Below are 115,343 nucleotides of genomic sequence, written 5' to 3'. Positions count from 1 at the left end.
GCCACCACGGTTGCCGCCACCAGCAGGACCGTTACGACGAGGGCCAGCGTTGCCGCCGCCACGGTTGTCGCCACCACCACGGTTTTCACCGCCACGGTCGCCACCACGGTCACGACGTGGGCCACGGTCACCTCCACGGTCGCCACGCTCACCACGTGGGCCACGGTCATTGCCACCGCGAGTTTCAGTGCCTTGGTTAGCTGGAACCTGATTTGGAGAGAGGTCAGGCTTGCCGAACACTTCACCACGCATAACCCATACCTTGATGCCAATTTTGCCATACACGGTCTGAGCTTCCGACAAAGCGTAGTCAATATCAGCGCGCAACGTGTGCAGCGGCGTACGACCTTCCTTGTACTGCTCGGAACGGGCAATTTCAGCACCACCCAAACGGCCACCGCACTGGATCTTGATGCCTTCGGCACCAACACGCATTGCAGCCTGGATAGACATCTTCATGGCACGACGGAACGAGATACGAGCCTGTAGCTGCTGAGCAATGCTCTCCCCTACTAGCTTGGCGTCAAGTTCCGGACGCTTAATTTCGAAGATGTTGATCTGAACGTCTTTGCTGGTGATCTGCTTCAGCTCGTCCTTGATCTTGTCAACCTCAGCGCCACCTTTACCGATTACCACACCCGGACGAGCCGTGTTGATAGTGATAGTGATGCGCTTGAGGGTACGCTCGATAACGATGCGGCTAATGCCACCTTTCGGGATACGAGCGAGAATATATTTGCGGATTTTTTCGTCCTCAACCAATTTGTCGGCAAAGTCCTTGCCGCCATACCAGTTCGAGTCCCATCCTTTGATGACGCCTAAACGGAAGCCAACCGGATTTACTTTCTGTCCCATAGTGCTTATGCGGAGGCTTGAGCCGTAGTTTCAGTGGATTTCTTGGCTGAGCTACGACGGGTTTTCGTGGCTTTGCCTTCAGTAGTTGTAGCAGCAACAGCTTCAATAGCTGCTTTGCTCCCGATGCGCTCAACTTTTGCGTCAATCACAAGAGTGACGTGGTTGCTACGCTTGCGGATGCGGTGACCACGACCCTGAGGAGCAGGACGCAGACGCTTCAACTGACGTCCTTCGTCCACGAAAATCTCCTTGATATAGAGGTTGGCATCTTCGATACGCTCGTTCTCGTTCTTCTGCTGCCAGTTGGCTAATGCCGAAAGCAACAGTTTCTCGATACGCTCGGCACCTGAGTTAGCTTCGAATTTCAGCAAGCCCAAGGCGCGGGTCACTTTTTGACCACGAACCATGTCAGCTACCAAGCGCATCTTGCGCGGCGAGGTAGGAACATTACTTAGTTTAGCTCTTGCTTCCATCTTAGCGTTTGCCTTTATCTTTCTTGGCTACGTGGCCACGGAAGTTGCGCGTTGGAGCGAACTCGCCGAGCTTATGACCGACCATGTTTTCGGTCACGTATACCGGGATGAATTTATTGCCATTGTGCACCGCGAAGGTGTGGCTAACGAAGTCTGGAGAAATCATCGAGCGGCGCGACCAAGTCTTGATGACGGCCTTTTTGCCCGACTCTTCCATCGTCGTTACTTTTTTCTCGAGCCGGAAATCAATGTACGGCCCTTTTTTTAGTGAACGTGCCATTGGTTATTTCTTGCCTTTGCGATTAACGATGAGCTGCTCTGAGTACTTGTTCTTGTTGCGGGTCTTCTGACCTTTAGCGAAGATGCCGTTACGGCTACGTGGGTGACCACCCGACGATTTACCTTCACCACCACCCATTGGGTGGTCAACAGGGTTCATTGCAACACCACGAACACGCGGACGACGACCTAACCAACGGTTACGACCGGCTTTGCCGAGACGTACGTTCATGTGGTCACCATTCGATACGGTACCAACGGTAGCCATGCAGGTTACGAGAACCATGCGCATCTCACCAGAAGGCAGTTTCAGAGTGGCATACTTATCTTCACGAGCTACAAGCTGAGCGTATGTGCCAGCCGAGCGGGCCATTGCTGCACCAGCACCGGGCATCAGCTCGATGTTGTGAACAATAGTACCGAGTGGGATTTCGCGGAGCGGCAAAGCGTTGCCTACTTCCGGCGCAACACCCGAACCCGATACAACCGTGCGGCCTACTTCAACACCAGCGGGCGCAATGATATAGCGCTTTTCGCCATCGGCGTACTGAAGCAGAGCGATACGAGCTGTGCGGTTTGGATCGTACTCGATGGTCTTCACGGTAGCAGGCACGCTAGCCTTGTCACGCTTGAAGTCTACAATACGATACTTGGCTTTGTGTCCACCGCCGATGTAGCGGTTCGACATTTTACCAGAGTTGTTGCGGCCACCGGAGTTTTTCATGGGTGCCAACAGCGACTTCTCCGGCGTCGACGTCGTAATCTCGTCGAACGTCGGGGCGATACGGAAGCGCTGACCCGGTGATGTTGGTCTTAGTTGTTTGAGTGCCATTACTCTTGCTTAAGGAATTTTCTTTTGCAGAAAGGCGAAGGCTAGATGCCGTTGTAGAAGTCGATAACGTCGCCTTCTTTCACGGTCACGACGGCTTTCTTGCCATGGGCACGACGGCCCGAGATGGACCCACCCTTCGTGAACTTAGATTTGATCTTGCCGTTCGTGCGCATGGTGCTGATGCCAGTCACCGTTACACCGTAGAACTGCTCGATGTCTTTCTTGATCTGAACCTTGTTCGCGGTACGCTCTACTTCGAAAACGTACTGACCTTTTTCATTCAGGCCCGTGGCCTTCTCGGTCACGATTGGTTTCTTCAGTGTGCTCATTACTCAGCGACGGTATAAAGTTGTTCGAGCGACTTCAGGCCGTCCTCTGACAGCAGCAGCGTGTCCGTGTTCAGCAGGTCGTGCGTGTTCAGGGCAACGGGCGTAGCCACGGTTACGCGCTGAATGTTACGAGCCGACAGAACCACGTTCTTGTCTACTTCGCCAGTTACCAGCAACGTCTTTTTGCCGTTGTTCAGCTTGAGGCCGTTCAAGATGCTGAGGAAGTCTTTGGTCTTAGGAGCCGACAGCGTGATGTTCTCTACGAGGGCCACTTTGCCGTCTTTAGCCAAGCTCGAGAGAGCCGACAGACGAGCAAGACGCTTGGTTTTTTTGTTGAGCTTGAAGCCATAGTCACGGGGCTCAGGACCGAATACACGGCCACCACCGATGAACACTGGCGACTTCATGCTACCTGCACGAGCACCGCCGGTGCCTTTCTGCTTCTTCAATTTCTTGGTAGTACCGTGCACTTCGTTGCGCTGCTTCGACTTGTGTGTGCCCTGGCGCTGGTTGGCCAAGTACTGCTTCACGTCGAGGTACATCACGTGCTCGTTGGGCTCCAAGCCGAATACGGCTTCCGGCAGCGTTACCTTGCGACCGGTGTCTTCACCCTTGATGTTATATACTGACAGTTCCATCTTCAAGGTTATTTTTCCAGGACCACGAAAGAATTCTTGGCACCGGGAATTGAACCGCTCACCAGGATGAGGTTCTTGTCGGCTACCACGCGCATCACCTTCAGGTTCTGCACTTTCACCCGGTCGTTACCCATGCGGCCACCCATGCGCATTCCTTTGAATACGCGCGAAGGCCACGAGCAGGCACCAATAGAACCAGGGTGACGTAGACGGTTGTGCTGACCGTGGGTCTGGCCGCCTACACCGGCAAAGTTGTAACGCTTAACAACACCTTGAAAGCCTTTGCCTTTCGAGGTGCCTACTACGTCTACAAACTCGCCTTCCTCGAAGAGGGAAGCGTTGATTTCAGCACCAGCAGCGTACGTAGACTCTGCCTCGAGGCGGAATTCAACCAATTTTTTCTTGGGGGTAGTACCAGCTTTCGCGAAGTGACCTGCCAATGCTTTGGTGGTGTTCTTTGCTTTTTTCTCGCCGTACCCGAGCTGGATAGCAGTGTAGCCATCCTTCTCAGTAGTCTTAACCTGCGTCACTACGCACGGACCCGCTTCGATGAGCGTGCAAGGGATGTTTTTCCCGTCCGGAGTGAAGAGGCTTGTCATACCGATCTTTTTACCGATGATGCCAGGCATTCTGTTTTTGTTTAGTAAAAGACGCAGAAGAAAACGCCCAAGTGGCGTTTTCGTAATGGGAGTGCAAAGCTAGGAAATTGTTACGAGAATTTACAATGCCCTTCTGAAATATTTTAAGTGTCACGACTTTAGCTCGAAACACAAGCTCTAGCCTTGAGCTAGTACTTAGCTGTTAATTGGGTTTTTCCAACCAAGCTTAGCTGATAATCATTCCCGTGTTATAAAAGAAAATACCCTACCGACTCGAAAGTCAGTAGGGTATCTCCTAATTAGTCGACAAAGTCAGTCCTCAGACTTTGATTTCAACGTCAACGCCGCTTGGCAACTCAAGCTTCATTAGCGCGTCTACCGTCTTCGATGAAGTCGAGTAGATGTCAACAAGACGCTTGTAAGTGCAAAGCTGGAACTGCTCACGCGACTTCTTGTTCACGTGGGGCGAGCGAAGAACGGTGAATTTCTCTTTGTCGGTCGGCAATGGAATGGGGCCGCTTACGATAGCGCCCGTAGCCTTCACCGCCTTCACGATCTTCTCCGACGATTTGTCCACTAAGTTGTGGTCGTAGGATTTGAGTTTGATGCGAATTTTCTGGTTCATGTCTTTTGTGTGAAAGCGGATTAGCGGATGGCGTTACCCTTTTGCTTAGCAATGATGGCGTCGGCCAAGTTTTGCGGCACCTGATCGTAGTGCGAGAAAGTCAGCGAAGCCGAAGCACGACCCGAAGAAATCGTACGCAGCGACGTTACATAACCGAACAGCTCCGACAATGGAACGTCAGCCTTGATAACCTGAGCACCACCTTTGGTGTCCATGCCTTTCATAATACCGCGACGACGGTTCAAGTCACCGGTTACAGGACCGGTATACTCGTCAGGCGAAACTACTTCTACAGCCATGATAGGCTCGAGCAATTTCGGACCAGCTTTCTTACCGGCTTCACGGAAGCCACCGCGAGCTGCGAGTTCGAACGACAGAGCATCCGAGTCAACATCGTGGTAAGAACCGAAGAACAAACGAACACGCATACCCTCGATGGGGAAGCCTGCCAACGGACCGTTCTTCATGGCTTCTTCGAAACCTTTCTGAACTGGTGCAATGAATTCGCGAGGAATAACACCACCCGTGATATCGTTCACGAACTCCAGACCTGGCTTCTCTGGATCAACCTGTTTCGGGCCGAGTTCGAATACGATGTCACCGAACTTACCACGACCACCGGTCTGCTTCTTGTAAGTTTCGCGGTGCTCAACAGTTTTGGTTAGAACCTCTTTGTAAGCAACCTGCGGAGCACCTTGGTTGATTTCTACCTTGAACTCACGACGCATACGGTCGATGATGATTTCAAGGTGAAGCTCACCCATACCTTTAAGTACGGTCTGACCAGTCTCAGGGTCAGTCTGCACTACAAGAGTAGGATCTTCTTCCACAAGTTTGGCAATAGCCATACCCATCTTATCAACGTCGGCCTGAGTTTTAGGCTCAATGGCGTAACCGATAACGGGCTCAGGGAACGACATCGACTCGAGTATAATGCGCGACTTTTCGTCGGTCAGCGTATCACCTGTCTTGATGTCTTTGAAACCCACACCAGCAGCAATGTCACCGGCTTGGATCTTATCGATAGGATTTTGCTTATTGGAGTGCATCTGCATCAAACGCGAGATACGCTCTTTCTTGCCAGTGCGGTTGTTGAACACATACGAACCAGCATCTAGCACCCCACTATAGCAGCGGAAGAAGCACAAACGACCTACGAAGGGGTCAGTAGCAATTTTGAATGCTAAAGCTGTGAAAGGCTCGTCATTGTCGGGGTGACGCTCAATTTCTTCACCGCTTTCAGGGTTGGTACCCACGATAGCAGGCATATCGAGAGGCGAAGGCAAGTAAGCCATTACACCGTCGAGCATTGACTGAACACCTTTGTTTTTGAAGGCCGAACCGCACATTACGGGCGAAAACTTCATGTCGATAACCGCTTTGCGGATAACAACCATCATTTCCTCGCGCGTGATGCTGTCTGGATCATCGAAGAATTTCTCCAACAGAACCTCATCGTATTCCGCAACGCTTTCAACCAACTTCTGACGCCACTCGGCAACAGTTTCAACCAGATCCTCAGGAACTGGAATCTCGTGGTAGGATTTGCCTTGCGTAGCGTCATCCCATACGATAGCCTTACCAGTCAGCAAGTCAACAACACCTTTAAAGGTATCCTCGGCTCCGATTGGGATTTGCAATGGCACAGGATTAGCGCCCAATTTGTCCTTAATCTCAGCAACAGCCTTGAAAAAGTCAGCACCAGCACGGTCCATCTTGTTGACGAAGCAGATGCGGGGTACTTTGTACTTGTCAGCCTGACGCCATACAGTCTCCGACTGCGGCTCTACACCCGATACAGCGCAGAACAGAGCAACAGCTCCGTCGAGCACACGCAGCGAACGTTCAACCTCTACCGTAAAGTCAACGTGGCCGGGGGTATCAATTAGGTTGATCTTGTATTGCTTGGTGTCCGGAGTTGGGTCACCTTGCTCGTTAGTAGGATAGTTCCAGAATGTAGTAGTAGCAGCCGATGTGATAGTGATACCACGCTCCTGCTCCTGCTCCATCCAGTCCATCGTGGCAGCACCTTCGTGCACTTCCCCGATTTTGTGGGTCTTACCGGTATAGTAAAGAATGCGCTCCGAAGTCGTGGTCTTACCGGCGTCAATGTGCGCCATAATCCCAATGTTGCGGAGGTATTGCAGGTCTTTGTTAACAGCCATGTCTCTTTATATGAGTGAATGAGAGAATGAGTGAATAAGTGATTGTCGAGTTTGTGGTCTTAACCATGAAACTCAATCACTCATTCACTCAAGCACTCATTTTTTTAGAAGCGGAAGTGCGAGAAGGCTTTGTTGGCCTCAGCCATCCGGTGCGTGTCGTCTTTCTTCTTAACAGCAGCACCTTCACCTTTAGCGGCAGCGATGATTTCGCCAGCCAACTTGTCTTTCATGGTTTTTTCACCACGACGACGAGCATATTGAATCAGCCACTTGGCGCCTACCGAAATACGACGGTCAGGACGTACTTCAACGGGTACCTGGAAGGTAGCACCACCTACGCGGCGGCTCTTCACTTCTACGGTTGGCATCACGTTGTTCAGGGCCTTGCGCCACATTTCAACACCGCTCTCTTTGGTGCGCTGCTCCACTAGGTCGCAAGCATCATAGAAAATGGTGTAAGCCAGGTTTTTCTTCCCGTCGTACATCATGTAGTTGACGAAACGGGTTACTAGCGTCTCCTTGTACTTAGGGTCGGGCAGGAGGATGCGCTTCTTTGGTTTTGACTTTCTCATGGGTATAGAAATGAGTTGAGGCAGGGGGAAGTGGGATAAGAACCATGTGCTATCCAGCACTTCGCGCTACCTCACTCGGTTTCGATTACTTCTTCTTAGCTCCTGGTTTGCCGCCTTTACCTGCTGCTGCAGCTGGTTGACCGGGCTTCGGACGCTTAGCACCATACTTCGAACGACGCTGCGTACGGCCGTTTACACCGGCAGTATCCAAAGCGCCACGAATGATGTGGTAACGTACACCTGGCAAGTCCTTTACGCGGCCACCACGAATCAGCACGATGCTGTGCTCCTGCAGGTTGTGGCCTTCGCCTGGAATGTAGGCGTTGACTTCCTTGCCATTGGTGAGGCGCACACGAGCTACTTTACGCATAGCCGAGTTCGGCTTCTTGGGCGTGGTGGTGTATACGCGGGTGCAAACGCCACGGCGCTGCGGGCACGAATCAAGAGCCGGCGACTTCGACTTAGTCGTCAGCTTCTCGCGGCCTTTTCGTACTAACTGATTGATGGTAGGCATTTATTGTATGTTTTGTCAAGGAGGGTTCTCTCCCAAAAAATTAGGCTTGCAAAGGTATAGAAGTTGGATTAGAATAGCAAACGGGTTGAAATAGATAATTTTAGGGAAAAGCATCCATTCCAATTCGCCCGCTAACGCAACCTCTTTTCCTGAAATTCAGGTAGCTATTAAACAAGAAAACGCTTCTGCCCAAAGCTAGAAGCGTCTTCATTGTAGAATTATTTCGGTGAGACTACGCCTCTCCCATCTTTCCACCGAACCCCATTGGATAGTTCGGAACATCTTGCTGCGCCTTAATAGTGCCAAAGGCTTGCTCGAACCGCTCTATATTTTCGCCTAAAGCCGCGTGTAACCGCTTAGCATGTTCCGGTGTGATAACAATGCGCGCCTTCACTTTGGCTTTGGTTAAGCCAGGCATCAAACGAATGAAGTCGATAACAAATTCGCTGCTGCTATGTGCAATCATAGCTAGGTTAGCGTATTCGCCTTCCGCTATTTCCTCGGAAAGTTCGATGTTAATGGCATTCGGGTCCTGAGAAGCATTGGGGTCTGGCTGTTGTGGTTGGTTCATGTAACAGAAAGTTAGGGCCGTGGGTGCTTTGACCTATTGATTGAAGCTGCTAATAAATAAAAAGCCGGCCGAATTGCTCCGGCCGGCTTTTCTTATTCACTTGACTCAGGGTTAGTCCTGAACCGATTCGCGGCGTGAAGCCCGAGCCGTACGTTTGGTAGGAGCCACAACATCGTCGGATTTCGACGACTGCAGCGCTTCCATCTCTTCTTTCGAACCGACAACCTGGCGAGTATACTCGCGCAGACCGGTACCGGCCGGAATAAGGTGACCTACGATTACGTTCTCCTTTAGACCCAACAGTTCGTCGGCTTTGCCACGGATGGCAGCTTCCGACAGCACCTTGGTCGTCTCCTGGAAGGATGCGGCCGAGATGAACGATTGGGTACCCAACGAAGCCTGCGTGATACCTTGCAAGGTTGGGCGAGATACCGACGGTTGAGCATCGCGTACTTCCACCAATTGCAGGTCGCGGCGGCGTAGGCTGCTGTTCTCGTCGCGCAGGCGACGAGCACTCACAATCTGGCCAGGCTTCAAGTTCGGCGAATCGCCAGCGTTGGTAACCACCTTCATGTCGATGATGGTATCGTTCTCTTCCATGAAGATAATCTTGTCGATTACCTGGTTTTCGAGGAACGAAGTGTCACCAGCATCCAGAATTACAACTTTCTGCATCATCTGGCGAACTACCACCTCGATGTGCTTATCGTTGATCTTCACACCCTGCAAGCGGTATACTTCCTGAATCTCATTCACCAAGTATTCCTGCACCGCACCTGGACCCTGAATGTTCAGGATATCAGATGGTGTGATGGCACCGTCGGAGAGAGGCATGCCGGCACGGATGAAGTCGTTGTCCTGTACAAGGATGTGCTTAGACAGCGGCACCATATACTTCTTCTTGACGCCGTCTTTCGACTCCACGAAGATTTCACGGTTACCACGCTTCACAGTACCGTAGGTTACCACACCGTCAATTTCCGATACAACGGCCGGATTCGACGGGTTACGCGCTTCAAAGAGTTCGGTAACACGGGGCAGACCACCAGTGATGTCACGGGTTTTACCCACAGCACGCGGAATCTTAGCCAGAATGTAACCAGCCTTGATTTTCTGACCGTTCTCTACGTTCAAGTGCGAACCTACCGGGATGCTATAGCTCCGCTGACCTTCTTCTTCACCCTTCTTACCAGGACGAACAATAATGGCTGGGTTCTGATCCTTCGCCTTCGATTCGATAATCACTTTCTCGCGGTGACCAGTCTGTTCGTCTGACTCTTCGCGGTACGTGATGCCTTCGGTGATGGCGTCGTACTGAACAGTACCGTCGAACTCGGCCAAGATTACGGCATTGTAAGGGTCCCAGTTGTTCAGCTCTTGGCCTTTTTCTACTTCCTGACCTTCTTCAACCAGCAAGAAAGAACCATAAGGCACGTGGTTCGAGATAAACACTTTACCAGTGCCCTTCTCCACGATGCGAATCTCGCCCGAACGACCCATCACTACTTTCACCGGCTCGCCTTCGGCGTTGGCGGTTTCTACAGTGCGGATGTCTTCGAACTCAACAACACCAGCAAACTTGGCACGGAGGCTAGCTTCTACTGCAATGTTAGAAGCCGTACCACCTACGTGGAACGTACGCAAGGTCAGCTGAGTACCGGGCTCACCAATAGACTGTGCAGCAATTACACCAACGGCCTCGCCTTTCTGGACCATGCGGCCCGACGACAGGTTACGACCGTAGCACTTGGCGCAGATACCACGCTTCGATTCGCAGGTCAGTACTGAGCGGATTTCCACCGACTCAATACCAGCGTTATCGATACGACGCGTGATGTCTTCCGTGATTTCCTCGCCTGCTGGCAAGATCACCTCGTCCGTCACTGGATCAACCACATCGTGCACAGCTACACGGCCAAGGATACGCTCCGACAGTGGCTCTACTACATCTTCATTGTCCTTCAAAGCAAAGGTCTCGATGCCACGTAGGGTACCGCAGTCTACTTCGTTCACAATGACGTCTTGCGACACGTCTACCAGACGACGAGTCAGGTAACCGGCGTCAGCCGTTTTCAATGCCGTATCGGCAAGACCTTTACGAGCACCGTGGGTTGAAATGAAGTACTCGATTACGTCCAGACCTTCTTTGAAGTTAGAGAGAATCGGGTTTTCGATAATCTCACCAACCGAACCTTGCAGCGACTTTTGTGGCTTCGCCATCAGACCCCGCATACCGCCGAGCTGACGAATCTGCTCACGCGAACCACGAGCACCAGAGTGCATCATCATGTAAATCGAGTTGAAGCCCTGGTTCTCCTTTTCGAGGCGACCCATGAGGGTTTCAGTGATTTGGTTGTTGATGCGGGTCCAGATATCGATAACCTGGTTGTAACGCTCGTTGTCCGTAATCAGACCCATCTGGTAGTTCTGCGTTACGGCAGCTACGTCAGCCTGAGCTTGAGCTACAAGAGCATCTTTCTCTTTCGGGATGTTGATGTCGCCAAGACCCATCGACAGACCACCCTTGTAAGCCGACTGGAAGCCGAGCGTCTTGATGTCGTCGAGGAACTGTGCAGTGCGGGCCATACCGGTCCGCTTGAAAACCATCGAAATGATTTGCTGCAGCTTCTTCTTGGTCAGCAGTTCATCTACGAAACCTACTTCCGTTGGTACGAGCTGGTTGAACAGCACGCGGCCAGCTACGGTCTCGATGATCTTTGTTACGAGGTTATCGTTCTCGTCGCGAACCTGCGTGCGCACCTTAATATAGGCGTGCTTCGACAGCTGACCTTCGTTGATAGCAATAACAACTTCCTCGTCCGAGTAGAACATCCGGCCTTCGCCTTGGATCTGCTCATCGTCAGTGCTGCGCTTGCCTTTGGTTACGTAGTACAAGCCCAGAACCATGTCCTGCGACGGTACCGCAATAGGTGCGCCGTTGGCAGGGTTCAGGATGTTGTGCGACGCGAGCATCAGCATGGAGGCTTCCAGAATAGCGGCCGGTCCCAGGGGAACGTGCACAGCCATTTGGTCACCGTCAAAGTCAGCGTTGAAGGCCGTACATACCAGCGGGTGCAGCTGAATAGCTTTACCCTCGATGAGGCGGGGCTGGAATGCTTGGATACCCAAGCGGTGCAGCGTAGGAGCACGGTTTAGAAGCACAGGGTGGCCTTTCAGCACGTTCTCCAGGATATCCCATACTACGGCGTCCTTACGGTCAACGATTTTCTTAGCCGATTTTACCGTCTTTACGATACCGCGCTCGATGAGCTTACGGATGATGAACGGCTTGAACAGCTCAGCTGCCATGTTCTTAGGCAAACCGCACTCGTGCAGCTTCAGCTCGGGGCCTACCACAATAACCGAACGGCCAGAGTAGTCGACACGCTTACCGAGCAGGTTCTGACGGAAGCGGCCCTGCTTGCCTTTCAGCATGTCGGACAGCGACTTCAACGCGCGGTTACCTTCGGCACGGACAGCATTCACCTTACGTGAGTTGTCAAACAGCGAGTCTACTGCTTCCTGCAGCATGCGCTTCTCATTCCGCAGAATCACTTCAGGCGCTTTGATTTCGATCAGGCGCTTGAGGCGGTTGTTACGGATGATTACGCGACGGTACAGATCGTTCAAGTCGGAAGTAGCGAAACGGCCACCGTCCAACGGCACGAGGGGGCGCAGTTCCGGGGGAATAACCGGCACCATGCGGATGACCATCCACTCAGGCTTGTTCTCGATGCGAGTAGCAGCGTCGCGGAAAGCTTCCACCACGCGCAGACGCTTCAGAGCCTCAGCTTTACGCTGCTGCGAAGTCTCATGCGCAGCAGAGTCACGTAGCGAGTAAGAAAGTTCGTCGAGGTTAATGCGCTCCAGCAACAGCTGCAGAGCATCAGCACCCATACGGGCAATGAATTTATTCGGGTCCTCATTCGGCAGCATCTGATTCTCCCGTGGGAGTTTGTCGATGATGTCGAGGTACTCGTCTTCAGTTAGGAAGTCAAGTTGCTGTACGCCTTCTTCGGCGAGCACACCCGGCTGCACTACTACGTAGCGCTCGTAATAGATAATCTGATCGAGCTTCTTGGTAGGCAAGCCTAGCAAATAGCCGATTTTGTTGGGCAAGGACTTGAAGTACCAGATGTGCGCAACGGGTACCACCAGTTCAATGTGGCCCATCCGCTCGCGACGTACTTTCTTCTCGGTCACCTCCACGCCGCAACGGTCGCAGATGATGCCTTTATAACGAATCCGCTTGTATTTGCCGCAGTGGCATTCCCAGTCCTTTACGGGACCGAAAATCCGCTCGCAAAACAGGCCGCCCATTTCGGGCTTGTACGTCCGGTAGTTAATCGTCTCGGGCTTCACTACTTCCCCGTTCGACCGCTCCAGAATGGATTCGGGCGAGGCCAGCGAAATAGTGACTTTCGAGAAGTCCTGTACCAGTTTTTTGTTTTTTGCAAACGCCATGTAGGATAGCTGTTGTTAGCTGGTGGCTTGTTTTCTGTTCGTTGGTTCCGCCAGTCTTAAGAATGGTCGGAAAGAACATAACAGTTCGACTCTGCGAAAAGTGCTCTGCGGGTCGGATAGGTACGCCGCGCAGTAGGTTTCCGCCAGGTCTGGTAATCGGGCGATTCAGAACCTGAATCAAAGTGCGGCCAACTACTACTAGAGGTTGATGCCATTCTGACCTTATCTCGGAACGACGCCAGTAGTTGCTGTTATCGGTTAACCGAACCGCGGGCACTCTGTATAAAGTAGACTTGAAAAGTGGCTGCTAATACTCTCGCATCAGCAGCCACTATTTTCAAACCTTAGTCAAGCGTGATTTCAAGAGCCAGACCACGCAACTCATGGATGAGTACGTTGAATGACTCGGGGATATTCGGCTTGGGCAGTACGTCACCTTTTACAATGGCTTCGTACGCTTTAGCACGGCCTACCACGTCGTCCGACTTCACCGTCAGGATTTCCTGGAGCACGTTGGAAGCACCGAACGCCTCAAGCGCCCACACTTCCATCTCGCCGAAGCGCTGACCACCGAACTGCGCCTTACCACCCAGCGGCTGCTGCGTGATGAGCGAGTATGGACCGATAGAACGAGCGTGCATCTTGTCGTCAACAAGGTGACCCAGCTTCAGCATGTAAATCACACCAACCGTTACCGGCTGATCAAAACGCTGACCGGTCAGGCCGTCGTGCAGATAAGCACGACCGAAGTGCGGCAGACCAGCTTCCGTCAACTCTCTCGATACTTCCTCTTCGGTAGCACCGTCGAAAATTGGAGTAGCATAGGTGCGGCCCAGCTTGAGGCCGGCCCAGCCCAATACAGTTTCGTAAATCTGACCGATGTTCATCCGGCTTGGTACACCAAGCGGGTTGAGCACGATGTCCATTGGTGTGCCATCTGGCAAGAAAGGCATGTCCTCATCGCGCACGATACGGGCTACTACCCCTTTGTTACCGTGACGACCAGCCATTTTATCACCCACCTTCAGCTTACGCTTTTTGGCGATATATACTTTAGCTAGCTGCACGATGCCTGCTGGCAGTTCGTCACCTACTTCCAGCGTGAAACGGTCGCGCTTGAAACGAGCCGTGATGGTGTTGCGGCGCTTGGCGTAGTTTTTCACCAGCTGCGTCACCATCGTGTTTACGCGAGCATCGGAAGTCCATCCTTCAAGAACGAGGTCCTTGAACATATTCACTTCCTCAGGCACAGCGTAGTTGCTCTCGTCCTTGTAAGGGTTCTTCTCGGGGAACAATGCATCAGCAATGTTCTTCTTCCCAAATTTGGCACCCTTCGCCAGGATTTCGTCACCGAACTTGTGCTTCACACCTTGTGAAGTCTTGCCTTCCAAGAGTTGCACCAGCTTGTCGACCATAACAGCCTTCACTGCACGCAGCTCTTTAGCATAGGCATCCTTCAGCTCTTCCACTTCCTTCTTCGACTTAGCCCGTAGGTTTTTGTCTTTTTTAGGACGCGAGAACAGCTTGGTGCCGATAACAACACCGTTCAAGGATGGTGGCGCCTTAAGCGAAGCATCCTTCACGTCGCCAGCTTTGTCACCAAAGATGGCACGGAGCAGCTTCTCTTCTGGCGTCGGATCTGTCTCACCCTTTGGCGTGATTTTACCAATCAGAATGTCGCCTTCTTTCACCTCGGCACCTAAACGGATGATACCGTTGTCGTCGAGGTTACGAACAGCTTCTTCGCTCACGTTCGGGATTTCCGAAGTCAGCTCTTCTTCACCACGCTTAGTTTCGCGCACTTCCAACTCGAATTCTTCGATGTGAATCGAAGTAAAGATGTCGTCGCGCACTACTTTTTCCGAGATGACAATAGCATCCTCGAAGTTGTAACCTTGCCACGGCATGAACGCCACCTGCATGTTACGACCGAGGGCCAACTCACCTTTGTTGGTGCCGTAGCCTTCGCAGAGCACTTGGCCTTTCACAACCCGCTCGCCTTTCTTAACAAGTGGCGTCAGGTTGATGCAAGTGTCTTGGTTGGTGCGGCGGAACTTGATGAGGTCGTATGAAATCTTCTCCGCATCGAAGCTTACGAGGATATCGTCTTCCGTCAAGTCGTATTTCACCACGATGCGGTTAGCATCTACGTAGTCGATAACGCCGTCGCCTTCCGCTACTACGAGAGTGCGAGAATCGCTGGCTACGCGGCCTTCCAGACCAGTGCCCACAATAGGAGCCTCGGCCTTCAGCAGCGGTACAGCCTGACGTTGCATGTTCGAACCCATCAGGGCACGGTTGGCGTCATCGTGCTCCAAGAATGGAATCAACGAAGCAGCAACTGATACAATCTGGTTGGGAGCTACGTCCATGTAGCTGTACTCCGAAGGACCTACCACTGGGAAGTCACCTTCGAAACGACCTTTTACAAGTTCGTTGGTGAAGTTGCCTTCCTCATCAATGCGAGCATTAGCCTGCGCGATGTGGTGAGTGTCTTCTTCCTCAGCCGTCAAGTACTTCACGTTTGAGCTAACGTCCACCTTGCCACCCTCTACGTTGCGGTAAGGTGTCTCGATGAAGCCCATCGAGTTAACCCGAGCGTGCACGCAAAGCGACGAAATCAAACCGATGTTCGGTCCTTCCGGCGTTTCAATGGTGCACAAACGGCCGTAGTGCGTGTAGTGAACGTCACGTACTTCGAAACCAGCACGCTCACGCGACAGACCTCCTGGCCCGAGCGCCGATACGCGACGCTTGTGCGTCACCTCGGCCAGCGGGTTGGTTTGGTCCATGAACTGCGACAACTGGTTGGTGCCGAAGAACGAGTTGATAACACTCGACAGGGTACGGGCATTAATTAGGTCAACCGGCTTGAAGTCCTCGTTGTCGCGCACGTTCATGCGCTCCTTGATGGTACGCGCCATACGGGCCAAACCTACGCCGAACTGAGCGTACAGCTGCTCCCCTACCGTACGTACACGACGGTTGCTCAAGTGGTCAATGTCATCGACAATAGCTTTTGAGTTAATCAAGCCAATCAGATACTTCACAATCAGAACAATATCTTGATTGGTCAATACCCGAGCCTCCTGGCTCATGTCGATGCCAAGCTTCTTGTTGATACGGTAGCGGCCTACGTCACCAAGGTCGTAGCGCTTGTCGGAGAAGAACAGCTTCTGGATAATGTCGCGGGCAGTTTCTTCATCAGGAGCTTCCGTGTTCCGGAGTTGACGATAGATCTGCTCAACGGCTTCTTTCTCCGAGTTGGAGTTATCCTTTTGAAGCGTGTTGTATATGATGGCGAAGTCCGCAATGTTCACGTTCTCTTTGTGCAGAATCACCGACTTCGGGCCCGCATTGAGAATTGTTTCGATGTCGTCTTCCTGAATGGTCGAGTCGCGCTCCAGCAACACTTCGTTGCGGTCGATAGACACCACTTCACCGGTGTCCTCGTCCACGAAGTCTTCCGTCCAAGTGCGCAATACCCGGGCAGCCAGCTTGCGGCCAACGGCGCGCTTTAGGTTCTTACGGTCAGCCTTCACCTCTTCCGACAGCCCGAACAAATCGAGAATGTCTTTGTCGGTGCCGTAACCGATGGCGCGGAGCAGCGTAGTAACCGGAAACTTCTTCTTCCGGTCGATGTAAGCGTACATCACGTTGTTCACGTCCGTGGCAAATTCAATCCACGAACCTTTGAACGGAATGATACGGGCTGAATACAGCTTCGTGCCGTTGGTGTGCTTGCTTTGTGCGAAGAACACGCCTGGCGAACGGTGCAGCTGCGATACGATAACACGCTCAGCCCCGTTGATAACAAACGAGCCCTTCTCGGTCATGTAGGGGATGTTCCCCAAGAACACTTCCTGCTCGATGGTTTCGAAATCTTCGTTGTCCGTGTCGTTGCAAACAAGGCGCAACTTAGCTTTCAAAGGCACTGAATACGTCAAGCCACGATCAATACACTCATCCACCGAATATTTCGGAGGATCTACGTGATAGTCGATGAAGGTCAGAACAAAGTTTTCGCGCGAGTCCGAAATAGGAAAGTTCTCGGCGAATACTTTGAAAAGCCCCTCATCGGTGCGGTTTTCGGCAGCCGTTTCCAATTGGAAGAAGTCCATGAACGAGCGAACCTGCACGTCCAAGAAATCCGGATACTCGATAACCTTTTTAATCTTGGCAAAATTGATCCGCTCGTCAGCGGCCTGCAGCTTCTGCAATGCAGTTTGTGCGTTCGGTGTAGCCAATGTATGTGGGGTTAAGAAATGACACTGGGAAAGCACTGACTCACCAAATGAATTGGTGACAAATTATCGGCCAGCAGGCCAAAAGCCAGCATTAGCCGATACACAGAAGCGCGAAGCAGAACTTCACGCATCAGGGTCCGTAGGCACAAAAAGCCGCAAAGCGGCGTGCAAACGAACTTCAGTATAGTTTGTTGCCTACAAACAGGAAAAGACCTGGCTTAGTTGCCAGGCCTCTCCTTATTTATTGGTTAAAAGCGGCGTTGCAGGGTAATTACTTAACCTCTACTTCAGCACCAGCTTCTTCCAGCTGCTTCTTCAGCGACTCAGCTTCGTCTTTGGTTACACCTTCTTTCAAAGGCTTAGGAGCACCATCAACTAGTTCTTTAGCTTCTTTCAAGCCAAGGCCGGTTAGGTCTTTCACCAGCTTCACAACAGCCAATTTAGCGCCACCAGCAGACTTCAGAATTACGTCGAACGAAGTCTTCTCCTCAGGAGCCTCAGCAGCAGCACCAGCGCCACCACCAGCAACAGCTACTGGAGCAGCAGCAGCGGGCTCAATGCCATACTCATCCTTCAGGATGGTAGCCAACTCGTTTACTTCTTTTACCGTCAGGCTAACGAGCTGCTCGGCGAATGCTTTCAAATCTGCCATTTCTGTAGATTGTTAAAAAAGGGGTTGTTGAACTTTTGAATTGTATGCGTGAAAAAGATGAGCAGCGGTTAGCCTGCAACCTCTTCTTTTTCGGAAAGCGTTTTGAGGATACCAGCCAGTTTGCTGCCACCACTCGAAAGAGCAGAGATAACATTCTTAGCAGGTGACTGCAGCAAGCCGATGATGTCACCGATGAGCTCCTGCTTACCCTTAATAGTGCTAAGGGTATCAAGCTGATTAGCTCCTACATAGATGCTTGCATCGATGTAAGCGCCTTTCAAAACAGGCTTCGTAACAGCGTTTTTGCCGTAGTTCTGAGCCTTGTAGAAATCCTTTAGCAGCTTAGCAGGTGCCGAGCCAGACTCTTTCGAGAATAGCACGCCCGACTGGCCAGCTAATGCAGTATCCATTTCAGTAGTGTCACCACCTAAGGTGTCGAGTGCCTTACGGATGAAGGTATTTTTGTACACTTTGTACTCCAACCCACGGTTAAAGCACAAGCGACGGAATTCGTTGATTTTCGCCACCGACATTCCCGAAGCATCGGCAATGTAGAACGCGTTGTGCGATTGAAACTTCTCGCTCAACTCGTCGACTAGGGCTTGTTTTTCTTCCCGGTTCATATCGTCGTGTTGGTTTTACTTAAGCGGAAGTTACTTGCGTGTCAACCGGAACGGCAGGGCTCATCGTGCTCGAAAGCGTGATGCTCTTGATGTAGGTGCCTTTAGACGAAGAAGGCTTCAAACGAGTCAGCGTCTGAATTACTTCAATAGCGTTTTCGGCGAGCTTTTGCTCGTCAAACGACACTTTACCTACTGAGCAGTGGATGATACCGGTTTTGTCAACCTTGAAGTCGATTTTACCAGCCTTCACTTCCTGCACTGCTTTCGCTACGTCCGTAGTTACAGTACCTGACTTTGGGTTTGGCATCAGGCCACGTGGGCCAAGTACCCGACCCAAACGACCAACCTTAGCCATTACAGATGGCATCGTGATGATCACATCAATATCTGTCCAGCCTTTCTCAATTTTTGAGATATAGTCGTCCAGGCCAACAAAGTCAGCACCAGCAGCAGTGGCTTCGGCTTCCTTATCGGGAGTTACGAGAGCCAATACGCGTACAGTCTTACCAGTACCGTGAGGCAGCGTAGCTACGCCACGTACCATCTGGTCGGCTTTGCGAGGATCAACACCTAGACGAACGTCGATGTCTACAGAAGCGTCAAACTTGGTATAGGTAATATCCTTTACCACTTTGGCAGCTTCTACCAGATTACGAACCTGCGTCAGGTCATGCTTAGCAAGGGCTTCCTTGCGCTTTTTGCTTACTTGTGCCATGTCTTCTCCGTTGTTAATTATTCAGCAAAAGGAGAAGTACCCGACACAGTGATGCCCATGCTACGAGCCGTACCGGCTACTTGCAGCATTGCCGACTCCACCTTGAAAGCATTCAGGTCTGGCATCTTCGTTTCTGCGATGGTGCGCACCTGGTCCCATGATACCGAACCAACCTTGTTACGGTTTGGCTCTTTAGAACCACTCTGGAGCTTAGCAGCCTCCTTGAGGAGAACTGGCACCGGAGGAGTCTTCACGACGAAGTCAAACGACTTGTCGGTGTACATGGTGATGAGTACAGGACAAACTTGGCCGGCCTTATCTTGGGTGCGAGCATTGAACTGCTTGCAGAATTCCATGATGTTAAGGCCTTTGCTACCAAGTGCAGGTCCAACCGGCGGCGCAGGGTTTGCGGCACCTCCCTTTATCTGAAGCTTCAGATAACCTCTAATTTCCTTGGCCATTTGGTTTGTAAGGCTTTGGAATCCGCGACGTAACCCGCATCATCCTCAGTTTTATAATAACTCCGAGTGGAAGCTCCGTCGGTCCGGAGTCAATAACCGACGACGTTTTTCTTGTTTGGAATTTAGAATTGAGAGCTTAAAGCTCAGACATGTTATAGGTCCAAGCTCTAAGCTCTCCAATCTAAATTCTTAGCTATGACTCTTTTTCGACCTGCGTGTAGCTTAACTCCATAGGAGTGCTACGGCCGAATATTTTTACAATTACGTTGAGCTTCTTACGCTCTTCAAACACCTCTGATACGTTGCCTGAGAAACCACTGAAGGCGCCATCGACCACTTTCACCAGCTCACCTACTACGAAAGGAGTTTCTAGCGTTGCGGTTTCCTCTTCCGTTTCATCTACAATACCAAGAATACGGTTTACCTCCGACATGCGGAGTGGCACTGGCTTAGTATTAGCTGACTTTCCTTCCTTGTCGCTCAAGAAGCCAAGGATACCAGGTGTGCTTGTAATGATGTGATCCACTTCCCCGTGCGACAGGTCAGCATGGATCAGGATGTAGCCAGGAAAGAAGTTACGCTCCCGCACACGCTTCTTGCCATTACGCATCTCGTACACCTTCTCTGCTGGAATCAGCACCTGAGGCATCAGATCCGAAAGACCATGCCGGCCAATTTCAGTTTCGAGATAGGTTTTGGCCTTTTTCTCTTGCCCACTCACCGAGCGAACTACGTACCATTTCAACTCTCCCATCTGCAGACCGATTAACGGAAGGAATTGTAAAACGCCTCCAGACCGGTTTTGAAAATTACGTCCATCAGGCCTACGACAGCAGCGAAAACCAACGAACCAATAAGTACCAAGCCGGCACTTTTCTGGAGCTCCTCAAAAGAAGGCCACGTTACTTTGTAACGCATCTCCTCAGTGGTGTCGCGGAAGTATTTAGTTAGCTTGCTCATTATGCGTCGCCTACCGGCTGGCTTTTAATTACTGGAGAATGAGTTAGACTCATTCTCCTAGAGCACGAGTGGAGAGATTCGAACTCCCATCAAAGGTTTTGGAGACCTCTATTCTACCCTTGAACTACACTCGTGTATTTGCCCCAACACTACCATCTGTGGGATTGGGACTGCAAATGTACTGAACTACTTAGACAAAACAAATCCGCTCCCGAAAAAATCGGAAGCGGATTGCATTGTTTTAGCAGAAAAACTAGTCGAGGATTTCAGTTACCTGACCAGCACCTACTGTACGGCCACCTTCGCGGATAGCGAAACGCAGACCTTTTTCCATTGCCACCTTGTTGATCAACTCAACTGTGATAGTAACGTTGTCACCAGGCATTACCATTTCTACGCCTTCGCCTAGAGTGATGATACCGGTTACGTCAGTGGTACGCAGGTAAAACTGAGGACGATAGTTGTTGAAGAACGGCGTGTGACGGCCACCTTCTTCTTTCGAGAGAACGTAAACCTCGGCCTTGAACTTCTGGTGAGGAGTTACTGAACCTGGTTTGCAAATAACCATACCACGACGGATGGCTTCTTTTTCAATACCACGGAGCAACAGACCTACGTTGTCACCAGCTTCACCACGGTCAAGAATCTTGCGGAACATCTCAACACCGGTTACGGTCGACTTCAGGCCGGGAGCAGCGCCCATACCCAAGATGTCAACTTGCTCACCCGAGTTGATGATACCACGCTCGATACGGCCGGTTGCAACCGTACCACGACCCGTGATAGAGAATACGTCCTCTACAGGCATCAAGAAAGGCAGGTCGGTCAGACGAGCAGGAATCGGAATGAAGCTATCAACAGCATCCATCAATTCCTCGATCTTAGGAACCCAGTTAGCATCGCCGTTCAAGCCACCCAAAGCAGAACCTTGGATAACAGGAATGTTGTCGCCGTCGAAGTCATAGAAAGAGAGCAACTCGCGGATTTCCATTTCTACCAGTTCGAGCAGCTCAGGATCGTCCACCATGTCCACTTTGTTCATGAACACAACGAGCTGAGGTACACCTACCTGACGAGCGAGCAGGATGTGCTCACGAGTCTGAGGCATTGGGCCGTCGGTAGCAGCTACTACAAGGATAGCGCCGTCCATTTGAGCAGCACCCGTTACCATGTTCTTCACATAGTCAGCGTGACCAGGGCAGTCAACGTGAGCGTAGTGACGGTTTTCGGTTGCATATTCAACGTGAGCGGTGTTGATCGTGATACCACGCTCTTTTTCTTCAGGAGCGTTGTCGATCGACGAGAAGTCGCGCTTGGCGGCCAAACCTTTGTTCGCCAGTACCGTGGTGATAGCAGCGGTCAGGGTGGTTTTGCCGTGGTCGACGTGCCCGATCGTACCGATGTTCACGTGCGGCTTGGAACGATCAAAATTTTCTTTGGCCATTGTAATAAGATTAAAAAAGAACTTTAAAGTAAAGAGGGCGGAAAAACGTGACTCAGCTATACTACAAGAAAGCGAAACGCAGCTCCGTTAAAATAAGGATTGCACGTCGCTTTACTTGTCTGATAGATCCAATCAAAGCAGGCTATCCTGTTTTGGTGGCACTCGTAATTCTGAGCCATTTATGGGATTTGAACCCATGACCTCTTCCTTACCAAGGAAGTGCTCTACCACTGAGCTAAAACGGCTTATTTTATTTTGCAAAGCTACAACGAATGCCGCACAGTTTATAACCACTTGCCATCGCTGTACTGAGCGGGAGACGAGGTTCGAACCCGCGACCTGCAGCTTGGAAGGCTGCCGCTCTACCAACTGAGCTACTCCCGCATATTTTGAGCAGTAGATAACAGCCTATAAATTTCTTTTAAGCCCTCTCTATCTACTCACAATTGTGGGGGGAGAAGGATTCGAACCTTCGAAAGCTTACGCTAACAGAGTTACAGTCTGTCCCATTTGGCCGCTCTGGAACCCCCCCAATTGCATTTTCAAGGCCATCCACCAAGAAATCCCTTCTCCTATATCCCTTGCTTGTTAGAGCAGGTTGCTAAAAGGAGTTGCAAAATTAGTGGGTTTATGATGTAAGTCAAGTCCTAAGTCTAAAACAACAGATATTTTTTCTGGCTTACAACAAGAACCACTACGATGAAATTTGCTAACTAATTGATTGTTTAGATGAAGCGGAGAACTTACGGTTAAAGTTGACGCCCAATATTTTTTTTAGACTTTACTGCATCAAGGCATAATAGGCCTTTACTTGTTCGTCTTTCTCTTTGTTGCGGATGTCTTGCATCGTTGCCTTTAAGGTAGGCATGTTGGATGAGAGGATACTTAACCCTTTGTAAGCTCCTAAGCGCACATAGTCGTTAGGGTCGGTGCGTGCTAAACTTTCCAAACGCTGAACTCCTTTATCGCGCTCTACGGGTGGTATATGGAGCATGAAGGTAGCGAAGTTGGGAAGATAGGCTTGGTACAGATCTACTTTACTTACGTCGGGCATACGACGCAGAAACCATTGATACTGTTCGATAGAACTGCCATTGAGTGCGTAATAAGCTGACAAGGCACTCAACACCTCATGGCTAGCAGTTTCCTGCAGCGCATTGATACGGTCTCGTGAATCAGCCGCGGGAGACTTGGCTAGAGCTTGTATTGCTGCGCTAACTACATGATAAGAGCTGTCAGAAAGGGCGGCTGTGTAATTGGCACTGTAATTTTCGTTGACAAAAGCCGACAGAGTTGTTAAAGCCATTGCTCGCACTTGACTCTTTTTATCGGTAGATGCTACTCGCTGTATTTCTTTGCGAACGGCATTACCTTCTGCGCCTTTGTAGCGGCGTAACGCTTGTACTGCAGCCAGTCTGACAGCCCAAAAGTTGTCACTAAGGGCATTGCGTAACATTCCACTTACCGCCAGATCAGCATTCTTGGGCCGCAACAGATCAATAGCTTCGTACTTCTGTAAGTAATTGCGTGCATGACTGAATTGAAAGAGCAATTCGTCTTGGCTTCGCTCTTCATCTATTTGCGCTAGTAACTGTGCCTCGCTGTCAAATTTTACAAGGTTAGGACGCTGAGATGAGTTCAGGCGGAAAGTTTGGTCTGCCTTTGTAACTACTATTCGATGGTCGGTGGCTTGATTGTTAACCCATGTAGTAACAGTAACGGGCAAGCGGTAGATAGGTGAGAAAGTGGAATCTTGTAATTGCTGTACCCGCAGGCTTACCTGGCCGTTTGCGAAACTATGGGTGACCTTAAGTTCGGGATGACCACGTTGCAGAAACCACTGGTCGAAAAACCACATCAAATCTTCACCAGTGGTTTCCTCGAAAGCCATGCGTAGTTTGGCTATTTCAGAGGTTGAGAACTTGTTCTGGTTTAGGTAGCGGTTTAGCGCAGTGAAGAATGCATCATCGCCTACATATTTGCGCAACATGTGCAGTACACGTCCTCCCTTATCATAAGAATGCCGGTCGAACATGTCTTCGTGAGAAGCATAGTGATACCTGATAAGCGGCTCACGCTTACTTTGCGCTTCATCTAGGTAGCGGTTCATTTTCTCCTGCTGCACTAGTGCTGCAGCATCAGCACCATATTTGTGCTCTGCCCATAGCAACTCCGAATAATCAGCAAACGATTCATTGAGTGGCAGATTAGCCCATGATTCGCTGGTTACATAATCGCCAAACCAGTGGTGAAACAACTCGTGCGCTACTGTTGACTCCGGATCATATCCAACGTCAGGCAACTCACGCGCTGTAAATTGCACCAAGCTTTGTTCGAACGTAACGGCCGTGGTGTTTTCCATGGCCCCCGACACAAAGTCGTGAACAGCTACCTGCGAGTATTTCTCCCAAGGAAAATCAACTCCTAACTTTTTCGAGAAGAAGTCTAGCATTTGCGGAGTATTCCCGAATATCGCCTTAGCCGTACTCGCGTACTGAGGATCGACATAGTAATCCACTGCCTTCCCACGCCACGTATCGTTTACTACGGCAAAGTTGCCGACAACAAGCATGGCTAAGTATGGAGCATGAGGTAAGCTCTGTTTCCAAATATCAGTGCGGGTACCATCACTGTTTTTCTTGGAAGACACAAGAAGCCCGTTGGACAGCGTCTTTAAAGACTCTTCCACCGTTAAACTAATCTCTTGCGTCATACGCTGATTAGGCTTATCGATGGTAGGAAACCAGCAGGAACTACCCTCTGTTTCGCCTTGAGTCCATATCTGGCGAGGCTTGGTTTTATCAGCGCCTAGCGGATTGATAAAGTATAGCCCCTTGTCTTGGGTAATAGCAGCGCTGCCTCCAACTTCCAGATCATTCGGCTTAGCTGTGTATTGGATGCGCACTTGAAACGTTTCAGTACGACTATATGACTGGTCTAACGTTACTGTAATCTTCTTCTTGTCGTAGGCATAGTTGAGGTTCTTTTCCTTGTTGCCTGCAACTAAGCGCACATTCTTTATATCAAATCCTTTGGCATCGAGCACTACCTGGTTTTGCGGGTAGAAATGAGGCCGTAGAGTGAGCGTAGCAACTCCTAATACCCACTGACGATTCCAGTCGAAGCGGACATCGATTTTCGTATCGAGCAAATCGTGCACAATAGTAGCGGCCGGCTGCACTGGGTTGGTAGGTGGCAACCAGGAAGGCACCACCAAGGTAGCTGGCGCGGGAGCAGCAGAAACAGGCTCGCTGGCCGACGGCGTTTTCTTGTGCGTATTTGATTTAGTGGCTGCCGGCTTGCTGGACTTAACCGCTTGAGCCGGTGCTTCCAACTGACACGCGAGGACTAGGCCTAGAACGCCGAGAAGCGAATATTTCATGCGAAAATGCAATGATTGGATGGGACCTCAAGTTCCGAAATTATTTCAGAATTGGGCTATCTTTAAGCCCTTTTCCGCCCTAGCCTCCCTCCTCTGCTTATGTTACAGGTCAACACTAATTCAACGCAAACCTGGGACGTAGATTACCGTGCCGATAATCTGATAACCGTCAACAACGAGCCTTTCACCTGGGATATCGTGGTTTTAGGCCCTGGACGTTTTCATATACTTCACGAGGGCAAATCGATAGCAGCAGAAGTAATACAAGCGGATTATAGCACCAAAACTTTTCAGTTTAAGCTTAATGGCAGACTAGTGGATCTGCAAGTTAAGGATCGATTCGATTTATTGCTTGATAAACTAGGCATGAACACGGCCTCGGCCAATAAAGTAAATGAGTTGAAAGCTCCTATGCCTGGCCTTATTGTAGCTGTGCGCGTGGAGCCGGGTCAAGCAGTGCAAAAGGGTGACCCACTGTTGGTGCTTGAAGCTATGAAAATGGAGAACATTTTGAAAGCTCCTAGTGATGGCGTAGTAAGTGCCATCAAAGTTGGCTTGCGCAACAATGTCACCAAAGGGCAAGTGCTAATTCAGTTCAGCTAGTGGACGCTTTTCCTCTAGATTTTGCTTTAGTCAGATCGAAAGGAAGCTTTGTTTCTTCTCAGTTAAATAGACATCCACTTTTCACTTCCAATGAATGATAAGCAGCGGCTCCGTGAAATAGAGGAAGTGTTAACTGTAATTTTGCAGGAGCAAGAACGTCTTAAGGCTGAGGTGCGTCGGCTACGCGCCGAGCGGGACCGAGCCGAAGAACAAATACGTAAGCTTGAACAGCCTGCGAATGTACAGCAACAGGAATCCGGCTCGTTTGCGTCTTTTTCTGCCTCTGAAAGCACGCAACTACTTCAAGCAGAACATTTGTTGTTTCTGCTAACTCAACCTCAGACGCAGAATTAATCTTTCTGTCAAATTCACCTCGATTCTTCACTTAATCTCCCTTGTTTTGAAGTACAAACGAATCCTACTCAAGCTTAGCGGTGAGGCCCTGATGGGTAACCAGCAGTACGGTATTGATGCCACACGGCTTATGCAATATGCTGAGGAAATCAAGTCGGCGGCCGCTACGGGCACACAGGTGGCTGTCGTAATTGGGGGGGGCAACATCTTCCGGGGAGTGCAGGCCGCTGCTCTAGGTTTAGACAGAGTACAGGGCGACTATATGGGCATGCTGGCAACCGTTATCAATTCGATGGCGTTGCAGAGTGCTTTAGAGAAATTGGAAGTAAGTACCCGGTTGCTTTCGGGGCTTACCATACAGCGCGTGTGCGAACCTTATATTCGGCGCCGTGCAGTCCGCCATTTGGAAAAAGGTCGGGTTGTTATCTTCGGCGCTGGCATCGGCTCCCCCTACTTCACTACTGATTCGGCAGCTTCGCTACGCGCTATTGAGATAGAGGCCGATGTAGTACTGAAAGGCACTCGTGTGGATGGTATTTATACTGCCGATCCCGAGAAAGATCCTTCGGCTGTACGGTATCCAGAAATTACTTTCGAAGAAGTAATGGAGAAAAACCTAAACGTGATGGATATGACGGCCTTTACGTTGTGCAAGGAAAACAACCTGCCTATTATCGTCTTCGACATGAACCAAGAAGGCAACCTGCAGCGCCTTATTGACGGCGAAACAGTAGGTACGCTCGTAACGATGAATGGCGGCAACAAAGCTGCTGTTCCGGACTCTAAGCATAGCAGCCTACAACCTAGCTTGGACACGCCGGCTAGTCACGAATAATTTGTATTTAAAGAGTAAACGTAGCGAGTTCAAGGTTTCGCTATTGTCTACTTCTAGTACTTGATTTAAAAATCTTTCTTTTTACACATGGACGAAGAAATTCAGTTTTACCTGAGCGAAGCCGAAGAGTCAATGGGCAAGTCGCTGCAACACACTGGTTTGGAATTGAGCCGCATTCGTGCTGGCAAAGCCTCACCAGCTATGCTCGATTCCTTACGCGTGGACTACTACGGTACCCCCACTCCTATTGCCCAAATTGCCAATATATCGGTTCCTGATGCTCGCTCTTTGTTCATCAAGCCGTGGGAGAAAAACATGATATCGGAGGTAGCGAAAGCCATCAAGAATAGTGACCTAGGCTTGAACCCAGCATCGGATGCGGAAGGCGTGCGACTCAATATTCCGCCCATGACGGAAGAGCGTCGGCGTGACCTAGTAAAGCAGGTGAAGAACGAGACGGAGAGCGGCAAAATTCGCATCCGTGGTATTCGCAAAGATGTGAATGAGTCCTTGCGCAAGTTGCTGAAGGATGGGGCCGCAGAGGATGCTATAAAAGATGCAGAAGCCAAAGTTCAAAAGGCAACTGATACTTACATCAGCAAGATTGACGAACTGATGAGCAAAAAGGAGTCAGAAATCATGACCATCTGATTTCTTAGGTTCAACACCCTACTCACTACCCATTCAAAACAGCAAGGCCTTCCAATGAACTTGGAAGGCCTTGCTGTTTTGAATGGGATATTACTTTCGCCAATAGCCACTCGCAACAATCTGTTGTTCTACTGCCTCAGGCACTAAATATCGTATTGACTTTCCGGCTTCTATACATTGCCGAATAAAGGTTGCGGATATATCAAGTAGAGGCGCAGTTACAATGCGCACGTTACTATTTACTTCCTTTTCCGCAGGTAAAGCATAGCCTGGCCGCGGGTAAACGTAAATGTCGAATTCACGCTGAATATGTTCGGTATCTTTCCAACCAGCTAGCCCAAGTAGATTGTCGCCGCCCATCAAGAGCACAAACTCCGATTCTGGATGAAGCCGACGAAGTTCGTCGAGGGTAGTGATAGTGAAGTTAGGTTTGGGGAGTTTGAACTCCAAGTCTATAGCGCGCAACCGGTTGTTGCCAGCAATAGCCGCCTCTACTAAAGAGAAGCGGATAGCCTCGGGTAGTAAGTCTTGGTTTACTTTATAGGGGCTCTGAGGCGAAACCACAAGCCACACCTCTGATAAGTCGGTGTGCGTGGCCATGTACTGAGCCAGAATCAGGTGCCCGGTATGAATGGGGTTAAAAGAACCGAATAGCAACCCAATACGTGCTGAACGAATGGTAGCAGCTACACTCACAGGCTCTCAGGCTCGGAGGCAATAAAATCGCGCACCAAGCGTTCAGCAGTTGCTGTAGCTTCGTCGAGGTCGTCGTTGACTACTGTGACATCGAACCGGTCTTCGAACGTAAGCTCGAAATTGGCTTTGTAAAGACGCGCTGAGATGCTAGCCGCTGAGTCAGTAGCCCGATGACGTAGCCGTCCTTCCAGAACTTCCAAAGAAGGCGGCTTGACGAAAATTGCCAGCGCACGATCTTTGTAAAACTCCTTGATGCTTAAGCCACCTTTCACGTCGACGTCGAGCACGGCGTGTTTGCCGCTCTGCCAAATGCGTTCAATCTCGGATTTGAGAGTGCCGTAGAAGGCTCCCTCGTATACTTCTTCCCATTCCACAAAGGCGTTTTCCCGAATTTTCTCCTGGAACTCCTGGACGGAAATAAAGTAGTAATCCTTGCCGTTCGCTTCAGCACGCCCTCGACGGTCGCGGGTACAAGCAGAAATTGAGAAGTTTAGCTCTGGAATACGATCCAACAGCCGATGAACTATAGTGGTCTTACCAGCTCCTGAAGGAGCCGAAAATGCTATGATTTTGCCCTGCATCGGGCAAAATTAGACCATTTCCACTTGTAAGCGCGACAAAATAGTTTGCGACAAAGAATTTGGAGCACCTTTACGGTCCACATAAGTAGACAGGAAGCCGATAAATGCTTGCTGCTTACTGATGTCGTCAAAGCAAGGCGAACAATCATCGGCATGATGAACGATGTATTCTTCGTCTTCCACGGTAGGCTCGTGGCCTACTACAAGCTGGTCGAGTATCATATTCACACGGTCACAGTCGGCAGCTGGCGTTACGGCGTGCTGCGTGGGAGATTTGGTTTGAGTAGTAGAGTTGCTTTCCATGATTTCCTTTCCTTTTTAGTCTGTTGTGGTATCGTCTTCGTCGGTTTCCTGGTCTTCAGCTCCGTTGCCGTAGCCCATTGACTGTGCATACTTTTCCAACTTGTCCTTCAAGAAATTTCGGGCCCGGTGGAGGCGCGAACGGACCGTTCCGATAGGGATATCCAGCACTTTGGCCATTTCCTCGTACGTGAACCCTTCTAGGTCGCAGAGAATAATGACGGTGCGAAAATCCACGGGCAGTGAGTTGAGTGCGCTGGCCACCTCGTCGCCGATGAGGTCGCGCACGGCTTGCTGCCGCATATCAGACGAGGTACCACCCACGTCACTGTCGGACTCGACGTCTTCCGAATTGTAATAGCCTTCAATTTCGCTATAGTCGACCTTGGCGGGCTGCTTACTCTTTTTTCGAAAGTCGTTGATGAACGAGTTTTTCAGGATGCGAAACAGCCATGCTTTCGCGTTGGTTCCCTGTTCGAAGTACTCAAAGAACCGATAGGCCTTCAAATAGGTCTCTTGGACGAGGTCGTTAGCGTCGTCTTCATCGAGTGTTAGGCGGAAGGCGAAATTGTACAGAGAGTCGATGACAGGCATTAGCTCCGCCTGAAATCGTCGGTCTTTTTCTTCCTTACTTAACTTCGGAACCCGGTCGGGAGAGTCGCTCATAGAGGCTCGGCAGATAGAGGCAGATACTGAAAACTGCCTTGTAAACAAATGTACTGATTATACCATCCCGTTCAAGCAGCTGAAACAGCTGTGTGGCGGGCCTCTCGTTCAGCGCTTACCACTAGAAAACCGTAGAGAAACACGAACATATTGAAACCAATTTGCATTTGTAGCAACGAATCAACCAAGTTGGCCACGCTCATCATGAGCAGGAAATGTATGACGTACGGATTTCTACGTAATGGAGGTTGCAAATAAGGCGCAAACAATACCAGCAACCACAGCAACAACCCCACTACTCCGCCTCCAACAGCGTACTCTAGGTACTGGTTATGGGTCATAGCCCAGTTTTTGGGCTTCATGCCAAAATTATAGTAGGCGTACTGATACAGCATAGCCTTATCGACGTCGGCCATGCCTACTCCTAGGATCGGGTGCTCACGCGCTATGAGCAAAGCGGTTTCCCAGGCAGCAAGACGCTTGGATGCCGAAAAGTCGCTGATATCTTGCTGCGTTTGATAGTGCTCTATATCATAGATTGTAGTATCCACTCGCTCTTTTACTGAATCCAGGGAGTGATAGGCCACCAGCGGAAAGCCTACTAAGATTAGTAAGGTAAACAGGCCTAATAAGAAGCGTCGTTGCAAGACCACTAAACTAATTGCATCAAATAGAAGCATGGCATAAAGCACCAAAAGACCGGTGCGATAGGCCAGCACGTGCATGACAATAAATATCACAAGGGCACAGCCGAGCAACAGCCAGCGAGTGGCCGGTATGGCTATAGGACTGGACCGCATAAGCAAGGCAAAGAAAAAAGCTAGCGCCAGCATGATGCTGAAGTGAATATGGAATATCCCCGTGGTAGCGGGGATGTTATGCCCCATATTTATCATGCGGTTGGCTTCTTCAGGATCAACCAGATATCCTCGTAAGGTAGTTATTGACAACAGCGTGGCTAACCCAACATAAAGCAGCCCGATACCAAACTTCTGGCGTGCACTAAGAGGCACTGCTACAGCAAACGCCAGCGGTACTACCACGAAAGGCAGTTTACGGTACACCTCGTGCCGCCATATTCCGAGCTCTGTAGTGTAAAGGCCGCTTAGTACGATAAACAAGTAAAGCAGGGCAATACTAACTACGGTTCGCAGCCGTAGCCACTGTCGTAGATTGGCACGCAACTGTGGCTGTGTACAGGCAGCAACTACGCCCACTATAGGGCTCAAGGCTACTAAGGCTCTAGAGGCAAAAAGCCCAATAACGGCAGCTACACAGGCCAGCAGCAATAAGTACTGCGACACACGCCCGGTTTGGTAGAGCTGACGTAGAGAAGGGGCTGCGACAAGTACTTCGGTCATAAAAGATAACAGGAGCCATAACTTAGCTTGGCAAGTTAGGCATTGGTTTCCAGGCTAAAATGTGGTGCAGAGCCTGTGCAGGAGCTAACGCTTTGATACAAGTACATGCCGCTGGCTGACGGCGGCAGTCTTGGCAGTCGGGACGGTCAAACACAAGGTATTCGGCGCGTGGCCCTAATGGCGCCCAACGACCGGGATGCATCGGTCGGATGGGGGGATAGAAGCCCAACGTATAACGCCCTAAAGCAGCAGCTAAGTGTAGAGGCCCTGTGCTTCCGGCCACTATCCCGTCGGTTTGGTGCAAAAAAGCCAAGAGTTGAGGCAACGTTAGGCGCCCCGTCAGGTTGGCAGTCAAATAGGATTGATGTTCTGTTAGCCACTCTCGCAGTTCTTCTCCTTCGGCAGCAGTTCCCGTCACGAATACCCGGTGCCCAGCCGCGTGCAAAAGCCGAGCCAGCGTACCGAAATGCGGTAACCCCCATTCGCGGGCGCTACCGCGGCTACGAGGGTGCAGCACAACGTTGAGCTGCGTTGCAGTTCGCTCACTTAGGAGCTGGTTCCATTGTGGATCAAGCTGCTCGGAGGGCTGCAGCCGTACTAAGTTTGCTACTTCTGCTACAGAGAGCGAAATACCTGCATGAAGCGGGGCTACTAGTTGCAAGTTCTGCTGCGCCTCGTGCAGCGGTGAATGCCGCCGACTTAACGCAACTAATCGGTTGCAGGTAAACCAGTGGAATACACGATTACGAGTGCCGATGCGGATAGCAATGCCGGCTTGGCGAGCTAGGGTAGCCAGTAGCTTATTGGGAAATACATGCAGGATGGCCTCAGCATGTTGCGCCTTCAGCAACTGAATCTGTTCGACTTTGGGCAGCGCACTCAGAAGATCGAAATTCACAAAATCGTCTACCCACGGACAGGCTTCGGCTACGGCTTGGGTGTAGGTGCGGCCGATGAGGACGACACGGCAGCCTGGAAAAAGCTGTTTTAGTTGCCCGCATACTGGCAGCGTGAGTACCACGTCGCCGATAGCATCTGTGCGGCTTACCAAAAAAGTCATTTTCCGCTAGTTAGAGAGAAGACCATCCGTAGTACGCGCGTGTTATTGTTCATTGCTCTTTCCTCCTATCCTATTTTCGCTTCTTCCGAATTTGAGCTTGGCGAACTTCAAGAATACCCCTAAGGCAGAAATAACGGCGATACTGAGCCCTGCGAAACCATCCAGAAAGCCTAGCCGAAAAAAGTAGCCGTGCACAAACCGCCACCAGGGTTTAAGCAGAAGGTGAAACAACGTGACGCGTCGCTTATTTGCCAACCACAACTCGTCGGCTGCAAAACTCGTGAAACGGTTTAGCTGGCTGACGTGCTGCTCTACGGAATAGTAAGAGTAATGCAGCAAATCACCGGATAAAGTACCTGCTGCTTGTCCGTCTGCGAGTTGGAACCGCTCATGTAGTAACAGGCCCTGCCATTCTCCTTGCCGCCGATCGTAAAGGCGAAGCTTCCGGTCGGGGTACCAGCCGCTGTGGCGCACCCAGGTACCGCAGTAGTTGGTAAGCCGTGTTAGTGTGTAGCCAGCATGCTGCCAGTGCTGCTTTACCTGCCGAATGCTTTGGCGCAGTTCTTCGGTAAGCACCTCGTCTGCATCAAGCTGAAGCACAACATCATGATAAGCTTGGGTGGTAGCGAAATTCTTTTGCGCCACATACCCTTCAAACGCGTGTTGAACGACACGCACCCCATGCTGCTGACAGATTTCCACCGTGCGGTCAGTGGAAAAAGAATCTACCACCAACACGTCTTCCGCTACATCGTGCAGGGCTTCCAGGCAACGCGCAATATTTTGCTCTTCATTGTAAGTAATAACGACGACGGAGAGAGGGACAGCTGGCATGTACTGCAAATATCCAGGTTTTCTGTGGCCTGGGTTACTTCTTGTATTTGATGGCATCAAATACAGGTTATACCATGCTGCATTATGCCTACTTCTAGCTTATTCCGCTTCAGCTACCTGCCTATTTGGATATGCTTGCTGCTTTTAAGTAGTGGCTGTGATGGCCCGGCTGAGTGGCCACCTCTTTTTTATTTTAGCCATTACCCGGTGCGTCACCCGCTCGACTTAACTAAGGTAGTTGGGAGAGAGGTACGGCTACTTTCTGGGCAGGATACGCTAGAACTGCGCATTCAACACGACGCGTCAACTCGTCTCAATCTCCTCACCGATGCTGTTAGCGGCGATACGCTACAACGGGTGTGGGTTTGCCGCTACCGTGGCCTGTATTACTTTACTTGGCCTATTAGCGATACACGCTACTGGGTTCATGCCGTCCGAATCAAACGCAACCAGGTACAGGGGCTAGACGATGCTTACCGCCAGCTCAACCTTGTAGAGCAGGCTGTTCGAGCTGGCCAATTCCCCGACCTGGTGCAGCACCACGACTCGGCTACAGGTATTCTGCAGCTCCAATTCGAACCTAAGAAACTGCACAGGCTCTATACAACAATGCTCGACAGCCTACCTATTTATAAAGTAGAGCCTCGAACGCCTTACCCAAATCTTACTACAAAGATGGCTTCTACATTATCTATAACTCAGACCTCAAAACCGTTACTTAATAGCATGTACCCCAATCCAGCGTCGGATATTTTAACCCTGAGGGTGACCAGCAACGCTACATGTGAGGCAACTATTTACGATATAGCAGGAAGACCTGCGCAAACTATCTCCGTCCCGACGGCTACCACCACGGCACAAGTTCAGCACTTGCCTGCAGGCAACTATGTGGTTAGAGTGCGAGAAGCAACTACTGGTCGAGTTGCCACTCAACGGCTGCGAATTGAACATTGAACGCTGCTAGCAAAGAAAGTAAAGTAAGAAGTAGCCTCAACCGTTAGCCTACGTATACTTCAGTCACATCCCGTTACTACACTGTATGTCAGACTTAAAAGGCAAAATTGCCCTTGTTACAGGGGCCACATCTGGAATTGGCGAAGTAACAGCTCGCGAGCTAGCCAAACAAGGTGCCCATGTGGTGTTGCTAGCACGCAATGCGGAGAAAGCCGAAGCTACACGACGTAAGATTGTAGCTGCTGCCGGCCACGATTTAATAGGGGTATTACTCTGTGACCTGTCAGACTTAGGACAAGTACGAAAAGCCGCCGAGACATTCAAACGAATTTATCCTCGCCTTGACATACTTATTAACAATGCTGGATTGCTGTTTGGGCACCCGCGCCAAGTGTCGGCTGATGGATATGAAATGGGAGTTGCTACCAACCACCTCGGCCCTTTTCTGCTCACTAGCCTGCTACTCGATGAGCTAATGAAAAGCTCAGATGGCCGCATCGTGAATCTGGCTTCCGAAGCGTACCACTTCGCGAAACCTAACCTCTCCGATTTTCAGTCGGAGCGCAGCTATAGCCCCATGCGGGTGTACGGCAACACCAAGCTCTACAACATCATGTTCACGCAGGAGTTGGCGCGGCAGCTACGGGCACGAAATATCCATAACGTAACGGTAAATGCGGTGCATCCTGGCGCAGTGGCCAGCAACTTCGGTGACAGTTCCAGCGGCTGGTTGTCTGTTCTCACCAAAGTGTTTCGCCCCTTCATGCTAACGGTAGAGCAGGGCGCAGCAACCAGCATCTTTCTGGCTTCAGAGCCTGTAGGCGCTGAGGTGAGTGGCGGATATTTCGAGAAGAAACAGGCTAAGGCTGTAAAGCATCCTTTCAACACACTAGAAAACGCACAGTCACTATGGCACGAAACAGAGCGGCTTGTGCAACATAATTTCTTTCAAGACTAAAGCTTATAATTCCCTCGAAAGTTGATATAGCGTTGCTTTTTAAGCTTTTACTTGTGGCGTACATTTGAGTAGGGCGCAAAGTGCTGCTCTTATCTATCCCTGTAAAGTTATTAGTGCTATCGTGTCAACAACCAAAACTCAGGAAACGTATCGTTCTTATGGTACTGCTAAAGGCTGGCGAATCTTTATTTACATTTTCGCGCCACTGCTAATTCTACTGTTTTTCTCGTCGCCGCTTTGGATGTTCGAGGGCGAATGGACAGGAATCAGGATTGGCTTTATTGCAGGAGCATGGTTGTTCGGGTTGTTCTTTTGTTACTGTCTCTACGAAACAGCAAAAGGTCGCCATATCATCACAGAAGACAGCCTAGTATATCAAGGCGCATTTCGGCGCAAAGAATTACCCCTCGATAGTATCAAGGGTTACCGTATCGACCAGCAATACACATACGTAGAGCCAAGAACTGCCGCCAACCCCAAAATTCGTATTGGTTATACCAGCGAAAAGTACAGCGAAATTCAGCAGTGGCTGTCCTCCCGATTCCCTGACCTCGATAAGCAAGAACAAGAGCAGGAAGAGGGGGCTATTCTAGACGACTATAATCTGGGGCATACAGCTTCGGTACGAGAGGAGAACCTAGCTGCTGCTCGCAAAACAGCTAAACTAGTAAATGGTGTAGGCCTAGCAACTGGAGCTTGGCTTTTTCTCTTACCAAATCCTTATTTCTGGGCTATTACTGCAGGGTTGGCTGTGCCTTTGGCAGGTATTGCCGCTTTGTTTTGGCACCGTAACATCATCCGCCCTGATGAGCAGAAGAACAGCGCTTATCCATCAGTGGCAGCTGCTTTGTTCGCTCCCACTTTTGGGCTACTTCTACGCGACATACTTGACTACGAGCTGTTATCTTACACGCCCATTTTGCCAATTGCGGGTACGGTAGCCGCTTTGGTTGGAGCAGTGGTGCTATTGGGAAGCCGAGAGTTCATGCAGCAGCAAAAGTTGCGCTTGAGTATAAACCTAAGTGTTATAGCGTTTGCGCTGCTTTACGGTTATAGCTCTACAGTAGCTATCAATTGTGTATTCGATGAAGGACAGCCTGTTCGTCATAAGGCAGAAGTGCTCAGTAAACATTATTCATCGGGCAAAACTACCACCTACTATCTACACGTTTCTCCTTGGGGGGCGCGCACCGAGGCAGAAGACATCACGGTTTCAGAAGAGTATTACGACCGAATACAACCTAGCACCACTATTAATATCTACCAGTTGCCTGGTCGGTTAAACGTACCTTGGTTTACTGCTGGCAATTAAGATGCTAAACAATATGGTGACCTTCTAAAAGTAAAACCCCGCCCGGCGCATTGCCAGGCGGGGTTTTACGTTCTTAGTTACTTGTATCGACTAGTAACGGTACAGGTCAGACTTGAATGGACCTTCTACTGATACTTTGATGTAGTCGGCTTGCTTAGGCGTCAACTCGTCCAGCTCAACACCAATCTTGGCGAGGTGGAGGCGGGCTACTTTCTCATCAAGGTGCTTAGGCAGCGTGTATACTTGCTTTTCGTACTTGTCGGCGTTCTGCCACAACTCCAACTGAGCCAACGTTTGGTTAGTGAAGGAGTTCGACATTACAAACGAAGGGTGACCCGTAGCGCAGCCCAGGTTTACAAGGCGACCTTCAGCTAGAATGATAAGTTCTTTGCCGTCGATGTTGTAGAGGTCAACCTGTGGCTTGATGGTGTCTTTGGTGTGGCCGTAGTTCTTGTTCAACCACGCCATGTCGATTTCATCATCGAAGTGACCGATGTTGCAGACAATGGCCTTGTCTTTCAGGGCGCGGAAGTGCTCACCGGTCAGGATGTCGCAGTTACCGGTAGCAGTTACTACGATATCTGCTTCCTTCACCGCAGTAGCCAGCTTCTTCACAGCGTAGCCGTCCATAGCAGCTTGCAGGGCGCAGATTGGGTCAATCTCGGTTACGATAACACGAGCACCGGCGCCAGCCAAGCTAGCAGCCGTACCTTTTCCTACGTCACCGTAGCCAGCTACTACAGCTACTTTACCAGCCATCATTACGTCGGTAGCCCGGCGAATAGCATCAACAGCCGACTCTTTGCAGCCGTACTTGTTGTCGAACTTCGACTTAGTAACCGAGTCGTTTACGTTGAAGGCAGGGAACAGCAAGGTGCCATTCTTCACCCGCTCGAACAAGCGCAGTACACCCGTGGTAGTTTCTTCGGAAACACCTTTAATACCGGCAGCCAGCTCAGGGTATTGGTTGAGAACCATGTTGGTGAGGTCACCGCCGTCGTCGAGGATCATGTTCAGAGGCTCGCGCTTCTCGCCGAAGAACAGCGTCTGCTCGATGCACCAGTTGAACTCCTCTTCGTTCATACCCTTCCAAGCGTATACCGGAATACCAGCAGCCGCAATAGCAGCAGCAGCGTGGTCTTGGGTAGAGAAGATATTGCACGACGACCACGTCACATCAGCACCCAATACAATCAGGGTTTCGATGAGTACAGCCGTTTGAATGGTCATGTGCAAGCAGCCAGCAATGCGCGCGCCTTTCAGCGGCTTCGATGCACCGAACTCCTCACGCAATGCCATCAGGCCGGGCATTTCAGCTTCAGCCAAACGAATTTCCTTACGGCCCCACTCTGCGAGGCTCATATCTTTTACTTTGTACGGAACGTAGGCCGTGGTTTTGGTCTCAACCATGATATAAAAGGTTTTTTGCGAGTCAACTGCAAAGATAGCTAAAATGTTATTCGGACTTAAATACAAGAAAGCCTGTCTCTTTCGGGACAGGCTTCCTACTATAATTTAGGCAGGATTTAGTTGTTCTGAATTATGACTGCTCTAGGTTGCAAGGTCGGGTCTAGCAGTGTACTATTTACTCCGCGTACTACTACCGTATAGATTTTACCGGCTTCGTACGCCTTATTGCCAACACTACCAGAACCAGTGCCATCACCAACATTTGTAACTGTTGCAGACGATGATCCGCTGGTAACAGCTAAGTTGTATGATCCCGGCAGAATTTCTACAAACGGCGACGCATTACCGAACTGGGTTTCCGTGCTTGGAATATCTGCTACAGCAGGCACCGTCGTAGATAGCTTAACGGAAGTAGGCGCTCCTTGACCCAAGTGCACAATACGGATCTTGGCTTTGCCTGACGCAGGCGCAGTTAAGTCATCGGGAAAGGAAACTAAGCCTACCGTCTGGGACGTGGGGGCGTAGGCAAATACCGAGTAGTACTGGTTAGAGGCTATAGTAACTGCTTGGGAGGCAACCTCATTGCCATTGCTGGCTACACTGATCTTAAAAGTTGGCGTACCGGCATTGACATTCAAATAGAAGGAACTCTTACCATAGTCAAGCTGCCCTATTTCGTTGTTATCGACTAATGCCTTCATCTTCACATTAGCTGATGCTGCAGCATGCGTAATCAACACTCTGCCCTGATCAGGCGAGGCGAGATCATCGTCGCCGCAGCTCGTAAACACCAAGGCAGCAGGCCAGGTGAAAAACAGAAGAAAACGGCGAAATAAAGTGGAAAGGGACTTCATCAGCTGATACTGTAGGAAAGGAGAATTAGGACTTGCGCTCAGAACGAATACTTAAATGGGTTTGTTGAGCCACAACCAAAATCTTTCCTGCCAAGATATGTAGCTTCTTGTCTTGCAGCGTATTAAATTTGTACCATGCAATACACCGTTCTCGCCCCTTACCACGCACACCTACGCGTATTTGTCCTATTTTTTGTTGTTGCGTTGCTACTTAGCAACCCACTTCGTGCCCAACAGGGCTTTACTACCATCAAGCTAAGCCCAGAGGATGAAAATCGGGGTCTGAACGGGGTTCAGAAGAACTTCTACTTCACGACCAAAGACTCTCCTTCGGACGACGATTACCAAAACGCCGGGTATTTTGGGCAACGGCTTCGGCCATACTTGGCTGGCAACAACGAGGCGCTGGAAAACCTGAATCTGTACCGCCGTCAGAAGTGGCTATTCTTAGCTGAAAGAGCTGTGTTTATGGGTTCGGTTGCTACTTACGGTGCGCAAGTGTTACGCGGCGACGGTGAACAGCGCTACTTCGACAACCGGCAAAAAGTAGTGATAGGCGTAGCTGCGGTAAGCTTGCTATCCAACATCTTTATTACTCGCCATACCAACGAGCATTTCGAACGGGCCGTGAACGCTCACAATGCCGGTCAGCCGGCAGCTCATCGTACTGGCAGCTTACTCCAGCGGTTAGCACCAAACGGCATTGGAGTAGCTGCCGCTCCCACTGGGCAGCCGCAACTGGCACTGCGCTGGCAAATTCGCTAGGGCTAGGGTGCGTTCGTAACGCCAATACTTGCTATCGTAGCAATAAAGTTTTCAGGCTAATTCATCAGGCAAGGCACTCTTACCTGCCCTGAAAGCGTTTACTTCACGGTATTAATGTCAGGAAGCACCATTGTATGGCGCTTCCTGACGGCTTGGGTAGGCCTAATGGTCAACCACGCTTTTTTTTGTTCGTAGGAGTAATTCATGGAATTTCCGTTGCCCGAGGCGGCGCGTCGATACGTTGCGAAGCACCTGTACGATGACCCCGCCCAATTGGCTTTGCAAGCCCGCCGTTATCCCAGTCTGCCTGTTCCGGAACTGGTTCGTCAGATCCAGGCCCGTCAGAAGGCGCGCTTAAAAGTGCCCGCTTGGGCTGATAACCCCGACCTTATCTTTCCACCCACTTTGTCGGTGGAGCAAGCTTCCTCGGCTCGCACTGCGGCGTTCAAAGCTTCTCTAGTTAATGGGCAGCGTCTAGTTGATCTAACCGGAGGGTTTGGCGTAGACGTATCGTACTTTGCTGAGCAGATACCCGAAGTGCACTATGTAGAGCGCAATGCCGCTTTGGCAGATGTAGTGCGCTATAACCTAACGCACTTAGGAATTACCAATGTGCAGTTCCATACTGCCGATGCGGTGAATTTTCTGCGCAATACGCCCGACACCTTCGACTGGATTTATCTGGACCCAGCACGCCGGGATAACGCATCTCGTAAGATCTTTAAGTTGCAGGACTGTGAGCCAGACGTATTGCGCTTACTGCCGCTGCTGCTGCATAAGGGGCGCCGCGTGCTGCTGAAAACGTCGCCGATGCTTGATATCGAGCAGGCCTTGCAGGAACTGCGGCAGGTACGCCGCTTGTGGGTGGTGGCCGTAGATAACGACTGCAAAGAGGTGTTGTACGAATTAGGTCCGGAAGCCGCTGTAGACCCGGAGCGGTACACCGTAAATTTGCTGCGCACAGGAGAGCAACAAGAATTTCGGCTGAACCGGGCGCGCGAAGCGCGTGCCATATCCCGATATGCTGAGCCGCAAGACTATTTGTATGAGCCGAACGTAGCGGTGCTGAAAGCGGGAGGATTCCGTAGCATTGGTACCGCTTTCGAGTTCCTCAAGCTACACCAGCACAGTCACCTCTACACCTCCGATACCCTACGCCCCGAGTTTCCGGGTCGAATCTTCCGCATTCGGGCAGTGGAGCGCTACGATGCACAAGCTATAAAGGCGCACCTTGGTCCTGAGGCTCGCGCCCACGTCACAACCCGTAATTTCCCTGATACCGTTGCCGACTTCCGTCATCGTACTGGTATTCGGGAAGGTGGCGAGACCTATTTGTTTGCTACCACTAATCTAGAGGGCAAGCTGATGGTACTGGTGTGTGAGAAGCTGTGAGATACAACTAGAAGTATTCTACTTATTGTCAACAGCAAAACAGGCTTGCCATTTGGCAAGCCTGTTTTGCTGTTAATGGTATAATCAAAGTTGTGTCAAGCAGATCGTGCTATAGGGCAAGCTACCGGGCGGGACTTGTCCATTTGCTGCCTTTGATACGGAAGCGCCACGGTAGTGCTGCATCGAGGCCTGCATAGTCTATGCCGACGCGGGCACTAGCCACAATCAGGTCTTCGGAAATAATTTCCTGACGATCTTCCAGCCAAATAGTGTCACCGGTGAGGTCGGTGCCGTAGTGCTGAGTGCTAATTCCCAGAGCCTGAGTAAGTAGACCGGGGCCGCCGGTCAGGTTGCGTTGAAACTTGATGGTGCCACGGCGAAGTAGCATCTCGGGAATGCCTTCCAGAGGCTCTAGCCCCCGAATCAGTACGGCATCGGCCTTGCCAGCTTCGTTGGTAATGATGTTGAACAAGGCATAACGACCGTACACGAGGTACACATACGCCACGCCGCCGGCCTCGTACATGACTTTAGTACGAGCTGTATAGCGCCCGAGGTGCGAGTGGCAGGCTTGGTCGTTGATGTGAGCGTATGCCTCGGTTTCGACGATGCGCCCCCCCGTCAACACCCCGTCGATGTTGGTGTAGAGATGCTTGCCAAGCAAGTCGCGGGCTATCTGCACCGGGTCGGGACGACGATAGAAATCCAACGGAAGCTTCGTCGACAACTTAGTGGGTTCTGCTTGGGGGCTGGGGGTAGGGTTAGTAATCATCTGGGCAAACATTGAAAGGAATGAAACATGCTACCGTTCAGCAAACAAAGCTAAAAGAACTGCATACGAGCGTCCTTGAAAACCAGCGACGACAAAGCAGAAACTCCTTTCTATCTTTGCAGTTGCAAAGGTGGCCAGACTCCGATTGAGGGGCGAGGCTGAAAAGGGAATCCGGTTAAACTCCGGAGCTGTCCCCGCAACTGTACGCTTCACGAATTGGGTGCGCCTCTGCTGCCACTGTTTCGCAGAAAGCTTCTTGCCTGACCTAATCGGGGCGAAGCCGGAGAAATGGGAAGGCGGCGTACCGGAAGTTAGCCAGGAGACCTGCCTTTGCGTTTTCAATGTTCAGCGCCTTCGGAGGAAAGGCGGAGAATGAATGCAGCAACTGCTTTGGGGCGGTTGATTTCCTCTGTTTTCGGCCTCGGCTTCGGCGTGGCTTTCCTGTCAAGAAAGCTATTCTGAAAGTTTTGAACTGAATTTTCCTGATAGGGGATTTAGTTCTGATGAATACTTTTCGTGAGCGGTTTCCTGGCTTGTTGCCGCTATGCTGTAGTTGGGTAAGTGGGCTATGGTGCGTGTTGGCTGGCCCCACTGCGGTAGCCCAGCGCGCCCCTTCCACTGTCCTCGATTCGGTACAACAGCTACCCAATGTGCGCGTACCCGGTGTGCGGCTTAGCCGGTTCGCAGTTGGCAGCCGCGACCTCACGCTGGACTCAACCGCTCTGGCACCCTACCGCAGTGGCACGTTGACGGATGCCTTGTCGGCACGCACGCCGCTTTACTTGAGGAATTACGGTCCCGGTCAGCTGAGCACCATCACGATGCGCGGCACTTCGGCGCAGCATACAGCCGTGCTGTGGAATGGCTTCAACATTATGCTGCCTACCCTGGGGCAAAATGACTTTGCGCTGCTGCCCGTGAGTGGCAACTCGCGGATTGATGTGCAGCCAGGGCCAGCGGCGGGCTTATATGGCTCGGGAGCAGTGGGAGGCACTATCCTACTGTCGTCGCCGGTGCAGTGGGGAGCCGGGCTGCGTGGGGCGGTGCAAGTGGAAGGCGGCAGTTTCGGGCTGCGGGCCGGCAACCTGGAAGGCAGCTTCAGTAACGAGAAGCTGGCATTGCGCACCAGTATCTTTTACCGCCAAACGCAAAACAACTTTTTCTACCACTCGCCCGAAATCGGGGGAGTGGTACGGCGGCGGCAAGAGAATGCCAGCCTTTGGCAAGCCAGTATAGCCCAGGACCTGATACTGCGCGTAGGACAACGAGGTGAGGTGACGGCCGCTTTGTGGCTCACGGATGCCGACCGCCACTTGCAGCCTGCTATTGGCGCCGCAAACAGCAACGCTCAGCAACGAGACCAAAGCCGCCGACTAACGGCTGGCTACCGCTTGGTTGGCACCCAGCACGAATGGGCGGTGCGCGGCGCTTGGTTTGAAGATGTATTAGACTACCGCGACGATGCCAATGGCTTAAGTGCTTCGCGGGTACAAACCACCCAGGCCCAAGCTGAGCACACGTGGAACTTCACTTCCAGCGCCTCGGTGCGGGTGGGCGCGGAAGCGCAGCATTTCGCCGCCCGAGTCGATGGGTACGGCCCCACGCCACTCACCGAACAGCGGTATGCTGGCTACGGGCTTTTGCGCTACGACCCTTGGCCGCGGCTCCAACTCTCGCTCAACGTGCGCCAAGCAGTGCTGCCCGGCCACCGCGTGCCCCTCACTCCTACTGCCGGCTTGCAGTGGCAGCTACTCGAAACGGAACGCCAGACGCTGCAGCTTAAAGGCAACGCCTCGCGCAGCTACCGCGCCCCTACCCTCAACGACCGGTACTGGCGGCCCGGCGGCAACCCCGACCTACTGCCTGAAGTTGGACTCGGTTACGAAGCTGGTCTTGTCCATACCCTGACAAACCCACCCGCTCACCTCAACTGGCAAACCGAGCTAACAGCTTATCAGCAGCTGGTAGACAATTGGGTGCAGTGGACACCCTTGGCAACGGGTATTTGGTCACCCCGAAACCTGCGGCAGGTGCGGGCGCGGGGCGTCGAAGCTAGCACCCAGTTCACGTGGAAGCCAGGCGCCTACCGGCTCTTAGCGCGAGTAGCCTACAACTTCACGCAGTCGGAAAAAGTAAGCGGTACCGTTTACGACACGGATCCTACCAACCGGCAGCTCCCGTATGTGCCGTTGCATACGGCGGCATTCAGCACCGACCATCACTGGCGGCAGTGGGAAGCCAGCAGTACGCTCACGTTCACCGGATTTCGCTATACCAATGCTTCCGGCTCGGATTTCCTGCCTTCTTACTTTCTGTTGAACACGACGCTGGGACGCACGCTACTGCTTCACCCCGGCTGGAAACTAACTGCTTTGGTGCAAGCGTACAACCTAACTAATAGCAACTACCAAAGCTACCAGAACCGGGCTATGCCACCTCGCTATGCCGCGGCCAGTTTGCGGCTTGCTTGGCGCTAACGCCTGGCAACTTCTTTGACATTCTTGTTTTACCGTTCCCCTTTTTCATGAAACCATTTTTCGCGTTTTCAAGCGCGCCTGTTCGGGTGTTACTAGGCAGTGCCGCTGCCTTAAGTCTAGTTGCCTGCGACCCGGACTCTGACCCAGATCCAAATCAAGCCATTACTCCTACCAAAACCGTGTTTGTAGTGAACGAAGGCAATTTCATGAATTCAAACGCGGAAATCAGCTCCTTCAGCAAAACGACGGCGTCGGTATCTCCGAACCTGTTTTCAACAGTAAACAACCGGCCCCTGGGCGACGTGGCTCAAAGCATGGCGGTGCAAGACAGCACCGGCTACATCGTGGTCAACAACAGCAACAAGCTGGAAGTAGTGAACCTGCGCACCTTCCGGTCGTTGGCTACTATCAACAATCTGAAACTACCCCGCTATTTTGCGGCTGCTTCGGCCACCAAAGGGTATGTAACCGAAACAATATCCTATTCAGGAGCTCCGGGTCAGGTGTCAGTAATTGATTTGAAGACGAACACCGTCACGAAGTCCATTGCAGTAGGTGTGGAGCCCGAGCAGTTGCTGGTAGTAGGCAACCGACTATACGTAGTCAATGGGGGCGCCAACACGGTAACGGTTATCAACACGACCACCGACGTGGTGGAAGGCACTATCACCGTGGGCGACTCACCCAACAGCTTGGTCTTGGACCGCAACAACAAGCTATGGGTGCTGAGCGGCGGCAATGTGGTGTACAACGCCAACTACACTGCCATCGACTACACCAAGACCACCAAGGGCAGTTTGTCGAGCATCGTTCCGGGTCAGCTGACGGCCACAACCCGCGAGTTGGCGACGAACTTAGCTCAACCCGGCCGTCTAACTACCAACGGGGCCAAAGATAGACTCTACTACACGTTCCAAGGCGGCGTGTACTCGCTTGGGGTTAATGATGCCAATCTGCCGACCACCCCAATCATCAAGCGCAGTTTGTACGGGCTAGGCATCGACCCGCAAGACAACACCATCTACGGTGGCGTGTCCAACGGTTTCAACGGTGCAGGCAAAGTGATTCGCTACCGTAACAGCGGCGCACCTATCGACTCTTTCGATGTACGTGTAGGGCCGAACAGCTTCTTGTTCTACTAATAGACAGTCGCGCCCATTAAGTAAGAACAAACCATTGCTGACATAAAAATGGCCGGTCTCCTTACGAAGCCGGCCATTTTAATTTGGTTCTTTAAGCTCGGGTTAGTCGGCAAGGCCGTCGTTGTTGCGGTCCTTGCGCTTGGCGGCATCTTCGTAGACCTGGCGGTTGCTTGGGGTATTGGTAGTATCACGCTGCAAGCCGGAAGTAGCGGAGTCGCTGGCGGAGCTAGACGCCTGCATGTCGTTGGAATCGTTGTCTTTGTAAGCGTCTCGCTCCACATTGGTGTCTCCGGTATCGCTGCCGGTGTTGCAGGCAGTAAGGGAAGCTGTAGCCAACAGGACGGCGGCAAAAAGCAGGCGGGGGGTCGAGGCGTATTTCATGGCGAAGAGAGTAGCGGTGTGGCAGAAAAATATTCTGTATAGCCTATGATACGGTAAAGTGGAGGCATCGTTACCGGCAAGACAAGCTGGTCCGATACGACCTGTAGCAGAAGCGGTATATTTGCCGCCCTGCTGTTGTCTTATGAGCCGTCCTGCTTCCCCTTCTTTCAACTACCAACCCCTGCTGCGGCGGGCTGGTATTCTGGCCGCCGTGAGCCTCGTATTGGCCGTGGCGCTGGTGTCGTTCCTATTTGGTGTCGAAGACGAATTCTTCAGCCGGGTGAGTGGCGCTTTTTTCGTATTTTTCTGGCTGTTGTCCGTAACATTTTTGGGGGTAGTCCCCTTTGTAAGTTGGGCAGCTAACCGCTGGTTGGGCAACAATTTCAGCAAAACTAGTGTCCCGCTTGCTCGTAAGCCGCGAACCGCCTCTTCTGCGGCAACCGTTCGTAAGCCTGTGCGTACAGTATCTGGTCATAATAAATAATCCATAACCCGTGAAAACAACACTGCTCCATATTAAGAACATGGTTTGCCCACGCTGCGTGGAAGCCGTCCGCACCCTACTCGAACAAGCTGGCTACCACCCGACGGAGGTAACCCTAGGCCACGCCCAGCTCGACAAGGATACTCCTGCCGACCCTGCTGCTGTGGCGCCTATCTTACGTGAAGCGGGATTTGATGTGCTCATGGGCCGGGCCGAACAAATGACCGAGCAAATCAAGGCGGCTCTGGCGGAGTATTTGGAGCACCTGCGCACAGCGCGGATGCCCCTAACTACCTCGGCCTTCCTGACCGACCGTTTTGCGGCTACTTACTCTCACCTGAGCAAGGTATTCTCGCGGACGGCCAACCTGACCATCGAGAAATACCTGATCCGGTTGAAAATCGAGCAGGTAAAAGAAATGTTGAGTTACGGCGAAATGACCCTCAGCGAAATTGCCGACCAGATGCGTTACAGCAGCGGTCAGCACTTGAGCAATCAGTTCCGCCAGGTTACGGGCCGCTCGGTTAGCGAATTCCGCCGCGACCTGATGCCCAAGCGCCTGTCGCTCGACCAACTAGCATAAGTTTTTATTTAGGTTATACTAGCAGACCGCCCGGCTTCTACTTAGGAAGCCGGGCGGTCTTTTTTAAAGCTGCACGGCTCCTTGCTTTATTAGCTGGCTATATAGGGAACAGACTAGTGCGCCCCGACGTTTTGCCGAGCCGTATCTTTGCGGCTCGCTTTGTTGTTGTGCTCCTGTGTCTTCTCTTCGCATCCTGCTCATTACGCCGCCGCTTACGCAGCTAAACACGCCCTACCCCGCCACAGCTTATCTGAAAGGGTTTCTGGGCGGGCGCGGTTATTCCAATGTAACGCAGGCGGATTTGGGGCTGGAACTGGTGCTAAAGCTGTTTTCCGAAAACGGTCTGCGGCGGGTATTCAGTGAAATAGCAACCGGTAACTTCGAGTTGAGCGACAACGCCCGCCGGATGCTACGGCTGCAACGCAGCTACCTGAGCACTATCGGGCCCATCATTCGCTTCCTGCAAAACAAAGATAACACCCTCGCGCCGCGCATCTGCCATAGCCGGTTTCTGCCCGAAGCCAGCCGATTCGACAACGTAGCCGATCTGGAAGCTGCTTTCGGGACTATGGGCCTCACCGATCAGGCTCGGCACCTGGCCACGCTGTACCTGGAAGACCTAGGCGACCTGATCAAGGAAACGGTGGGGCCACAGTTCGGCTTTTCGCGCTATGCCGAAAAGCTAGCCATGTCGGCCACTACCTTCGATGCGATGCACGAGGCACTGCAAAGCCAGCCCAACCTTCTCGACCAGATGCTGCTGGAGTTACTAGACGAATTGATGGAGCGTGTGCAGCCCGATGTGGTTGGTTTCACGGTGCCGTTTCCGGGCAATCTGTACGGAGCGCTGCGGCTAGCAGGCCGCGTCAAAGAAATCAGCCCTGCTACCAAGACCCTGATGGGCGGCGGCTACCCCAACACCGAGCTACGCCAGATTCAGGAGCCTCGTTTTTTCGATTACATCGATTACCTGACCCTCGACGATGGCGAAGGCCCGTGGCTGCGGCTCCTGGAACATATCAGTAACCAGTTACCGGTTGCCCGCTACGAGTTGGAGACAGGTTCCTCATTGCCTGTCGGCCTCGGCTACCAATCCGAGTTGACAACCGACAACCTACAACCAGCAACCCAAGCTTTTCAGCGGACTTTCCTGCGCAACGAGGCTGGCGAGGTGGAATACATCAACCACCCTCACCCGGATATTCCGCATCCCGAAGTAGGCACGCCCGACTATTCTGATTTGCCGCTGAGTGAGTACCTATCAGTGATTGAGGTACTCAACCCGATGCACCGCCTTTGGAGTGATGGGCGCTGGAACAAGCTCACGGTTGCCCACGGCTGTTACTGGAAGCGTTGCTCGTTCTGCGACGTGACCCTGGATTATATCTCGCGCTACGAGACGGCGCCCGCTACTTTACTCGTTGACCGTATCGAGCAAATCATAGCCCAGACCGGGCAAACGGGCTTTCACTTTGTAGATGAGGCCGCACCTCCCCTGGCGTTGCGCGACTTAGCAATCGAGCTGCTGAAGCGGCGGGTTAGCATAACGTGGTGGGGCAACATTCGCTTCGAGAAAACCTTTACGCCCGACTTGTGCCGACTGCTCGCCGCTTCGGGTTGCATTGCCGTATCGGGCGGGCTGGAAGTGGCATCGGACAGGCTGCTGGCTTTGATGGAAAAGGGCGTCACTATTGCGCAGGTGGCCCGTGTAACGGATGGCTTCACGCAGGCAGGTATCATGGTGCACGCCTACCTGATGTATGGCTTCCCGACCCAGACTGCTCAGGAAACCGTGGATAGCTTGGAAGTGGTGCGGCAACTATTTGCGGCGGGCATTGTGCAAAGCGGCTACTGGCACCGCTTTTCGATGACGGCCCACTCGCCGGTAGGTAAAAATCCGGCGAAGTACCAAGTGGTACCCATCGGCCCCGAGCCCGGTGCTTTCGCCTGGAACGACTTGTGGCACGACGACCCCACCGGCACCGACCACGAACAGTTCGGACCGGGTTTGGCCAAGGCGCTCTACAATTATCTGCACGGCGTGGCTCTGCAAGAACCGCTAAGCTTCTGGTTCGATTTCCGGGTGCCCAAGACTACCGTTCCGCGCCAACTTATTCAGCAGGCTCTCCAAGACTCCGGTAAACCTGATTTCGCCAAGCAGAATCTGCGCTTGTTTTGGTTGGGTAACACTCCGGAACTGCGACAGGAGTCGGGCAAGAAAGGCCAACGTGCGGTGCTTACGTTTTACGAGCAAGCCGAAGATTTCGAGGTGATTGTACCGGCTGCTCTTGGCCCGTGGCTGCAAGATCTGCTCACTACCCTAACGCAAGACTACGATACCAAGCTTCTACTCAAAGACGCGGCCCGTACCTTTCCGGCTGGCCAGTCCTTCCAGCAGTTTCTTGACTCGCCAGCGTGGCACCTGTTGCGAGAAAAGGGGCTTCTGATACTGTAGCACCACCAGAACGTTTACGCTTTGTCAGCGCACAGTTGTCCTGGAAATAATTGAAAAACTAGCCTGTTCAGAAATGGCCCGTGGGGAGTTTCAGGAAGCTTAAACTACTTACGCCACTCCTGTATGGCTTTCACGTAGCCGGAAACAGGCCGTGGCCAGTTCCACTTTCCTTCTTCGGTTAAGCCACCCGGCACCCGAAAGTTGGCGTCAGCTTTTGGGAAGGTTTGGATCAGGGTGTTGCGGCGGAAGCCTAAAGCATTGCGTAGTCTGCGGGTACTTTCCTTCACATTCAGGGAAGTGTCAGCAGCGGCGTACAGCCCCAACACAGGCACACGCTGACGAGTAAGTCCCTGAAACGGCTTGGCTTGCTCAACAGAAGCAACCGGCACATTTTCCAGCACCACAAAGGCCGCTTGCGGCTTTACTAGAGTAGCGGCCGGAATTACTGCCGCCGCTGCATCACCGGTGGCCCACAGTCCGATTTTGGTGGTGTCGGTGGTTGGGGCCCGCCGTAGAGCCAAGAGCACTGTTGCCGCCGTACGAAGCGTAGCCGAATCGGGCAGTTCGGCAACAGGATTCACGGGCACTACCGTCGTTACAAAACCCTGCCGAGCTAACTGGCTTGCCCGGGCAGTAGCTGCCGCTTGGTGCGCAGCATCCGCAAAAAGCGCTACTGCTGCGTGCTGCGTGGCCGTGTCGTTGGGCACGAGTACAGTAAGTGGTGGACTATGGAGGGCAGGCTGCGCTGGTAGTTGCTTCTCCTGATACGGGCGCGGCTCTGGCTGCCCACGCCGCACCCATACAAAGTCGGCTCTAACGCTGTCGAGCGTGAACACGCCCCGCAGAAAATCACCCTCCCGGATGGCCGTAATTTGAATGCCACCCGGCTGCGCGGGTTCCTCAAAGCGAAGCTGTGGTTCGGTGTAGCTAAGGTTGGTAGCCGCAAAGTCCAGTGCTTCTATTTCCGGGAAATGCAGATCAGCTTCTAGTTGGCCAGGCTTGCTTTCGCGCAGATCGAGCACTGTCAGCAGTTCGGTGCCCTGGTAGCTAATCGGACCCTCATAGTGCCCTGTCGGCAACGATACCACCGCTTTTTGGCCGGAATCAAGGGAGCAGCCCGCTAGCAGCAAAACCACGACAGCCCACCATACGGGCCGGTGGCACCAAGGCGCAACACTAACAGAACGGGTATTTCTCACGCAACGGGCAGGATGATACAACACCCAAAGGTAAAGCCGGAAGTGAAACTAGGCTTGGCCCCTTGTGCCAAGCCGGGCAATGGTGCTTTCTGCTACAACCCTTTTCGCATAATCAGATCGGTCTGCTGGTCGGTACCAACCATGAATTCATGCTGCCCAATCACTTTGAACCCGAAGCGGCGGTAAAACTCAATAGCTCGGTTATTCTTTTCCCACACCCCCAGCACCACCGAGCGGCAGGCCTTCTGCCGAGCCTCTTCTATGGCCCGCCGCATCAAGGAAGCTCCCAAGCCTGTGCCAATCCAATCCTCTCGCACATATAGCCGCTCGACCTCAACGCGTTGGTCAGTTGCTTTGCCGGGCTCTACTCCTAGCGTCGAGTTGAAATGAAGCTTGGCATATCCTACCAACTCTTGGTTCAAGCGGGCCAACAAAAATACCGTGTCAGCATTTTCCAGCTCTGCCAATTGCTTTTCGGGGCTGAAATTGGCAGCTAGGTAAGCCGCCATATCTTCCGGGCGGTTGTCGGCGGCAAAAGTTTCCTGAAAGGTTTGATGGCCTAATGCAGCAAGTTGGGTTGCTGTGGCCTCGTTGCGACGAGCAATGGTGATAAGGAGCGGAGACGTCATAGTAACGCAAATCTACACAAGGCATCGGAGCTAGATGCTGCCACCCTTGTGCCGGCAGCAACAACCACTTGGTTTCTCTACACTCTACTGCGCCTAGCCATACTCCAGCCAAAGCGCAGGAGCAATACCCCGCCAATTAATAACAGCAAACTGAACACCAGTTCGCGGTTGTAGAGCGCGGCAACACCTGTTTGCTGGTACAGGTAATACGTAACGCCAATGCGCAGAGCCAATGCTACGAGTAGCATAAAACCAGCCAACATATTCAAACGCCCCACGAGACGGCGTGTAACGGGAGGAAGCGGAGCCATAGAATCGAAATTGGTGAGCAAAGCAGCCGGTCCTTATACGCCGACAGGTTTAAACTAGTAAACGTGCTCCTGAATTCCCCAATTCAGAAAGAACTATCAGCTAGAAACCAAGATGCGTTGCAAATTGATTTCCGCAACGTATTTTTGCTTCACCATACCCCGCGAGAGTAGCTCAGTTGGTAGAGCATCAGCTTCCCAAGCTGAGGGTCGCGAGTTCGAGCCTCGTTTCTCGCTCATTTTGAATCAGCCACTTATGCCCTGCATGAGTGGCTGATTTGTTTTATGCGTTGCCGCCATTTTGCTCCTGTTCAGTGAACTCCACTGCTAATGAGCCGCTACGCATCTAGCTGAACACTAGTACATAACCACTAAGAACACTGCCCACATTTTTCGGGCTGTAGGCGCAACTGAGGCTAGGGAACGGCGTACCACTAAGCGGCACGTTTCGGCAAGAGTTGCTGACGCTAGCCAACTACTTGGCCTCGTGTTGGCCACTTTTCACCACCCTTACTTTTTGCGATTATGTCTAAGCAATCAGGAAAACGCAGCCAACATGACCCCAAGGCTGGACCAAACGCCAATACCAAAATCAGCAACCAGTCGTCGGAGCAGGCGCAGCACGCTGGTTCTATCGAACACGACCGCTCGGTGCGGAGCGGCTTACCAGGCCAAGCCAGCCAGCCGCATATAGCCACAGACGAAAACATGAATAGTCGGGTAGCCGGCGACATGGAAAGCGGCACCGGCCTGAATGCTCCTAGTGACAAAGGCAACACTCGCAAAGGTCAAGGCCAGACCAACTAATTAGTCAGCGGTAGGTCTTGCCGCTAGCATCCAGTAGCAAGGCCTGCAGTACGGCTTTTCTCACGAAGGAAGCTGGCCAGAAGTAAACATTTGTTGCCCTGCTTAGATCCTCTAAGTAGGGCAACTTTTTTTGCTACTATCAGCAATTAACCCGCGTTATCTAAACGCACTTCAAAACCCTTTATGGCTAAACGCGCCCACCATTACCGCCTACGCCTCGAACATCTCACTGCCGCGGCCCCCGACTACCCTACACACTCGCCGCTGGAACTGGAATTCGATAACCACGACGATATTTTTCAAATCATTGAGCGGCTCAATAGCCGATCGTTGTTTGCGGAGCCGGGCCAAGCCACTGAGTTTGCTATTGGGCTCAAGCTGTTCAGTGAAGTGATGCTTAAGAACCGCGAAAACCCGCTGTTCGCAGAGTTTCGGCCGGCTTTCAGCGAGTTTATGCAAAAGCTCAAAAGTGGAGCCAACCCTACCGAGGAGAAGTCCACCACCTGATTGCCTTTCAGTACAGGCTAGGCCGGCTAGTTGTCTTGAGCCAAAAAGGATTCCATCGCGGCTAGCGTTTCCATGGGGGCGCTTAGGTGTGGGCAATGGCCAGTGGCTTGCATCATGACCAAAGTAGCTTGCGGCAGATGGTTGAGCAGGTACTCGCCAACTTCCGCAGGAGCCGCCACATCTTGCGTGCACTGCAACAACAACGTGGGAACCTGCAAATGAGGAAGGTCGGCCCGGTTGTCGGCAAAAAAGGACACCTCCGCAAAGTGCCGAGCAATACTGCAATCGGTCGTGCAGAATTGGGTAGCCAGTTCTTGGGACACCGTGGCGGGGGTGGTTGGTCCCATGAGCAAGGCCGCAAACAAATCAGCCCACCCATTGTAGTCGGTTTCCATCAGGTGGAGCAGCTGATTCATATCTTCTCGGTCGATGCCCCCGTGGTAGCCGGGCTCATTGATGTAGTAGGGCGAGGGCGCCACCATCACAATCCGAGAAAAGAGTTGAGGAGCCTTAATAGCAGCCAGCAGTACAATCATGGTGCCTACGGAGTGGGCTACTACCGCGGTTTGCTTCAGTCCCAGCGCCTGACAAATCTCAATGACATCCTGGGCATACCCGCTGAGGGTGGCGTACTTCTGGGGATCATACGCGGTGCGGTCCGACCCACCCGAACCCACCTGATCGAAAAGGATAAGCTGATAGCGCGCGGACAATGCCGGAACCATATAGCGCCAAATACGCTGGTCGCAGCCAAAGCCATTACACAAGAGCAACGGCGGCTTCCCCTCTCCTATCACCGTTACGTTGTTGCGCAACAGCACGGGATGTTTAGTTGAAGCCGATGAGGAATTTTGGCTTTGACTAGAGGAGGAAGTAAAGAACTCTGGCATAAATAACTACAAGTGGTTGCCCGCAATTGAGCGGTCAATAGCAACCCCAAAAATAATGCTCTTTCTAACCTTAAACCCGACTGTTATAATAATATACAGTTTTATCCCACTTAAATCAGGATATATACGGAGTGTCTTCTAATTAGCTCAGTGCAAATGCATCTATTGCTACCTAAGGCTTTTGAAATCAAAGAATAAGTATCGTTATACTACACTCAAAAACCTTGTATAAAGCGTCTTACAGTCGTGCTAAGCGTGCTTTTATACTGACAATAAGAAAGTTTTCAAATTGATCTTTATTATTTTATTTATAAATATTTCCGGAATAATTAAACATAAAACTGCTTATGCTCCATTTAACTATTACTGTATAGCTTGCACGGCAGGTATGCACCTTAGCTGTGTGTTCAGGCCGTTTTCTGCGAGCTTGTTACTGCTGATACACACGCACATAGTCGACCTCGAAACGGTTGGGGAAACTTGTAGTACCTAAGTCGCCGCCGTTGTCGCCGCCTAGGGCAAGGTTAAGGAGAAGATAGTGGGGCTGCTGCATGGGGTTAAGGCCCGTGCCGTCTTGGTTTACGGTTTCAGTTAAGGGCACCTCGTTCAACAGTAAATCATCTACATAGAGGCGGATGAACTGAGCGTCCCAATCCATGCGCCAGACATGAAATTTCTCGGCCCACTTGGGGTCCTGAAATTCGGTTATTGGCTTGGTGGCGCTGTGCCATTTGGCTGTGTAGGGTTTGTCGGTGCCCGTGGCAACATTGGCTAGGATCTTACCCTTGTAGTACTCCATGATGTCGATTTCACCATTGGATGGCCACTGTCCGGCCACGCCTAGCGTCCAGAAGGCTGGCCACAGGCCAGCACTGGTATTGATGCGGCCGCGCATCTCGAAGCGGCCGTATTGCCAACTATGCAAGCCGTTGGTGTTCAAGCTGGCCGCGGTGTAGTCGATGGTGGGGCGGTTGGTTTTCCAGTTGCTGCTACCAGCCTGGTAATTGGGGTTAGGGAGTTTATCCTGCCGGGCTTCGATGATAAGCAGCCCATTTTCGCAACGGGCATTATCAGGCTGGTACCATTGCAGCTCGTGGTTGCGCACAAAGCCGTTCTCGTACTTCCAGTTCTGGGCATCCGGGCGCCCGTTGGTATTGAACTCGTCAGCCCACACCAGCTTCCAGGGTTTAGCTGAAGATGGCTCTTGTTGCAGCGGGGTAATCTGCCGTTTAGGAGAGGTAGCGCTGTCTTTAGCGTTAAGGGCCTTCCCGTAGCTTACCAGCCGCTGCGCCCCACTAGGCAGCGGCCAGCCCAAGCTGCCAAGCAACACACCCACAAGCAGAAAGGAGGCGAAGCGAGAAGCACCCATCGGGAGACAGAATATATTTTAAAGGGCCGTCGTACCCCAACTTCGAATAGAACCTGGAGGCGCAGGACTGTCGGCTTCCTTAACCCGGGGAACAATTGAACAATCCACTGCCATGGTAAGAGTCACTACCGTGGCGCGGGCCGGGCAGCAGGCTGAGAATAAGCTCGATTCTCTTACGGCTGAGGCGCTTTTTCGTCTACCAGGCGCATGGTGTAGCTGTAGGAATACGTCTTGTCGAGTAGGCGGTACTGCTCGTGGGGTAAGGCACCCCAGCTGTTGTCGCCGCCTACGCCGCGCTGCTTCAGATCCACTTGCACGAACACCTGGTTGCGGGGCTTGATGTCGGTAGGGTGCTGCTGCTTTTTAGTTAGGCCGGGGTCGAGGTCTTCGGTGCGGTACGGGAGGGCGCTAAAGCAGATGGGTTGCTGCTGGCCTTCGAGGCGCAGACCCAAGCCGCTGGCATTGGTGAGACTCACCCAACGGATATCGGTGTGGTAACCGTTTTCCTGCGGTCGGATGTAGTTGCGCGTGAATTGCCCCGCTACCGAATCTTGGTACGTGCCCAAGAAGGCGGCGGTGTTTCGGTCGCTGTAGTTTTCCCAAGGGCCGCGGCCATAGTAGCTGATGCGGTTGAAACGGCGGGGCAGTTCTAGCCGCATGCCAAAGCGCGGTAGTTCGGGCAGCTCTTTGCCGGTCATGTCAATGGCGGCCGTTACTTGCACCGCGCCGTCGCCACCTATCAGATAGTTGATGGTGTAGGGCACCCCAATATCGGTGAGCAGGTATTCCACCTTGATAGGTAGCCCGGTGGCCGACTGCTCCCCTACTGTTACGCTTTGCACCTTACGGGCGGCGTGCGCGGTGCGCCACACGCTTAAGGTTTGCTGCATACCACTGCCAAAATCGTTGTCGGTGGGGGCGCGCCAGAAGTAAGGCTCGGGGTAATTGCCGACCACTTGCTGGTCGCGCAAACGGTAGTCGACCAGCCGGCCTTGCTTGGTATTGAACTCTCCGCGCACGTCGCCAGCCGTGAAGGTGAGCTTGTCGCCTTCGCGCTTTACTTGCAGACTGCCGGTGCCAGCGGGCTTGGTGGCGGTGAAAAGAGTAGCCGCGGGCGTCAGCACGAACTGTTCGCGGGCTACTTCGTGGCCAGCAGGCACCAGGGGGCCGGCGGCTTTGGTTTCAGCAAATACGTTGAGCACGTACTCGGTGCCGGGCTGGCTAGGCATGGCTGGCAGCGCTACTTTAATTTCTTTCTGCTGTTGTGGCGCCAGCTTCACATCGAATTTGCCTTGCTTGACCATCGTGCCGTTGCGGAGCAGTTCCCAGCGGAAGTTGTACCGGTCGAGGTTGATGAACGAGAAGCCGTTGATTACCGTGATGCGTCCTTCGGCAGGTTTAACGGCGCTGAAACGAATATCCTGGTACACCTTTTTCACCTCAAGCAAACCCGGGTGGGGCGTGCGGTCGGCAGCCACGAGGCCGTTGGCGCAGAAGTTCTCATCGTTCTGAAGGTGGTAGCCGCCCAAGTCGCCGCCGTAGGCGTAGAACTTGCGGCCATCGGGGGTGCTGGTTTGCAGGCCCTGGTCGACCCAGTCCCAGATAAAGCCGCCCTGCATGTGGGGTTTGCTCCGAATCAAGTCCCAGTACTCTTGGAAGTTGCCGTTGCTGTTGCCCATGGCGTGCGAGTATTCGCACATGATAAAGGGCCGCTTTTTGTCGGTGGCGTTGGCATAGGCGCGCATCGAGTTCATGCCGGGGTACATGGGGCACACAATGTCGGTATCCCAATCTTCGCCGGCTTGCTCGAACTGCACGGGGCGGCTTGGGTCACGTTGCTTCATCCACTTGTAGGCATCGTGAAACACAGGCCCATTGCCGCACTCGTTGCCCATGCTCCAGATAATCACCGAGGGGTGATTTTTGTCGCGCTCCACTACCCGCTCGATGCGGTCCATGTGCGCCGGGGCCCACTCGGGCAAGTAGGCAGGGTGTACGGTTTTGTCGAAGCGGCCTTGCAGCTCGGCGCCGTAGCCGTGGGTTTCAATGTTGGCTTCATCCACCAAGTAGAACCCGTACTCGTCGCAGAGCTTGTACCAGAGTTCGTGGTTGGGGTAGTGGCTGGTGCGCACCGCGTTGATGTTGTGCAGCTTCATCAGCTCCAAGTCGCGGCGCATGCCAGCCTCGGTTACCACACGGCCGGTGGTGGGCTCCAGTTCGTGGCGGTTCACGCCGTGCACTTCTACCGGCACGCCATTTACGAGTAGTTGTGCGTTCTTGATTTCCACTTTCCGGAAGCCAATCTTACTGCCCGTAATGGCCAGCGGCTTGCCTTGCGCGTCTTCCAGCGTGAGGCGGCACTGGTAGAGGGTGGGCGTTTCAGCGCTCCACGGCCGCACATTCTTGACGCTGCCACTCACCTTCACGGTTTGTAGGCCGGCCGCACCGGGCGCAGGCACGGCCTGCTGCTGCCGCAGTACGGTCTTGCCGTTGGCGTCCAGCACTTCCACCGTTACGCGGCCCGGCGTGCCCGCCGCAGTGGCGAAGTTGCGCACCGTTACGTCGGCGATGAACTGGCCTTGGCGGTAGCTCGGGTCGAGGTCGGCATGGACGAAGAAGTCCCAAATGGTTTGCTTCGGCAAGCTGTAGATAGCCACGTCCCGGTCGAGGCCAGAGAGGCGCCAGAAGTCTTGATCTTCGAGGTAGCTGCCGTCGTGCCAGCGGAACACCTGCACGGCCAGCGAGTTTTCACCCGGCTTCAGATACTTGGTTATATCGAATTCGGCCGGCGACTTGGCCACCTTGGTCATGCCCACGCGCTGTCCGTTCACATACACCACGCCGTAGCCCGAAATAGATCCGAAGTTGAGCAGCACCTCGCGGCCCGCCCACCCGGCTGGCACCGTGAACGTGCGCCGGTAGGTACCCACCGGGTTGTCGCGCCCGTCGATGAAGGGCTGGTTCTTCGGGAACGGGTAAACGATGTTGGTATAGATTGGAGTGCCATAGCCCTGAATTTCCCAGTTCGATGGCACCTTGATGTTCTTCCAGCTGGCGTCGTTGAAGGTTGGCTGGTAGAAGTCCTGCGGCCGGTCGGCGGGTCGGGGCACGTAGTTGAATTTCCAGTCGCCGTTGAGCGACTGATAGTAGGGCGAGCGGCGGTAGTCGTCGGCGACAACGTCGGCGGGCTTCTCGTACACCATAAAGCTGGCGTGCGGTTTTTCTTTGTTCTGCTCGAACACCCGCGGGTTTTCCCACTCGTTGGGCGCGGATTGGGCAGCGGCCAACCCACTAACAAAAACGAAGGCAGCCGTAAGAAAGCGAGAATCAATCATGGTGGGCGGGAAGGAGAAAGGACAGCACAACACAACAAGCCAGGACGGCAAAGCCAATTCCCTGGCGCAATAGCAACAATGCAATACTACCCACTGCCCCGCAGTACGAGGGGGTGTATTTCGGTAGAATACCGGGTATGAATTCGTCTCGGTGCCGTACGTCGCTGCTGGACCTCAACCGTCGAGCAACTGCCATACAACATTTGTTTGCCTGCTACTTTGCCGCTACTCCTTGCGACTTCAAACGTAGCACGCCGCTCTTCAGTCCTTTGCTTGACACCTTTAGCTGCACGTCGCCGGCTTTGTCGGTGGTTTCCACTACGGCCACCAGCATCCCCTGAAAGGCTTTCATGGTGGGCATGTGGAACAACTCTAGACTGGTAGCGTCGCCGTTGGCTACGGCCCGAAAACGGCCCGCCCCGCTGACGGCGAACTGCAATTGGTTGGTGGCGGTGGGGCACAGGTTGCCTTGGGCGTCTTCCACCCGCGCTGTCACGTAGGCCAGGTCCTGACCGTTGGCAGTGAGGGTGGTGCGGTCGGCGACTAGCTTGATGTGGTCGGGCTTGCCAGCGGTGCGTACTTCTTCGGTGGCTGCTTCTTTGCCTTGGGCATCGTAGGCCACTACTTTGATGGTGCCGGGCTCGTACTTCACATCGTTCCACATCAGGCGGTAGCGGGTTTGGGGGCTGGCCGAGGGGCTTTTGGTTTGGCGACCCATGCTCTTGCCGTTCACGAACAGCTCGGCCGAAGGGTAGCTGGTGTAGCAGAACACGGGCGTGGTTTGGCCCTCGCGGCCGGGCCAGGTCCAGTGCGGCAGCAGGTGCAGCGTGGGCGCGGCGGTGTTCCAGCGGGAGCGGTAGAGGTAGAACCGGTCTTTGGGCAAGCCCGCCAAATCCAGAATACCAAAGTACGAGCTGTGCGAAGGCCAGTTCTCGTCGTAGGGCGTAGGCTCGCCGAGGTAGTCGAAGCCGGTCCACACAAATTCCCCGATAACGAAAGGCAAATCATCTTGCTTCACAAACTCCTCGTCGGGCGTCTGTGACCAGTTGCACACCTCTAGATCGTAGGACGAGGATTGTTGGTTGGGGTACTTTTTCTGCTTGGCCCCGACCACCGGAAACTCATATATCCCCCGCGAGCTAACCGTCGAGGCCGTTTCGGTGCCCAAGATAAAGCCCTGCGGCAGCTTGTCGTTGGCTTGCTCGTAGCGGGCGGGCTTGTAGTTGAAGCCTGCTATGTCGAGCACCGAGGCGAAGTTATTGTTGATGGCCGCGTCGATGCGGTCCATGCCCACCGTGACGGGGCGGGTTGGGTCTTCGCGGTGCACAATGTCTTGCAGACGCTTGGCAATCTTGTTGCCGCCGGGCGCGCTCTGGTCGGGCACCTCGTTGCCGATGCTCCACATGATTACCGAGGGGTGGTTTCGGTCACGGTGTACCATGTTCACGAGGTCCTTCTCGGCCCACTGGTCGAAATACTGGCTGTAGCCGTTCTTTACCTTGGGCGTCTTCCACTCGTCGAACGACTCCACCATCATCATGAAGCCCATTTCGTCGCACAAATCCACCAGTTCCGGAGCCGGCATGTTGTGCGAAGTTCGGATGGCGTCGCAGCCCATGTCCTTGAGCAAGACCAGCTGCCGCCGCAGCGCCGCCGTGTTGATGGCCGTGCCCAAAGGGCCCAGGTCGTGGTGGTTGCACACGCCCTTGAACTTGCGCGCCTGCCCATTCAGGGAGAAGCCTTTGCCGGCCTCGAACTTAAACGAGCGAAATCCGAACCGGGTGCTGTACTCGTCTTTGAGTTGCTCGCCGGCATACAGCTTGGAGTGTGCCGTGTAGAGCACCGGCGTTTCCGGCGACCAGAGCTTGGGCGTTTTCACCACTAGCTCCTGCTGAAACTCCTGGTTGTCGGTGGCAGCTAGTGGGGTGCTGGTGGTGGCTAGCACTTGCCCGGCGGCATCCCGGATTTCGGTTTGCAGCCGCAGGGGCTGCGTGGCCCCGGCCGGCGTTTCCACCCTGGTACGAAGGTTGACTTTGCCGAACTCAGCACTGATTTCGGGCGTAGTGAGGTAGCTGCCCCACACCGGAATGTGCACGTCGTCGGTTACGATGAGGTGCACATTCCGGTAAAGGCCGGCACCGGGGTACCAGCGCGAGGCTTCAGCTTGGTTTTGTAGACGTACGGCCAGCGTATTGTTGTTGCCGGGCTGCAGGAAGGAGGTAATGTCGAAGGAAAACGAGTTGTAGCCGTAGGGCCAGTTGCCAACTTCCTTGCCATTCACAAAGACGTGCGCGTTGCTCATGGCGCCATCAAAGAGCAGCACGGCGCGCTTGCCCGGCACAAACCCCGGCACCTCCAGCTTCCGCCGGTACCAGCCCGTCCCGATAAAGGGTAGTCCACCGGTCCGGCCGGCTTTCAGGGTAGCAGCCTTCTCGTTGTTCTGCTCGATTTTCACTTCCTGCAAATCGTTGCGGCCATCAAAGGGGCCGTAGATAGCCCAATCGTGAGGCACGCGCACGGTTTGCCAGCTGGCATCTTTAAAGCCAGGAGTGGCAGCTTCGGGTGTGTCGCCTTTCTTGAACTTCCAGTTGGTGTCGAGCAAATACTCTTGCCGGGCTTGCGCATTCGCTTGAAAAGCAACCATCAGTGAGAGCAGACAACTAGTTACGCTACCAAAAGCGCGGCGCGGAAAAGTGAGTTTCATAGTGTACAGATATAGGACAAGCAGGCCTAGCAAGGCGCGGCACCCTCCTTTTGTGTCAGATAGGATTTGGGTGGAAAGGTGCAACGATTCAACTACATCGGCACCCGGTACCTACCTGCTTGGGGGTACCATAGGCAGAGTAGGCAGCTATTGGCTGACCAATCATACCTGTCTTAACGAGCTAAAAATGTGGCGACGTGCGTCTTGAGCTCCGGGTCATCGGGGCGAGGTGCTTCGGCGTAGCGCATGATGCCGTATTTGTCGAGCAAGATATAGCGCGGGATGCTGGTTACCCCAAAGCGCTTCACAAACCGAGCCGTCTTGTAACTCGTGAAGCGGTATTGCTCCACGTTTTTGGGCAGATGCTGCGTGGTGGCGCGTTGCCATTTTAAAGCATCTTCATCGATAGAGACATAAATGAAGGTTACTGGCTTGCCTTGATAGTGCTGCCGGAGAGCAGCCGAGGCGGGCATTTCCATTAGGCAGGGCAAGCACCAACTCGCCCAAAAGTCGAGGTAAATAACCTTGCCACGGTGCTTGGCTAACAGTTGAGCTAAAGTTGTTTTCTGACCACTAGGGCCAATGAGGGTGTCGGTGTTGGTCAGCTGTTGGTCGGGCATCACCAAGGTCAGCTGATCCTGGCCGGTCAGGCTGCGCACGAAGCGGCTTTCCGGCATCATCCAACTGCGATAGTCTCTCACTAGGTGCGGTTGAGGCCTGCGGATGCGCTTCGCGTTGTACAGCAGCGAATAGCATGTCCATTCTTTCTGGTTGCCCGTGTATTCACGCTTAGCCAATGCGTACAAGGTGCTGCGTGTGGCTGCTTTACCTTGGGCTAAGGCTAGGTATTCCAGGAAGTCCTGGGCTACGGATACCCTATGTTCTGAAACAGACAAGGGCAGAGCCTGTAGGTAACGAAGCCGCCGAAACTGCGCCAGCACGGAGTCTTGATACACAACTGGAAATACCTTTACAGTTCCTGGAGCTCTATACTTCCGTAGCGAACTGGGTATGTTTATAGAAGTTGCATAATACAGTTCCTGATAGCTGTTACCCCGCAACAGGAAAAGAAAAGTTTGCAGTTGTAGCTCACGGGTAAGCGCGGCCACAACCATGGGCCGCACACCGGGTGTATTACGCAACTCAGCCAGCAACTCGTCGGTAAGCTGCCGCCCTTCCTGCCATTGGCTCATCAACTCGTCTAGCGTTGGCGGCAGGTTAAGTGAATCACCTAAATGAGATTCGTACCACGGATCGAGGTTAATGACATTGTGCCAAATTCGGTCGTAGAATTTCAATTCGGCTGCGTACTCCCCGGAAAAGGTGTAGGTGTTTGTGGCTTCTTCGCGACGAACCGTCACTACGTCACCGGGCCAGACGAGCAGCGCGGGCTTCTTTTCCAGTATTCGGTCACTTCTATGGGCAATGCGGACGTTTATCTGATCGAAGGAGTTTTCATCGAAAGCTACGTGAAGTGTGTCACCTGGTTTGACAGCCTCGCTTTTGTCCTTGCCAAGAATGTCCGTATAGTAAAATGGAATCGACTTTTCGTCGCGGGCGCTTTGGTTGATGATGAGCGCTTCTTTTCGCTGGGCGTAGCTGCTGGCTATTGATGCTGCAGAAACCAGAATAGCGAGAATCAACCGTTGGATGGCGCGCATATAAAGCTCCTTCTAAAGCCTATAAATCAACGTAGTAGCAAAGGCAATATAGTGCTTTGTCTAAGGCAACAAGAACTAGCTCTTACTGTTGCTGCATCAAGGCTTCCTACACCTGCTCTGGCACCGCACCAAGGACCAAGGACCAAGGAGAGGTACAGACCTCAGGTGATTAGAATGGCACCACGCTATTCAGAATCAACATTGTTCATGGGCGTACAGGTGCAACCTGCTTGGCCTTCGTGGGTTTCACTGCCTCGAACACATCGACGGGCAGGATATTGCCTTGCGTGTCGAAGCGCATGGGCGAGAGGCAGGTTTCGCGGTTGTAGCCGTTGCCACCCGGAATTTTGAAGCGGTGATACGCTATTACCCACTGGTCGGTGCCGGGTACTTGCAGCACCGAGTGGTGGCCGGCACCTTTCACTACGCCTCTCCCCTTCAGTACCGGATTGCTGGCGGCTTTGGTGAACGGGCCCATGGGCGAGCTGGAAGTGGCATAGGCCACGGAGTAGCGCGGGTCACGGGTGTCGTACTCCGACCACATCAGGTAGTACTTGCCTTGGCGCTTGAACACGAACGAGCCTTCATTGTAGCCCGGTGGCTTGAACTCCACTACGGCCGCCGGGTCATAGGATACCATGTCTGCGTTCAGCTTCACGATGTGGCATTGCCCTTGGCCCCAATAGAGGTAGGCAGCGCCATCATCGTCAACCAGTACCATGGGGTCAATCATCTGGCCTTTGAAAGCGGCTTTGGCCACTAACGGCTTGCCGAGTGGGTCTTTAAAGGGACCTGTCGGCTTATCAGCTACCGCCACGCCTATGCTTTGCGCAGCCGAGTAATAGTAGTAGTACTTGCCGTTTTTGCTGGCAATGGCCGGGGCCCACGCCCGCTGGGTGGCCCACGTCAGGTCGCGCGGTAAGTCCAGAATAACGCCCTCGTTCTTCCATCTCACCAAGTCCTTCGATGACCAGCACGTGAACGAGGTGGACAGCCAGCCTTCCGTACCATCGGTGGTTGGATACAGATAGTAGGTACCACCAAACGCCGCCAGATGCGGGTCGGCATAGACGCCGGGCAGGGCGGGCGCCGGGGCATGCAACGTATCAGAGGCAGCCTGCTGGGCAATACTTCCGGTGAATGGCCAGCACGCAACGAGCAATAAGAAACATAAACGCATGGCGGTAAATGTAAGCAAAGCCGTGAACGCACAGTGATACGTTGGCCGTTGTTTCGCGTCCGTTTATAAGTGCGGAGCCGCGTTATGCCGTCACCCCCCCGGCCCCTCCCCTCCGGGAGAGGGGTGCCAGACGACTGAGCGGCAGGCCAAAAGCTTTAGACAGTAAGCTATTAGTTCCGTTAGAACGCACCCCTCTCCCGGAGGGGAGGGGCCGGGGGTGGGGTATTTAATTCTTGCGGGCTTCGCCATCGGTTTTCACCACATCTAGAATGGGCTTGTCCAGGCCGGCGAGTTTGTCTTGCTGGGGTTTTAGCAGTTCCAGCACTACCACTTCGTTGGTTCCTTTCTTAAGCCATTCGGCGGGCACGTACACGGTTTGCTGCGGACCTATTTCCCAATAGCGGCCGAGGTTGTGACCATTCAGCCACACGCAGCCTTTGCCCCACTGGCTCATGTCGAAGTAGGTGTCGGCAGGTTTGGTGATGGTGAAGCTGCCACGCCGCAATACTGGGCTGTTGTCGTTGGGCGCAATCTTGCCAGCAACTCTAGAAGTTGCCGTAACGCTGGCGAAGGGCAGGCGGAAGTGCTGCCAGTTGGTGAGTTCGGTGCCGGCAAAAGACACTCGTTCGGTGATGCCTTTGCGGTTTTGGTTAAGGAAAGGCCCGAAGTTGAGGCGGCCTAGGTTTTCCACCAGAATATCGAGTGTGACCGTGCCTTTGGGCAGCGTTAGCTCCACTTGGTCTTGCCCGAGGCGACGGTTGAGGGTAGCTACGCGCTGGCCGTTCACCATCACCACGCCATAGTCGCGCAGGTCTTTGATGCTGAGTGTTCCCTTGCGCCCACCGGCTACCTCGGTGCGGTAAAGCACAAAGCCATAATCTTGGTTAAGCGCCTCGAAACTCTGCGGCTTTGCATTCACAATGGGTTTGGGCAGATCGGCCAGTAGGCTGGTAGCCGAACTCATATTGATGGCCGGAATGCGTATGGTGGGCTTGGCGGGCGGTACCGGGGGCAGCTTGGCGCCCTTCGGCAGGTGCTTCTCGATTACGCGACGGAAAGCCATGAACTTGGGGGTGGCGTTGCCAGCCTCGTCGAGCGGCGCGTCGTAGTCGTAGCTGCTGATCTGGGGCTCGAACTTGGTGTTTTCGCCTTTGTAGTTGGCGCCGTTCATGAAGCCGCGGGTGGTGCCGCCATGAAACATGTACATGTTGATGGAGATACCTGCCGCCAGCACCGAATCGAGGCGGGGCGTGTACTTCGAAGCGGGCACCGTGTGATGCGGAGTGCCCCACCAGTCAAACCAGGCTGGGTACCATTCGGCAATGTAGAACGGACCTTTGCCGCCGTGGTAGGTCCGCACCAGCTGCTTGACCTTACGCGGATCGTCCCAGCCGTTCACGGCGGGCAGCAGCCCCGGCAAGTGGCCTTCTTTCACTTTCTCGCCAGGGTCGCAGGTATAGAGCAGCCCATCGAAACCGGCCTCCTTGAACATCTTCCGGTTCAAGGCCAAGTAGTCTTTGTCGCTGGCGTAGAAGCCGTACTCGTTTTCCACTTGCACCATCAGCACCGGCCCACCGTGGTTGACTTGCAGCGGCGCCAATTGCTTGGCTACTTCCTTCAGATAACGGCCGTAAGCGGCAATGTACTTCGGGTCTTTGCTGCGGACCACCAAGCTTTTGTCTTTTTGTAGCCAGTAGGGGTAGCCGCCAAATTCCCACTCAGCGCACACGTAGGGGCTGGGCCGTAGCACCACCCACATGCCTTCCTCCTGCGCAATCTTCACGAAGGCGGCAATGTCGTTGTTGCCCGTGAAATTATACTTGCCGGGCTCGGGCTCGTGCAAGTTCCAGAACACGTACGTGCCGATGGTGTTCAACCCCATGGCCTTGGCCATTTTCATGCGGTGCCGCCACGCCTCGCGCGGAATGCGCGGATAGTGCAGCTCGCCCGAAATCATCTGGAATGGCTTGCCATCAAGCAGAAAGTTTTCGTCTCCCAAAGTGAAGGTGTGCTTGGCCGTGCTGGCTCTAACTTTGGCCTTGGTTTGGGCCTGCGCTGCCGGATTCAGGGCCAAGCTGCTTAGCAGCAACGCGCCTATCAGGTACTTATGTGTCATGCTCTACAATTGTTTGCTGAAGTGCCCCAGGTCCCACTGCGCCATCCAGTCGATGGTGGGCTGGCCGGCCTTGAACTGCACGGGCAGCCATAGGTAGCGGCTGTCTTTCAAGTCTTTCGGATTCCACCGGTCGGCCATGAAGATATACGCATCTTTCTTACCCGGGACTGGCAATACATAGGTAGATTGTCCGCCATAGGTGAGCTTGGCGTTCGGGCCGGTCATGGGGTCGCCGAGCAACTGCCAGGGCCCAAACAAGTTATCGGCCACGTGCAGCGAGGCCTCGTTGGGCGCCCAGCCGGTGCAGCCACTGGTAATGAGGTAGTACTTCCCGCCTTGCTTGAACACTGCGGGGGCCTCGCGGTGCTTGGCAAACAACAACGTATCCTGCGGGGTGGGCGTGAGGAAGTCGGCAGATAGCCGGGCCAGGCGCAGGTCGTAGTTTTCGCGGCTGGAGTAGATGTGATAGGCAGCGCCATCATCGTCGACGAACAAGCCCATGTCGCGCGACATATGGCCGTTGGGCCGGAAGCTGCTCACGTACCGAAACGGGCCGGTGGGCTTGTCGGCTACGGCCACGCCGGCGCGGGCGGCTTTGCAACCTTGGCCTTTCAGTTCCAGGTGAAACCACATCACGTACTTGCCGGTCTTCTTGTTGTAAATCACCTTGGGGCGTTCCATCAGGCAGCCAGCGGCAATGTCGCTCTGCGCATCGGTGGCGGGCGTGAGGGCCACGCCTTCGTATTTCCAGTTGTAGAGGTCTTTCGAGGAATACACATTCACGCCCTCTTCCTGGTGCTGCGCCCGTTTTTCGCCGTACCAATAGTACGTATTGCCCACCAGCAGCACGCCCCCACCGTGGGCGTTGATGAGGTTGCCGTCGGTGTCGTACCACAGCTCGCCGGGCTTAAACGCGGTATTCTTTGCCTTAGAAGGCGAAGTTGCCGTTTGGGCGTTGACCACTGATGCCGTCATGCTTAGGCTAAATCCAAGCAGGAATAGAAAAAGCTGTTTCATAGGAAGAGGACCTGCAAAGCAGACGCCCAGGGTAGATGTGCACAGGACATGTGGCCGAACAGCGCAAGCAATAGCCACTACGGATTACGTAATCAGGATAGTTAAAATAGGCATCTGATTAAAAACTACCCCTTATTCCCTGAATATATCCCCCAATTTCTGTTGGCTTCCGGCTACTATTGCGGCTACGGTGTTGCTTGCCCATCCGCTCTTCTCCTTTCCGCTATGCCTGATAACTCCCGCTTCTTACAGTCTCTCACGAATGGCACTTACTTGCTGGCGGGCTCGGAAGTTATTGAACTCAAGTAGCCCACTACGGTGCTAATCCTTATGAAAAGACGCTCCTTTGTAACGCAGGCCGTTACTGGCCTTTCCGCGCTGGCCTTGCCCTCGCCAACTTGGGCTACGCCCGATCTGGCGGCCACTACAGCCTCGGCCAAAGTCTCGGACCGGACCTATTGGCTGAACACCCTGCTTCGGGTGGTTGACCCGGTGCTGGGAGCCGCCGCGAAAGCGCAATTGAAAGCTGCCATGCCCATAGAAGCCGCTCCCGGTCAGCAGGAAGGCCGCCACAGCGTGTCGCACCTGGAGGCACTGGGCCGCACGCTCGCGGGCTTAGCCCCCTGGCTAGAACTTTCGGGCGCCACCGGCGACGAGCTAACACGCCAAAAACGCTATGCGGAGCTGGCTCGTCAAGCTATCAGCCACGGGGTAGACCCTACATCACCGGATTTTCTGAATTTCAATCAGGGCGGCCAACCCGTGGTGGACGCTGCTTTTCTGGCGCATGCCTTACTGCGGGCGCCCACGCAGCTTTGGAATCAATTGCCGGCTGCTACCCAAACACAGCTGGTGCAGGCGCTACAGAGTAGCCGCGTCATCAAGCCGGTGTATAGCAATTGGCTGCTGTTTAGCGCCATCATTGAGGCGGCACTACTGAAATTCACGGGCTCCGGCGACCTAATGCGCATGGACTACGCCATCAAGCAGCACCAACTTTGGTACAAGGGCGACGGTACCTACGGCGATGGGCCCGATTATCATTGGGACTACTACAACAGCTACGTCATTCAGCCCATGCTGCTCGACGTGGTAGCCACGCTGGTGCAAGCCGGCAAGGAGCGCCAAGAGCTGCTCGATACCTTGCGCGCCCGCGCCCGGCGCTATGCCGTTGTGCAGGAGCGTCTCGTTGCGCCCGATGGGTCGTTTGCGGCGTTTGGCCGGTCGTTGGCCTATCGGTGCGGCGCGTTTCAGCACCTGGCCCAGATGGCGCTGCAACAGCAACTCCCGCCGGAATTACCAGCCGGCCAGGTGCGCAGCGCCCTAACGGCCGTTATCCGACGCACCATGGAGCCGAAGGGTACTTTCGATGCGCAAGGCTGGCTACAGATAGGCCTGTGCGGGCATCAGCCCGGTATTGGCGAAACGTACATTTCCACCGGTAGCCTCTATCTGTGTTCCACCGCCTTTCTCCCGCTGGGCCTCCCTCCTACCGACGCCTTCTGGACCAGCCCCGCGCAGGACTGGACTGCCAAGCAAATCTGGTCGGGACAGAACGTGAAAACCGACCACGCCTTGTAATCTAGCCCCATGCCGTGAGCAGTTGTTGGTTGCACTAAAGGCCTAGCTTTTCAGCTTACTCATGGCCGCAGAACTTCCAATTCCGGCTTAGCAGACGCCCTAGTAGCTTGCCTTGGGTTTCCAGCAGCTCCGGCGTACGCGCCAGGGCGTCGGCTAGTGGCAAGGGCTCTGGCAGGATGGAGGTGGCGTAGAGTACGTTGGGGTCGGCTAGCACGGCGTCCGCGTTGTGTAGGGTGCCGCATACCAGCATGACTGGCACTTGGTAGTGGGTGGCTAACGCGAGCAGCCGCGCCAACAGCTTGCCTTGCCAGGTTTGAGCATCGATGCGGCCTTCTCCGGTAATGAGCAGGTCGCTGGCTTGTAGCAGGTCGGCCACCCGGGTGACGTCCAGAATCCAATCGGCGGCGGAGCTGATTTCGGCACGTAAAAAGCAGGCGGCCCCGCCACCCATACCGCCACCGGCCCCACTGCCAGGGAGTTGCTGCAAATCCACGTTGAAAGTGCTGTGCAGCAGGGCAGCAAAATGACGCATCCCCGCATCGAGGTGGGCAATAGTGGCTGTGTCTGCTCCTTTCTGAGCGGCAAATACGTGTGCTGCCCCCATTGGGCCGTGGAAGGGGTTGGTCACATCGGTCACGACGCGGCACGACACCTCAGCTAGGCGCGGGTGAACTTCACGGGAGTCGATGCGACGGATGCGCGCTAGGTTTGCCCCAATGGGTGGTACAGGCTCGTTGTTTTCGTCATAGAATATATAGCCTAGCGCCGTGGCCAACCCTACGCCCGCATCATTGGTGGCACTGCCGCCTACCGTCAGCACTAGGTGGCGGGCCCCGCGGGTTAGCGCATCGGCTACCAGCTCGCCGGTGCCAAGCGTAGTGGTTTGGCTGGCATCACGCTCCGCGGCCGTAAGCTTTTCCAAACCCGAAGCCTGGGCCATTTCTACTACGGCGGTGGCCGTAACTGGTAGCCACAAGTAGTGGGCTTGCACAAGGCGAAACAACGGGTCGTGCACAGTGCATTCTATGAACTCCCCGCCGAGCACGGCGGCCAACGTTTCGAGGGTACCTTCGCCGCCGTCGGCTAGCGGCAGCAACTGGCAATGCGCTGCCGGAAAGGTTTCCTGCAAACCACGCCGCAGATGTTCACAAACTAGCGGCGCAGCCAACGAATCTTTGAAAGAGTCTGGCGCAATCAGGATGTTCATAGGCAGTAAGCAGAGTGGAATTTCTTGCTAACCCAAAGGCAGAGAAGCCAACTCATGATAGGCAATTTAGAGGGGCGGGACTTCCGCCGCTGAAAAGCCATGCTAGTTACTGCTGCTTGCGCAAGACAACACGCTCGAAGCCATACCCACATGCCACACCCACACTATAGCAAAGAAGGTCGCTCCATAGGAAGCCATGCCCGAGCACCAAGCTGCCTGGTGTAGTGTTGCGGAGTGCGTCGAGCCAGGGTGCGTGGTAGAGTTGGCTGGTTTCAATAAGGAAGGCAAACAGTAGCGCCCAGCCTGCAACACGCCTGCTAGTCCAGTCTGGGCAGCAGAAGCCGAGCAGCCAGAAAACCAATAAGGCCCACAGTGTATCACCGGCATAAGCGGCCACTAGTGTGGGCAAAGCAAAACCGTATTTGCGAGAAGCCAAGCCTAGCAGAATAGTCAAGACTATTAACACCGCATAGACTTTCTTACTGCGCATGCGCTCTGCTTGATGGCGTGGTTGAGGGTTGGTTTGAAGTGGAATGGCCATAGAGAATCGGGAGAAGGCGTAGCACGAGCCCTAGCTGATGCTGAAGCAGTTTTGGCATATCGCCTGGCCGTCATGCTTGTTACAGAAGAGTTTGGGCAGCCTCTCACTAGGCTTTGCGCTTACCATCTGGAACTGAAAACAAGTAAAAGAACGAAATACACATATTTACTTTGCAATACAAAGTACTCTGAATAAATTTGCAATTATATGGTCTTCCTCAAAACACTCAGGTGGTCTACGATCGGAGTGAAGGCAACTTTTGCGGTCTTCTGCTTTGTATTTACTGCGCGTAGGCTCTGCTTCTATTTAAGGTCTACTTCTCAACTCTACTTCTATGGAATACTTTGTGGCGCAAGGGTCGGTAGTGCGCGAAATCTGGGGCAAGGCTGATACTGTGCTATTTATTTTTGCCGGAGCAGCGGCTGAGTTTGCCTTAAACAAGGCCGTCGACTGGCTATACTTCACGGGCAAGCTGCCAGCCGACCCATTGGCCCGGCTGTTTTCCACTGTCGACTATGCCCGACAGATTGTATTTGCTGAGCGCGCCGGCGCCGAGCGCGCTATTGATACTATTGCGGCTATTCACGGGGCCGTGGAAGCCAAACGCGGTATGGCTATTCCCGATTGGGCCTACCGCGACGTGCTATTCTTGCTCGTCGACTACTCGATTCGGTCGTTTGAAGTGCTGGAACGCCCGCTAACCAGCACCGAAAAGGCGGAGGTGTACACCGTATTTCGGCAGGTAGGCGCCCGGATGGGAGTGCCAGAGCTACCGGCCACCTACCAAGAGTGGCTCCCGATCCGCCAGCAGCACTTGGCCCAGAACCTGGAGCACAGCCGCTATACCGCCGACTTATACCAGCAGTATCGGCGACACTTGGGCGGCTTGCGCTACGAGTTACTGTTGCAAGCGCAGCGCCTCGTGGTGCCCCAGCGCGTCCGGAAGATGCTCAAGCTTGGTACCCGCACGTGGCTGCCGCTGCTGTTGCCTCTCTATCGTCATACTCAGCACTTGGCCCTCAGCAAGTGGGCAAAAGCGGGCCTGCTGCCCACTGCTTACAAAGACCGAATCTTGGCGCTAGACTATCGGCCTTCTTAAAGTAGCGGCAACAGAGCGTCTCTATTTATAACATTCGCGTAAAGACTACCCTGCTCCTTTTCCCGACCTTTGCCTTGCTGTGTACACTTTCATTGACAAAGCGAAGGTTGGCTGGCCACTTGCTGAACCTTACATTTAGCTACGCACACGGGCATTACGCACAACAAGCTCCTGCGCGTAGCACTTTCTATAGGTAATCAATGCAGTGGTATCAGGAAGAAATAAGACAGTTGGAATCGAGGCCCGTGGTGCAGTCGGAACTGCCAAAGGTGGTCTTCTATGGCAGTTCATCCTTCACGCGCTGGCAGGAGCTAGAACGTTCTTTCCCGCAGGTACAAGCCGTTAACTTAGGATTCGGCGGCTCCACGCTGGCAGCTTGCGCCTGGTTTTTCAAGCGAGTGGTGCCCCGCCACAAGCCCGACATGCTGGTGCTGTACGCTGGCGACAACGACCTTGGCGACGGCCGCACCCCTGAGGAGGTAGTGCTTTTCTATGAGCAGCTTACACATTGCGTCAAAACCAGTTTGGGCGACATTCCGGTTTGCTTTGTTTCAATCAAACTCAGCCTTGCGCGGTTACACTTACGGGGCAGCATTGAGTATGCTAATGCCTGCATTAGCCGGCTAGTAGCCCATCAAGGCCCGCCCCTTTACTACCTCGACCTATACTATCCCATGCTCGACGAGCGGGACAACCCCAAACCCATCCATTACGAAGCTGATGGCCTGCACTTGTCGCCGGAAGGTTATGCCGTGTGGCAGCAGGAAATCAGCGCCCAACTAGACCGAATGCTGTTAGCTAAACAGTAGTGGTTGCCAGGCGGGCACAGGCTTATTTGGTATCGTATCAACGAAAAGTTTGCTCAGCTGATGCACCGCAAGTACCACGAATGGGATAGTGCAGCGCTGGGCAGGCGCATGGAATTGCTGGTTTTCGGAGAAACGGGCGCGCGGGTGCTGCTGTTTCCCACCCGCAAAGCGCGTTTCTACGACTACGAGAATTGGGGGGTGGTCGACGCGTTGAAACCCAAAATCGAGCGTGGTTTTCTGCAACTCTATTGCCTAGACAGCATTGACGCCGAAAGCTTATACAATTTCAACAGCCCTCCCGTCGACCGAATCCGTCGGCACTTGCAGTATCAGCAGTACGTTCTGGAAGAGGTACTGCCCATGAGTGAGGCCAACAACCCAAGTTCTTTCTTGATAGCCGCCGGCTGTAGTATGGGCGCTTACCATGCCGTCAATCTTTCGTTTCGGCACCCCAACTTGTTTGGCAAGGTGGTAGGCATGAGCGGCCGCTACGACCTGACGCAGGGTATGGCCACGTTTCAAGACCTGTTTCAGGGCTACATCGACGAAAACGTGTACCTGAACACGCCCAACCGGTTCATCCCCAACCTCGCCGACGAGTTTTACCTCTCTCAGCTTCGGCGCCTGGAAATCACGCTGGCCATCGGGACGGAGGATGCTTTTCTGCAAGACAATCTGTTTTTGAGCGAACAGCTTCAACAGAAAGGCATTTCCAATCAGCTCTACATCTGGGAAGGCGAAGCCCACAACCCGTCGGCATGGCGCCACATGGTTGACTTGTATTTGTAGCGGTGTTGAAGTCGACAGCTTTTATTTCAGGTAACTATCCAACTGCTGACGCAACATTTTTCCATACACGCTCCGCTGCAACGAGTCTGGCATGGCATAGTAGTAGCGTTTGAAGCGGCTGGCGCTAGCCATATCCACTTCTTTATCCATGGCATATAAAGCTACTATTGACGAGGGGTGCTGCTGCACAAATAAATCAGCAGAACGCGTCAGATAAGCCTTGAAACCACTGTCATAACGCTTCACCGAATCCGCCCATTGGGCTATTAATGCTTGATTGCCCGAATCAAAGGTTTGCGTCATCTTGGCCACCACCAAGTCCTTGCCAAGGAAGTATTGATTCCACAAACTGTCTCGAAGGACTAGATAGGTTTCCAAGTCCTGTTGCAGGGGAGCAGTGGAAATAACTTGAGCCATTCGTAGGTGTGACCCGGTATTGACACCCTGATACAACCGGCGAAATTTAGAAACGAGCCGAAGATTAGGAGTCGCTGTAATCTTCACCGAATCGGCTGGCAAGTACACCTTGACGTTGTAAACAAGCTTTTGGGGCCTATTCAGACAGTACACAGTATAAATTCCAGCGCTATCAACCTGACCAGTCAATAAAAACCGCCCATTAGAGCTTTGAGCACTGTTAATGGCTTTATACGTACCAGCATCAGCCTTCAAATACGCCTTACAATCAACACAACCCGGAATCTCTAACCGGATGGCATAAGTAAGAACTGGTTGTGAACTGCAACCTGTAAATAGGAGCAACTCACAAAGCACAAGCCCTAAGAGTAATGTGTTGCGCATCAGCTCAAGGTAGTCAATAAGCCGACACGCAAAACAAGCATCCTATCTAAACCTGCTATCTGCTTACTCGCGCTTGGTCTTGAGCACCTGCTTGAGTGCCGCCAGCTCGTCGCGGAGCTTTGCAGCCGTAAGGAAGTCGAGGTCTTTGGCAGCGGCTTCCATCTGCTTCTCGGTTTGCTTGATGAGTTTTTCCAAATCCACCTTGGTCATCATCGACACCACTGGTTCAGCGGCTATGGCCAGCGCAGTGTCCGTTTCGGGGCCCACGTACGCCTGCGGCTCGGCAATGCGGTAGTCCGAAAGCGAGGTTTGCTCCATGATGGCCTCGCGCGACTTGCGCACGGTGCGCGGCGTGATGCCGTGCTCTTGGTTGTAGGCCAGCTGGGTAGCACGGCGGCGGTTGGTTTCGTCGATGGCGCGCTGCATGGAACCGGTCATGCGGTCGGCGTACATAATGACTTTGCCCCGGTCGTTACGGGCGGCGCGGCCCATAGTCTGAATCAGGCTGCGCTGGTCGCGCAGGAAGCCTTCTTTATCGGCATCCAGAATGGCTACTAAGCTGACTTCCGGTAAGTCGAGACCTTCGCGTAGTAAGTTTACGCCGATAAGCACGTCGATTTCACCGAGGCGCAGTTGTCGCAGAATCTCTACCCGATCCAGCGTCTTCACGTCGGAGTGCACGTAGCTGGATTTGATGCCTAGGCGCTCCATGTACTTTTGCAGTTCCTCGGCCATACGCTTGGTGAGCGTAGTCACCAGCACCCGGTCGCCTTGCTTTACCCGGTTGTCTACTTCGTCCAGCAAGTCATCAATCTGGTTCACCGAAGGCCGAATGTCGATTTCGGGGTCTAGCAGGCCCGTCGGGCGGATGATCTGCTCGACTACCACACCGTTGGCCTGAGTCAACTCGTAGTCAGCAGGGGTAGCTGATACGAACACGGCCTGATGGTACATGCTCTCGAACTCGTTGAAGGTGAGCGGGCGGTTGTCGAGAGCCGACGGCAAGCGGAAACCGTACTCAATCAGGGCTGTTTTGCGGCTCCGGTCGCCGCCCCACATGGCCCGGATTTGGGGCATGGTGGCGTGGCTTTCATCGACTACCAGCAGGTAATCTTGCGGGAAATAATCGAGCAGACAGAAGGGGCGCGAACCGGGGTTCCGTCCGTCGAAGTAGCGCGAGTAGTTCTCGATACCCGAGCAGTAGCCTAGTTCCCGTATCATTTCCAGGTCGAATTCCGTGCGCTCCATGATGCGCTTGGCTTCGGCGTCGCGCCCCTCCTTCTCGAAGTAGGCGTGCTGCTGCACCATATCGAACTGAATTTCCTTAATGGCCTGATTCAGCGTGTCCTTGCCCGTTACGAAGAGGTTGGCCGGGTACAGCGTCACCGACTTCTCGTCGGCCAGCTTCTTGCCGCTGTTCGGGTCAATGCGGTGAATGGCTTCAATTTCGTCGCCGTAGAAGAAGATACGGTACGCGTAGTCGGCGTAGGCCGGGAAGATGTCTACGGTGTCGCCTTTCACCCGGAACGAGCCACGGGTAAACTCCATTTCGGTGCGCGAATACAGGATCTGCACAAACTGGTAGAGCAGGTTGTTGCGCGAATACCGCAAGCCCGGGGCCAGGTAAATCACGTTTTTGCTGAACTCCTCGGGATTGCCGATACCATAGATGCACGACACCGACGCAATGACAATGACGTCGCGCCGGCCGCTGAGCAGTGTGGACGTGGTATGCAGCCGCAGCTTCTCGATTTCCTGGTTGATGGCCAGGTCTTTCTCGATAAACACGTCGGTGCTGGCAATGTAGGCTTCGGGCTGGTAGTAGTCGTAGTAGCTGATGTAGTACTCGACGGCGTTGTTGGGGAAGAACTGCTTGAACTCGCCGTAGAGCTGGGCGGCCAAGGTTTTGTTGTGGCACAGTACCAAAGCCGGCTTGCCCGTCTGGGCAATTACGTTGGCCATGGTAAAGGTTTTGCCGGTACCCGTAGCCCCGAGCAGCACCTGGGCCGGTTCGCCGTTGTTAACACCCTCTACTAGTTGGGCAATGGCTTGCGGCTGGTCGCCAGTGGGTTTGAATTCCGAGGTAAGTTGATAGTCCATGCAGAAGAGGTTAGCTACACTGACCGGAAGTTCACCGAAAAGTCAGCCTTTGATAACTGTATTAGCAAAGTGGAGGTTTCCTGGCAAACAAAAAAACCTGTCCGAACAGCGGGCAGGTTTTTAAGGGTTGGGAGTGTGGTGAAGTGGAAAGAGGCTGTGGCTATTGGCGGGTCAGGCGTAAAGCGGCCGTCTGGGTTGGCGAAGGCGCCGAAGAAACGGGGTACGGGTCGACGGCGGTGAGGGTCAGCCAATACGGAACAGCGTCGAGCGTTACGGTAGCCGAATCATTCTGGCAAGCCCCGAGGCAAAGGTCAGTTGCTTGCAGCGTGCCGGCTTTGTCGCGCAGTTCTACGTTTACGTTGGCTTGGCCGCCCCATACGCAGGTCACATCGGAAGGGCAGCGCGAGTCAGAAATCTTGGTTATCGTGAGTTGCACGTCGGTGCCCACTGCTTTCACAGTGGTGCTCTGCTTGTTTTGCAGCTTAATGGTTTGGTCGAGAGCGGCTACTTGGTCTGAGTCTTTTTTGCTGCATTGCACCAACCCCAACAATCCCCAAATAGCTAAAAGAAACAGAAGTGTTTTCATCGGTAGTAAGAGTTTGGCTTGAACATAGACTACATTCTCTGGATTAGTGCTTAGCGCGAGTCGCGCCAAACGAGAACGGGGTTGGTGGCGTTGGCTTTAAAGTCGGGGCAGCGGCCATCACCCTGGTTATTAGCGCCCCCGCTGGCAGCACACAGCACATTCCCACACGTGTCGAACAGGTAGTTGAGAGTAGTACTGCCGCCGTTTGCCGTTGGAGCGCCCCCGCCCGTTACCAAGTATACCGTTTGGCCAAGATACGTGTACTGAGTTATTTCGGCTACTGGGGTGCGTTTCGGTTCTTGGCTGAGTTGGGTTATGAGGGTTTCAGAAAACTTGTCAGGGCAAACGGGACTCAAGCTTGCTTCCGCATCGGAGGTGCTGCACCCACCCATCGTTCCTAGCAAGAGCAGCAAGGCCAGTAGACAGGTAAAAAATCGGTTCATTGGTTTAACTAAATCAGGAAGGGTACCCTCTTGCCAATTACGGTGCGGCCGGTGTAGGCTTGTGGCTGTTAAACTCCACGCTGGCTTCCATGCCCACACTATATGGGCGGCGTTGGCTAAGTCCCCGCTGGCCGGGGTCGGTGTTAAGCGAAGTAAGGCCCATTTCGGTGGTCGTACCGAGCACCAAGTTCCAGGTTGCGTTGGCTGGTTGGTAGCGAACCCCTGCCCCGCCCCGCACCGAAGCCTGCACTTTGCGGTAGGGTGAATCGCTGGAAGACAGTGAATACCGTTGCGTGGTACTTGGCGAGCCGGCTGGCGCAAATGTGCTAGGAGCGCGATTACCGGCAGAGTAATTTTCTAGTTCCGACTTTGTGCTTAGCAGCAAACCCACAGCAGCCCCAACTTTTGCATAAAGCGAGGTGCCCGTGCGCTGCGAGCCATAGCGCACTTCCACAGGCACTGCCACCGTGCGGTAGCGGTAAGAGGTTTTGCGCATATAGATAGGAGCTGCTGAATTCCGGGCGCTGTAAAAAGCGGTGTTGCTAAGGGAGTTGGCCACCGGCGGACTCACTAGACGCCCATCCAGAAAATCGTAGCTAGTGGCGGAAGTAGCCGTTTGCTGGCCAGCCTCTACCCCCGAGCTAACGGTTAAGCGCTTACTGACACTATAAGCCGCCTTGAAGGCCACGCGCTGACTCACGCCGGCACGCAGGTTGCGGCGATATTCAGCTTCGGCATCCTCCTGATAATAATTGCGCAGCGCCGTGCTCACCATATCGGCCGAAGAAGCAAACGCTTGCCCATTGGACTGCGAGAAGTCGACGTTGGGGTTATAAGCCGATGCCCCGTACCCACCACCAAAACGCAGCCGCCGCCACTTCTTTGTAGGCGAGGGTGTCGTTTCGTCTTGCGCGGCGGCCAGCATCCCAAGGGCGGGCTGTGGTGCAGCCAGCAACGACGGCTTTAGCGTATCGGGGCGCGAACCTAGCCAACCACCCCGCAACCCGGCGAAACGCGGTGTTATGCCGTTCCAGCCCGACATGGTCATGCTGTTCTCGGTACCCGAATAGCTATTACCGAACTGCGCAGCCATCAGACTGGCACCACTCGCTGACGAGCGGCTACCGCCAAAACCAGGGTTTGTGGTGTTCATTGCAGTAGCGGTGATAGAGCTGCCTACGCCCGTAGCCTGTGAGGCTCCGTTTGGGTTGTAAGAAGCTGAACTACCATATCTATTGGCAGCAAGACCCGGCGCAAGTGCAGTTGCAGCGTTTCCGTTTTCGGCGGCCAGCAACTCATTGGTCGAGCTGGCGGCAGTTGCGTCGCCAAGCAGCGATGCGCTTTCGGTGGCAGTTGGATCAGCTGACGCAGAACCCGTGTTTGGGTCGGTATTGGTTGAAGCCAGGGCGGACTGGTTGCCGTTGCTGGAAGTTGCGTTGATGCCGCTACCAGCGCGGCCAGTTGCTAAACCAGAAGTTGGGGCTTGCCACTGATGCAGCAGCGCCCAGCCGCCCATGCTCAGGAAGAACAGCAGGCAGGCCGCAGCCACCCAGCGGTGCACGCGAAGCCGCCGCCGGTAGTTGTTGTTTTGTTCGACAAGCAGCTCGTGGTCGAGTTGCTCCCAGAGACCGGCACGCGGCGTCACCTCGGCCTCGGAGAACTTCTGTCGAAACAGATGCTCCAGGTCGCCGGTGGGCCGGGGATCGGGGGTAGTATTAGGTGCGGAAGTGGCCATGGTTGGATTGTGCGTCGAGACGCTCGATTTTCGACTTCAAAATTGCCCGAGCCCGGGAATATTGTGATTTGCTGGTGCCTTCGGAAATGCCAAGCATCTCCCCTATTTCTTTGTGGCCGTACCCTTCGATAGCAAACAGGTTGAACACCATGCGGTAACGGGGGGCTAGCTCCTGCACCATCGTCAAGAGTTCCTCGAAACCATAATTGGCTAAGGTAAATTCCTCACCGGCAAGCTCTTCAGGGTATTCACCCTCGCTCACTGCAATTAAGGGTGCATTGCGGCGGTGCTGTCGAAGGGCGGCATTTACCATGATGCGGCGAATCCAGAACTCGAGCGGGCACTCACGGCGGAAGCTGCTCAGGTTGCGAAACACCGTGACAAATCCTTCCTGCAACACGTCTTCGGCCTCGAAGGTGGTTTGGGCGTAGCGCAGGCACACCGCCATCATCCGGCCGGCAAACCGTTCGTAGAGGTGTTTCTGCATGAGACGGCTGCCGGCCAGGCACCCATCGATTAGTTCGGCCTCGCTTAGCTGGGAAGGCGGCGTGAGTTGGCGCACAGGGGGAGCGGGCGAAGTGAAAGCCTCAGTCGACGACGCCGGCGCACCGGCAAATAACCCCCGCAACCCGGTGGCGGGTCGCAGAGCCAAAGACGAAAGCGCACTCACCGGCTTGCCCGACCTGCGGGGTCGGAGCCGTGTGCCCTCGCAGACCACGCCCCTTGCTGGAGCCGTGCGTACTGGACGTATATAAATTGCATAGGCCGCTAACTAAGCTAAACAAAATACCTGGAGCTGGCCTTACCGAAGCGCAGCTACAACCAGAAGAGCCTGCAGGTGCCTTCAACGGTTGCATGCGCTGTGCAGCGTGGCTGAAATATTTTATAAAGCGCTTATTATCTAAGGAATCGAAAGAAAAACAATTACTGCTAACAATCGTATCTGGAATTACAATGTACATACATATATTGCGTCGTTGGTTTTCTGTTTACCTTAACTGCAAATCCTAGTCGCCTACTTCTTACAAGCTCTTTTTCACCTCAACAAACAACTAGCATGAAAACCTTAATCGTTTTTTACTCCACCTATGGTCACATCTACAAGTTGGCGGAAGCCATAGCAGAAGGCGCCCGCGAGGTGGAAGGCAATGAAGTGGTGATAAAGCGCGTACCCGAAACACTGTCGCGGGAAATTCTCGACAAAACGGGCGCAACAGGAGCCCAAAAGGCATTCGAGCACGTGCCGGTAGCCACTCCCGAGGAGCTAGCCGAGTACGATGCCATTATTTTCGGCACGCCAACCCGCTACGGCAACTTGTGCGGCCAAATGCAAGCCTTCATGGACAGCACCGGCGGCTTGTGGGCCCGCGGCGCGTTGGTAGGCAAAGTAGGCAGCGCCTTTGTGAGCACCGCCACGCAGCACGGCGGCCAAGAAACCACTCTGCGGGCGTTTCATACCGAGCTATTGCACCATGGATTCGTGATTGTGGGGTTGCCTTACGCCTGGCAGGGCCAGATGGGCCACGAAGAAGTTACGGGCGGCACGCCGTATGGCGCTAGCACCGTAGCAGGTGGCCAAGGCGAGCGGAACCCGAGTGCTAATGAGCTAGAAGGTGCCCGTTTCCAGGGCCGCCACACAGCTGAAATAGCAAAAAAGTTGTCAGTTAAATAAAATCGTTAATTTGGCACTTGATTTATAAATAATAGCACTTGTTCTGCACACCATTGCAACATTGTCCAGCCACTCCTCACCAGGGTGGCTGGTACTTTTTTAGCCCTATCTAACTCGTAAGTATATCGTTGTTTTCCTCATTTGCACAGCAGAAAGCTACTTTTTCTAAAACAATCTGCCCAGGTGAAGGCAAACGGTTTGCCCTTCCTAACCTGCGTGTGGAAGGGCGAAAAATCACGTAACACAGATGCTACCTAACAGTAAAGGACAAGCAGCTTGATGGCCCTCATGTACTTTAACTAAAAGGGGTGGCTGCCAAACCCTCGATTGAAACAATACTTCAGAAAACATGACGTCATAATTTTTAGCGCGTTTTACCGATGAGGCTGCAACATTAAAATAATGGCAGTGTCCTTATTCGTCATCAAATATTAACACATACCCATTCGTTCATACACTACCTTGTGCTGCCTCGTTTACATTATTGTAAGTAGCTAAGCTATTGCTAGTTTCTTCTATAAGCCACCAATACTTACCACCCCGAACTGATAGCCTGAACGGCTACGGCTTTCGCTCCAAGGATGCGGTTATGTGCTGACGGTGCATCCTTCTTTAAGCTCTTAGAAGCTACTACTTCAGTGAATTTCAATTGCGGGTGTAATGCTCTCCATTGTCTACCGATTACTTATCGGCCGCTAGGCCACTATGTGCTTTCACTAGACCTTTCTCAGCTCTATTTTCCTTTAGATGAACAAACTATTATTAACCTCCTTAGGTCTAGCCAGCTTACTTACTGGCGCCGGCACAGCACTAGGGCAAACCACTCCGCCAGCTAGTACGCCGCCGGCTGGTGCCCGGCCAGCCGGAGCGCCTGCTGCTACGCCCGCTCCTCGCCTGGCCCTACCCGAGACACCCAAGGGCGCGGGCCGCGTAACAGGTACGGTGCTGGACGCAGCCACCAAAAAACCCGTTCAGTTTGCCACTGTGGCCTTGCTGCCTGCTACTGGAGAAACACCCATCGACGGTACCGCTTGCGACGAGCGGGGCCGCTTTGTGATGAAAGGGCTTGCGGCTGGGTCGTACCGCGTGCAAATCAGCTTTCTGGGCTACGGCAACCGGGTCGAAAACGTGACCGTTTCGGACGGCACCACCGACCTGGGCAACATCACGCTGACGGCTACAACCCAGAAGCTGGGGGAGGTGACCGTGACGGGCGAGCGGGACGTAATTGAGACCAAGCCAGACCGTATCGTATACAACGCCGAAAAGGACATCACTAACTCGGGAGGCACGGCCGCAGACGTGTTGCGCAAAGTACCGCTGCTGAACGTAGACCCCGAAGGCAAGGTGGAATTGCGGGGTACGGCCAATGTGCGCGTGCTCATCAACAACAAGCCGTCGAGCGTGGTAGCCAGCTCTGTGGCCGATGCGCTTAAGCAAATTCCGGCAGACCAGATTAAGAGCGTTGAGGTAATTACGACGCCTTCGGCTAAATACGATGCCGAGGGTACGGGTGGCATTATCAACATCATCCTCAAGAAAAACAGCATGCAAGGGGCCAACGGGAGCGTCGGGCTGGCCGCGGGCACGCGCAGCTCCAATGCCAACGCCTCCTTGAACTACCGCAAGGGCAAAGTCGGCATCAATAGCTCCTTGAGTGGCTTTGCTTTCTACAGCCCGAGCCGCAACAACCTTTCGCGCTACCTGAAAAACCCCGACGGCTCCGAAGAACAGTCGCTGGAGCAGGAAGGCAAAGGCAAGGGGCTAGGCGGCGGCGGTTTCGGCCGCATCGGCCTCGACTACGACCCTGCCGAGCACCACAACCTCACTCTGAACTTTCAAGGCAGCCGGTTTGGCAATTCCAACGACAACCAGCAGTTCAACAACTTACTTCTGCCGGCACTAGCTGCCAATCAGTTCACGCGGGACACCGACAGCAAGTATAGCTCCCAGAGCTACGACATAAACGGTTCTTATACCCGCACCTTCGAAGACAAACGGCGCGAGTGGAGTGTGCTGGCCCAGCATACCCGCAACCGCAACGTGCAGGACTACGACCTGACACAATTCGAGGGTCGCGAACAGATTGCGCCCATCACCTACCAGGAACAGAGCGACAACTTGGCGCGCAACCTCGAAACCACGTTGCAGACCGACTACGCGCATCCTTTCTCGGAAACTGCGCTGCTCGAAACCGGCGTTAAAGCTATTATGCGCCGCGTAAGTAGCGACTACGACGTGTACGACGGCCTGGACCTGAACTTCAAGCCGGCGCGTTCCAACCTGTTCGACTACAACCAGGACGTGGTGTCGGGCTATGGTACCTACGGGTTTTCGATGACCAAGAAGTTCAACTTCAAGCTAGGAGCGCGGGTGGAAACCACGCGCATTAAAGGCTCATTTGAGCAGCGGCAAAGCGAAAACTCTGGTGTATCGCAGAAGTACACCAACGTGCTGCCGAACCTGAGCGTGAGCTACCAGCCACAAAACCCCAAGAAGCCGGGCCAAACGGTGCGCTTAGCCTACTCACGCCGGATTCAGCGTCCGCAGATTTACTTCCTGAACCCCTTCGTCAACGCCTCTGATACGCTCAACGTGAGCTATGGCTACCCCGACCTGGAGCCCGAGCTGACGGATAGCTACGAAATGAGCTATACAACGTTCATCAAGAGCTCGACGCTGAACTTCTCGGCGTATACGCGTCGCACGGGAAATGCCATTGAGACTGTGCGCTTTATCGACGCGAACGGGGTGAACAACCAAACGTTCCGCAACATTGGCCGCAACAACACCTACGGGGTAAGTGTGTTTGGCTCGGTGAAACCCACAACGAAATGGGACGTGGGCGGCAACCTGAACGTGTATTACGTGCGGCTGGAAAGCCCAGCCCTTACGTTTGGGGATGGGTACGTCAACACATCGTCCTACTCCAATGATGGGGTGATGTACAACATAAACCTGAATTCCAGCTACCGATTCGAGAAAGGCTTAAGCATCCAATTCTACGGGGGCCTGAACTCGCCGCGCGTTCAGCTGCAAGGCAAGCAAGCGGCCTGGACGTATTACTCACTGGGCTTGCGGAAGAAACTGCTCAAGGAAAAGGCCGACGTCACGCTGAACGCCGACAACTTCTTGAGTGCCACACGCAACTTCAAGAGCCGCCTCGACACCGAGCAGTTCCGGCAGAGCAGCAACTACTACATCTACCAGCGTAGCCTCCGCCTGGCCTTCAACTACCGCTTCGGCAAAGTGACGAATCAGCCTCAGCGCCCCAAGCGCAGCATCCGCAACGACGACACCAAGCAAGGTGACAGCGGCCAAGGGCAGCAATAAGTGAAGTGAACGACAAATGAAAAGAGCGTCTTGCCGAAGCAGGACGCTCTTTTTGTGTTTTACTAGCACCCCTCATACCCGCCCGTGGTAGCGCAGGTGCTCTAAAAAGGCTTCTCGATACGTTTCGCCGATGGGCAGGGAACTGCCGTGCACCTGCACGCGGGTGCGCTCGACGAACTCCAAGTGGCGTAAGCTGATGAGGTAGGACTTATGGATGCGCACGAAGCGGCCAGGGGGTAGCAGTTCTTCCAAGCCCCGGAACGATTGGAGCGTGAGCATTTTGCCGGCGGCGGTGTAGAGCATGAGGTATTCCTTTTGCCCTTCGGCGTAGTACAAGTCAGCCACCAACAGCCGGCGGAGGCGGTTGTCTTGCCGGATGAACAAGGCTTCGGCAAGGTTTTCGGCGGGTTCGGCGGTAACCCCTGCGCTTACCGGGGCAAGAGCCGCGCGAGCCCGGTGGGCGGCCTGCACAAACCGCTCGAAGCGAATAGGCTTGAGCAGGTAATCGAGAGCCGGCAACTCATAGCTTTCGGCGGCATATTCGGCGTGGGCGGTAGTGAAGATGATGCGGGGGGCGGGTGTTGGCAGCAATTGGGCCAGTTGCAAGCCCGTGAGGCGGGGCATGTGAATGTCGAGAAACACGACGTCGACGGGGTTGTCTTGCAGAAATTCCACTGCTGCTAACGCCTCCTGAAACTGTCCTTTCAAGACCAGAAACGGTACTTGGGCGCAGTACTCGGCTAGCACATTCAGCGCCAGGGGCTCGTCGTCGACAATAACACACGTCAGAGGGCGGCGAGCTAGCGTAGATTCCATGGACGACATACTAAGAGTTGCAAGGCGAGAATATTTCTTATTAGCCTACTCCACTAGGCCACTTGTCATTCCAACGCGGGAGGAATCTGAGTTAAGCCATCAAACAATTCAACTCAGATTCCTCTCTCCGCTAGACGCGCGGAATGTCAGAATGACAACGAGCTGTTAAGCCTTTACAGCTGTACCTCCAGTTTCACTTGATATTCGGTAGCTGTAGCCGCCACGCTGAGGCTATGGCGGCCCGGATACAGTAGTTCCAAACGGCGTTGCAGGTTGGCCAAGCCCATCCCACCAGGGGCAGCTAGGTCAGAGGGAACTTGAGGGTTGCAATAGTTTAGTACCGAGAACAGCAGACGGCCATCGGGCTGCAACTGTAAATGCAGGCGAGCTACTACGGGCCGGGCCGCCAGGTCGCCGTGCTTGAAGGCATTTTCAACCAAGGGCAAAAGCAACATGGGTGGCAAACGGCGGGCGTACTCGGCGCCAGGCGGCAGCAACACCGTGAACGGCAGCGCCTCGTCGGCTTCGTCGGGGGGTAGGCGCAGCAGTTGTAGCGCCAGAAACCCGTGCAGGTGTCGTATTTCGCGGGCCAGGGGCACCAGGTCGTCGGTGCTGTCGTAGAGCTGGTAGCGCATCAGCTCGGCCAGCCGCAGCACGGCTTCGGGCGCCTGGGGCGAGGCTTGCAGCGTGAGCGAGTAGATGTTGTTGAGGGTATTGAAGAGGAAATGCGGATGGAGCTGCGTTTTCAGCAACGACAGCTCGGTGCGCAGGTGCTGGCGCTCCAGTTCTCGGCGGTTTTCCCGCTGGTGGAGGTAGTCACTGGCGAGGCGCAGGCCCGCGCTTAGCAACAAAATCAGGCCCCCAAGCGGGAGGTGTAGGGTAAGCAGCAGTTGCACCTGCGCCATCAGATTTAGCTGAAGCCTACTTAGCTGCACGCCTTCCTGCAGGGCCACGCTCAGGCCTGCCCTCGCCAGGGCAAACAGCAGCAACGCCCCCACTACAGCCCCGAGGTAAGCTAAACTGCGCCGTGGCTTAAACAGCTTGGGTTGCAGCACCAAGTAGTTCACATAAAACAAGGCACAGTCGAGCAGGTCGGCCAGCAGGGCATTGCGCCAGAACAGGGTGGCGTTTTGGGGCGCTGTGTAGTAGAGGCCGGCACGAGTAAACCAAAGCTGCGCATCGGCATAAACCAGCAGCCCTAACCATACCAAGTGCGGCCACGGCAGGTGTACGCGCCAAGGCAAGGCCGGAAAACGAGGAGAAACAGCGACAGCCATATAAGAACACGTGAAGCGAAACACAGCTTTGCTTGTGCTCGGCAAAGTAGCTATTCAACTGGCAGCTACCGTGTTTTTTCAACCATTCCCGCTCCGCTTACCACCACCCCGGCTTCCGACGCAACCAACACGTTGCGCGCCCCCGAAGCACCAGCCCGCGCCCTAGATAAGCGGCAATTCCCAACTGGTTGAAACAAAATATATTATTCGTTGAATTTTTTCGGTTAGCGCCAACACTACGCCTACTTTTAGAGCGTTGTGCCACCAATTACCGCCAAGCCGACTCCTTGGCCTAGTAGTGTCTATTACAGTAGCTTATCCTTTCTGATCTTACCTATGAAACAAACCCTTACGCTGCTGCTTGCAGCCCTCCTTACTGTGCCCGTTGCGCAAGCCCAAGTGCCAGCTGCGCCCACCACCACAACCGCTAGCCAAGGCACTGGCCGCTTAACGGGCACCGTGGTGGACGCCGCCACCCAAAAACCCGTTGAATACGCTACCGTTACGCTGCTGCCAGGCACCGGCACCACCCCGGTGGCTGGCAGCACCTGCGACGCGCAAGGCAAGTTTGAGTTGAAAGACCTGCCGGCTGGCTCGTTTCGCCTGCAAGTCAGCTTTGTGGGCTACACCAGCCGCACGGAAACCGTTACGGTGGGCGCACAAGCTACCGCACTCGGCGTTTTGGCGCTTACGGCCTCCGCGCAGAAGCTAGGTGAGGTAACCGTGACTGGTCAGCGCGCACTGGTGGAGACCAAGCCAGACCGCCTCGTGTACAATGCCGAGCAAGATGCTACCAACACGGGCGGCACGGCCTCCGACATTCTGCGCAAAACGCCCATGGTCAACGTCGACAACGACGGCAATGTGCAGCTGCGCGGTACCAGCAACGTGCGCATCCTCATTAACAACAAGCCCTCGGCCCTCTTGTCGGGCAACTTGGCCGAAGCTCTCAAACAGATTCCGGCCGACCAGATCAAAGCTATTGAGGTGGTGACGGCGCCTTCGGCTAAATACGATGCCGAAGGGTCGGGCGGAGTTATCAACATTGTGTTGAAAAAGAACAGCTTGCAGGGTACCAACGGCAGCCTGGGCGCCAGCACCGGCAACCGCAACCAAAGCATCAACGGCGCCCTGAATGTGCGCCGCGGCAAATTTGGGGTCAATACCAGGCTAAGCGGGTTCAGCAGCCGGTACCCCTACAAGAGCAGCACTACCCGCACCGATTTTATCCCGGGTGGTGAAGGCCAACTAGAGCAGCACTCCACCACCCGCAACGTGGGCGGAGGTGGCTATGGGCAAGTGGAATTCACCTACGACCCGTCGCCGCTACATAGCTTCACGCTCAGCGGCAACGGCAACTCCTATAAGAGCCGCTCGCCCCAGGACTTGTTCAACCAATATGACTTCAATCCCTATTTCGGCCCGGACACGCTCAAGCTCGATTCACTCTACTCGCGCGACATTCTGCAACGGTACGAAAATCAAAACTACGACCTCAACGCCGGCTACACCCGCACTTTCGGCGAGGCCCAACCGCGCCGCGAATGGAGCGTGCTGGCCCAGCACACCCGCAGCCGCAACAACCAAAACTACCGCCTCGACCAGTACCACAGCGCCGACGTGCTAACCGGCCCGCTCGAATACCGGGAGCGTAGCCTCAACCTGGCCCGCAACCTCGAAACCACTCTGCAAACCGACTACACCCACCCCTTCCGCGACTCGACCACTCTGGAAAGCGGCGCCAAGCTCATCCGGCGCAGCGTCAGCAGCGACTACAGTCTCGACACCGTGTTGCTAAGCAAGCAGTCAGATTTCACGCGTAGCCCCCTGCGCTCCAACGCCTTCGACTACCAGCAGAACGTGCTGGCGGCTTACAGCACCTACAATTTTACGAAGGGCAAGAAGTACGCTTTCAGCCTTGGTACGCGCCTGGAGCGCACCGACATTGAAGGCAAGTTTCAGGGGGAGGCTGGGCGCTTCTCCAACAACTACCTGAACATACTGCCCAACGTTAGTGCCACGCGCACGCTCAAGAAGCCCGGCCAGACGCTGCGCCTGAGCTACTCTCGCCGCATCCAACGCCCCCAGATTTATTACCTCAACCCCTACGTCAACCAAAGCACGCCTAACAGCATCAGCTACGGCAACCCCAATCTGTCGCCGGAAATTACGGATGCCTTCGAACTGAGCTACGGTACGTTTGGGGAGAAAAGCTCGCTGAATGCTTCCACCTACGTGCGCCGCACCGGCAATTCCATCGAGGAGTATAACCGCTACAATGACTCGCTGGCCCGCACCGAAAGCACCTACGGCAACATTGCCACCAACACCACTTACGGCCTCAACCTGTACGGCTCCCTGAAGCCCGTTCCGGCCCTGAACGTGAGCAGCAACGTGAGCCTCGACTACACGCGCCTATACAGCGCCGCTCTCAAGCAAACCAACAACCGCCTCAATGCCTTCGTGAACCTCAATTCCTCGCTGAAGCTAGGCAAGGTGTACAGCCTGCAAGCCTACGGCGGCTTCTGGACAGGCGGCGTGCAGCTTCAAAGCCGCTACTCGGGCGGCTACTACTACACCGCCGGCGTGAAACGAACCCTGATGAAGGAGAAGGCCGACCTTACGTTCAACGCCAGCAACTTCCTGGCCCCCGGCCGCGAGTTCCGCGGCAGCACCGAAACCGCCCAATTCCGCAGTACCAGTAACTTCTACTCGTATCAGCGCGCCGTTCGCCTCTCGTTCAACTACCGCTTCGGCAAGCTCGACAACTCCCAGCGCCAGCGCCGCTCCATCCAGAACGACGACAGCAAGCAAGGCAGCAGCAAAGGCGGAGGCGGGCAGTAGAGCAGTCAGTTGCTAAAAGCATTGTTCTGGCAACTAAGCGTTTCCTCCACAAAGAAGCCCTTGACACGTGTGCAGTTGTCAAGGGCTTCTTTGTGGAGGCTTTACTGCTTGATGAAGCAGAACCGTACTATTTTACTAGCTAGGCCAACGGTAGCAATTCGCTACTTCACGGTGTCATCTTTGTTGCCAGATGTCCCAGGCAGCTTCGGCTTGGAGGCAGAGCATCTCGAAGCCGTTTTTGGTTTGGGCGCCCACGGCTTGGCCGCGCCGCATAAACTCGGTTTCGCTGGGGTTGTAAATGAGGTCGAAGAGATAGTGCTGGGCGGTAAGGGCCTCGTATGGAATGGGTGGGTACTGCTCGACGTCGGGGTAGGTACCGAGGGGCGTAGCGTTTATGACGAGCAGATGTTCTTCCAGTACTTGCGGCGTAAGTTCGGCATAGGTTAGGCCCGTGCCCATGGGGTTGCGCGACACCACCCAATACCCAATATTAAGGTCGCGAAGGGCTACTTCCACGGCTTTAGAAGCGCCACCGCTGCCCAGGATGAGGGCGCGGCCGGCAAAGCCAGACGGCAGGAACCCGGCCAAGGAATTGTGAAATCCCACTACGTCGGTGTTGTGCCCGATCAGGCGGCCATCCGCGGCAAATTCGATGACATTAACGGCTCCTACGCGGGCGGCCGAAGAAGCTATTTCGGTGAGGTAGGGCCAGACTTGTTCCTTATAAGGGATAGTTACGTTGAGGCCCTGCAAGTCGGGATGCTGGCTCAGCAACTCGGGCAGCGCATCGATGAAAGGCAGTTCGAATAGCTCGTAGTGATGGTCGGGAAGGTGAAGACTATCGAATTTCTGACTGAAATACGTCTGGGAAAAAGAATGCTGCAACGAACGGCCAAGCAACCCAAATTCAGGCATAAAGAGGGAGATATATTTCGAGAGGCAAGCAACAAAAAAAACCACCCGGCCCAAAGAACCTGAGTGGTTTCTTGCAAAGAAAACTGTCATTCCGGCGCCAGACGCCATCTAGGAGCGAGCCTTAAACAGCTAAATCCAGCTTTGCTCTACGTCGGAATAAGCGTATTGATCCTAAGCAACCGGCCGGTTGCTGGCCCGCCGCGCTTTGAAAAACTCGAACACCACCGGCAGCACCGACAGCCCGATAATAGCCAGCACCACCAGCGAGAAATTCTTTTGCACTACTGGAATCTGCCCGAAGAAGTAGCCTGCCAGCGTGAGCAACGACACCCACAGCACCGCCCCTACTACATTGTAAGACAGAAATTTACTGTAGCTCATGGTGCCTACGCCCGCCACAAACGGCGCAAACGTGCGGATAATAGGAATGAAGCGTGCCAGAATGATGGTTTTAGCTCCGTGCTTCTCATAGAACTGCTGTGTCCGCTCCAGGTGCTCACGCTTTAGAAACCGGGAGTTTTCGCTGAACACGCGCGGCCCCAAGTAGTCGCCGATGTGGTAGTTGAGCGTGTCGCCGAGCACGGCGGCCAGAATCAGCAAACCTACCATGGCCCACACGTTCAGGGGCGAACCGGGCAGTGCTGCCAGAGAACCTGCGGCAAACAACAACGAGTCGCCGGGCAGAAAAGGCAGTATTACTACTCCCGTTTCAAAGAAGATAATGGCGAACAGAATAGCATAGGTCCAGGCTCCGTAATCCTGAATGATGTCGCCAAGGTGCTTGTCTAGGTGCAGAATGAATTCGCCAAGGTGCCGCAGGATTTCCATAAGGTAGAGTAGCCGGTTAGTTCACAAAGAAAGCAGAAAGCCACCGGAGTACCGCAGCGCCAGCTAGCGGCCATTGAAAAGACAAGAAAAACTTTCACTTTCAGTAGGCGCTAACCGACTAGCTACCACCGTTGCTAGTTGAACTACTCTTAGTTACTATGCTGCCTTATCTAACCCGTATCATCCTCTGGACCACGGTACTTGTATCGAGCCTGCCCGCCGCCGGGCAGGCTATCCACAACCTCGACTTCGAGCCCGAAGCCAACGGCCACCAGCCGCTGCTCCTATGGTCGCGCAAGCAGCAACTCGATGAGCTATTGATTCGGGTTGATACCGTTGCCCCAGCGCAGCACGGCCGCGGTAGCCTGTTGCTCGACGCGTCTCGGGCAGAAGAACCGGAAGGAACCGTTATCTATATTTCCATTCCAGCCACTGATTCGTTGCGCGGGCGCATTGTGACCGTTAGCGCCTGGGTACGGACCGAGAACTTCCAGGGCAGAGCCTGGTTGCGGGCGTACTCGTCAAGCAACAATGAAAGCTTGAAATATGAGGGGAATCTTTCGCAAAGTGAAACGCCTGCTACCGTACCTAACCTGCCGCCTACCGCCAACTGGCAACGCTTGCAGATTCAGTTGTCGGTAAACAAATCGGCCGACAATCTGGCAATGATGCTGATTTTCACGGGCAAGGGCAAGCTGTGGCTCGACAACTTTGCGGTGCAGTGGGAAGGAGGCAGCTACCACGACGCTCCGCTGGCCGGTACCGAGCCACTGCTTCTGCCCCCTGGCACCCCACTACCCGATTGGGACTTTGAACGCCGCGGCCCAACACAGCCTCGAACGTCCCGCGCCGTTACAAGCCGTTGGCAACTAGATTCAACCGTGGCCCGACACGGGCGGCGTAGTTTGCGGGTAGAGGCTGCTGGCCCGGCCCCCGTGTATCTGGGCGTAGTACCACTGGATTCGCTGCAAGGCAAAACACTTACCGTGCGCGGCTACATCCGCTACGGTGCTCCCGCCACTCCTGGCGACGTGCCACCCTTGCTGTTGCACCGCATCCTAAGCAACAGCGACCGGCATTCTTTTCCATACGACCGTTTTAAGTGGGCCGGCACCCTCGAAAGTCATTCCTTACCTACTCCCGTAGCAGGTACAACAGAATGGCAACGCTTTGAAGCAACAGTACTTGTCCATGATAACCGTAATCATTCCGCCTTGTCACTGCTCGTGCAGCCTGGCGGCGCGCCCATATGGCTCGACCAACTAGAACTGCTGGCTGACGGCCGATCCTTCACGCCCAAAGCGCCCCCGGTACCGGGCCAACCCACGACGGCCGAACTGGCTTGGCTACGCAAAGCCGCTGTGCCCCTACGCACCACCGCCCCCGAAGGCGACCAGAAAGATTTAGCGGCTTTTGGGCAGCTGGTAGGCAAGTCGTCTATCATTGGGCTAGGCGAAGTCACGCACGGCTCGCACGAGCAAATGCAACTCAAGCACCGGCTGTTTCGCTATTTAGTGGAGCAGAAGGGCGCCCGTGTTCTAGCTCTCAGTGCCGACTTAGGTGCTTGCTTGGCCCTAAACGATTACCTCCAAACTGGCAAAGGCAGCCCGCAGCAACTCGTGGCCGAGCTAGCCACCTGGGATACGGCCGAGATGCTGGCACTCGTCCGCTGGATGCGCACCTACAACGAGCAAGCCACCAACAAGCTACAGCTCGTTGGCATCGACATAGAGCAAGCACCCGAGGGCCTACAGTATTTGCGGCAGCAGCTACCAGACAAGCCGGGCTACTTAGGCGAGCAGCTGACCGCCCTACAGCGCCAACTGCGTGAGCTACCGGACCTTCAGATTGCCTTGAATCCGCTCCAGCAGCCCACAAAATCAGACCCGCGCTTGGATGCCGTTCGGCGCGTGTTAACCGAAGTGCGCACCGCCTACGACGTGTCGGCCAAGTTGCGCGGCAACTATGGCGCACTCCCGGCCGAGGCGGCAGCCTTAACGCAGTTGCTGCGGGTGGCCGAGCAATTTAGTGTTTGGCAGACGTTGGACAGTCAGCTACGCATCAACTACCGAGCCGCCTGCTTAGCTGAAAATGTGCAGTGGGCCCGTGCTCAAGCGGATGGGGGCCGCGTGGTAGTATGGGCCAACAATGCCCAACTCAGCACATACGACCGCGACTACCAGCCTTTAGGCGAATTTTTGCGCCGTCAATTTGGCGCAGGATATGTGAATGTAGGCTTGGCTTTTCACGAAGGTTCGTTTCGGGCACTGCGCCCCGAGAACCCGCCCGCTTTCTTTACGGCGGTTGCCGCGCCATCTGCAGTAGGTAGCTATGAGCAGTACTTCCACGCTGCCGGACTGCCCGCCCCTGCTACACTGCTCGACCTCCGCAGCCCTACTCTCCTGCCTGGCACGCAATGGCTGCACGAGAATTTGCTGCTCCGCGACGGCGCCCTCAAGCCCTATACCCAACCGTTTAGCCGCCACAGCCTCCGCCGCGAATTCGATGCGCTGTTGTACTTACCTAAATCCACGCCGGCCCAAGCCGTGCGGTAGATGAATGGGGCACAGCAAGTATTGCTGGTTGCGGTTCTGCCTCGCCCAACTCTGTGGTAGTACTTACGAACTAGCTGTTTTCTGCAAAACCAACAGCCGATTCAGCAATTCTACTTCCAGCTCTTTCACTGTAAAACCCGCCGTTTCCAGATATGTGGGCAGTTCTTCGTTTTCCACGTACAGCGGCACCTCGGTCAGGGTGTTTACCAGCACGTAGCCGCCGGGGCGCAGCGCCCGCCACAGCTCCTGCCAAAAGGCAGTAGTTTGCAGCCCGGCCGGTAAAGCTAAATCCACAAACAAATCCACGATAATCAACCCGAAGTGGCCTGTTGGTGCCGTGTGCACCCACTCGAAAGCATCGGCGCAGATGATGTCTAGGTGCGCGTCGGGCCGGATGTTGAATTCCGTATCGGCTACTTCAATAATAACCGGGTCCAGTTCGATGGCCGTAATATGGCCTTGGTAGTGGAGTTCCTGCCGCAGCATGGCCACCGCCGAGCCTCCACCCAACCCTAGTAGCAGCGTGTGGCCGGCCTGCTCGGGCGCCACAAACAGGAGCCCGTAGCGCATCACCCGGTGCAACGACCCATAGGAATAGTTGGCATGGCGCGTGTCAAGTATTTTGCGCCCCTGGTACCACGTCACTTCCAATGGCCCATTGATGGCAGACTGCACGGTACGGGTGAGAGGCATAACGTAGCTCAACAGACGGGTGAACATAGCTAAGTGACGGATTGGGGAGAAAGTGAATTCGATGTTCTAGCTGCGCGAATGGTGCAAGTAAAACAGCAATTCATAAGTTCACTATCTCGTTGCGTCACCTTTTCACTGCACCACCGGCCGAACCTGATACCCTTGCTGCCGCAGCAGGGCCAGTACGCCTTTGGGGCCACCCAGATGCGCCGCCCCAACCGCAAAGAAAGTAGGCTTGGCGGTAGCATAGCGCGCAATGCCCGCTATCCAGCGCTGATTGCGGGAATCGAGCAACAGGTCTTCGTACTTCTGGAAACCGAACAGGCTTTTCGAGGTCATGGTATGCAATTGCTCTACGTCCTGAGCTTTGTAGAGCGTCATCATTTGCTGCAGTTCCTGCTTGGCGGCCGCCTCCTGGTTCACCATGTCCGCTAGCAGCTTGCTTTGGTCGGCGTAGGGAATCTTGTCGAAAAAGCCGAGTTGTTCCTGCACTGTTTCTAGGCCTAGTACTTCCTTTTTTTCCTCTTGCGCCATTTTCACGAAGGTGGTTTCGTAGCTGGCTGGCGTGCACCCTAGCAGCACCGGGTACAGCATGGAGCTAAGAATAAACGGCTTCACCATGCCCACCTGCTCGATGGGCAGCTTGGTATTGGCCTTCAAATAGTTGCCGACAGCTGTATAATCAGCGGGCGAAAGCAACTGTTGCAGGCTTTGGCCGTCACTCATCACCACGTTGCTCTGCATTTCCTGCATCATGGTGGGGCTGTCCATATCAAGCTCCATCACTACTTGTTGGGTTTTGCTGAAGGATTGCTTGAGTTGGTTGCTTATCTGCATATCAGCCGGACAAACCAGATGGATGGTGCCGTACACGTAGGATGGCTGCGCTAGGTCTTTACCGGAAACTTCCCACAGTAGCGTGTTGGCGGCAGCCGCTGCAGTACTAGTAGTTGTTTTACGTGTTTTCTGCTGCGCTTGGGTGGCGAAGGAAGCTAGAAAGAGTGTAACAAGCAGGGCAAGTTTTGGGGGCAAATGCATGGGCGAAAAGCAAGATGATGGATAAGATGCCACATAATTCGCTAGTTCCTGCAAATCATTACAGCACCTTCTCCTTTTTGTCTTGCACTAACTAACCTAAGCCACTTAGTACCGAGCTATGCTAGCCAGTTGAGCCGCCGAGCTACGTTTGGCCGTAGCGCTTGCCGCTTGCGTGCTTTGTGCCGCTACACGCCACACTTTGTTGCCCGCATCATCGAGCACCAGCAACGACCCATCCGGCATTTCAGTAACGCCAACCGGACGACCATACACTTCCTTGCTACCGGTATTAGTTACAAAGCCGGTTACAAAATCCTCGGAGCTACCAGCGGGCTTACCTTCTTTGAACGGCACAAAAACAACTTTATAACCCGTGAATTCCGAGCGGTTCCAAGAGCCGTGCTGCCCCACGAAAGCGCCTTTCTGATACTTAGCTGGAAAAGCCTTGCCATCATAGAAAGCCAAGCCCAACGAAGCCGAGTGTGGACTTAGCGGCACTTCAGGCACCACTGCCTTCTTCACTAAATCGGGCCGCTCGCCTTTGCGGCGCGGGTCCTCGTTCTGCCCGAAGTACGAATAGGGCCAACCGTAGAAGGCACCTGGCTGCACGCTAGTCAGGTAATCGGGCACGAGGTCATCGCCTAATTCGTCCCGTTCGTTGACGGCAGCCCACAAAGCCTTTGTTACCGGGTTCCAGTCCATGCCTACGGGGTTGCGCAGGCCGGCAGCAAAGACTTTCTCGTCGGAGCCATCCGGATTAATTTCCAAAATATTGGCCCGCCGTTGCTCGTATTCCATGCCGTTTTCACCCACGTTGGAGCTAGAGCCTACGCTCACATAAATCTTGGTACCGTCGGCGTTGGCTACCAGGTTCCGGGTCCAGTGGTTGTTGTAGCCCTTGCCAGGCAGCGTCAGAATCTTCTCGCCGGGGCCGGTTATCTTGGTTTGGCCGGGCTTGTAGGCGTAGCGCAGTACGCCATCGGTATTGGCCACGTAGAAGTAGTTGCCGAGCACCAGCATGCCAAACGGCTGATTGAGGCCAGCCAAAAAGGTTTCGCGCACGTCGGGCTTGCCGTCTTTGTTGGTGTCGCGCAGCAGCGTAATGCGGTTGGCACTGGTTTCCTTCAGCGACTTGGAAGGATCGAGGTCCAGTTTGGCAGTTAGCTTCTTCTTGAAAGAAGTTGGAATGGTGTTCGCCTCGGCCACCAGCACGTCGCCGTTCGGCGTCACGTACGCCCACCGGGGACTGTTGAAGTCGCCCGCGTATTCCGTTACTGCAAAGCCAGCTGGCACTACTAATGTTTTGCCGGCCGGCCAGCCTATCACCTTGCTACGTTTGGTGGTGGATTTGGTAGCGTACGGTTTCGGCAGTGGCGGCGCGGTGGCGGCCGGAGCAGTGGAGTCGGAAGCGGTGGCGGTAACAGCTGGCGTGTTGGTAGGGGTATCGGCGGCAGGCTTGCCTTGGTTGCAGGCAGCGGTGAGCAGCAGCACAGCCGCTGCTGGCAAACGGAACAAGAATCGTAGCATACAAGAAACTGTTGAGGTTTCTTGTCCTACTTCTTTCCTGCTGGTATAGTTGCGCTTACAATTCTATTGCTGCCTCACCTGCCGGCTCTGGCCTAGCCGCTGCCGGGGTAAGCAACGAGTAAATAACAGAGTCCAGAAACTGCCCGCGGAAAAAGTAGTTCTGCCGAAAGTGCGCCTCCATCACAAAGCCGTGCTTTTCCAACAGCCGCCTCGACGCCGTATTGTTCGGGTTGACGTTGGCTTCCACGCTGTGCAGCTTTAGCTGCTGAAATCCGAAGTCGAGCACGGCTGCTAGCGCTTCACTCATAATACCCTGCTGCCAGTAATCGGGGTGAAGCCCGTAGCCTACCTCGGCACGGTGGTGCTCAGCCATGATGCGCCATAGGCCGATTGTACCTAGCAACTCCTGCGTGGCAGCCGGGCGCACTATGCCCCAAGTCACCCCAAGATTATCGGCGGCATTTTGCGTTATCTGCTCGATAAGGGTTGTGGCCTGCTTGATAGTAGTATCCGGCTCCCGATCTAAGTACCGCATGATGCGTGGGTCAGAGCGTTGTTCCAGCAGAGCAGAGGCATCAGCCTGCCGAAGCTGACGGAGCACAAAACGCTTCGTGCGTAGCTCTGGAAACGGAGTCAGTTGAACATGTAACATATTCCAGTCTTCGGTTAACAGCGTTTCTTACAAACATATCTTTTAGACGACATTCTACCCGTCCTTTCCATCTGTTCCTGATAAGTCTCATTCGGTATTATAGATGAGCTTGCTCTTTTATTTAGCTGGTAAATTATAACTGTCAGCTTCCATCATAACAGGCTCTAGAAGACAGTGAAGCTTGGCTAATAAAGCTTCGTCGAATACATAATAATCCCTATATTCTGTAACACTGCTAAAATTCAAATTTCTTTTGCTTGCTTTAGACGCATACCAAATGTGGCGTAATTGCAATGAAATGCGCTTTTCTATAATTTTTTTCTGAGCATTCAATCTCACTTAGAGAATTTCGACGTATTATGTATTAAAATGGTAGCTCCGCAGTAGCAATCTGAGAATAATTAAATATACTTGTAATAATTTAATTATGATATCCAGAGTACTGGGGGTCACGCCCCATTTTTAAGCAGCTCTCCCTATTATTAAGTTGCTTTTCGCGCCCTACTAATGCCTGTTGCTCCGATTACTCAGTTAACGTCACACCCGTTTGCTGAGGCCTTTTCTTACCTGCCTACCCCTACCCTATTGCTTGATAATGATGGAAACATCGTGGCAAGTAGTGTAGGACTGGCGGAGCTTTCGCCTAACGCCGTCCCGTTGGCATTGGCCGGCCGATCCTTACAAGACGTTCAGTCTCTGCTCGGACCGGTAGCCACTGCGTGGGCGTATGCTTATAGCGTAGTTCGTTCCACGCCCTGGGTACAGCCACCTGCACTGTTGCCGGTAGCTTGGCCAATTGGTAACGGCAAGCCCGCTCGTTGGTGGCAGCCTTCTTTGACCCGAATAGCATTGGGCTCGAAAGCAGGCAGCTACTGGCTCGCTACAGCGCACGTTACGACGCCGGCTTTGCCGCAAGTGTCACCCAGCTCATCCGTCGAAACCGACGAGATAATGCAGTTGCGTGATGCCCTTGCGCACTTGCCGGGCTACGTCCTAACCCTGCGTGGTTCCGACTTTCGCATCAGCTACGCTAGCCCCAAGTTGGCGGCTTTGCTTGGGCAAAACGAGTTGCATAACCGGTTGGCGGCTGATGTGCTAAACGGCATGCAACTTCCAGATGCCCTAACCGCCCTAACGAATACATATCAGACCGGACAGACCTTTGTAGCGCGCGAACTACAACTACCCGGCACTGAGGCAGCACCACTCTATTTCAACGTCAGCGTCCAACCCCTGCGCGACGCTAACCAGCAGATTACGGGAGTGTTGGTGTTTGGGCAGGACGTAACCAACCGGGTCCGGCCAGCTACTGCCTCCACCCTTGCTGCGCCTTACCGTGAGATAGTAGAGCATTTGCCTCAGATAACCTCTATCAGTTCTGCTGAGGGCGTAGTGGAATATCTGAGTCCGCAGTGGTTTGCTTATACCGGGCAAACTATGGACGTGCTTCGTACCCACGACTGGGTGGATGCGCTGAATTCCGATGACTGGGCTCAGGTGTTACAAGAATTGCCAGAGCACTTGCGCAAAGGGGAAGCTTGGAGTTGGTATGCCCGCATCCGTCGCCACGACGGTGAGTACCGCTTGCACTTGGGGCATATGGAGCCAGAGCGCAACGAGGCAGGCCGCATCAGCCGCTGGTTTGGCACCCTCACCGACGTGCAGGACCAGTCCCCCAATCCGACTCCCGCGTCACCCGATTCATTAGAGGAGGATCCATGCAAAGAGCTAACGGACAACTTACCCCAGTTGCTCTGGACCCTAAACCCCGACGGTACTCCCGACACCCTAAACCGAGCTGCCACCAACTATATCGGCCCTGAAGCCCAGCAACGTGCTGACGAAGAAGGGAAATCCATCATTCCGGGTGATGATGTCGTGCAGGCGCTGATTGAGTTGCAACACAACTTCGGGCCCGAAGACAGCTGGGAGTACCAAAGCCAGATTCAGCGGCACGACGGTGAGTTGCGCTGGTTTCTGCACCGTGCCCAGCCGCTGCGCGATGCTACTGGCGCCATAGTAAAGTGGTATGGTACCAGCACCGATATTCAGGAGCTAAAACAAGCCACCCTGCAGCTACAAAAGCAAAACGAAGATTTGGTCCGCAACAACCGGGAGCTTGATGCCTTCGTGCAGGCAGCGGCCAGCGAATTGCGCCAACCAATTCATAATCTGCAGGCCTTGTTTGGCCAGATGCGTGAAGCCGTTACCTTCCACGACCCCGATGCCAATGCGCTGCTGGTAATGGCCGATAACAGCCTGACGCGCTGGAACAACACGGTCCGCAACCTGATGCAGCTAGTAAAAGCCCTAGAGCAAAATCAATTGCCAGCCGAGGAAGTGTCGTTAGCTACCGTAACACGCGAGGCGCTGCTGGGTTTGCATCCGCACTTACGCGCTTCGGGTGGCGAAGTATCTACGCACTTCCAAAGCCTGCCAACCGTGTCGTACGTGCGGCCGCACTTGCTAAGCATCATCACCAATCTGATCAGCAACTCTATCCGCCAACACGACCCGAGCCGTCCTCTACGCTTGCGCCTGGAAAGTAAGCACGCAGCGAATGGCCGCGCGCAGCTGGTTGTGCAGGACAATGGGCTGGGCATGGAGCCACCACGTGGCAGTAGCCGCTCTTCTCGGACCCAACCTACTGGCTCAGGTGCCGGGCTCTACCTGATTCATCGGATAGTGGAAGACCACGGTGGCCGCCTCGAAGTGGAAAGCATCCCCGGTAAAGGCACCACGTTTAGTGTCACATTATAGGCAGTTGTTGATAAGCACAAATCCCGCTTGGTGTACACCAAGCGGGATTTGTGCTTTTAGCAGTAGAAGTAACTACATCAATAAAAGAGGCCGCATAGAAATATGCGGCCTCTTTTATTGATGTAGTTACTTGAGGTTTACCCGCGCGGCATAGATGTGCCAGGCTTACCAGTAGGCTTCTCTGGCCGAAAATCCTCGTCCACGTTGTCCATGTCTAGGAAGTGCGTGAACGTATCGCCGCGCAGTCCCAAGCGAATGGTTTCCAAGCTCACTATTTCATTGGGAGCAATATTGCCCAAGTTGACGTTGGCACCAAGTAGCTTGATGAACCATACCTGTTGCGCTTTCTGCGGAGCTTCCCATAGAATTTTTTCCGACGGAATCTGGGTCAGAATTTCTTCCACTAGACCCGAGCGAACCTCGCCAGTACTCCGGAACAGGCCGACGTTGCCGGCCTCGCGTGCTTCACCAATCACCTTGACGGCGCCGGCCTCGAGTTCGGTTTTCATCTGTGAAATCCATTTGTAGGGCGGAATGATTTTCTCCGCATCTTTCGACCCTACTTCCGATAGCACCTTCACATCCTGAGCTAGCTCCCGAATGTATTCCAGCTTCCGGTCGTGGTTGAGGTCGATAGAACCATCCGACACTTCGGCGTACTCCATCCCGAACTCGGACAGCAACCGCCGGTAGTCGTCGAACTGGTTGCGAATGATGAATGCCTCGAACAACGTGCCACCGAAATAAACCGGGATGCCTGCTTCCTTGTACACTTCCAACTTGCGCTTCAGGTTCGGCGTTACATAGGAAGTGGCCCAGCCTAGCTTCACGATGTCGGTGTAAGGAGCGCCAACTTCTAAAAAGTCTTCGGTTTCGCGCACGCTCAACCCTTTGTCCATTACCATTGTGAAACCTTGCTCACGGGGTTTATCGGTACGTTCGGGCAGTTGAGAGAGGTTGTAATTCATTCGATTAGGATGTTGGGTTCTTAAGTACAGCCTTTAGCTAGCTCAAGAACAGCAAGTGAAGATGGCGGCAAAAGTACGGGCAAAAATAGTAGGCATAAAAAGAGCTTGGGGACTTAGCGTTCAGTTTACCTGAATCACCAAATCCCCAAGCCTTTACCACTCTATTTCCGGTACTGGTCAATCAGGCGGGCTAATGCCTTCTGCGACTCTAACTCCGGGAAGTAATCGAAAAGCAGTCGGTGCTTATCAAAATCGAGAACCAAAGCGTTTTCCAAGGTTTCGTACGCTTCGCGGTAGCGGCCCGCGGCTAGCAAGTAAGCGCACAACCGGTAATGCAGTTCAGCTTCGCCAGGCTGTACCTCAACGGCATTGCGCATCAAATCAATGGCTTCGTTGAAATTACCTTGCTCGTAGAGAATGATGCTCCAGTTCAGCCAAGCGTCTTTGTTGTCGGGTGCGGTTTCTGTAGCTTTTTCGTAGGCTTCGAGCGCGCTTACCACATTGCCAACCTGATACTCGGCAGCGGCCAGCGCCAGCCAGTACTCTACGCTCTCGGCATACAGTTCTACTGCCTTTCGAAAGAAGTGAATGGCTTCGAAATGCCGTTCCTGCTCGTTCATGATAATGCCGATACCAAACCAGGCTTCGTCCATCTCAGGATCCAGGTCGATGGCCCGCTGGTAGTAACGGCGCGACAAGTCCCATTGCCGCAGCTTTTCGTAACACTCCCCAATATTGCACAGCGCTTCTGGAGTCGGTTTGCCTTCCTCATGGCTCAACTCAAACTCCTGAATTGCCTCGCGGTATTTCTCCTGGCTAACATAAGTGCTGGCTAGGTAAGCATGCGCCTCATGAAATTTCGCATCAATGAGGATAGCGTACTCAAAGGCGCCTACTGCCTTATCAAACTGCTCTAATCGGTAATACGCTTGCCCGAGGTTATACCACGCTACTGCCGAATAAGGATCCTCATCGGTGAAGCGCTGGAAGAACTCCAGGTTGCTTTCCAGCCGCTCGCTTACTTCCAAGCAATACAGCAATTCCTGCACGGCTACATCGTTCTCCAAGTTCAGCCGCAAGCTCTTTTTATAATACTTGGCGGCACTCTTAAACTTCTGCCAACTCTGGTAGGCCAGCCCGAGGTTAAAGTAAATGTCGTCGCGGTCCGGAGCCCGTTCGGTGGCTTGCAGAAAGAATGCTACTGCTTCGGCAAAATCGCCCTTTTGAGTGGCAATAATGCCGCGCGTTACAGCCACATCCGGATTGTCAGGATCCAGCTGGGCAACGTTTTCAATCTGGGTAGCGGCAGCGGTGTACTCGCCTTTCATAGCAAGCACCTGCGACCGATCAATGAGGAGTTCGGTACTGAATGGGTATTGGGCAATAGCGGCCTCGCAGGCCTGTAAAGCTTTATCGTACTGCGTGTTGGTGGTATAATGGTCGATGATGTTTTCGAAGTCGGCCAAATCAAAAAAGACGGGCTCATTGTTGGCTACCATTCGCTCGAAACGGCGCACGGTGTCCAATACCTCGTCCCGGTCCTCAAAATTTTCGTTCATTCTCATTCAGCTACAATCAAGTGCCAGACCGTCAAAACGGCAGCCTCAGCAGACTTAGTCGGGTAGAAAAGCCCTTCAAAAGGGTTATGGCCTAATATACAACAACCGCACCGGAGGCCGGCAAGTTCAGGCCGAAATGGTAAGATAACGTAGTGTCGAGGTAGTGAAATGAATAGATACTGCGCTTGAATCTGTAGCAGCGCGGCCTACCTAACTGTTTCGCTATTCACTAGCTTATTACAGCACCACTCTATGGTGTCTTGAAGCGGCCGAAATGACTGCCCCGTAGCGCGTTGTACCTTATCGGCGCGGTATACAGTAGGGCGGCGACCAGCCCGGGCAGTGTCTTTGGTGATGAGGGGCCGCGCACCGGTTAGCACGGATCGCACGTGCTCTAAGCGCCAAATAGTTTCAGCTGCCCAATCAGGCACAGCAATAGTAGGTGGCTTTTTGCCGAAGCAAGCAGCGGCCCGACTTAGAAACTCTTTCAGTGGCAAGGTACCGCCATTCAGTATGTACCGCTCGCCACTTATGTTTAAGTCCAAGGTGAGACGCAGCATCATCTCCACCACATCCCGCACATCTACCACGTTGATGCTGCCAGGCGTGTAGAAATGGTGTTGCTCCCAGGCATAGCGGAAAAGGCGAGTGCTGCTACGGGTCCAATCGGCAGGCCCCAGGATAACTGATGGGTTAACCATAATAGCTGAAAGGCCTTCAGATACGCCGCGCCACACTTCCAGTTCGGCTAAGTATTTCGAAGTAGCGTAGGCACCATGCGCTGCTCCTAAATCCCACTTACTTTGCTCGTCGAGCACCTGCGGCACCGAAACTATAGGCACTTCTTCTGCTTCCGTAACCGCACTTCCTAGTGCCGCTACCGACGATACTTGACAGAGCCGCAGTCCGGGTCGCTCCAAACAAGCGTCGACCACAGCCGCTGTACCTTCGACGTTCACTTGCAGCAATGCCTCCTCATCTTGCGGCGCATATGAAACAAGACCAGCGCAGTGAAATACGTGCGATGCACCTTCGAGAGCAATTTTCAACAAGGCAGAATCACGTACGTCTCCTTCCACCCATTCCACTGCCTCCGTTGCGTTAATTGTTGGTATTTGTTTCCGATACAGCGCGCGTACTGGCAGTCCCCGCTCTATTAGCGCCGGAATCAAAAAACTTCCAACCAGACCACTACCACCAGTGACAAAAACCATAGGATGAACAGATGAATTATTAACCGACTATTCGTTCAAAAGTATAAGTTAAAATGAACGGCAACCAGCTAATGACTTAACCATTCAACTATCTATAAAGTGTTATTCAGCAGAGGCAGTTCAAGCAACTTCCCCAAGTATTCTGTAGATAATGTTTTGTCCCGCAACATAGTAATGTGCTTGATGTTATGCGCATCGGTGCCTACCATATCGACCATCTGGGCATCTATTAGTTTTTCCGCTACTCTTTTAGCACCGGATGAATAGTAACCAGCAAGCGAATTGAGATTTAGCTGCAACAGAGCCCCATTCTCGCGTAATCTTTTCAGATCGTCAAAACGTCCGTAAAAATACGTGTACCGCTCGGGGTGTGCCAACACAGGCTGATATCCCATGCTTTGTAGCCGGAATACGGTCTCAGCTAAATTAAAAGGCTCGTTGATATAGCTTGTTTCAAATAACAAATACCGCTTGGTCCCACCAAACGTAAGTAGCTCATCTTCCCGGTCTAGACGCTGACCAAACCATTCATCCAGGTAGTACTCAGCAGCACACTCTAACTCCATATCCGTTAAGCCAGCTGCTGTAGCAGCACGTTGCACAGCAACCAAAGCAGCCTGGATGCCTTCAGGGGTGTTTTTGTAGAAATCACCCATGATATGAGGCGTCATGACCAACTTGCGGTAACCCAATGCCCGCAATTCTCGCAGCAGTTCAACTGAGTGCTCTACTGTTTCAGCGCCGTCATCAAGCCCAGGTAGCAAATGCGAATGCATATCAGTTTCTAAGAGACCTAAGCCCTTAGCTGACGATCCAGCTGTAGCTGGTTTACTACCAAACCATCTTTGCAATAACGATACCATACGAAAGGTCGAAAATGGTATCAGGAGAAACGTTTCCGCAGTCGGGTTAGCGTGCTTTCTACAGGCTTGGCGTCATCATAATACCCTTGGCCATAACCATAACCATAGCCATAGCCATAGCCATAACCGTAAAGGCCTGTTGCACGGGCATCATTTAATATAGTACAAAGCCGAGTAAAGCCATTTGCCCGAATGAGCTTATTGATATTTTTCAAAAATGATTTCTTCGAATAGTTGGCACGCACAATATATATCGGTATGTCAGCTTTGCGCATTATTAGAATACCATCCGTCACGAGTCCTACGGGTGGGGTATCAATAAGTATTACATCATAGACTTGATGTAACTCAGCTAGCATCTCATCAAACCGTTGACTCAATATCAACTCTGATGGATTAGGTGGGGTTGGACCCGCAGAAATAAAGTCAAGTGTAGGGATGGGAGTATGTTGGACACACTCTAACACAGTGTGCTTATCAATAAGAATAGTACTAATACCTTTTACATTTTCCGCCCCAAAAGCCAAATTAACTTTAGGCTTACGCATATCTAGATCTAAAATCACAACACGCTGTTCTGATAAGGCGATGATTCCACCTAGATTTACAGACACAAACGTCTTGCCCTCCCCAGATACAGTTGATGTGACCGAAATCATCCGCTTCTTCTTAGAAGAGCTTATGAAATCCAAATTAGTACGAATAGAACGTATTGATTCGCTAATAGCAGACTTAGGACTTTTGTCAACTACCAGCCTCGACACTGCCATTTTTTCTTTGTCATAGGTCGGAATTACTCCAAGTACCGATGCCGTAGTAGCACGCTCTAGTTCACGCACATTGGTTACAGTATTGTGCATGAGATAACGAACAGCAATCAAGCCTAAGCCTAGCACGATACCGCTTGCCAGCCCTATAGCATACACCATCAGCCGTACCGGTGAGATGGGTTCACCAGGCATACTAGCTGGCGAAAGAATCTGAAAATCCGGAGTGGTACCCGCTATAGCCATGTTGAAGTCGGCTTTCTTACCCATTAGCATAGTATACGTATTTTCATATAGTGCTAATGGGCGCTTCAACTGATCTTCCTCAGTGGCTCTTTCAGGCAAACGCTGTAACTCAGCGTCGTATTTATCACGCTGACGATTCAGCTTCGCTGCTTGCTTACGAAGCTGAAGTTGGCTCTGAGCTAAAGTCCGCCTAATGTTGCTCTTGATATAATCGATTCGATCCTTGCGTGACTGCACAGCTTCCGTGGTTTCGCGATTAGACCGCTCCACTCGGCGCAGATCAAACAACATAGTATTCAACTCGCCGAGTTGTTGTGAAAGTTGCGCATCGGCAAGCGTAATCAAACCAGGAATGCTTTCTTCTATAGTAATGTCTTCGCGTGAAGCCAAACTTCCGCGTTCCACCATAGCCGATAAATCTTCCAATAATTGCTGTTTATCAGCAAGAAGCTGTTGCTCTTCCTCAAGCTTTTCAACACGGCCTTTTAACTCGGCCACATTTGACCGAACGTCATATGTTTTTGTCCTCTTTACAAAATTCTGCAAGTCTTTCGCAGCGCCTTGTAAGTTTTGACCGTTTTCACCAAGCTGCTGATCTAAAAACTGTAATGTCTTAGCATATCCAGCTTGCTTTTGCAGCAGTTTTTCTTGTAAATAAACTGTATCAATCTTATTAACAATAGCTCGCGCCTTAGCAGGATTAAACTCTTGAAAGGAAATTTGAATAGTGTTTGCGCTGGGGTTTACTATTTCAACTAACAAATTGCGGTCAAGATAACCGTTTATAGCACCTTCGTCATTGATTATAAAATGATATTTACGCTCTAAAACATTCTTATTAAAGAAATAGCTAGGACGAACTATTATAGTCATCCCCTCAATTTGAAAAGGCTGATTTAATATATGCTCTGAAATAAATTCTCGACCTCCTGCTAAATAATTAAGTCGGAATCTCTGAGAACCAATGAAATCTAAATTAAATTTAGTATTGTAAATTACTTCACCTTTGTACTCTACGCGGAAAGGTGAAATACCATATAATTCCGACTCCAACACTGTTCCTTCTTCGTAATAGTTTACTTTTAGATCTAAAGAATCACGTAGCCGACGATAAATAATATTTGATTTTATTAGCTCGACTTCTCCTGACAGTTTATTTATACTTTTTTGATTATCAACACTTGATCCAAGTGGCCCGCCTAATCCTAATGCTCCAGCTTCGGTTTTCTCATCTATTTTTAGAATAGATGATGAGCGGTAAATTGGTTTCGTATAGCGCAGGAATAACCAAGACCCTGTTAAGCCAAGCCCAACTAACAGTATTAGCCAGAGCAAGCTGCGTCTCGCCACTAACAGCAGTGTATCAAAGTCTAACCCGTCACCTTCATCTGTTAGTTCTGGTTCGGTAATTGGTGTATTCACACCCCCACCGGTCGCATTACGGATTAGCTCTTCAAGCTCGGCGTTTTCGTTAACAGCCATTTAGTGAAATAAGGAAATTCAGTGTAGACAATTATATTAAACAGCAGCTAACCCGCTAAGCTCACTTAAAATGTTCGACTAATACTAATAATAGCGAGGAGGGTACCAACAAGTACACTTGTCAAGCTTATTACCGGACTAGCATCAGTTAAAGCGTCAGAGAAAGGGCGACGTACAGGCTCGATATAAATGATATCATTGGGTTCAACCTGAATGTTAGCACGACGCATACCGTTTATTGTAGTTAAGTCTATTTGTTCTACCTGAGGGTTTTTTAAATCACCGCGGATAATACGGATATTGGAAGCTTTACCACCAGAGCGATAAAGAGATGTTCCACCTCCGCCATTGCCATCAATACCGCCTGCAGCAGCTAACACTTCTATTAAGTTCATATTGTCATTCACCAATGGTATAATTCGGCCACCAACTGATCCCAACACTACCACTCGGCTATTTGTCACACGAGTAACGACAAATACTCCTTTGTAGAATTCTTCATAGCGCACTTTCAGCAAACTATCCGCTTGTAATAAAGTGTAGCCAGTTATGCTAACTCTATTTATTAAAGGCAAACGCACCGTACCATCAGTTTGCACCGTAAACTCTGAATCCCCAGCCTGTGTGGGCTGCCCTGTGCCTGTTGCTAGCGTACGGCTTCCATTGGTTCCCGTAGGCAACATACCTGCAGGGGCACCAAACTGCAGTTCTCCATTAGGATCGATAATTCGTTCACCGTTATTTGTATACACCCGCACAGCCAACAAATCGTTCGGCTGAATAATATAGTTCCGATTTACCCGATTTACTACACCGCGTAGTCGGGTTGTATCCAACCCTTTACCGTCACTGAGCCGGAACATAGTGCGCTGGTTATAAACACGGGTTGTACCGCATGCAGATAGCAACAGCAGAATTGGTATGCACAGCACCCAAAGGCGAGAAAGGGAATAGAAGGCAAATTGTTGCATGCAGGCAAGAAACCGGAAAAATGAAAGGACGCGCCCTATATAGAGCCGCGTTTAGTCAAGTAAAAATCAGCTAAAAACCCTCAAAGTAACCCAATTGGTACGCCCTTTCAAAATTGCTGTCTCTAGCCGAAATCCTATACCTAACTGGAGACAAGCCAAAATCGTACCTTTATGAACCCAAAATTACCCCCGTCTAGTTACTACTCTAAATTCCCACCCTTCTTACTCTTTCGCTCATGGAACTGGTCGCTACTGAAAACCAGACAATGATTGCCCAAATGGTGCGTGACTTCGGCGCGCATCATATTAGACCCCACATGATGAAGTGGGACGAGTCTCAAGAATTTCCTCTTGATATTTTCCGCAAGTTAGGCGAGCTAGGCTTAATGGGCGTGCTAGTACCGCTGGAATATGGTGGCGCTGGTTTCGGCTACACGGAATATGTCACGGCTATTGCTGAATTATCGAAGATTGATGGCAGCATTGGCTTAAGCATGGCGGCTCATAACTCGTTGTGCACTGGCCATATTTTGCAACATGCCTCTGAAGCCCAAAAATCTAAATACCTGCCAAAGCTAGCATCGGGCGAGTGGATCGGTGCCTGGGGCCTGACCGAGCCTAATACTGGCTCTGACGCTGGCAACATGCGTACTGTCGCCGTTGAGGACGGAGAGTACTATGTATTGAATGGAGCTAAGAATTTTATTACTCACGGCAAGAGTGGCAACGTAGCCGTGGTAATTGCCCGCACAGGTGAAGTTGGCGATTCGCATGGAATGACGGCTTTTATTGTAGAACGCGGCACTCCGGGCTTCACTGCTGGCCGCAAAGAAGACAAATTGGGCATGCGTGCTTCCGAAACTGCGGAAATGATTTTCACTGATTGCCGCATACCAAAGGAAAACGTAATCGGCAACATTGGTGACGGATTCGTGCAGTCGTTGAAAGTGCTTGACGGCGGACGTATTAGCATTGCCGCCCTGAGTTTAGGTATTGCGCAAGGCGCCTACGAAGCTGCCTTGCAGTATTCGAAAGAGCGTCATCAATTCAATCAGCCCATCAGTAATTTCCAAGGTATTGGGTTTAAGCTAGCTGACATGGCTACTGAAATAGAAGCAGCATCCTTGCTTACTTACCGAGCTGCTGATATGAAGGACCGTGGCCTTAATGTGAACCGGGAATCAGCAATGGCCAAATTATATGCTTCAGAAGTGGCAGTTAGAACTGCGAATGAGGGCGTTCAAATTTTCGGGGGCTATGGCTACACAAAGGACTACCCTGCCGAGAAGTTTTACCGTGACGCCAAGCTTTGCACGATTGGCGAAGGCACTTCCGAAATTCAAAAACTGGTAATTGCTCGTACGCTTCTTAAATAAGAAATAAGGATTTTGCGGATTTTAAGCAGATTTCGGTGGTTACTACGAGCTTAAGTTTTGAAATCTGCGTAATCCATTTTTAATCTGTGAAATCCGTGATTATCTTTGCGGCCCTTCAAAGCTGAGTTTTCAACCCCATTGACATATGATCATCGTACAAATCAAAGAGAACGAGTCGGTTGACCGCGCGCTTAAGCGGTTTAAAAAGAAGTTTGAGCGCACTGGTGTGCTGAAAGAATTGCGTCGCCGCACGTTCTTCCAGAAGCCTTCTATCACCAACCGCAAGCAGAAGCAAAAGGCCATCTACAAGCAGGTGACCTACGGCAACGACGCTAACTCGTAGTCCTTCTTTTCGTTACGGATCAAACCGGCTAACCTGCTTTGCAAGCGTGTTAGCCGGTTTTTTCGCGTCTTAGAGTTTCGGTTTTTTTACTGCGTTGAAATCCATACATTGGTTGTCTAGCCTTAGCGGCTTGCACCTAATGCATGGATTTATTTTTTAATTACCTCCGGTCTGAGCGGCGATACAGCTCACACACGCTTTTGTCGTACCAGACGGATTTGCGGCAGTTTGCGGACTATCTAAAGTCAACTTACGAACTCACTGACTTAGCGCAGGCCGACCATACACTTATCCGGTCGTGGGTGGTACAGTTGATGCAACAGGACTTAGATCCGCGCACCGTCAACCGCAAGATTGCGTGCCTCCGCTCCTACTTCAAGTTTCTGCTGACTACCGGCGTGATAGGGCGTAATCCGATGCTGCGCATCAAGGCACCCAAAATGGCCAAGAAGCTACCGGAGTTTGTACCAGAGGACAGTTTGAACGGGCTGCTTAACTCTTTTGAATTCCCCGACACCTTTATTGGTGCCCGTGACCAACTGGTGCTGGAACTACTCTACGGCACGGGTATCCGTTTATCAGAACTTATTGGTATCACGCCTGATGACGTGAATCTGCATGGCAACACAGTGCGCGTGACAGGCAAAGGCAACAAGCAGCGACTAGTTCCGCTAAACAAATCTTTGGTGGCTGTGATAGAGCGCTATATAGCGTTTCGCAAACGCGAAATACCTAATCCCGACAACACCCACGCGGCGCTCCTCGTTACAGACAAAGGTGAGCCGATGTATGAAAAGCTCGTTTATCGAACTGTAAAGCACTATTTAAGTCAGATAACTACAGCCTCTGCCCAGCAACACCCCCACGTACTGCGTCATTCCTTTGCCACGCATTTGCTCAACAAAGGTGCCGACCTCAATGCTATCAAAGACTTACTCGGACACGCTAATCTAGCTGCTACTCAGGTCTACACGCATTTGTCGATTGACAAACTTAAATCCGTTTTTGAACAGGCCCATCCAAAGGCCTGAGTTGTGTTCCTTTTTCTACTTTAACCCCTACTACAGATGAAAGTACAGATGCATTCGGTGCATTTCGATGCCGACCAAAAACTGCTCGACTTCATCCAGAAGCGCCTCGATAAGCTTGAAACCTTCTATGACCGAGTCACAGAGGGTGAGGTGATTTTGAAGCTGAACAACAAAGATGGAATTGACAACAAAACCGTAGAAATTAAGCTATTCGTGCCAGGTGCTACGCTTTTTTCCCAAGAAGACGCTGCTTCGTTTGAAGCCGCGGCCGATGCGGCAGCAGACGGATTGAAACGGCAAATCACAAAGCACAAAGAGAAAATAACCAGCCATTAGGCTATAGCTGTAGTTAACATCGGCCGCGTTTACGCCGCATCAAAAAGCCCCGCCTGATATACCAGGCGGGGCTTTTTGATGCGGCAATCCAAAGCTATTTAGTATAAGCTTCCGCTTGATCTAAATTTTACAAACCGAATTCGGCTTTGATCTTATCCACGTAGTCGAGCTTCTCCCAAGTGAAAGTTTCCACAGTGCGAGTAGAACCATCGGCACCCTGCACCTCTTTGGTACCAGGTTGACGGCCCATGTGACCGTAGGCAGCTGATTCAGCGAAGATTGGGTTGCGTAGACCTAAGCGCTGTACGATAGCATAGGGCCGCAAGTCGAACAGCATCTGTACTTTCTCGGCTATCTGGCCGTCCGTCAACTTCTGGCCGTTGGCGCCGGTAGCTTTCGTAGTGCCATACGTAGTTACGAACACACCCACTGGCTGAGCCACACCAATAGCGTAGGCTACCTGTACGAGTACTTGGTCGGCAACGCCAGCAGCTACAAGGTTTTTGGCAATGTGACGGGTAGCATAAGCAGCCGAACGGTCTACCTTCGAAGAGTCTTTGCCCGAGAAAGCACCACCACCGTGCGCACCTTTACCACCGTAGGTATCCACAATGATCTTACGGCCGGTTAGACCGGAGTCGCCGTGAGGGCCGCCGATAACAAACTTACCGGTAGGGTTGATGTGGTGAATGATGTCGGCGGTGAACAACTTCTGCACATCGGCGCCAAGCTGGGCTTTAACGCGGGGAATCAGAATGTTCTTGATATCGTCGGAAATGACGGACAGCATTTTTGCTTCGTCGGTATCGAAGTCGTCGTGCTGCGTGCTCACAACGATGGTTTCAATGGCCTCGGGCGTATTGTCGTCGGCGTAGCGGATGGTTACCTGGCTTTTGGCATCGGGCCGGAGGTAAGTCATTTCCTTACCTTCGTTGCGGATCTTCGACAACTCCTGCAGCAAACGGTGCGAGAGGTCGAGCGCCAACGGCATGTAATTTTCTGTCTCTTTGGTGGCGTAGCCGAACATCATGCCCTGGTCGCCAGCACCTTGCTCCTCGTCGCGGGCGCGCTCAACGCCTTGGTTGATGTCGGGCGACTGTTCGTGCAGACGGTTCATCACCTCGCACGTGTCGGCGTTGAACAGATATTCAGGCTTGTTGTACCCGATGCGGCGGATAACCTCACGAATAATAGGCTCGGCTTCTACGTGGGCTTTCGACTTGATTTCGCCGGCTACCAGCGCGAAATCTGTTGTAACGAGGGTTTCGCAGGCGACCTTGGAAGAAGGATCTTGGCGCAAATACTCGTCGAGAATGGCGTCAGAAATCTGGTCGGCTACTTTATCGGGGTGGCCTTCCGAAACAGATTCGGAAGTAAACAGGTACGGCATCAGTAGTAAATAAATGTTCAGCAGACGGGGCCGGTAGCCCCCGCCCTGCCACAGGGCAGGGCCACAAAGCTAGTATTTAGTTGGGAGTTGTGACAACTTGAGCTTTTAGAAATATTCCACTTCACATATTGATAAAACGAGAACTGTTGCGCAAAAAGCCTTTTCCAATCAATTTCCAGTACCACCACCCGTTGAAGCGCTCTTCAAATTTGTTTCAAACAATTTGAGAATACGGCGGTATTCGTCGGTCCACGAGCTTGGCTCTACGAAGCTGTGGTCTTCAACGGGATAGACGGCCAACTCCCAATTTTCCTTTTTCAGCTCGATAAGGCGCTGGCTGAGACGCACAATGTCTTGAAAATGGACGTTGGTATCGACCATACCGTGGCACATGAGCAGGGCACCCTTCAGGCCAGCAGCGTAATTGATGGGCGAAGACCGAGCGTAGGCCAATGAGTCGTTGTAGGGCTCGTTGAGAATGTTGTCGGTGTAGCCGTGGTTGTAATGCGCCCAGTCCGTGACGGAACGTAACGCGCCCCCGGCCCGGAACACATCAGGCTGCGTGAACATGGCCATCAAGGTGATAAAGCCCCCATAAGAACCACCATAGATACCGATGCGCTGTGCACTAACGCCGTATTTCTGGGTAAGAAGCTTAGCCCCATCTACGTGGTCTTGCAGATCCAGCCCGCCCATGAAGCGGTAAATACCCGTGCGTACGTTGCGACCATACCCGGCCGAACCGTGGTAGTCGATGTCGAGAACGGTGTAGCCTTTGTCGACCAACAGGTTGTGGAACATGTATTCGCGGGAGTATTGGCTCCACCACTTGTGCGCATTCTGTAGGTAGCCAGCACCGTGTACAAATATGACGGCTGGCCCCTGCGCCTGAGGCGTAGCAGGACGGTAGAGTCTGGCGTATACATCAGTACCGTCCTGAGCCTTGAAGCTAATGACTTCGGGCTTGCGCCAAGGGTAGCTTTCAAACTCGGGGGTTGTGCTGTGGGTAAGCTGGCGCATGGAGCCACCGGTACCGTTTTGCTTGTTGGGCAGCACATACAGTTCCCAAGGCGAGTTGGAGGAGCTGTAGCGCACGGCCAATAGCTTTTCGTCGGGCGAAACGGTTACTTCGTTGCCCCCAACAAGGCTTGTGATTTGGTGCAGCGGGCCACCTTCTACACGCATGTGGTAGAAGTGTGTCTCGCCAGGGTGGGTGGCGTTGGACGTCAAATACCAGGTTTTTTTGTCGCGGCTAAGTTGAGCTTTCTGAATTTCAAACTTCCCGCTGGTTAAGGCTTTTTTCTGGCCAGACACTGCGTCCACGGCATAAAGATGGGAGTAGCCGGTTTCCTCGCTCTGAAACCAGATGCGCCGGTTGTCGAGCCAGCCCACGTTGCCTTCGTCGTAGCCGATGCCGGGGCCGTTGATCCACGCTTCGTCGCGCTGCCGGTCTAGCAGCCTGAGTTTCTGAGTGGCCGGGTCCAAGGCGACTATCCACCGGTCTTTGTTGTCGGCGGAGCGTACAACCAAAAATGCCTGCTGACCATCTTCCGACCAGAAAGGGCCGTAGGGCCGAACACGCCGCGTTTGGGAGGCCAATTTTTGCTTGCGGGCGGCAGTAGCTTTGCTGGAATCGGCGGCTTGAGGTGTTTTTGCCGGCAGCTGGTATTCTTTGCGGTAGGCGGGCTGATCATCAAGCCCTTTCAGTTCACGGTAGCCTAAGGTGAAAGTGGTGTCCCGGGCTACGTCGTAAATACCCATCTCATAGGTGGTTTGCGGGGCGCCTACCTTGGTACGGGACGAAAGATCTTCGGTGAAACCTGAGGCCGTGACAAAGCTCGGCACTACAGTACCTTTGATTGGGGTAGGCTCTTGCGCCAGCGTATACGTTACATAGCGGCCATCGGGGCTGAGTTGCGCGTCGCGCACGTTCTGTTGGCCGATGTAAATAGCTTTAGGCCGCAGACGAGCCAAAGCCCGCTGCTGTTTCTCCCGCGCTTTCTGGTCTTGGTCGCGCTGCCGGACTACTTCAAACAAAGCCAACTGCTGGGCCCGCAGAAACCGCTCCGACTGGTCGAGCAGCGGATTGCCAGGCTTGGATCCGCGCCGGAAATCGGTACGCTGGGTAGTTTCGCCGGTGATGGGGTCCCAGGTGTAGAGGTTTTGGGCACGGGTGTACACAACCAGTTGGTCGCGCTGAGCGAATGCCGGGTCGGTTTCGCGCTCAGCGGTGTTGGTTATGCGCCGGATTCGCTGGCTTTTCAGGTCGAGCAAGTAGATGTCTCCGTCCTTCTCGTACACTTTGCGCGTGTACTTGGCATCGTAGCGGCCCTCACTGGCCGGCAAGCCGCGTTGCGCTGCCACGCTTACTTTGCGCGGCGTACCGCCCGTGGGAACTACTTGGTAGAGAGAATCACGACGATTCTTTTCGGGGTTCCAGTTGAAGTAAATGTGCTTGCTATCCTCGCCCCAATAGATGCCCGACGGCGACGTGCCAATCCATTGCGCTTGGTCACGCATTATTTTCTCGACGGTAAGCGGACCTAAGCCACCCGCAGGAGCAGCCGGAGTTTGAGCAAGAGCAGGATAAGCGGTGAGCAGTAGCCCAAGACAGGAAAGAAAACGCATCAGTGTGGTAATAAGCGAAACAAGCAGCGCAACCTACGCAATACCGAGCAAGGACACCCTACCTAGGTGGCCGTTGCAAAAAGCAGAACTACTTGCAGCAACAGCAGACTTGTCACAGGCCGCCCTGCTCCCAAGCTTGCAGTTCAGCTTGCAGATTGTGCCGCGCAACGGCATCTAGGCGGGTACGGTACGCGGCGGTCCGATAAAGCACGGGCGTGTTAAGCAGCTTCTCTAGGACCTTGCTGCGGCCCCGCTGGTACAAAGAGTCAGGCACCGATTGATATTCTTGCCGCACCTGCCGAGCGTATTGCCAGTAGTCGGTTTCGGGTGCGCCCAAAATGCCGAGGTCCGCGTCGAGAAACAGCTGCAAGTCTAGATCATCATCGGGTTGCGTTTGGGTGTGGTCTTTGGTTCGCTCGATTAGATAGGCAACGCGCTGCAGCCGGCTTTCGGAGAGCGTAGTGTTGGCCAGAAACTCGGCAGCCAGTTCGGCACTGCGGGTTTCGTTGTCGTCGCGCAAGGGCTCGTACACGGCATCATGAAACCAGACGGCCAACTGCACCACC

The 115,343-nt window shown here is 53.3% G+C and carries 98 protein-coding genes, 5 tRNA genes and 1 riboswitch (2 of these 104 cut by a window edge); of the genes, 30 read left to right on the top strand and 73 right to left on the bottom strand.

Annotated features, from left to right (window positions below; all coding sequences use genetic code 11):
• From rpsC to P1X16_RS16990, 26 genes are all read right to left on the bottom strand, one after another.
• Positions 1–855 carry the 5' portion of a 30S ribosomal protein S3 gene (gene rpsC / locus P1X16_RS17115; protein WP_277231403.1) on the bottom strand. 18 nt of this gene lie to the left of the window's left edge, so 855 of the gene's 873 nt are visible here — the first part of the coding sequence; its start codon is at positions 853–855; its stop codon lies beyond the left edge, outside the window.
• Between the two features lie 5 nt (positions 856–860).
• Complete coding sequence (gene rplV, locus P1X16_RS17110; protein WP_277231401.1) at positions 861–1,328, bottom strand: 50S ribosomal protein L22; 468 nt, start codon at positions 1,326–1,328, stop codon at positions 861–863.
• Position 1,329: 1 nt separating this feature from the next.
• A complete protein-coding gene (rpsS, locus tag P1X16_RS17105) occupies positions 1,330–1,608 on the bottom strand; it encodes a 30S ribosomal protein S19 (protein WP_022822128.1) in 279 nt (92 codons plus the stop codon).
• A 3-nt stretch (positions 1,609–1,611) separates the two neighbouring features.
• Complete coding sequence (rplB, locus tag P1X16_RS17100; protein WP_022822127.1) at positions 1,612–2,439, bottom strand: 50S ribosomal protein L2; 828 nt, start codon at positions 2,437–2,439, stop codon at positions 1,612–1,614.
• A gap of 41 nt (positions 2,440–2,480) precedes the next feature.
• Positions 2,481–2,768, bottom strand: a complete 288-nt coding sequence (rplW, locus tag P1X16_RS17095; RefSeq protein ID WP_277231398.1) for a 50S ribosomal protein L23 — start codon at positions 2,766–2,768, stop codon at positions 2,481–2,483.
• On the bottom strand, positions 2,768–3,406 hold the full coding sequence (gene rplD / locus P1X16_RS17090) for a 50S ribosomal protein L4 (RefSeq protein WP_022822125.1): 639 nt from the start codon (positions 3,404–3,406) through the stop codon (positions 2,768–2,770). Before rplD ends, rplW begins: the two co-directional genes overlap by 1 nt.
• Positions 3,407–3,414: 8 nt before the next feature.
• Positions 3,415–4,035, bottom strand: coding sequence for a 50S ribosomal protein L3 (gene rplC / locus P1X16_RS17085; protein ID WP_277231395.1), 621 nt, complete (start codon positions 4,033–4,035; stop codon positions 3,415–3,417).
• Positions 4,036–4,324: 289 nt separating this feature from the next.
• A complete protein-coding gene (rpsJ, locus tag P1X16_RS17080; protein ID WP_022822123.1) occupies positions 4,325–4,630 on the bottom strand; it encodes a 30S ribosomal protein S10 in 306 nt (101 codons plus the stop codon).
• Positions 4,631–4,650: 20 nt separating this feature from the next.
• The gene (gene fusA / locus P1X16_RS17075; protein WP_277231384.1) at positions 4,651–6,795 is read right to left on the bottom strand and encodes an elongation factor G; all 2,145 of its coding nucleotides are present in this window, start codon (positions 6,793–6,795) and stop codon (positions 4,651–4,653) included.
• A gap of 104 nt (positions 6,796–6,899) precedes the next feature.
• The gene (rpsG, locus tag P1X16_RS17070) at positions 6,900–7,367 is read right to left on the bottom strand and encodes a 30S ribosomal protein S7 (RefSeq protein ID WP_277231381.1); all 468 of its coding nucleotides are present in this window, start codon (positions 7,365–7,367) and stop codon (positions 6,900–6,902) included.
• An 85-nt stretch (positions 7,368–7,452) separates the two neighbouring features.
• A complete protein-coding gene (rpsL, locus tag P1X16_RS17065) occupies positions 7,453–7,881 on the bottom strand; it encodes a 30S ribosomal protein S12 (protein ID WP_022822120.1) in 429 nt (142 codons plus the stop codon).
• A 232-nt stretch (positions 7,882–8,113) separates the two neighbouring features.
• Complete coding sequence (locus P1X16_RS17060) at positions 8,114–8,452, bottom strand: DUF3467 domain-containing protein (protein WP_277231379.1); 339 nt, start codon at positions 8,450–8,452, stop codon at positions 8,114–8,116.
• Between the two features lie 111 nt (positions 8,453–8,563).
• The gene (gene rpoC, locus P1X16_RS17055; protein ID WP_277231377.1) at positions 8,564–12,916 is read right to left on the bottom strand and encodes a DNA-directed RNA polymerase subunit beta'; all 4,353 of its coding nucleotides are present in this window, start codon (positions 12,914–12,916) and stop codon (positions 8,564–8,566) included.
• A 344-nt stretch (positions 12,917–13,260) separates the two neighbouring features.
• Positions 13,261–17,136 carry a DNA-directed RNA polymerase subunit beta gene (rpoB, locus tag P1X16_RS17050; RefSeq protein WP_277232966.1) on the bottom strand — a complete coding sequence of 1,292 codons (3,876 nt, stop codon included), beginning with the start codon at positions 17,134–17,136 and terminating at the stop codon, positions 13,261–13,263.
• A gap of 298 nt (positions 17,137–17,434) precedes the next feature.
• Positions 17,435–17,815 carry a 50S ribosomal protein L7/L12 gene (rplL, locus tag P1X16_RS17045; RefSeq protein ID WP_277231376.1) on the bottom strand — a complete coding sequence of 127 codons (381 nt, stop codon included), beginning with the start codon at positions 17,813–17,815 and terminating at the stop codon, positions 17,435–17,437.
• 68 nt (positions 17,816–17,883) lie between these two features.
• Positions 17,884–18,438: a 50S ribosomal protein L10 gene (gene rplJ / locus P1X16_RS17040; protein ID WP_277231374.1), complete on the bottom strand. Its 555-nt coding sequence runs from the start codon at positions 18,436–18,438 to the stop codon at positions 17,884–17,886.
• 19 nt (positions 18,439–18,457) lie between these two features.
• The gene (gene rplA, locus P1X16_RS17035; protein WP_277231372.1) at positions 18,458–19,153 is read right to left on the bottom strand and encodes a 50S ribosomal protein L1; all 696 of its coding nucleotides are present in this window, start codon (positions 19,151–19,153) and stop codon (positions 18,458–18,460) included.
• A gap of 17 nt (positions 19,154–19,170) precedes the next feature.
• Positions 19,171–19,614, bottom strand: a complete 444-nt coding sequence (gene rplK, locus P1X16_RS17030; RefSeq protein WP_245119663.1) for a 50S ribosomal protein L11 — start codon at positions 19,612–19,614, stop codon at positions 19,171–19,173.
• 193 nt (positions 19,615–19,807) lie between these two features.
• The gene (gene nusG / locus P1X16_RS17025; protein ID WP_277231371.1) at positions 19,808–20,368 is read right to left on the bottom strand and encodes a transcription termination/antitermination protein NusG; all 561 of its coding nucleotides are present in this window, start codon (positions 20,366–20,368) and stop codon (positions 19,808–19,810) included.
• Positions 20,369–20,379: 11 nt separating this feature from the next.
• Positions 20,380–20,574 carry a preprotein translocase subunit SecE gene (secE, locus tag P1X16_RS17020; RefSeq protein ID WP_022822111.1) on the bottom strand — a complete coding sequence of 65 codons (195 nt, stop codon included), beginning with the start codon at positions 20,572–20,574 and terminating at the stop codon, positions 20,380–20,382.
• A 63-nt stretch (positions 20,575–20,637) separates the two neighbouring features.
• A tRNA-Trp gene (locus P1X16_RS17015) sits at positions 20,638–20,708 on the bottom strand.
• A gap of 119 nt (positions 20,709–20,827) precedes the next feature.
• On the bottom strand, positions 20,828–22,018 hold the full coding sequence (gene tuf, locus P1X16_RS17010) for an elongation factor Tu (RefSeq protein ID WP_277231365.1): 1,191 nt from the start codon (positions 22,016–22,018) through the stop codon (positions 20,828–20,830).
• A gap of 173 nt (positions 22,019–22,191) precedes the next feature.
• Positions 22,192–22,263 (bottom strand) — tRNA-Thr (locus tag P1X16_RS17005).
• Between the two features lie 66 nt (positions 22,264–22,329).
• Positions 22,330–22,402: transfer RNA gene (locus tag P1X16_RS17000), tRNA-Gly, on the bottom strand.
• A 65-nt stretch (positions 22,403–22,467) separates the two neighbouring features.
• A tRNA-Tyr gene (locus P1X16_RS16995) sits at positions 22,468–22,550 on the bottom strand.
• Between the two features lie 249 nt (positions 22,551–22,799).
• Positions 22,800–25,400: a M1 family metallopeptidase gene (locus P1X16_RS16990; protein WP_277231363.1), complete on the bottom strand. Its 2,601-nt coding sequence runs from the start codon at positions 25,398–25,400 to the stop codon at positions 22,800–22,802.
• 99 nt (positions 25,401–25,499) lie between these two features.
• On the opposite strand from P1X16_RS16990, the gene P1X16_RS16985 reads away from it, so the two are divergent.
• The 4 genes from P1X16_RS16985 (at position 25,500) to frr (ending at position 27,843) form a co-directional block, all read left to right on the top strand.
• Positions 25,500–26,003, top strand: a complete 504-nt coding sequence (locus P1X16_RS16985) for a biotin/lipoyl-containing protein (RefSeq protein ID WP_277231362.1) — start codon at positions 25,500–25,502, stop codon at positions 26,001–26,003.
• Between the two features lie 90 nt (positions 26,004–26,093).
• Positions 26,094–26,357, top strand: a complete 264-nt coding sequence (locus P1X16_RS16980; RefSeq protein WP_277231360.1) for a hypothetical protein — start codon at positions 26,094–26,096, stop codon at positions 26,355–26,357.
• 46 nt (positions 26,358–26,403) lie between these two features.
• Positions 26,404–27,192 carry a UMP kinase gene (gene pyrH / locus P1X16_RS16975; protein ID WP_277231358.1) on the top strand — a complete coding sequence of 263 codons (789 nt, stop codon included), beginning with the start codon at positions 26,404–26,406 and terminating at the stop codon, positions 27,190–27,192.
• A gap of 87 nt (positions 27,193–27,279) precedes the next feature.
• Positions 27,280–27,843 (top strand): ribosome recycling factor, encoded by a 564-nt coding sequence (gene frr, locus P1X16_RS16970; protein ID WP_277231356.1) that lies wholly within the window; start codon positions 27,280–27,282, stop codon positions 27,841–27,843.
• Positions 27,844–27,933: 90 nt separating this feature from the next.
• Here frr and nadD read toward each other — a convergent pair whose 3' ends face one another.
• The 7 genes from nadD to P1X16_RS16935 all read right to left on the bottom strand — a co-directional run bounded on the left by nadD (position 27,934) and on the right by P1X16_RS16935 (position 33,341).
• Entirely contained in the window at positions 27,934–28,539 is a 606-nt protein-coding gene (nadD, locus tag P1X16_RS16965) for a nicotinate (nicotinamide) nucleotide adenylyltransferase (RefSeq protein WP_277231353.1), read from the bottom strand.
• Positions 28,536–29,120 (bottom strand): guanylate kinase, encoded by a 585-nt coding sequence (gene gmk / locus P1X16_RS16960; RefSeq protein WP_277231351.1) that lies wholly within the window; start codon positions 29,118–29,120, stop codon positions 28,536–28,538. The genes nadD and gmk overlap by 4 nt, the downstream gene beginning before the upstream one ends.
• Positions 29,121–29,129: 9 nt before the next feature.
• On the bottom strand, positions 29,130–29,423 hold the full coding sequence (locus P1X16_RS16955) for a hypothetical protein (RefSeq protein ID WP_277231349.1): 294 nt from the start codon (positions 29,421–29,423) through the stop codon (positions 29,130–29,132).
• Positions 29,424–29,438: 15 nt separating this feature from the next.
• The gene (locus P1X16_RS16950; protein WP_277231347.1) at positions 29,439–30,086 is read right to left on the bottom strand and encodes a sigma-70 family RNA polymerase sigma factor; all 648 of its coding nucleotides are present in this window, start codon (positions 30,084–30,086) and stop codon (positions 29,439–29,441) included.
• Between the two features lie 71 nt (positions 30,087–30,157).
• A complete protein-coding gene (locus P1X16_RS16945) occupies positions 30,158–31,129 on the bottom strand; it encodes an O-antigen ligase family protein (protein ID WP_277231346.1) in 972 nt (323 codons plus the stop codon).
• Positions 31,130–31,469: 340 nt separating this feature from the next.
• The gene (locus tag P1X16_RS16940) at positions 31,470–32,507 is read right to left on the bottom strand and encodes a glycosyltransferase family 9 protein (RefSeq protein WP_277231344.1); all 1,038 of its coding nucleotides are present in this window, start codon (positions 32,505–32,507) and stop codon (positions 31,470–31,472) included.
• 42 nt (positions 32,508–32,549) lie between these two features.
• On the bottom strand, positions 32,550–33,341 hold the full coding sequence (locus tag P1X16_RS16935) for a glycosyltransferase family 2 protein (RefSeq protein WP_277231342.1): 792 nt from the start codon (positions 33,339–33,341) through the stop codon (positions 32,550–32,552).
• An 84-nt stretch (positions 33,342–33,425) separates the two neighbouring features.
• Between P1X16_RS16935 and P1X16_RS16930 the strand changes: the two genes are divergently transcribed.
• The 3 genes from P1X16_RS16930 (at position 33,426) to P1X16_RS16920 (ending at position 36,565) form a co-directional block, all read left to right on the top strand.
• Entirely contained in the window at positions 33,426–34,295 is an 870-nt protein-coding gene (locus P1X16_RS16930; protein WP_277231340.1) for a T9SS type A sorting domain-containing protein, read from the top strand.
• Between the two features lie 85 nt (positions 34,296–34,380).
• On the top strand, positions 34,381–35,253 hold the full coding sequence (locus P1X16_RS16925; RefSeq protein ID WP_277231338.1) for an SDR family oxidoreductase: 873 nt from the start codon (positions 34,381–34,383) through the stop codon (positions 35,251–35,253).
• A gap of 121 nt (positions 35,254–35,374) precedes the next feature.
• The gene (locus tag P1X16_RS16920) at positions 35,375–36,565 is read left to right on the top strand and encodes a hypothetical protein (RefSeq protein WP_277231336.1); all 1,191 of its coding nucleotides are present in this window, start codon (positions 35,375–35,377) and stop codon (positions 36,563–36,565) included.
• A gap of 90 nt (positions 36,566–36,655) precedes the next feature.
• On the opposite strand, the gene ahcY is transcribed toward P1X16_RS16920, so the two are convergent.
• Entirely contained in the window at positions 36,656–37,975 is a 1,320-nt protein-coding gene (gene ahcY, locus P1X16_RS16915) for an adenosylhomocysteinase (RefSeq protein WP_277231334.1), read from the bottom strand.
• A 116-nt stretch (positions 37,976–38,091) separates the two neighbouring features.
• A complete protein-coding gene (locus tag P1X16_RS16910) occupies positions 38,092–38,829 on the bottom strand; it encodes a DUF4397 domain-containing protein (RefSeq protein WP_277231332.1) in 738 nt (245 codons plus the stop codon).
• Between the two features lie 135 nt (positions 38,830–38,964).
• Between P1X16_RS16910 and P1X16_RS16905 the strand changes: the two genes are divergently transcribed.
• Together P1X16_RS16905 and P1X16_RS16900 are read left to right on the top strand one after the other, a co-directional pair.
• Positions 38,965–39,594: a hypothetical protein gene (locus P1X16_RS16905; protein WP_277231330.1), complete on the top strand. Its 630-nt coding sequence runs from the start codon at positions 38,965–38,967 to the stop codon at positions 39,592–39,594.
• 204 nt (positions 39,595–39,798) lie between these two features.
• Positions 39,799–40,986, top strand: coding sequence for an RsmD family RNA methyltransferase (locus P1X16_RS16900; RefSeq protein ID WP_277231328.1), 1,188 nt, complete (start codon positions 39,799–39,801; stop codon positions 40,984–40,986).
• Positions 40,987–41,107: 121 nt separating this feature from the next.
• Here the strand turns inward: P1X16_RS16900 and P1X16_RS16895 are convergent, their stop codons facing one another.
• Positions 41,108–41,758 (bottom strand): DNA-3-methyladenine glycosylase, encoded by a 651-nt coding sequence (locus P1X16_RS16895; protein WP_277231326.1) that lies wholly within the window; start codon positions 41,756–41,758, stop codon positions 41,108–41,110.
• Between the two features lie 111 nt (positions 41,759–41,869).
• Positions 41,870–42,105, top strand: a riboswitch (cobalamin riboswitch).
• 156 nt (positions 42,106–42,261) lie between these two features.
• On the opposite strand from P1X16_RS16895, the gene P1X16_RS16890 reads away from it, so the two are divergent.
• Positions 42,262–44,235, top strand: coding sequence for a TonB-dependent receptor (locus P1X16_RS16890; RefSeq protein ID WP_277231325.1), 1,974 nt, complete (start codon positions 42,262–42,264; stop codon positions 44,233–44,235).
• Positions 44,236–44,282: 47 nt separating this feature from the next.
• Positions 44,283–45,377, top strand: a complete 1,095-nt coding sequence (locus P1X16_RS16885; RefSeq protein WP_277231323.1) for a DUF5074 domain-containing protein — start codon at positions 44,283–44,285, stop codon at positions 45,375–45,377.
• Positions 45,378–45,479: 102 nt separating this feature from the next.
• Here P1X16_RS16885 and P1X16_RS16880 read toward each other — a convergent pair whose 3' ends face one another.
• Positions 45,480–45,758, bottom strand: coding sequence for a hypothetical protein (locus tag P1X16_RS16880; protein WP_277231321.1), 279 nt, complete (start codon positions 45,756–45,758; stop codon positions 45,480–45,482).
• Positions 45,759–45,900: 142 nt separating this feature from the next.
• On the opposite strand from P1X16_RS16880, the gene P1X16_RS16875 reads away from it, so the two are divergent.
• The 3 genes from P1X16_RS16875 to P1X16_RS16865 all read left to right on the top strand — a co-directional run bounded on the left by P1X16_RS16875 (position 45,901) and on the right by P1X16_RS16865 (position 49,280).
• Positions 45,901–46,242, top strand: a complete 342-nt coding sequence (locus tag P1X16_RS16875; RefSeq protein WP_277231319.1) for a hypothetical protein — start codon at positions 45,901–45,903, stop codon at positions 46,240–46,242.
• A 10-nt stretch (positions 46,243–46,252) separates the two neighbouring features.
• Positions 46,253–46,825 carry an AraC family transcriptional regulator gene (locus P1X16_RS16870; protein WP_277231317.1) on the top strand — a complete coding sequence of 191 codons (573 nt, stop codon included), beginning with the start codon at positions 46,253–46,255 and terminating at the stop codon, positions 46,823–46,825.
• A 175-nt stretch (positions 46,826–47,000) separates the two neighbouring features.
• Positions 47,001–49,280, top strand: coding sequence for a B12-binding domain-containing radical SAM protein (locus P1X16_RS16865; RefSeq protein WP_277231315.1), 2,280 nt, complete (start codon positions 47,001–47,003; stop codon positions 49,278–49,280).
• A 104-nt stretch (positions 49,281–49,384) separates the two neighbouring features.
• Here P1X16_RS16865 and P1X16_RS16860 read toward each other — a convergent pair whose 3' ends face one another.
• The 3 genes from P1X16_RS16860 to P1X16_RS16850 all read right to left on the bottom strand — a co-directional run bounded on the left by P1X16_RS16860 (position 49,385) and on the right by P1X16_RS16850 (position 51,419).
• The gene (locus tag P1X16_RS16860; protein ID WP_277231313.1) at positions 49,385–50,479 is read right to left on the bottom strand and encodes a hypothetical protein; all 1,095 of its coding nucleotides are present in this window, start codon (positions 50,477–50,479) and stop codon (positions 49,385–49,387) included.
• Positions 50,480–50,571: 92 nt separating this feature from the next.
• Positions 50,572–51,108, bottom strand: coding sequence for a GNAT family N-acetyltransferase (locus tag P1X16_RS16855; protein WP_277231311.1), 537 nt, complete (start codon positions 51,106–51,108; stop codon positions 50,572–50,574).
• Positions 51,109–51,185: 77 nt separating this feature from the next.
• Positions 51,186–51,419 (bottom strand): hypothetical protein, encoded by a 234-nt coding sequence (locus P1X16_RS16850; protein ID WP_277231309.1) that lies wholly within the window; start codon positions 51,417–51,419, stop codon positions 51,186–51,188.
• A gap of 161 nt (positions 51,420–51,580) precedes the next feature.
• Between P1X16_RS16850 and P1X16_RS16845 the strand changes: the two genes are divergently transcribed.
• The 3 genes from P1X16_RS16845 (at position 51,581) to P1X16_RS16835 (ending at position 52,730) form a co-directional block, all read left to right on the top strand.
• Positions 51,581–51,653: transfer RNA gene (locus tag P1X16_RS16845), tRNA-Gly, on the top strand.
• A 288-nt stretch (positions 51,654–51,941) separates the two neighbouring features.
• Positions 51,942–52,223: a hypothetical protein gene (locus P1X16_RS16840; protein WP_277231307.1), complete on the top strand. Its 282-nt coding sequence runs from the start codon at positions 51,942–51,944 to the stop codon at positions 52,221–52,223.
• 183 nt (positions 52,224–52,406) lie between these two features.
• Entirely contained in the window at positions 52,407–52,730 is a 324-nt protein-coding gene (locus P1X16_RS16835) for a DUF3861 domain-containing protein (RefSeq protein WP_277231306.1), read from the top strand.
• 26 nt (positions 52,731–52,756) lie between these two features.
• Here the strand turns inward: P1X16_RS16835 and P1X16_RS16830 are convergent, their stop codons facing one another.
• The 8 genes from P1X16_RS16830 to P1X16_RS16795 all read right to left on the bottom strand — a co-directional run bounded on the left by P1X16_RS16830 (position 52,757) and on the right by P1X16_RS16795 (position 67,002).
• Complete coding sequence (locus P1X16_RS16830) at positions 52,757–53,551, bottom strand: alpha/beta hydrolase (RefSeq protein ID WP_277231304.1); 795 nt, start codon at positions 53,549–53,551, stop codon at positions 52,757–52,759.
• 499 nt (positions 53,552–54,050) lie between these two features.
• Entirely contained in the window at positions 54,051–54,989 is a 939-nt protein-coding gene (locus P1X16_RS16825) for a glycoside hydrolase family 16 protein (protein ID WP_277231302.1), read from the bottom strand.
• 173 nt (positions 54,990–55,162) lie between these two features.
• Positions 55,163–58,324, bottom strand: coding sequence for a glycoside hydrolase family 2 TIM barrel-domain containing protein (locus tag P1X16_RS16820; protein ID WP_277231301.1), 3,162 nt, complete (start codon positions 58,322–58,324; stop codon positions 55,163–55,165).
• Positions 58,325–58,538: 214 nt separating this feature from the next.
• On the bottom strand, positions 58,539–61,028 hold the full coding sequence (gene galB, locus P1X16_RS16815; protein ID WP_277231299.1) for a beta-galactosidase GalB: 2,490 nt from the start codon (positions 61,026–61,028) through the stop codon (positions 58,539–58,541).
• 173 nt (positions 61,029–61,201) lie between these two features.
• A complete protein-coding gene (locus tag P1X16_RS16810; RefSeq protein WP_277231297.1) occupies positions 61,202–62,689 on the bottom strand; it encodes a TlpA disulfide reductase family protein in 1,488 nt (495 codons plus the stop codon).
• 205 nt (positions 62,690–62,894) lie between these two features.
• Positions 62,895–63,869, bottom strand: a complete 975-nt coding sequence (locus P1X16_RS16805; RefSeq protein ID WP_277231296.1) for a family 43 glycosylhydrolase — start codon at positions 63,867–63,869, stop codon at positions 62,895–62,897.
• Between the two features lie 226 nt (positions 63,870–64,095).
• On the bottom strand, positions 64,096–65,985 hold the full coding sequence (locus P1X16_RS16800; protein ID WP_277231294.1) for a beta-galactosidase family protein: 1,890 nt from the start codon (positions 65,983–65,985) through the stop codon (positions 64,096–64,098).
• Positions 65,986–65,988: 3 nt separating this feature from the next.
• The gene (locus P1X16_RS16795) at positions 65,989–67,002 is read right to left on the bottom strand and encodes a glycoside hydrolase family 43 protein (RefSeq protein WP_277231292.1); all 1,014 of its coding nucleotides are present in this window, start codon (positions 67,000–67,002) and stop codon (positions 65,989–65,991) included.
• A 330-nt stretch (positions 67,003–67,332) separates the two neighbouring features.
• Here P1X16_RS16795 and P1X16_RS16790 point away from each other — a divergent pair, with 330 nt between their 5' ends.
• Positions 67,333–68,583, top strand: a complete 1,251-nt coding sequence (locus tag P1X16_RS16790; RefSeq protein WP_277231291.1) for a DUF2264 domain-containing protein — start codon at positions 67,333–67,335, stop codon at positions 68,581–68,583.
• A 55-nt stretch (positions 68,584–68,638) separates the two neighbouring features.
• On the opposite strand, the gene P1X16_RS16785 is transcribed toward P1X16_RS16790, so the two are convergent.
• Both P1X16_RS16785 and P1X16_RS16780 read right to left on the bottom strand, forming a co-directional pair.
• The gene (locus P1X16_RS16785; RefSeq protein WP_277231289.1) at positions 68,639–69,790 is read right to left on the bottom strand and encodes a glycerate kinase; all 1,152 of its coding nucleotides are present in this window, start codon (positions 69,788–69,790) and stop codon (positions 68,639–68,641) included.
• A gap of 106 nt (positions 69,791–69,896) precedes the next feature.
• Positions 69,897–70,331: a DUF2809 domain-containing protein gene (locus P1X16_RS16780; RefSeq protein ID WP_277231287.1), complete on the bottom strand. Its 435-nt coding sequence runs from the start codon at positions 70,329–70,331 to the stop codon at positions 69,897–69,899.
• A gap of 334 nt (positions 70,332–70,665) precedes the next feature.
• Between P1X16_RS16780 and P1X16_RS16775 the strand changes: the two genes are divergently transcribed.
• The 3 genes from P1X16_RS16775 to P1X16_RS16765 all read left to right on the top strand — a co-directional run bounded on the left by P1X16_RS16775 (position 70,666) and on the right by P1X16_RS16765 (position 73,028).
• The gene (locus P1X16_RS16775) at positions 70,666–71,430 is read left to right on the top strand and encodes an oxygenase MpaB family protein (RefSeq protein WP_277231285.1); all 765 of its coding nucleotides are present in this window, start codon (positions 70,666–70,668) and stop codon (positions 71,428–71,430) included.
• A gap of 200 nt (positions 71,431–71,630) precedes the next feature.
• Positions 71,631–72,239, top strand: coding sequence for a GDSL-type esterase/lipase family protein (locus tag P1X16_RS16770; protein WP_277231283.1), 609 nt, complete (start codon positions 71,631–71,633; stop codon positions 72,237–72,239).
• A 60-nt stretch (positions 72,240–72,299) separates the two neighbouring features.
• Positions 72,300–73,028, top strand: a complete 729-nt coding sequence (locus P1X16_RS16765) for an alpha/beta hydrolase-fold protein (RefSeq protein ID WP_277231281.1) — start codon at positions 72,300–72,302, stop codon at positions 73,026–73,028.
• 21 nt (positions 73,029–73,049) lie between these two features.
• On the opposite strand, the gene P1X16_RS16760 is transcribed toward P1X16_RS16765, so the two are convergent.
• The 6 genes from P1X16_RS16760 to P1X16_RS16735 all read right to left on the bottom strand — a co-directional run bounded on the left by P1X16_RS16760 (position 73,050) and on the right by P1X16_RS16735 (position 79,363).
• Positions 73,050–73,829, bottom strand: a complete 780-nt coding sequence (locus P1X16_RS16760; RefSeq protein WP_277231279.1) for a DUF4369 domain-containing protein — start codon at positions 73,827–73,829, stop codon at positions 73,050–73,052.
• A gap of 63 nt (positions 73,830–73,892) precedes the next feature.
• Entirely contained in the window at positions 73,893–75,929 is a 2,037-nt protein-coding gene (gene uvrB, locus P1X16_RS16755) for an excinuclease ABC subunit UvrB (RefSeq protein WP_277231277.1), read from the bottom strand.
• A gap of 160 nt (positions 75,930–76,089) precedes the next feature.
• A complete protein-coding gene (locus P1X16_RS16750) occupies positions 76,090–76,515 on the bottom strand; it encodes a hypothetical protein (protein WP_277231275.1) in 426 nt (141 codons plus the stop codon).
• 50 nt (positions 76,516–76,565) lie between these two features.
• The gene (locus P1X16_RS16745; protein ID WP_277231273.1) at positions 76,566–76,958 is read right to left on the bottom strand and encodes a hypothetical protein; all 393 of its coding nucleotides are present in this window, start codon (positions 76,956–76,958) and stop codon (positions 76,566–76,568) included.
• Between the two features lie 37 nt (positions 76,959–76,995).
• On the bottom strand, positions 76,996–78,693 hold the full coding sequence (locus P1X16_RS16740; protein ID WP_277231272.1) for a hypothetical protein: 1,698 nt from the start codon (positions 78,691–78,693) through the stop codon (positions 76,996–76,998).
• Complete coding sequence (locus tag P1X16_RS16735) at positions 78,674–79,363, bottom strand: sigma-70 family RNA polymerase sigma factor (protein ID WP_277231270.1); 690 nt, start codon at positions 79,361–79,363, stop codon at positions 78,674–78,676. Before P1X16_RS16735 ends, P1X16_RS16740 begins: the two co-directional genes overlap by 20 nt.
• Before the next feature lie 387 nt (positions 79,364–79,750).
• On the opposite strand from P1X16_RS16735, the gene wrbA reads away from it, so the two are divergent.
• A complete protein-coding gene (gene wrbA / locus P1X16_RS16730; RefSeq protein ID WP_277231269.1) occupies positions 79,751–80,365 on the top strand; it encodes an NAD(P)H:quinone oxidoreductase in 615 nt (204 codons plus the stop codon).
• 747 nt (positions 80,366–81,112) lie between these two features.
• Entirely contained in the window at positions 81,113–83,698 is a 2,586-nt protein-coding gene (locus P1X16_RS16725) for a TonB-dependent receptor (protein WP_277231267.1), read from the top strand.
• A 72-nt stretch (positions 83,699–83,770) separates the two neighbouring features.
• Here the strand turns inward: P1X16_RS16725 and P1X16_RS16720 are convergent, their stop codons facing one another.
• Both P1X16_RS16720 and P1X16_RS16715 read right to left on the bottom strand, forming a co-directional pair.
• The gene (locus P1X16_RS16720; protein ID WP_277231266.1) at positions 83,771–84,514 is read right to left on the bottom strand and encodes a LytTR family DNA-binding domain-containing protein; all 744 of its coding nucleotides are present in this window, start codon (positions 84,512–84,514) and stop codon (positions 83,771–83,773) included.
• 173 nt (positions 84,515–84,687) lie between these two features.
• Positions 84,688–85,791 (bottom strand): sensor histidine kinase, encoded by a 1,104-nt coding sequence (locus P1X16_RS16715; RefSeq protein ID WP_277231263.1) that lies wholly within the window; start codon positions 85,789–85,791, stop codon positions 84,688–84,690.
• A 336-nt stretch (positions 85,792–86,127) separates the two neighbouring features.
• Here P1X16_RS16715 and P1X16_RS16710 point away from each other — a divergent pair, with 336 nt between their 5' ends.
• Entirely contained in the window at positions 86,128–88,635 is a 2,508-nt protein-coding gene (locus tag P1X16_RS16710; protein ID WP_277231261.1) for a TonB-dependent receptor, read from the top strand.
• Between the two features lie 174 nt (positions 88,636–88,809).
• Here P1X16_RS16710 and P1X16_RS16705 read toward each other — a convergent pair whose 3' ends face one another.
• Positions 88,810–89,550, bottom strand: a complete 741-nt coding sequence (locus P1X16_RS16705) for a shikimate dehydrogenase (RefSeq protein WP_277231259.1) — start codon at positions 89,548–89,550, stop codon at positions 88,810–88,812.
• Between the two features lie 171 nt (positions 89,551–89,721).
• Positions 89,722–90,378 carry a DedA family protein gene (locus tag P1X16_RS16700; protein ID WP_277231257.1) on the bottom strand — a complete coding sequence of 219 codons (657 nt, stop codon included), beginning with the start codon at positions 90,376–90,378 and terminating at the stop codon, positions 89,722–89,724.
• Positions 90,379–90,536: 158 nt separating this feature from the next.
• Between P1X16_RS16700 and P1X16_RS16695 the strand changes: the two genes are divergently transcribed.
• Complete coding sequence (locus P1X16_RS16695; protein WP_277231255.1) at positions 90,537–92,933, top strand: erythromycin esterase family protein; 2,397 nt, start codon at positions 90,537–90,539, stop codon at positions 92,931–92,933.
• A 63-nt stretch (positions 92,934–92,996) separates the two neighbouring features.
• Here the strand turns inward: P1X16_RS16695 and P1X16_RS16690 are convergent, their stop codons facing one another.
• From P1X16_RS16690 to P1X16_RS16675, 4 genes are all read right to left on the bottom strand, one after another.
• Positions 92,997–93,653, bottom strand: coding sequence for a fused MFS/spermidine synthase (locus P1X16_RS16690; RefSeq protein ID WP_277231253.1), 657 nt, complete (start codon positions 93,651–93,653; stop codon positions 92,997–92,999).
• Between the two features lie 105 nt (positions 93,654–93,758).
• Positions 93,759–94,664: a TraB/GumN family protein gene (locus tag P1X16_RS16685; RefSeq protein WP_277231251.1), complete on the bottom strand. Its 906-nt coding sequence runs from the start codon at positions 94,662–94,664 to the stop codon at positions 93,759–93,761.
• A 105-nt stretch (positions 94,665–94,769) separates the two neighbouring features.
• A complete protein-coding gene (locus P1X16_RS16680) occupies positions 94,770–96,191 on the bottom strand; it encodes a sorbosone dehydrogenase family protein (RefSeq protein ID WP_277231249.1) in 1,422 nt (473 codons plus the stop codon).
• Between the two features lie 55 nt (positions 96,192–96,246).
• Entirely contained in the window at positions 96,247–96,843 is a 597-nt protein-coding gene (locus tag P1X16_RS16675) for a GNAT family N-acetyltransferase (protein ID WP_277231247.1), read from the bottom strand.
• Positions 96,844–97,350: 507 nt separating this feature from the next.
• On the opposite strand from P1X16_RS16675, the gene P1X16_RS16670 reads away from it, so the two are divergent.
• Positions 97,351–99,603: a PAS domain-containing protein gene (locus P1X16_RS16670; RefSeq protein ID WP_277231245.1), complete on the top strand. Its 2,253-nt coding sequence runs from the start codon at positions 97,351–97,353 to the stop codon at positions 99,601–99,603.
• A 137-nt stretch (positions 99,604–99,740) separates the two neighbouring features.
• Here the strand turns inward: P1X16_RS16670 and P1X16_RS16665 are convergent, their stop codons facing one another.
• The 6 genes from P1X16_RS16665 to P1X16_RS16640 form a co-directional block, all read right to left on the bottom strand.
• Positions 99,741–100,571, bottom strand: a complete 831-nt coding sequence (locus tag P1X16_RS16665; RefSeq protein ID WP_277231243.1) for a phosphosulfolactate synthase — start codon at positions 100,569–100,571, stop codon at positions 99,741–99,743.
• A 161-nt stretch (positions 100,572–100,732) separates the two neighbouring features.
• Entirely contained in the window at positions 100,733–102,130 is a 1,398-nt protein-coding gene (locus tag P1X16_RS16660) for a tetratricopeptide repeat protein (protein WP_277231242.1), read from the bottom strand.
• Between the two features lie 206 nt (positions 102,131–102,336).
• On the bottom strand, positions 102,337–103,344 hold the full coding sequence (locus P1X16_RS16655; protein WP_277231241.1) for an NAD-dependent epimerase/dehydratase family protein: 1,008 nt from the start codon (positions 103,342–103,344) through the stop codon (positions 102,337–102,339).
• 92 nt (positions 103,345–103,436) lie between these two features.
• Positions 103,437–104,120 (bottom strand): CpsB/CapC family capsule biosynthesis tyrosine phosphatase, encoded by a 684-nt coding sequence (locus P1X16_RS16650; protein WP_277231239.1) that lies wholly within the window; start codon positions 104,118–104,120, stop codon positions 103,437–103,439.
• A gap of 107 nt (positions 104,121–104,227) precedes the next feature.
• Positions 104,228–106,702, bottom strand: coding sequence for a tyrosine-protein kinase (locus P1X16_RS16645; protein ID WP_277231237.1), 2,475 nt, complete (start codon positions 106,700–106,702; stop codon positions 104,228–104,230).
• A gap of 65 nt (positions 106,703–106,767) precedes the next feature.
• The gene (locus P1X16_RS16640; protein ID WP_277231235.1) at positions 106,768–107,673 is read right to left on the bottom strand and encodes a polysaccharide biosynthesis/export family protein; all 906 of its coding nucleotides are present in this window, start codon (positions 107,671–107,673) and stop codon (positions 106,768–106,770) included.
• A 236-nt stretch (positions 107,674–107,909) separates the two neighbouring features.
• On the opposite strand from P1X16_RS16640, the gene P1X16_RS16635 reads away from it, so the two are divergent.
• The 4 genes from P1X16_RS16635 (at position 107,910) to raiA (ending at position 110,759) form a co-directional block, all read left to right on the top strand.
• On the top strand, positions 107,910–109,049 hold the full coding sequence (locus P1X16_RS16635) for an acyl-CoA dehydrogenase family protein (protein ID WP_277231234.1): 1,140 nt from the start codon (positions 107,910–107,912) through the stop codon (positions 109,047–109,049).
• Positions 109,050–109,194: 145 nt separating this feature from the next.
• Positions 109,195–109,392, top strand: coding sequence for a 30S ribosomal protein S21 (gene rpsU / locus P1X16_RS16630; protein ID WP_245119749.1), 198 nt, complete (start codon positions 109,195–109,197; stop codon positions 109,390–109,392).
• A 143-nt stretch (positions 109,393–109,535) separates the two neighbouring features.
• On the top strand, positions 109,536–110,423 hold the full coding sequence (locus P1X16_RS16625; RefSeq protein ID WP_277231230.1) for a tyrosine-type recombinase/integrase: 888 nt from the start codon (positions 109,536–109,538) through the stop codon (positions 110,421–110,423).
• A gap of 36 nt (positions 110,424–110,459) precedes the next feature.
• A complete protein-coding gene (gene raiA / locus P1X16_RS16620) occupies positions 110,460–110,759 on the top strand; it encodes a ribosome-associated translation inhibitor RaiA (RefSeq protein ID WP_277231228.1) in 300 nt (99 codons plus the stop codon).
• 127 nt (positions 110,760–110,886) lie between these two features.
• On the opposite strand, the gene metK is transcribed toward raiA, so the two are convergent.
• The 3 genes from metK to P1X16_RS16605 form a co-directional block, all read right to left on the bottom strand.
• Complete coding sequence (metK, locus tag P1X16_RS16615) at positions 110,887–112,149, bottom strand: methionine adenosyltransferase (protein ID WP_277231226.1); 1,263 nt, start codon at positions 112,147–112,149, stop codon at positions 110,887–110,889.
• A gap of 168 nt (positions 112,150–112,317) precedes the next feature.
• Positions 112,318–114,777 (bottom strand): prolyl oligopeptidase family serine peptidase, encoded by a 2,460-nt coding sequence (locus tag P1X16_RS16610; RefSeq protein ID WP_277231224.1) that lies wholly within the window; start codon positions 114,775–114,777, stop codon positions 112,318–112,320.
• A gap of 112 nt (positions 114,778–114,889) precedes the next feature.
• On the bottom strand, positions 114,890–115,343 hold the 3' portion of the coding sequence (locus tag P1X16_RS16605) for a hypothetical protein (RefSeq protein WP_277231222.1). The gene runs 194 nt beyond the window's last position; the window shows 454 of its 648 coding nt (coding positions 195–648); the start codon falls outside the window, past its right edge; the stop codon is at positions 114,890–114,892.

This window comes from Hymenobacter sp. YC55 (assembly GCF_029433095.1).
GTDB lineage: Bacteria > Bacteroidota > Bacteroidia > Cytophagales > Hymenobacteraceae > Hymenobacter.
Note: the sequence above shows the minus strand (reverse complement) of the source record. Positions and strands in the feature narration are given on the sequence as shown.

What these genes read in the sequence shown, in the direction of transcription:
- P1X16_RS16680 (WP_277231249.1), bottom strand. Translation starts at nt 96,191, where the DNA reads ATGCTACGATTCTTGTTCCGTTTGCCAGCAGCGGCTGTGCTGCTGCTC.
- fusA (WP_277231384.1), bottom strand. Translation starts at nt 6,795, where the DNA reads ATGGCTGTTAACAAAGACCTGCAATACCTCCGCAACATTGGGATTATG.
- gmk (WP_277231351.1), bottom strand. Translation starts at nt 29,120, where the DNA reads ATGCAGGGCAAAATCATAGCATTTTCGGCTCCTTCAGGAGCTGGTAAG.
- P1X16_RS16645 (WP_277231237.1), bottom strand. Translation starts at nt 106,702, where the DNA reads ATGGCTGTTAACGAAAACGCCGAGCTTGAAGAGCTAATCCGTAATGCG.
- P1X16_RS16905 (WP_277231330.1), top strand. Translation starts at nt 38,965, where the DNA reads ATGCAATACACCGTTCTCGCCCCTTACCACGCACACCTACGCGTATTT.
- rplC (WP_277231395.1), bottom strand. Translation starts at nt 4,035, where the DNA reads ATGCCTGGCATCATCGGTAAAAAGATCGGTATGACAAGCCTCTTCACT.
- secE (WP_022822111.1), bottom strand. Translation starts at nt 20,574, where the DNA reads ATGAGCAAGCTAACTAAATACTTCCGCGACACCACTGAGGAGATGCGT.
- P1X16_RS16955 (WP_277231349.1), bottom strand. Translation starts at nt 29,423, where the DNA reads ATGGAAAGCAACTCTACTACTCAAACCAAATCTCCCACGCAGCACGCC.
- P1X16_RS16795 (WP_277231292.1), bottom strand. Translation starts at nt 67,002, where the DNA reads ATGAAACAGCTTTTTCTATTCCTGCTTGGATTTAGCCTAAGCATGACG.
- rplB (WP_022822127.1), bottom strand. Translation starts at nt 2,439, where the DNA reads ATGGCACTCAAACAACTAAGACCAACATCACCGGGTCAGCGCTTCCGT.
- rpsS (WP_022822128.1), bottom strand. Translation starts at nt 1,608, where the DNA reads ATGGCACGTTCACTAAAAAAAGGGCCGTACATTGATTTCCGGCTCGAG.
- ahcY (WP_277231334.1), bottom strand. Translation starts at nt 37,975, where the DNA reads ATGGTTGAGACCAAAACCACGGCCTACGTTCCGTACAAAGTAAAAGAT.
- P1X16_RS16930 (WP_277231340.1), top strand. Translation starts at nt 33,426, where the DNA reads ATGCCTACTTCTAGCTTATTCCGCTTCAGCTACCTGCCTATTTGGATA.
- P1X16_RS16765 (WP_277231281.1), top strand. Translation starts at nt 72,300, where the DNA reads ATGCACCGCAAGTACCACGAATGGGATAGTGCAGCGCTGGGCAGGCGC.
- P1X16_RS16700 (WP_277231257.1), bottom strand. Translation starts at nt 90,378, where the DNA reads ATGGAAATCCTGCGGCACCTTGGCGAATTCATTCTGCACCTAGACAAG.
- P1X16_RS16740 (WP_277231272.1), bottom strand. Translation starts at nt 78,693, where the DNA reads ATGGCCACTTCCGCACCTAATACTACCCCCGATCCCCGGCCCACCGGC.
- P1X16_RS16715 (WP_277231263.1), bottom strand. Translation starts at nt 85,791, where the DNA reads ATGGCTGTCGCTGTTTCTCCTCGTTTTCCGGCCTTGCCTTGGCGCGTA.
- P1X16_RS16640 (WP_277231235.1), bottom strand. Translation starts at nt 107,673, where the DNA reads ATGCAACAATTTGCCTTCTATTCCCTTTCTCGCCTTTGGGTGCTGTGC.
- P1X16_RS16705 (WP_277231259.1), bottom strand. Translation starts at nt 89,550, where the DNA reads ATGCCTGAATTTGGGTTGCTTGGCCGTTCGTTGCAGCATTCTTTTTCC.
- P1X16_RS16840 (WP_277231307.1), top strand. Translation starts at nt 51,942, where the DNA reads ATGTCTAAGCAATCAGGAAAACGCAGCCAACATGACCCCAAGGCTGGA.
- rplD (WP_022822125.1), bottom strand. Translation starts at nt 3,406, where the DNA reads ATGGAACTGTCAGTATATAACATCAAGGGTGAAGACACCGGTCGCAAG.
- P1X16_RS16635 (WP_277231234.1), top strand. Translation starts at nt 107,910, where the DNA reads ATGGAACTGGTCGCTACTGAAAACCAGACAATGATTGCCCAAATGGTG.
- P1X16_RS16835 (WP_277231306.1), top strand. Translation starts at nt 52,407, where the DNA reads ATGGCTAAACGCGCCCACCATTACCGCCTACGCCTCGAACATCTCACT.
- P1X16_RS16810 (WP_277231297.1), bottom strand. Translation starts at nt 62,689, where the DNA reads ATGCGCGCCATCCAACGGTTGATTCTCGCTATTCTGGTTTCTGCAGCA.
- P1X16_RS16780 (WP_277231287.1), bottom strand. Translation starts at nt 70,331, where the DNA reads ATGGCCATTCCACTTCAAACCAACCCTCAACCACGCCATCAAGCAGAG.
- P1X16_RS16625 (WP_277231230.1), top strand. Translation starts at nt 109,536, where the DNA reads ATGGATTTATTTTTTAATTACCTCCGGTCTGAGCGGCGATACAGCTCA.
- rplV (WP_277231401.1), bottom strand. Translation starts at nt 1,328, where the DNA reads ATGGAAGCAAGAGCTAAACTAAGTAATGTTCCTACCTCGCCGCGCAAG.
- galB (WP_277231299.1), bottom strand. Translation starts at nt 61,028, where the DNA reads ATGAAACTCACTTTTCCGCGCCGCGCTTTTGGTAGCGTAACTAGTTGT.
- uvrB (WP_277231277.1), bottom strand. Translation starts at nt 75,929, where the DNA reads ATGGACTATCAACTTACCTCGGAATTCAAACCCACTGGCGACCAGCCG.
- P1X16_RS16665 (WP_277231243.1), bottom strand. Translation starts at nt 100,571, where the DNA reads ATGAATTACAACCTCTCTCAACTGCCCGAACGTACCGATAAACCCCGT.
- P1X16_RS16980 (WP_277231360.1), top strand. Translation starts at nt 26,094, where the DNA reads ATGAATGATAAGCAGCGGCTCCGTGAAATAGAGGAAGTGTTAACTGTA.
- P1X16_RS16875 (WP_277231319.1), top strand. Translation starts at nt 45,901, where the DNA reads ATGAGCCGTCCTGCTTCCCCTTCTTTCAACTACCAACCCCTGCTGCGG.
- P1X16_RS16855 (WP_277231311.1), bottom strand. Translation starts at nt 51,108, where the DNA reads ATGACGTCTCCGCTCCTTATCACCATTGCTCGTCGCAACGAGGCCACA.
- P1X16_RS16710 (WP_277231261.1), top strand. Translation starts at nt 86,128, where the DNA reads ATGAAACAAACCCTTACGCTGCTGCTTGCAGCCCTCCTTACTGTGCCC.
- P1X16_RS16790 (WP_277231291.1), top strand. Translation starts at nt 67,333, where the DNA reads ATGAAAAGACGCTCCTTTGTAACGCAGGCCGTTACTGGCCTTTCCGCG.
- P1X16_RS16760 (WP_277231279.1), bottom strand. Translation starts at nt 73,829, where the DNA reads ATGCGCAACACATTACTCTTAGGGCTTGTGCTTTGTGAGTTGCTCCTA.
- P1X16_RS16800 (WP_277231294.1), bottom strand. Translation starts at nt 65,985, where the DNA reads ATGACACATAAGTACCTGATAGGCGCGTTGCTGCTAAGCAGCTTGGCC.
- nusG (WP_277231371.1), bottom strand. Translation starts at nt 20,368, where the DNA reads ATGGGAGAGTTGAAATGGTACGTAGTTCGCTCGGTGAGTGGGCAAGAG.
- metK (WP_277231226.1), bottom strand. Translation starts at nt 112,149, where the DNA reads ATGCCGTACCTGTTTACTTCCGAATCTGTTTCGGAAGGCCACCCCGAT.
- P1X16_RS16950 (WP_277231347.1), bottom strand. Translation starts at nt 30,086, where the DNA reads ATGAGCGACTCTCCCGACCGGGTTCCGAAGTTAAGTAAGGAAGAAAAA.
- P1X16_RS16610 (WP_277231224.1), bottom strand. Translation starts at nt 114,777, where the DNA reads ATGCGTTTTCTTTCCTGTCTTGGGCTACTGCTCACCGCTTATCCTGCT.
- P1X16_RS16805 (WP_277231296.1), bottom strand. Translation starts at nt 63,869, where the DNA reads ATGCGTTTATGTTTCTTATTGCTCGTTGCGTGCTGGCCATTCACCGGA.
- rpoC (WP_277231377.1), bottom strand. Translation starts at nt 12,916, where the DNA reads ATGGCGTTTGCAAAAAACAAAAAACTGGTACAGGACTTCTCGAAAGTC.
- rplL (WP_277231376.1), bottom strand. Translation starts at nt 17,815, where the DNA reads ATGGCAGATTTGAAAGCATTCGCCGAGCAGCTCGTTAGCCTGACGGTA.
- P1X16_RS16720 (WP_277231266.1), bottom strand. Translation starts at nt 84,514, where the DNA reads ATGGAATCTACGCTAGCTCGCCGCCCTCTGACGTGTGTTATTGTCGAC.
- P1X16_RS16650 (WP_277231239.1), bottom strand. Translation starts at nt 104,120, where the DNA reads ATGCATTCGCATTTGCTACCTGGGCTTGATGACGGCGCTGAAACAGTA.
- P1X16_RS16885 (WP_277231323.1), top strand. Translation starts at nt 44,283, where the DNA reads ATGAAACCATTTTTCGCGTTTTCAAGCGCGCCTGTTCGGGTGTTACTA.
- rplK (WP_245119663.1), bottom strand. Translation starts at nt 19,614, where the DNA reads ATGGCCAAGGAAATTAGAGGTTATCTGAAGCTTCAGATAAAGGGAGGT.
- P1X16_RS16820 (WP_277231301.1), bottom strand. Translation starts at nt 58,324, where the DNA reads ATGATTGATTCTCGCTTTCTTACGGCTGCCTTCGTTTTTGTTAGTGGG.
- P1X16_RS16695 (WP_277231255.1), top strand. Translation starts at nt 90,537, where the DNA reads ATGCTGCCTTATCTAACCCGTATCATCCTCTGGACCACGGTACTTGTA.
- P1X16_RS16770 (WP_277231283.1), top strand. Translation starts at nt 71,631, where the DNA reads ATGCAGTGGTATCAGGAAGAAATAAGACAGTTGGAATCGAGGCCCGTG.
- rplA (WP_277231372.1), bottom strand. Translation starts at nt 19,153, where the DNA reads ATGGCACAAGTAAGCAAAAAGCGCAAGGAAGCCCTTGCTAAGCATGAC.
- rpsG (WP_277231381.1), bottom strand. Translation starts at nt 7,367, where the DNA reads ATGAGAAAGTCAAAACCAAAGAAGCGCATCCTCCTGCCCGACCCTAAG.
- P1X16_RS16910 (WP_277231332.1), bottom strand. Translation starts at nt 38,829, where the DNA reads ATGAAGTCCCTTTCCACTTTATTTCGCCGTTTTCTTCTGTTTTTCACC.
- rpsU (WP_245119749.1), top strand. Translation starts at nt 109,195, where the DNA reads ATGATCATCGTACAAATCAAAGAGAACGAGTCGGTTGACCGCGCGCTT.
- rplJ (WP_277231374.1), bottom strand. Translation starts at nt 18,438, where the DNA reads ATGAACCGGGAAGAAAAACAAGCCCTAGTCGACGAGTTGAGCGAGAAG.
- wrbA (WP_277231269.1), top strand. Translation starts at nt 79,751, where the DNA reads ATGAAAACCTTAATCGTTTTTTACTCCACCTATGGTCACATCTACAAG.
- P1X16_RS16985 (WP_277231362.1), top strand. Translation starts at nt 25,500, where the DNA reads ATGTTACAGGTCAACACTAATTCAACGCAAACCTGGGACGTAGATTAC.
- tuf (WP_277231365.1), bottom strand. Translation starts at nt 22,018, where the DNA reads ATGGCCAAAGAAAATTTTGATCGTTCCAAGCCGCACGTGAACATCGGT.
- P1X16_RS16685 (WP_277231251.1), bottom strand. Translation starts at nt 94,664, where the DNA reads ATGCATTTGCCCCCAAAACTTGCCCTGCTTGTTACACTCTTTCTAGCT.
- P1X16_RS16900 (WP_277231328.1), top strand. Translation starts at nt 39,799, where the DNA reads ATGGAATTTCCGTTGCCCGAGGCGGCGCGTCGATACGTTGCGAAGCAC.
- P1X16_RS16745 (WP_277231273.1), bottom strand. Translation starts at nt 76,958, where the DNA reads ATGAACCGATTTTTTACCTGTCTACTGGCCTTGCTGCTCTTGCTAGGA.
- P1X16_RS16690 (WP_277231253.1), bottom strand. Translation starts at nt 93,653, where the DNA reads ATGTTCACCCGTCTGTTGAGCTACGTTATGCCTCTCACCCGTACCGTG.
- raiA (WP_277231228.1), top strand. Translation starts at nt 110,460, where the DNA reads ATGAAAGTACAGATGCATTCGGTGCATTTCGATGCCGACCAAAAACTG.
- P1X16_RS16880 (WP_277231321.1), bottom strand. Translation starts at nt 45,758, where the DNA reads ATGAAATACGCCTCGACCCCCCGCCTGCTTTTTGCCGCCGTCCTGTTG.
- frr (WP_277231356.1), top strand. Translation starts at nt 27,280, where the DNA reads ATGGACGAAGAAATTCAGTTTTACCTGAGCGAAGCCGAAGAGTCAATG.
- P1X16_RS16750 (WP_277231275.1), bottom strand. Translation starts at nt 76,515, where the DNA reads ATGAAAACACTTCTGTTTCTTTTAGCTATTTGGGGATTGTTGGGGTTG.
- P1X16_RS16935 (WP_277231342.1), bottom strand. Translation starts at nt 33,341, where the DNA reads ATGCCAGCTGTCCCTCTCTCCGTCGTCGTTATTACTTACAATGAAGAG.
- P1X16_RS16785 (WP_277231289.1), bottom strand. Translation starts at nt 69,790, where the DNA reads ATGAACATCCTGATTGCGCCAGACTCTTTCAAAGATTCGTTGGCTGCG.
- P1X16_RS16990 (WP_277231363.1), bottom strand. Translation starts at nt 25,400, where the DNA reads ATGAAATATTCGCTTCTCGGCGTTCTAGGCCTAGTCCTCGCGTGTCAG.
- P1X16_RS16670 (WP_277231245.1), top strand. Translation starts at nt 97,351, where the DNA reads ATGCCTGTTGCTCCGATTACTCAGTTAACGTCACACCCGTTTGCTGAG.
- P1X16_RS16890 (WP_277231325.1), top strand. Translation starts at nt 42,262, where the DNA reads ATGAATACTTTTCGTGAGCGGTTTCCTGGCTTGTTGCCGCTATGCTGT.
- P1X16_RS16825 (WP_277231302.1), bottom strand. Translation starts at nt 54,989, where the DNA reads ATGGGTGCTTCTCGCTTCGCCTCCTTTCTGCTTGTGGGTGTGTTGCTT.
- P1X16_RS16655 (WP_277231241.1), bottom strand. Translation starts at nt 103,344, where the DNA reads ATGGTTTTTGTCACTGGTGGTAGTGGTCTGGTTGGAAGTTTTTTGATT.
- P1X16_RS16895 (WP_277231326.1), bottom strand. Translation starts at nt 41,758, where the DNA reads ATGATTACTAACCCTACCCCCAGCCCCCAAGCAGAACCCACTAAGTTG.
- rpsL (WP_022822120.1), bottom strand. Translation starts at nt 7,881, where the DNA reads ATGCCTACCATCAATCAGTTAGTACGAAAAGGCCGCGAGAAGCTGACG.
- rplW (WP_277231398.1), bottom strand. Translation starts at nt 2,768, where the DNA reads ATGAGCACACTGAAGAAACCAATCGTGACCGAGAAGGCCACGGGCCTG.
- P1X16_RS16940 (WP_277231344.1), bottom strand. Translation starts at nt 32,507, where the DNA reads ATGACTTTTTTGGTAAGCCGCACAGATGCTATCGGCGACGTGGTACTC.
- P1X16_RS16725 (WP_277231267.1), top strand. Translation starts at nt 81,113, where the DNA reads ATGAACAAACTATTATTAACCTCCTTAGGTCTAGCCAGCTTACTTACT.
- P1X16_RS16925 (WP_277231338.1), top strand. Translation starts at nt 34,381, where the DNA reads ATGTCAGACTTAAAAGGCAAAATTGCCCTTGTTACAGGGGCCACATCT.
- P1X16_RS17060 (WP_277231379.1), bottom strand. Translation starts at nt 8,452, where the DNA reads ATGAACCAACCACAACAGCCAGACCCCAATGCTTCTCAGGACCCGAAT.
- P1X16_RS16660 (WP_277231242.1), bottom strand. Translation starts at nt 102,130, where the DNA reads ATGAACGAAAATTTTGAGGACCGGGACGAGGTATTGGACACCGTGCGC.
- P1X16_RS16850 (WP_277231309.1), bottom strand. Translation starts at nt 51,419, where the DNA reads ATGGCTCCGCTTCCTCCCGTTACACGCCGTCTCGTGGGGCGTTTGAAT.
- P1X16_RS16675 (WP_277231247.1), bottom strand. Translation starts at nt 96,843, where the DNA reads ATGTTACATGTTCAACTGACTCCGTTTCCAGAGCTACGCACGAAGCGT.
- P1X16_RS16775 (WP_277231285.1), top strand. Translation starts at nt 70,666, where the DNA reads ATGGAATACTTTGTGGCGCAAGGGTCGGTAGTGCGCGAAATCTGGGGC.
- rpsJ (WP_022822123.1), bottom strand. Translation starts at nt 4,630, where the DNA reads ATGAACCAGAAAATTCGCATCAAACTCAAATCCTACGACCACAACTTA.